107 protein-coding genes and 1 pseudogene (1 of these 108 only partly in view) are annotated in these 110,124 nt (G+C 67.9%); 67 read left to right on the forward strand and 41 right to left on the reverse strand.

Going from position 1 to position 110,124, the window contains the following annotated elements; genetic code table 11:
- Window positions 1-256 precede the first annotated feature (256 nt).
- Window positions 257-1,120, forward strand: coding sequence for an RNA polymerase sigma factor RpoH (gene rpoH, locus I6J77_RS02165; protein ID WP_056717109.1), 864 nt, complete (start codon window positions 257-259; stop codon window positions 1,118-1,120).
- 99 nt (window positions 1,121-1,219) lie between these two features.
- On the opposite strand, the gene I6J77_RS02170 is transcribed toward rpoH, so the two are convergent.
- Both I6J77_RS02170 and I6J77_RS02175 read right to left on the reverse strand, forming a co-directional pair.
- Complete coding sequence (locus tag I6J77_RS02170) at window positions 1,220-2,593, reverse strand: S41 family peptidase (RefSeq protein ID WP_239309148.1); 1,374 nt, start codon at window positions 2,591-2,593, stop codon at window positions 1,220-1,222.
- Between the two features lie 131 nt (window positions 2,594-2,724).
- A complete protein-coding gene (locus I6J77_RS02175; RefSeq protein WP_239309255.1) occupies window positions 2,725-3,861 on the reverse strand; it encodes a murein hydrolase activator EnvC in 1,137 nt (378 codons plus the stop codon).
- A 175-nt stretch (window positions 3,862-4,036) separates the two neighbouring features.
- Between I6J77_RS02175 and I6J77_RS02180 the strand changes: the two genes are divergently transcribed.
- Window positions 4,037-4,810, forward strand: a complete 774-nt coding sequence (locus tag I6J77_RS02180) for an NRDE family protein (protein ID WP_204111371.1) — start codon at window positions 4,037-4,039, stop codon at window positions 4,808-4,810.
- Window positions 4,811-4,917: 107 nt separating this feature from the next.
- Window positions 4,918-6,606, forward strand: coding sequence for an NAD-dependent DNA ligase LigB (gene ligB / locus I6J77_RS02185; RefSeq protein ID WP_204110398.1), 1,689 nt, complete (start codon window positions 4,918-4,920; stop codon window positions 6,604-6,606).
- 3 nt (window positions 6,607-6,609) lie between these two features.
- On the opposite strand, the gene I6J77_RS02190 is transcribed toward ligB, so the two are convergent.
- The 5 genes from I6J77_RS02190 to dinG all read right to left on the reverse strand — a co-directional run bounded on the left by I6J77_RS02190 (window position 6,610) and on the right by dinG (window position 10,766).
- A complete protein-coding gene (locus tag I6J77_RS02190; protein ID WP_204110399.1) occupies window positions 6,610-7,011 on the reverse strand; it encodes a YchJ family protein in 402 nt (133 codons plus the stop codon).
- A gap of 194 nt (window positions 7,012-7,205) precedes the next feature.
- Complete coding sequence (locus I6J77_RS02195) at window positions 7,206-7,799, reverse strand: DUF938 domain-containing protein (RefSeq protein ID WP_204110400.1); 594 nt, start codon at window positions 7,797-7,799, stop codon at window positions 7,206-7,208.
- 12 nt (window positions 7,800-7,811) lie between these two features.
- Complete coding sequence (locus I6J77_RS02200; protein ID WP_056717104.1) at window positions 7,812-8,009, reverse strand: hypothetical protein; 198 nt, start codon at window positions 8,007-8,009, stop codon at window positions 7,812-7,814.
- Window positions 8,010-8,091: 82 nt separating this feature from the next.
- Window positions 8,092-8,652, reverse strand: coding sequence for a HutD family protein (locus I6J77_RS02205; protein WP_204110401.1), 561 nt, complete (start codon window positions 8,650-8,652; stop codon window positions 8,092-8,094).
- Entirely contained in the window at window positions 8,649-10,766 is a 2,118-nt protein-coding gene (gene dinG, locus I6J77_RS02210; RefSeq protein ID WP_204110402.1) for an ATP-dependent DNA helicase DinG, read from the reverse strand. The genes I6J77_RS02205 and dinG overlap by 4 nt, the downstream gene beginning before the upstream one ends.
- Before the next feature lie 217 nt (window positions 10,767-10,983).
- Between dinG and I6J77_RS02215 the strand changes: the two genes are divergently transcribed.
- Entirely contained in the window at window positions 10,984-13,935 is a 2,952-nt protein-coding gene (locus tag I6J77_RS02215; protein WP_204110403.1) for an EAL domain-containing protein, read from the forward strand.
- Window positions 13,936-13,944: 9 nt separating this feature from the next.
- Here the strand turns inward: I6J77_RS02215 and I6J77_RS02220 are convergent, their stop codons facing one another.
- The 4 genes from I6J77_RS02220 to I6J77_RS02235 all read right to left on the reverse strand — a co-directional run bounded on the left by I6J77_RS02220 (window position 13,945) and on the right by I6J77_RS02235 (window position 18,248).
- Window positions 13,945-14,598 carry a DsbA family oxidoreductase gene (locus tag I6J77_RS02220; protein WP_204110404.1) on the reverse strand — a complete coding sequence of 218 codons (654 nt, stop codon included), beginning with the start codon at window positions 14,596-14,598 and terminating at the stop codon, window positions 13,945-13,947.
- A gap of 78 nt (window positions 14,599-14,676) precedes the next feature.
- Window positions 14,677-16,320, reverse strand: coding sequence for an NAD(P)/FAD-dependent oxidoreductase (locus tag I6J77_RS02225; protein ID WP_204110405.1), 1,644 nt, complete (start codon window positions 16,318-16,320; stop codon window positions 14,677-14,679).
- Between the two features lie 87 nt (window positions 16,321-16,407).
- Window positions 16,408-16,914 carry a DUF1993 family protein gene (locus I6J77_RS02230; protein WP_056717098.1) on the reverse strand — a complete coding sequence of 169 codons (507 nt, stop codon included), beginning with the start codon at window positions 16,912-16,914 and terminating at the stop codon, window positions 16,408-16,410.
- Window positions 16,911-18,248, reverse strand: a complete 1,338-nt coding sequence (locus I6J77_RS02235) for a TCR/Tet family MFS transporter (protein WP_239309150.1) — start codon at window positions 18,246-18,248, stop codon at window positions 16,911-16,913. The genes I6J77_RS02230 and I6J77_RS02235 overlap by 4 nt, the downstream gene beginning before the upstream one ends.
- Before the next feature lie 141 nt (window positions 18,249-18,389).
- Here I6J77_RS02235 and I6J77_RS02240 point away from each other — a divergent pair, with 141 nt between their 5' ends.
- Complete coding sequence (locus I6J77_RS02240) at window positions 18,390-20,111, forward strand: Zn-dependent hydrolase (RefSeq protein WP_204110406.1); 1,722 nt, start codon at window positions 18,390-18,392, stop codon at window positions 20,109-20,111.
- 32 nt (window positions 20,112-20,143) lie between these two features.
- Here the strand turns inward: I6J77_RS02240 and I6J77_RS02245 are convergent, their stop codons facing one another.
- Entirely contained in the window at window positions 20,144-20,974 is an 831-nt protein-coding gene (locus tag I6J77_RS02245) for an alpha/beta fold hydrolase (RefSeq protein WP_204110407.1), read from the reverse strand.
- Window positions 20,967-22,103, reverse strand: coding sequence for a ferrochelatase (hemH, locus tag I6J77_RS02250; protein WP_204110408.1), 1,137 nt, complete (start codon window positions 22,101-22,103; stop codon window positions 20,967-20,969). The genes I6J77_RS02245 and hemH overlap by 8 nt, the downstream gene beginning before the upstream one ends.
- A gap of 132 nt (window positions 22,104-22,235) precedes the next feature.
- Here hemH and I6J77_RS02255 point away from each other — a divergent pair, with 132 nt between their 5' ends.
- Genes I6J77_RS02255 through tatC form a run of 4 tightly spaced genes read left to right on the forward strand, consistent with a single transcriptional unit; the run spans window position 22,236 to window position 24,437 of the window.
- Window positions 22,236-22,925: a lipid-binding SYLF domain-containing protein gene (locus tag I6J77_RS02255; protein ID WP_056717094.1), complete on the forward strand. Its 690-nt coding sequence runs from the start codon at window positions 22,236-22,238 to the stop codon at window positions 22,923-22,925.
- Between the two features lie 60 nt (window positions 22,926-22,985).
- The gene (gene tatA / locus I6J77_RS02260; RefSeq protein WP_204110409.1) at window positions 22,986-23,225 is read left to right on the forward strand and encodes a twin-arginine translocase TatA/TatE family subunit; all 240 of its coding nucleotides are present in this window, start codon (window positions 22,986-22,988) and stop codon (window positions 23,223-23,225) included.
- 17 nt (window positions 23,226-23,242) lie between these two features.
- Window positions 23,243-23,692 carry a Sec-independent protein translocase protein TatB gene (tatB, locus tag I6J77_RS02265; protein WP_204110410.1) on the forward strand — a complete coding sequence of 150 codons (450 nt, stop codon included), beginning with the start codon at window positions 23,243-23,245 and terminating at the stop codon, window positions 23,690-23,692.
- The gene (gene tatC / locus I6J77_RS02270) at window positions 23,679-24,437 is read left to right on the forward strand and encodes a twin-arginine translocase subunit TatC (protein WP_204110411.1); all 759 of its coding nucleotides are present in this window, start codon (window positions 23,679-23,681) and stop codon (window positions 24,435-24,437) included. Before tatB ends, tatC begins: the two co-directional genes overlap by 14 nt.
- A 16-nt stretch (window positions 24,438-24,453) precedes the next feature.
- Here tatC and I6J77_RS02275 read toward each other — a convergent pair whose 3' ends face one another.
- Window positions 24,454-26,628: a primosomal protein N' gene (locus I6J77_RS02275; RefSeq protein WP_204110412.1), complete on the reverse strand. Its 2,175-nt coding sequence runs from the start codon at window positions 26,626-26,628 to the stop codon at window positions 24,454-24,456.
- A 387-nt stretch (window positions 26,629-27,015) separates the two neighbouring features.
- Window positions 27,016-28,176 (reverse strand): DUF3667 domain-containing protein, encoded by a 1,161-nt coding sequence (locus I6J77_RS02280; protein ID WP_204110413.1) that lies wholly within the window; start codon window positions 28,174-28,176, stop codon window positions 27,016-27,018.
- A gap of 107 nt (window positions 28,177-28,283) precedes the next feature.
- Between I6J77_RS02280 and I6J77_RS02285 the strand changes: the two genes are divergently transcribed.
- The gene (locus I6J77_RS02285; protein WP_204110414.1) at window positions 28,284-29,669 is read left to right on the forward strand and encodes an MATE family efflux transporter; all 1,386 of its coding nucleotides are present in this window, start codon (window positions 28,284-28,286) and stop codon (window positions 29,667-29,669) included.
- 46 nt (window positions 29,670-29,715) lie between these two features.
- Window positions 29,716-31,575: a signal peptide peptidase SppA gene (sppA, locus tag I6J77_RS02290; protein ID WP_204110415.1), complete on the forward strand. Its 1,860-nt coding sequence runs from the start codon at window positions 29,716-29,718 to the stop codon at window positions 31,573-31,575.
- Between the two features lie 17 nt (window positions 31,576-31,592).
- Here the strand turns inward: sppA and I6J77_RS02295 are convergent, their stop codons facing one another.
- Window positions 31,593-31,796, reverse strand: a complete 204-nt coding sequence (locus I6J77_RS02295) for a hypothetical protein (RefSeq protein WP_007809979.1) — start codon at window positions 31,794-31,796, stop codon at window positions 31,593-31,595.
- Window positions 31,797-31,898: 102 nt separating this feature from the next.
- Here I6J77_RS02295 and I6J77_RS02300 point away from each other — a divergent pair, with 102 nt between their 5' ends.
- Window positions 31,899-32,681, forward strand: a complete 783-nt coding sequence (locus tag I6J77_RS02300) for an SDR family oxidoreductase (protein WP_056763589.1) — start codon at window positions 31,899-31,901, stop codon at window positions 32,679-32,681.
- A gap of 28 nt (window positions 32,682-32,709) precedes the next feature.
- Here I6J77_RS02300 and I6J77_RS02305 read toward each other — a convergent pair whose 3' ends face one another.
- The gene (locus I6J77_RS02305) at window positions 32,710-33,654 is read right to left on the reverse strand and encodes a DegV family protein (protein ID WP_200946052.1); all 945 of its coding nucleotides are present in this window, start codon (window positions 33,652-33,654) and stop codon (window positions 32,710-32,712) included.
- Between the two features lie 194 nt (window positions 33,655-33,848).
- Here I6J77_RS02305 and I6J77_RS02310 point away from each other — a divergent pair, with 194 nt between their 5' ends.
- Complete coding sequence (locus I6J77_RS02310) at window positions 33,849-34,640, forward strand: AMP nucleosidase (RefSeq protein WP_204110416.1); 792 nt, start codon at window positions 33,849-33,851, stop codon at window positions 34,638-34,640.
- An 80-nt stretch (window positions 34,641-34,720) separates the two neighbouring features.
- Here the strand turns inward: I6J77_RS02310 and grxD are convergent.
- Window positions 34,721-35,323: pseudogene (gene grxD, locus I6J77_RS02315) on the reverse strand (Grx4 family monothiol glutaredoxin); the annotation flags it as partial.
- 113 nt (window positions 35,324-35,436) lie between these two features.
- Between grxD and I6J77_RS02320 the strand changes: the two are divergent.
- Both I6J77_RS02320 and I6J77_RS02325 read left to right on the forward strand, forming a co-directional pair.
- Entirely contained in the window at window positions 35,437-36,135 is a 699-nt protein-coding gene (locus I6J77_RS02320) for a TetR/AcrR family transcriptional regulator (RefSeq protein WP_239309152.1), read from the forward strand.
- Window positions 36,119-36,904, forward strand: a complete 786-nt coding sequence (locus I6J77_RS02325) for an SDR family oxidoreductase (protein ID WP_204110417.1) — start codon at window positions 36,119-36,121, stop codon at window positions 36,902-36,904. Before I6J77_RS02320 ends, I6J77_RS02325 begins: the two co-directional genes overlap by 17 nt.
- Before the next feature lie 17 nt (window positions 36,905-36,921).
- Here the strand turns inward: I6J77_RS02325 and I6J77_RS02330 are convergent, their stop codons facing one another.
- Window positions 36,922-37,530 carry an SGNH/GDSL hydrolase family protein gene (locus I6J77_RS02330; RefSeq protein ID WP_204110418.1) on the reverse strand — a complete coding sequence of 203 codons (609 nt, stop codon included), beginning with the start codon at window positions 37,528-37,530 and terminating at the stop codon, window positions 36,922-36,924.
- 5 nt (window positions 37,531-37,535) lie between these two features.
- A complete protein-coding gene (locus I6J77_RS02335) occupies window positions 37,536-38,777 on the reverse strand; it encodes an aminotransferase class I/II-fold pyridoxal phosphate-dependent enzyme (protein WP_204110419.1) in 1,242 nt (413 codons plus the stop codon).
- Between the two features lie 171 nt (window positions 38,778-38,948).
- On the opposite strand from I6J77_RS02335, the gene rsgA reads away from it, so the two are divergent.
- From rsgA to I6J77_RS02360, 5 genes are all read left to right on the forward strand, one after another.
- On the forward strand, window positions 38,949-40,004 hold the full coding sequence (gene rsgA, locus I6J77_RS02340) for a ribosome small subunit-dependent GTPase A (RefSeq protein WP_204110420.1): 1,056 nt from the start codon (window positions 38,949-38,951) through the stop codon (window positions 40,002-40,004).
- Window positions 40,005-40,156: 152 nt separating this feature from the next.
- Window positions 40,157-41,446, forward strand: coding sequence for a flavohemoglobin expression-modulating QEGLA motif protein (locus I6J77_RS02345; protein ID WP_204110421.1), 1,290 nt, complete (start codon window positions 40,157-40,159; stop codon window positions 41,444-41,446).
- Window positions 41,447-41,550: 104 nt separating this feature from the next.
- Window positions 41,551-43,842: an NADP-dependent malic enzyme gene (locus I6J77_RS02350; protein ID WP_204110422.1), complete on the forward strand. Its 2,292-nt coding sequence runs from the start codon at window positions 41,551-41,553 to the stop codon at window positions 43,840-43,842.
- Between the two features lie 193 nt (window positions 43,843-44,035).
- Entirely contained in the window at window positions 44,036-46,735 is a 2,700-nt protein-coding gene (gene aceE / locus I6J77_RS02355) for a pyruvate dehydrogenase (acetyl-transferring), homodimeric type (RefSeq protein ID WP_204110423.1), read from the forward strand.
- A 202-nt stretch (window positions 46,736-46,937) separates the two neighbouring features.
- On the forward strand, window positions 46,938-47,780 hold the full coding sequence (locus I6J77_RS02360) for an OmpA family protein (RefSeq protein WP_204110424.1): 843 nt from the start codon (window positions 46,938-46,940) through the stop codon (window positions 47,778-47,780).
- 109 nt (window positions 47,781-47,889) lie between these two features.
- Here I6J77_RS02360 and I6J77_RS02365 read toward each other — a convergent pair whose 3' ends face one another.
- The 4 genes from I6J77_RS02365 to I6J77_RS02380 all read right to left on the reverse strand — a co-directional run bounded on the left by I6J77_RS02365 (window position 47,890) and on the right by I6J77_RS02380 (window position 51,254).
- Window positions 47,890-48,219, reverse strand: coding sequence for a hypothetical protein (locus I6J77_RS02365; protein WP_056714192.1), 330 nt, complete (start codon window positions 48,217-48,219; stop codon window positions 47,890-47,892).
- Window positions 48,220-48,306: 87 nt separating this feature from the next.
- Window positions 48,307-48,975 carry a glutathione S-transferase family protein gene (locus tag I6J77_RS02370; protein WP_204110425.1) on the reverse strand — a complete coding sequence of 223 codons (669 nt, stop codon included), beginning with the start codon at window positions 48,973-48,975 and terminating at the stop codon, window positions 48,307-48,309.
- A gap of 69 nt (window positions 48,976-49,044) precedes the next feature.
- A complete protein-coding gene (locus I6J77_RS02375; protein ID WP_204110426.1) occupies window positions 49,045-49,962 on the reverse strand; it encodes an arginine deiminase-related protein in 918 nt (305 codons plus the stop codon).
- 26 nt (window positions 49,963-49,988) lie between these two features.
- Window positions 49,989-51,254, reverse strand: a complete 1,266-nt coding sequence (locus I6J77_RS02380; protein ID WP_204110427.1) for an MFS transporter — start codon at window positions 51,252-51,254, stop codon at window positions 49,989-49,991.
- 154 nt (window positions 51,255-51,408) lie between these two features.
- Here I6J77_RS02380 and I6J77_RS02385 point away from each other — a divergent pair, with 154 nt between their 5' ends.
- Window positions 51,409-51,711: a DUF3247 family protein gene (locus I6J77_RS02385; RefSeq protein ID WP_204110428.1), complete on the forward strand. Its 303-nt coding sequence runs from the start codon at window positions 51,409-51,411 to the stop codon at window positions 51,709-51,711.
- Between the two features lie 3 nt (window positions 51,712-51,714).
- Here the strand turns inward: I6J77_RS02385 and I6J77_RS02390 are convergent, their stop codons facing one another.
- The gene (locus I6J77_RS02390; RefSeq protein ID WP_204110429.1) at window positions 51,715-52,914 is read right to left on the reverse strand and encodes an acyltransferase family protein; all 1,200 of its coding nucleotides are present in this window, start codon (window positions 52,912-52,914) and stop codon (window positions 51,715-51,717) included.
- Window positions 52,915-53,058: 144 nt separating this feature from the next.
- Between I6J77_RS02390 and I6J77_RS02395 the strand changes: the two genes are divergently transcribed.
- The 3 genes from I6J77_RS02395 to I6J77_RS02405 all read left to right on the forward strand — a co-directional run bounded on the left by I6J77_RS02395 (window position 53,059) and on the right by I6J77_RS02405 (window position 55,272).
- Complete coding sequence (locus I6J77_RS02395) at window positions 53,059-53,925, forward strand: LytTR family DNA-binding domain-containing protein (protein ID WP_204110430.1); 867 nt, start codon at window positions 53,059-53,061, stop codon at window positions 53,923-53,925.
- Window positions 53,926-54,006: 81 nt separating this feature from the next.
- The gene (locus I6J77_RS02400; RefSeq protein WP_204110431.1) at window positions 54,007-54,744 is read left to right on the forward strand and encodes a hypothetical protein; all 738 of its coding nucleotides are present in this window, start codon (window positions 54,007-54,009) and stop codon (window positions 54,742-54,744) included.
- Window positions 54,745-54,813: 69 nt separating this feature from the next.
- The gene (locus tag I6J77_RS02405; protein WP_204110432.1) at window positions 54,814-55,272 is read left to right on the forward strand and encodes a DUF6491 family protein; all 459 of its coding nucleotides are present in this window, start codon (window positions 54,814-54,816) and stop codon (window positions 55,270-55,272) included.
- Window positions 55,273-55,294: 22 nt separating this feature from the next.
- Here the strand turns inward: I6J77_RS02405 and I6J77_RS02410 are convergent, their stop codons facing one another.
- Entirely contained in the window at window positions 55,295-55,711 is a 417-nt protein-coding gene (locus I6J77_RS02410) for a universal stress protein (RefSeq protein WP_056714247.1), read from the reverse strand.
- 268 nt (window positions 55,712-55,979) lie between these two features.
- On the opposite strand from I6J77_RS02410, the gene I6J77_RS02415 reads away from it, so the two are divergent.
- The 10 genes from I6J77_RS02415 to I6J77_RS02460 all read left to right on the forward strand — a co-directional run bounded on the left by I6J77_RS02415 (window position 55,980) and on the right by I6J77_RS02460 (window position 62,562).
- Entirely contained in the window at window positions 55,980-56,438 is a 459-nt protein-coding gene (locus I6J77_RS02415; protein ID WP_056714215.1) for a hypothetical protein, read from the forward strand.
- 130 nt (window positions 56,439-56,568) lie between these two features.
- Complete coding sequence (locus tag I6J77_RS02420) at window positions 56,569-57,099, forward strand: peroxiredoxin (RefSeq protein WP_204110433.1); 531 nt, start codon at window positions 56,569-56,571, stop codon at window positions 57,097-57,099.
- Complete coding sequence (locus I6J77_RS02425; protein ID WP_204110434.1) at window positions 57,099-57,572, forward strand: hypothetical protein; 474 nt, start codon at window positions 57,099-57,101, stop codon at window positions 57,570-57,572. The genes I6J77_RS02420 and I6J77_RS02425 overlap by 1 nt, the downstream gene beginning before the upstream one ends.
- Window positions 57,573-57,625: 53 nt before the next feature.
- Complete coding sequence (locus tag I6J77_RS02430; RefSeq protein WP_204110435.1) at window positions 57,626-58,480, forward strand: energy transducer TonB; 855 nt, start codon at window positions 57,626-57,628, stop codon at window positions 58,478-58,480.
- Between the two features lie 92 nt (window positions 58,481-58,572).
- Entirely contained in the window at window positions 58,573-59,412 is an 840-nt protein-coding gene (locus tag I6J77_RS02435; protein WP_204110436.1) for an energy transducer TonB, read from the forward strand.
- A gap of 128 nt (window positions 59,413-59,540) precedes the next feature.
- Entirely contained in the window at window positions 59,541-60,293 is a 753-nt protein-coding gene (locus I6J77_RS02440) for a DUF2884 family protein (protein ID WP_204110437.1), read from the forward strand.
- Window positions 60,294-60,377: 84 nt separating this feature from the next.
- On the forward strand, window positions 60,378-60,953 hold the full coding sequence (locus I6J77_RS02445) for a DUF924 family protein (protein ID WP_204110438.1): 576 nt from the start codon (window positions 60,378-60,380) through the stop codon (window positions 60,951-60,953).
- Window positions 60,954-60,981: 28 nt separating this feature from the next.
- Window positions 60,982-61,254 carry a DUF2845 domain-containing protein gene (locus I6J77_RS02450; protein ID WP_204110439.1) on the forward strand — a complete coding sequence of 91 codons (273 nt, stop codon included), beginning with the start codon at window positions 60,982-60,984 and terminating at the stop codon, window positions 61,252-61,254.
- A 32-nt stretch (window positions 61,255-61,286) separates the two neighbouring features.
- Window positions 61,287-61,595 (forward strand): DUF2845 domain-containing protein, encoded by a 309-nt coding sequence (locus I6J77_RS02455; RefSeq protein WP_204110440.1) that lies wholly within the window; start codon window positions 61,287-61,289, stop codon window positions 61,593-61,595.
- Between the two features lie 115 nt (window positions 61,596-61,710).
- Window positions 61,711-62,562, forward strand: coding sequence for a mechanosensitive ion channel family protein (locus I6J77_RS02460; RefSeq protein WP_204110441.1), 852 nt, complete (start codon window positions 61,711-61,713; stop codon window positions 62,560-62,562).
- A gap of 30 nt (window positions 62,563-62,592) precedes the next feature.
- On the opposite strand, the gene I6J77_RS02465 is transcribed toward I6J77_RS02460, so the two are convergent.
- Entirely contained in the window at window positions 62,593-66,180 is a 3,588-nt protein-coding gene (locus I6J77_RS02465; RefSeq protein WP_204110442.1) for a M1 family aminopeptidase, read from the reverse strand.
- 99 nt (window positions 66,181-66,279) lie between these two features.
- A complete protein-coding gene (locus tag I6J77_RS02470; RefSeq protein ID WP_204110443.1) occupies window positions 66,280-67,164 on the reverse strand; it encodes an ABC transporter ATP-binding protein in 885 nt (294 codons plus the stop codon).
- A 226-nt stretch (window positions 67,165-67,390) separates the two neighbouring features.
- Here I6J77_RS02470 and aceF point away from each other — a divergent pair, with 226 nt between their 5' ends.
- The 3 genes from aceF (at window position 67,391) to I6J77_RS02485 (ending at window position 71,328) form a co-directional block, all read left to right on the forward strand.
- A complete protein-coding gene (aceF, locus tag I6J77_RS02475; protein ID WP_239309154.1) occupies window positions 67,391-68,743 on the forward strand; it encodes a dihydrolipoyllysine-residue acetyltransferase in 1,353 nt (450 codons plus the stop codon).
- A gap of 15 nt (window positions 68,744-68,758) precedes the next feature.
- Complete coding sequence (lpdA, locus tag I6J77_RS02480; RefSeq protein WP_204110445.1) at window positions 68,759-70,570, forward strand: dihydrolipoyl dehydrogenase; 1,812 nt, start codon at window positions 68,759-68,761, stop codon at window positions 70,568-70,570.
- 92 nt (window positions 70,571-70,662) lie between these two features.
- Window positions 70,663-71,328: a DUF6624 domain-containing protein gene (locus tag I6J77_RS02485; RefSeq protein WP_204110446.1), complete on the forward strand. Its 666-nt coding sequence runs from the start codon at window positions 70,663-70,665 to the stop codon at window positions 71,326-71,328.
- Between the two features lie 80 nt (window positions 71,329-71,408).
- Here I6J77_RS02485 and I6J77_RS02490 read toward each other — a convergent pair whose 3' ends face one another.
- Entirely contained in the window at window positions 71,409-71,912 is a 504-nt protein-coding gene (locus tag I6J77_RS02490) for a Spy/CpxP family protein refolding chaperone (protein WP_204110447.1), read from the reverse strand.
- 131 nt (window positions 71,913-72,043) lie between these two features.
- Between I6J77_RS02490 and I6J77_RS02495 the strand changes: the two genes are divergently transcribed.
- The 5 genes from I6J77_RS02495 to I6J77_RS02515 all read left to right on the forward strand — a co-directional run bounded on the left by I6J77_RS02495 (window position 72,044) and on the right by I6J77_RS02515 (window position 76,268).
- The gene (locus tag I6J77_RS02495) at window positions 72,044-72,745 is read left to right on the forward strand and encodes a response regulator transcription factor (protein WP_204110448.1); all 702 of its coding nucleotides are present in this window, start codon (window positions 72,044-72,046) and stop codon (window positions 72,743-72,745) included.
- Complete coding sequence (locus tag I6J77_RS02500) at window positions 72,742-74,094, forward strand: HAMP domain-containing sensor histidine kinase (protein ID WP_204110449.1); 1,353 nt, start codon at window positions 72,742-72,744, stop codon at window positions 74,092-74,094. The genes I6J77_RS02495 and I6J77_RS02500 overlap by 4 nt, the downstream gene beginning before the upstream one ends.
- A 603-nt stretch (window positions 74,095-74,697) precedes the next feature.
- The gene (locus tag I6J77_RS02505; protein WP_204110450.1) at window positions 74,698-74,982 is read left to right on the forward strand and encodes a hypothetical protein; all 285 of its coding nucleotides are present in this window, start codon (window positions 74,698-74,700) and stop codon (window positions 74,980-74,982) included.
- Window positions 74,983-75,188: 206 nt separating this feature from the next.
- Window positions 75,189-75,662 carry a hypothetical protein gene (locus I6J77_RS02510; RefSeq protein WP_204110451.1) on the forward strand — a complete coding sequence of 158 codons (474 nt, stop codon included), beginning with the start codon at window positions 75,189-75,191 and terminating at the stop codon, window positions 75,660-75,662.
- A 93-nt stretch (window positions 75,663-75,755) separates the two neighbouring features.
- Window positions 75,756-76,268: a hypothetical protein gene (locus tag I6J77_RS02515; protein ID WP_204110452.1), complete on the forward strand. Its 513-nt coding sequence runs from the start codon at window positions 75,756-75,758 to the stop codon at window positions 76,266-76,268.
- Between the two features lie 572 nt (window positions 76,269-76,840).
- On the opposite strand, the gene I6J77_RS02520 is transcribed toward I6J77_RS02515, so the two are convergent.
- Entirely contained in the window at window positions 76,841-77,728 is an 888-nt protein-coding gene (locus tag I6J77_RS02520; protein WP_204110453.1) for a hypothetical protein, read from the reverse strand.
- A 61-nt stretch (window positions 77,729-77,789) separates the two neighbouring features.
- Window positions 77,790-78,461, reverse strand: a complete 672-nt coding sequence (locus I6J77_RS02525; RefSeq protein WP_239309156.1) for a LemA family protein — start codon at window positions 78,459-78,461, stop codon at window positions 77,790-77,792.
- Window positions 78,462-78,595: 134 nt separating this feature from the next.
- Between I6J77_RS02525 and dapB the strand changes: the two genes are divergently transcribed.
- On the forward strand, window positions 78,596-79,396 hold the full coding sequence (gene dapB, locus I6J77_RS02530) for a 4-hydroxy-tetrahydrodipicolinate reductase (protein WP_056763658.1): 801 nt from the start codon (window positions 78,596-78,598) through the stop codon (window positions 79,394-79,396).
- 49 nt (window positions 79,397-79,445) lie between these two features.
- On the opposite strand, the gene I6J77_RS02535 is transcribed toward dapB, so the two are convergent.
- Together I6J77_RS02535 and I6J77_RS02540 are read right to left on the reverse strand one after the other, a co-directional pair.
- Entirely contained in the window at window positions 79,446-79,922 is a 477-nt protein-coding gene (locus tag I6J77_RS02535) for a hypothetical protein (RefSeq protein WP_204110454.1), read from the reverse strand.
- Window positions 79,919-80,494, reverse strand: coding sequence for an RNA polymerase sigma factor (locus I6J77_RS02540; protein WP_056715275.1), 576 nt, complete (start codon window positions 80,492-80,494; stop codon window positions 79,919-79,921). Before I6J77_RS02540 ends, I6J77_RS02535 begins: the two co-directional genes overlap by 4 nt.
- A 122-nt stretch (window positions 80,495-80,616) precedes the next feature.
- Here I6J77_RS02540 and I6J77_RS02545 point away from each other — a divergent pair, with 122 nt between their 5' ends.
- Together I6J77_RS02545 and I6J77_RS02550 are read left to right on the forward strand one after the other, a co-directional pair.
- Window positions 80,617-80,943, forward strand: coding sequence for a DUF6249 domain-containing protein (locus tag I6J77_RS02545; protein WP_056763664.1), 327 nt, complete (start codon window positions 80,617-80,619; stop codon window positions 80,941-80,943).
- A gap of 59 nt (window positions 80,944-81,002) precedes the next feature.
- On the forward strand, window positions 81,003-81,629 hold the full coding sequence (locus I6J77_RS02550; RefSeq protein WP_204110455.1) for a trimeric intracellular cation channel family protein: 627 nt from the start codon (window positions 81,003-81,005) through the stop codon (window positions 81,627-81,629).
- Window positions 81,630-81,681: 52 nt separating this feature from the next.
- Here I6J77_RS02550 and I6J77_RS02555 read toward each other — a convergent pair whose 3' ends face one another.
- Window positions 81,682-82,686 carry an OmpA family protein gene (locus I6J77_RS02555; protein ID WP_204110456.1) on the reverse strand — a complete coding sequence of 335 codons (1,005 nt, stop codon included), beginning with the start codon at window positions 82,684-82,686 and terminating at the stop codon, window positions 81,682-81,684.
- A 420-nt stretch (window positions 82,687-83,106) separates the two neighbouring features.
- On the opposite strand from I6J77_RS02555, the gene I6J77_RS02560 reads away from it, so the two are divergent.
- From I6J77_RS02560 to I6J77_RS02630, 15 genes are all read left to right on the forward strand, one after another.
- Window positions 83,107-83,334: a pilus assembly protein gene (locus tag I6J77_RS02560; RefSeq protein WP_239309158.1), complete on the forward strand. Its 228-nt coding sequence runs from the start codon at window positions 83,107-83,109 to the stop codon at window positions 83,332-83,334.
- A gap of 117 nt (window positions 83,335-83,451) precedes the next feature.
- The gene (locus tag I6J77_RS02565; protein ID WP_204110457.1) at window positions 83,452-85,035 is read left to right on the forward strand and encodes a pilus assembly protein TadG-related protein; all 1,584 of its coding nucleotides are present in this window, start codon (window positions 83,452-83,454) and stop codon (window positions 85,033-85,035) included.
- Window positions 85,036-85,085: 50 nt separating this feature from the next.
- Window positions 85,086-86,060 (forward strand): hypothetical protein, encoded by a 975-nt coding sequence (locus I6J77_RS02570; RefSeq protein ID WP_204110458.1) that lies wholly within the window; start codon window positions 85,086-85,088, stop codon window positions 86,058-86,060.
- Between the two features lie 21 nt (window positions 86,061-86,081).
- On the forward strand, window positions 86,082-86,996 hold the full coding sequence (locus I6J77_RS02575; RefSeq protein WP_239309160.1) for a TadE/TadG family type IV pilus assembly protein: 915 nt from the start codon (window positions 86,082-86,084) through the stop codon (window positions 86,994-86,996).
- On the forward strand, window positions 86,986-87,642 hold the full coding sequence (locus tag I6J77_RS02580; protein WP_204110459.1) for a hypothetical protein: 657 nt from the start codon (window positions 86,986-86,988) through the stop codon (window positions 87,640-87,642). Before I6J77_RS02575 ends, I6J77_RS02580 begins: the two co-directional genes overlap by 11 nt.
- 17 nt (window positions 87,643-87,659) lie before the next feature.
- Window positions 87,660-87,866 (forward strand): hypothetical protein, encoded by a 207-nt coding sequence (locus I6J77_RS02585; RefSeq protein WP_056715297.1) that lies wholly within the window; start codon window positions 87,660-87,662, stop codon window positions 87,864-87,866.
- A gap of 5 nt (window positions 87,867-87,871) precedes the next feature.
- Window positions 87,872-88,663, forward strand: a complete 792-nt coding sequence (cpaB, locus tag I6J77_RS02590; RefSeq protein WP_204110460.1) for a Flp pilus assembly protein CpaB — start codon at window positions 87,872-87,874, stop codon at window positions 88,661-88,663.
- 2 nt (window positions 88,664-88,665) lie between these two features.
- Entirely contained in the window at window positions 88,666-89,994 is a 1,329-nt protein-coding gene (locus tag I6J77_RS02595; protein WP_204110461.1) for a type II and III secretion system protein family protein, read from the forward strand.
- A gap of 10 nt (window positions 89,995-90,004) precedes the next feature.
- Window positions 90,005-91,708 (forward strand): ATPase, T2SS/T4P/T4SS family, encoded by a 1,704-nt coding sequence (locus I6J77_RS02600; protein WP_204110462.1) that lies wholly within the window; start codon window positions 90,005-90,007, stop codon window positions 91,706-91,708.
- On the forward strand, window positions 91,705-92,553 hold the full coding sequence (locus I6J77_RS02605) for a type II secretion system F family protein (protein ID WP_007807398.1): 849 nt from the start codon (window positions 91,705-91,707) through the stop codon (window positions 92,551-92,553). The genes I6J77_RS02600 and I6J77_RS02605 overlap by 4 nt, the downstream gene beginning before the upstream one ends.
- Complete coding sequence (locus tag I6J77_RS02610) at window positions 92,550-93,440, forward strand: type II secretion system F family protein (protein WP_204110463.1); 891 nt, start codon at window positions 92,550-92,552, stop codon at window positions 93,438-93,440. The genes I6J77_RS02605 and I6J77_RS02610 overlap by 4 nt, the downstream gene beginning before the upstream one ends.
- Window positions 93,441-93,448: 8 nt before the next feature.
- Window positions 93,449-93,790: a DUF192 domain-containing protein gene (locus I6J77_RS02615; RefSeq protein ID WP_235580623.1), complete on the forward strand. Its 342-nt coding sequence runs from the start codon at window positions 93,449-93,451 to the stop codon at window positions 93,788-93,790.
- Window positions 93,775-94,287 (forward strand): tetratricopeptide repeat protein, encoded by a 513-nt coding sequence (locus I6J77_RS02620; protein WP_204110464.1) that lies wholly within the window; start codon window positions 93,775-93,777, stop codon window positions 94,285-94,287. The genes I6J77_RS02615 and I6J77_RS02620 overlap by 16 nt, the downstream gene beginning before the upstream one ends.
- Complete coding sequence (locus I6J77_RS02625) at window positions 94,284-94,940, forward strand: TadE/TadG family type IV pilus assembly protein (RefSeq protein ID WP_204110465.1); 657 nt, start codon at window positions 94,284-94,286, stop codon at window positions 94,938-94,940. Before I6J77_RS02620 ends, I6J77_RS02625 begins: the two co-directional genes overlap by 4 nt.
- Window positions 94,937-95,587: a hypothetical protein gene (locus I6J77_RS02630; protein WP_204110466.1), complete on the forward strand. Its 651-nt coding sequence runs from the start codon at window positions 94,937-94,939 to the stop codon at window positions 95,585-95,587. Before I6J77_RS02625 ends, I6J77_RS02630 begins: the two co-directional genes overlap by 4 nt.
- Before the next feature lie 4 nt (window positions 95,588-95,591).
- Here the strand turns inward: I6J77_RS02630 and dinB are convergent, their stop codons facing one another.
- From dinB to I6J77_RS02660, 6 genes are all read right to left on the reverse strand, one after another.
- Window positions 95,592-96,665 (reverse strand): DNA polymerase IV, encoded by a 1,074-nt coding sequence (dinB, locus tag I6J77_RS02635; protein WP_204110467.1) that lies wholly within the window; start codon window positions 96,663-96,665, stop codon window positions 95,592-95,594.
- A gap of 58 nt (window positions 96,666-96,723) precedes the next feature.
- Entirely contained in the window at window positions 96,724-97,632 is a 909-nt protein-coding gene (locus tag I6J77_RS02640) for a RimK family alpha-L-glutamate ligase (protein ID WP_204110468.1), read from the reverse strand.
- A 127-nt stretch (window positions 97,633-97,759) separates the two neighbouring features.
- A complete protein-coding gene (locus I6J77_RS02645; protein ID WP_204110469.1) occupies window positions 97,760-98,104 on the reverse strand; it encodes a hypothetical protein in 345 nt (114 codons plus the stop codon).
- Complete coding sequence (locus tag I6J77_RS02650) at window positions 98,097-98,594, reverse strand: RNA polymerase sigma factor (protein WP_204110470.1); 498 nt, start codon at window positions 98,592-98,594, stop codon at window positions 98,097-98,099. The genes I6J77_RS02645 and I6J77_RS02650 overlap by 8 nt, the downstream gene beginning before the upstream one ends.
- A 10-nt stretch (window positions 98,595-98,604) precedes the next feature.
- Complete coding sequence (locus tag I6J77_RS02655) at window positions 98,605-99,372, reverse strand: hypothetical protein (RefSeq protein ID WP_204110471.1); 768 nt, start codon at window positions 99,370-99,372, stop codon at window positions 98,605-98,607.
- A gap of 73 nt (window positions 99,373-99,445) precedes the next feature.
- Window positions 99,446-99,769 (reverse strand): hypothetical protein, encoded by a 324-nt coding sequence (locus tag I6J77_RS02660; RefSeq protein ID WP_204110472.1) that lies wholly within the window; start codon window positions 99,767-99,769, stop codon window positions 99,446-99,448.
- Window positions 99,770-99,881: 112 nt separating this feature from the next.
- Between I6J77_RS02660 and I6J77_RS02665 the strand changes: the two genes are divergently transcribed.
- From I6J77_RS02665 to I6J77_RS02695, 7 genes are all read left to right on the forward strand, one after another.
- A complete protein-coding gene (locus I6J77_RS02665; RefSeq protein ID WP_056715333.1) occupies window positions 99,882-101,219 on the forward strand; it encodes an APC family permease in 1,338 nt (445 codons plus the stop codon).
- A gap of 14 nt (window positions 101,220-101,233) precedes the next feature.
- On the forward strand, window positions 101,234-103,366 hold the full coding sequence (locus I6J77_RS02670; RefSeq protein ID WP_204110473.1) for a beta-agarase: 2,133 nt from the start codon (window positions 101,234-101,236) through the stop codon (window positions 103,364-103,366).
- A 247-nt stretch (window positions 103,367-103,613) separates the two neighbouring features.
- A complete protein-coding gene (gene lexA / locus I6J77_RS02675) occupies window positions 103,614-104,234 on the forward strand; it encodes a transcriptional repressor LexA (RefSeq protein ID WP_040673126.1) in 621 nt (206 codons plus the stop codon).
- Window positions 104,234-104,857, forward strand: coding sequence for a translesion DNA synthesis-associated protein ImuA (gene imuA, locus I6J77_RS02680; RefSeq protein ID WP_204110474.1), 624 nt, complete (start codon window positions 104,234-104,236; stop codon window positions 104,855-104,857). Before lexA ends, imuA begins: the two co-directional genes overlap by 1 nt.
- Window positions 104,858-104,869: 12 nt before the next feature.
- Window positions 104,870-106,270, forward strand: a complete 1,401-nt coding sequence (locus tag I6J77_RS02685) for a DNA polymerase Y family protein (protein WP_204110475.1) — start codon at window positions 104,870-104,872, stop codon at window positions 106,268-106,270.
- Window positions 106,267-109,335 carry an error-prone DNA polymerase gene (locus tag I6J77_RS02690; RefSeq protein ID WP_204110476.1) on the forward strand — a complete coding sequence of 1,023 codons (3,069 nt, stop codon included), beginning with the start codon at window positions 106,267-106,269 and terminating at the stop codon, window positions 109,333-109,335. The genes I6J77_RS02685 and I6J77_RS02690 overlap by 4 nt, the downstream gene beginning before the upstream one ends.
- Window positions 109,336-109,454: 119 nt before the next feature.
- Window positions 109,455-109,883: a hypothetical protein gene (locus I6J77_RS02695; protein ID WP_056763701.1), complete on the forward strand. Its 429-nt coding sequence runs from the start codon at window positions 109,455-109,457 to the stop codon at window positions 109,881-109,883.
- Between the two features lie 39 nt (window positions 109,884-109,922).
- On the opposite strand, the gene I6J77_RS02700 is transcribed toward I6J77_RS02695, so the two are convergent.
- Window positions 109,923-110,124 carry the 3' portion of a hypothetical protein gene (locus I6J77_RS02700; protein WP_056715349.1) on the reverse strand. It continues 203 nt past the right edge of the window, so the window shows 202 of its 405 coding nt (coding positions 204-405); the start codon falls outside the window, past its right edge; the stop codon is at window positions 109,923-109,925.

The following is a 110,124-nucleotide window of genomic DNA, read 5'->3' on the forward strand; positions in this document are numbered from 1 at the left end:
GCGGATGGCACGACCTCTGGCACTCGCGGCGGCGGGCGAACCGCGTTCCGATGCGGACGTGGGAAACGCCTCGGGTCGATCGCGACGCGTCGTGGACGTAACTCCGGCCAGGCTGGGACGAAGGAAAGAAAGGGCTGGACAGTCCAGTTCAATATCTGTACCATTCGGTTCATTAAAAGCCCGGAACCAAACGCCGGACTTAGCACTCCAACCACCCGAGTGCTAAACTTTGATGTCATTGAAGGAGGTTCCATCCATGTCTCAAGCCTTGGTGACCGCCAACTTCCCGCTGCCGAGCGTCGTCGGCAGCCTGGATGCGTATATCTCTGCGGTCCATCGGATTCCCGTGCTGAGCTCGGAAGAAGAGCAGGCGCTGTCGCGCGACTACCTCGAAGAGGCCAACCTGGGCGCCGCGAAGAAGCTGGTGATGTCGCACCTGCGTTTCGTGGTGCACGTGGCGCGCGGCTACAGCGGCTACGGCCTGCAGCTGGCCGACCTGATCCAGGAAGGCAACATCGGCCTGATGAAGGCGGTCAAGCGTTTCGACCCCGACCAGGGCGTGCGCCTGGTCAGCTTCGCGGTGCACTGGATTCGTGCCGAGATGCACGAGTTCATCCTGAAGAACTGGCGCATCGTGAAGGTCGCCACCACCAAGGCGCAGCGCAAGCTGTTCTTCAACCTGCGCAAGAGCAAGAAGCGCCTGGGCTGGATGAACGCGGCGGAAGTCAGCACGGTGGCGAAGGATCTGGGCGTGCCCGAGGCCACGGTGCGCGAGATGGAGTCGCGCCTGTCCGGCCGCGACATCGGTTTCGAGGCTCCGGCCGACGCCGATGACGACGCCAAGCCGGCGCCGGCGGCGTTCCTGATCGACGACGGCGCCGACCCGTACGAGAACGTGGCCGACGAGGACTACGCCGACAACCAGATGCAGACGCTGACCGATGCGCTGAGCCATCTGGACAAGCGTTCGCGCGACATCATCCAGCGCCGCTGGCTGGACGACGACAACAAGGCCACGCTGCAGGATCTGGCCGACGAGTACGGCGTTTCCGCCGAGCGCATCCGCCAGGTCGAGGCGAACGCGATGAAGAAGATGCGCGGGCTGTTCGCCACCGCATGATCCGATTCCCGTAGCGACGTCCGCCCAGGGAGGGATGGACAGCAAGACGGCCCCGTGAGGGGCCGTTTTCGCATGCGTGATCGCGATTGCGGATGGTGCCTAGCGCCGTACCGCCGCGGGCTGGCGCAGTGCCATGCCCTTCAGCACGTTCAGTGCCTGCGACAGGGCGTAGTCGCTGGTGGCCAGTTTTGCATCGGCGGCGCTGCCGTCGTTGTTGATGTCGGTGCCGGTCGCCGCGTTCTCGTTGGCCAGATGGTTGGGCAGGTCGGCTTCCGAACTGATCAGCACCGGGCCGCTGTCGGCCTTGTTGACGGTGAGGTCGGCCAGCGCGATGTCGGGCTTGATCCCTTCGGCCTGGATCGAGGTGCCGTTCGGCGTGTAGTAGCGCGCGGTGGTGATCTTCACGGCGTGGTCGGCGTCCAGCGGCAGCACGGTCTGCACCACGCCCTTGCCGAACGTGCGCTGGCCCATGATCAGGGCGCGATGGTTGTCCTTCAGCGCGCCGGAGACGATTTCGGCGGCCGAGGCGGTGCCGTTGTTGGTCAGCACGATCAGCGGGGCGCCATCGAGCTGGTCGCCGGGGTGCGCCTTGAAGCTCATGTTGGCGTCCTGCAGACGGCCGCGGGTGGTGACGATGACGCCGGCGTCGAGGAAGTCGTCGCTGACGCCGACTGCGGCAGTGAGCAGGCCGCCCGGGTTGTTGCGCAGGTCGAGCACCGCGCCCCTTGGCGCGCCGTTCTTCCTGATCAGTTCGGCCAGCTTGTGCTCGAGGTCGCTGGCGGTGTCTTCCTGGAACTGGCTGATCCGCACATAGGCGTAGCCGGGTTCCAGCTCGCGCACCTTGATGCTGCTCACCGAGATGTTCTCGCGCACCAGCTGCAGGTCGACCAGCTTGTCGCTGTTCGGATGCACGACAGTCAGCTCGATCTTGCTGCCTGGCTTGCCGCGCAGCTGGCGGAACATGTCGTCCACGTTCTGCGCATCGATCAGCGTGCCGTTGATCTTGACGATGTTGTCGCCGGGCTTGATCCCGGCGCGCGCGGCCGGCGTGTCGTCGATCGGCGAGACGATGCGCAGGCCGCCGTCGACCTGCAGCACCTCGATGCCCAGCCCGCTGTATTCGCCGGTGGTGTCCTCGTTGAGCTGGGTCAGGCCGTCCTTGTCCAGGTATTCGCTGTGCGGATCGAGCCCGGCCAGCATGCCGGTGATCGCGGCCTTCATCAGGGTCTTGTCGTCGACCTTCTCCACGTACGCCTGGCGCACCACCTCATAGACGCGGCTGAAGTTGCGGATGTCATCGAGGTCCACCGCGCTCGGCGCACTGGTCGCCGTGCTGCTGGTGGCGGGCAGGTCGACCGGGGCGGCGACGCTGGCGCTGCCGGCGGGCGCGTCCTGGGCGTGGCTGGCCGGCAGCGCCAACGCAAGCGGAGTGGCCAGCAGCAGGGCGAGCGGGATACGGGAGGTTGGACGCATGAAGGGTGACTCCGCACAACGGACAGGCAACGCGCTCGCACGCGGTGAAAAGGGGCGCAACCACTGGGACAACCAAACCCCGGCGGAATTCAGCGCAGGCGCGCCTAGCCTGCGTCGGGGTCGCGCCGGCGTCAACGGCGCTGGCTCAGCCAGCTGCGCGGGTCGACCGGCTTGCCGTTCTTGCGCAACTCGAAATACACGCCGGTGTTGATGCCGGTGGGCGGGCTGGCGGTGCCGATCACCTGGCCGGCCTCCACCTGGTCGCCGACGTCGCGCAGCAGGCTTTCGTTGTTGCCGTACATGCTCATCCAGCCATTGCCGTGGTTGACGATCAGCAACATGCCGTAGCCGCGCAGGAAGCCCGCGTAGATCACCTTGCCGCGCGCCACCGCATGGATGTCGCTGCCGCCGCCGGCCTTGATCAGCACGCCATTGCCGTAGCTGTTGACCACCCCGCTGGCCGGCCATGGCAGGTTGCCGCGGATGTCGGCAGCGGCGCCACCCACCTCGATCGGCGGTGGCGGCTTGCGCCCGGGGTGCTTGCGCACCGCTTCCGCGCGTTCGGCGGCGGCGCGCCGGGCGGCCTCGTCGATCGCCTTCTGCAACTTGTCGAGCAGGTTGTTCAGCGATTGCGCGTTCTGCTTCAGGGCGGTCAGCTTTTGCGCCTGGTCCTTGTACTGGGCGTCGGCGGCGGCGGCCAGCTTCTGCTGGGCGGCGCGCTGCTGGCCGAGCTCGGCGGCCTGCTGTTCGCGCTTCGCCTTGACCGCCTGCAACGCCTGCTGCTCGGCGGTGATCGAGCTTTCCAGCTGTTGCAGGGTGGCCAGGTCGCCCATCAGCTTCTGCACCCGCTGCACGCGGTCCTGCTGGAAATACTTCGAGTACACCAGCGCCCGCGCGATGCGCGCCACGTCCTCGTCGCCCAGCAGCAGGCGCAGGTCCGAGCCGTGGCCCAGCGCATAGGTGGCGCGCAGCAGGTCGGCGATCGCGGCCCGCTGGCTGTGCAGGTTCTGGTTCAGCACGCCGCGTTGCTGCTGCAGCTGTTCGAGCTGGGCCTGCTTGGCGGCCAGTTCGGCGTCCGTCTGGCGTACCATCCGCGCCGCCTTGGCCAGCGCATTGGCCTGCCTGGCCAGTTCCGCATTGACGCTGTCACGGCGGGCGGCGGTGTCGGCCTGCTGCTGCGCCAGCGCCTTCATCTTCTGCTGCAGCTCGGCCAGCTTCTTCTTCGCTGCGGCCTGTTCGGTGCTGCTGCCCTGGGTCGGGTGGGCCATCGCCGCGGAGTGGAGCACACCCCAGGCCAGCAGGGCGGCAAGCAGGCGGGGGGCGAATGAACGGGCGACGCGAGGGCGTATGGGCATGGCCCGATTATCGCCGAGCTGGCGGCCCGTGGGCGAACCGGCGGCGAGTCGCTGGAGATCGCCGCCCCGCATGGCGTAAATTCCGATGATGTGCCTGATCGCTTTCGCCTGGAAAAGCCACCCGCGCTGGCGCCTGCTGCTGGCCGGCAACCGCGACGAATTCCATGCGCGCCCGAGCCTCGCGCTGGCGCGCTGGGACGACCTGCCGATCATCGGTGGCCGCGACCGCGAGGCCGGCGGCACCTGGTTGGGGGTGAACGAAGACGGACGCTGCGGCGTGGTGACCAATGTCCGTGATCCGGCGGACCCGCAGCGGGGTGCTTCGCGGGGCCTGCTGATCACCGACTATCTCGCCGGCAAGGTCGATGCGCCACGCCACGCGCAGCATCTGCTGACTGCCGGCGCGCAGTACCGGCCGTTCAACCTGCTGACGTTCGACCCGCATGCCGCGTTCTACCTGGGCAATCGCCCCGAGCCGCGCATGCAGCCGGTGACGCCGGGCGTGCACGGCCTGTCCAATGCCGACTTCAACACGCCGTGGCCGAAAACGCGCGCGCTGATGCGGCGACTGCAGGCGTGGATCGACAACGGCGACGAAGCGGATTTCGGTGGCCTGTTCGAGGCGCTGGCCGACGAGCGGCAGGCACCGGACGAGCAATTGCCGGATACCGGGGTGGGGCTGGAACGCGAACGCTGGCTGTCATCGGCCTTCATCCGCGGCGAACACTACGGCACCCGCGCCAGCACGCTGGTGGCGATCGGTCATGACGGGAAGGGCGTGATCGTCGAGCGGCGGTTCGGCCCGCTGGGAAGCTTCGAGGGCGAGACGACGCTGCACTTCGCCAGCCCGTCGCCGGGCTGAACCCAGGCCAGAAGCCCCGCGCCTACGTGCGCCATCGGCATCCTGGGCTGCCGGCATGGCCGCGGCCCGGCTAGCCTGCCTGCAACGTCCACGGAGCGGAGCAAAGCATGCGTGCAGGGAAGCTGTTGATGATCGCGTTGCTGGTGCTGGCTGCAAGCGCGGCGCAGGCCACCGACTGCCCCGGCTGGTCGCCGACGCAGGCACGCGAGGAGATGCTGGCGCTGCACGATCGCCTGGATGGCTGGAATCATGCCTATCGGGTCAGCGGCCAGTCGCCGGTCGACGACGCCGTCTACGACCAGTCGCAGCAGCGGCTGGCGCAATGGACGCGCTGCTTTCCTTCGCAGGCGCCAAAGGCGCTGGCGCAGCTTGCCGACGCCGGCGGCGCGGCACGCTCGCCGGTGGCGCAGACCGGTCTGGCCAAGTTGCCCGACGCGGCGGCCCTGGCGAGGTGGATGCAGCAGCGCGGCGGGCACGACCTGTGGGTGCAGCCGAAGGCCGACGGCGTGGCGGTGACCCTGCTTTACATGGACGGCCATCTGCGCCAGGCGACCAGTCGCGGCGATGGCCTGCACGGCTCGGACTGGCTGGAAAAGGCGCAGCGCATCGCGGCGATCCCGAAGACGCTGCTGCATGCTCCGAAACGCGTGGTGTTGCAGGGCGAACTGTACTGGCGCCTTCCCGGTCACGTGCAGGCCGGAGACGGCGGGGCGAATGCGCGCTCGGCGGTCGCCGGCGCGCTGGCGCGCGACACGCTGGATGCCGACACCGCCGCGCAGATCGGCCTGTTCGTGTGGGACTGGCCCAGCGGTCCGGCAGACATGCCGGCGCGACTGGCCGGGCTGCAGGCGATGGGGCTGGCCGACAGCGTGACCTATACGCATGCCGTCACCTCACTGGACGAGGTGCAGCGCTGGCGCGAACAGTGGTATCGCCACGCGATGCCGTTCGCCGCCGACGGCACGGTGGTACGCCAGGGCCATCGCCCGCCGGCCTCGAGCTGGCAGCCCTCGCCGCCGACGTGGGCGGTGGCCTGGAAATACCCGGCGGCGTCGGCGCTGGCCCAGGTGCGCGCGGTGGACTTCACGATCGGCCGCAGCGGTCGCATCACCCCGGTGCTCGAACTCGAGCCGGTGCAACTGGACGATCATCGGGTGCAGCGGGTCAGCGTGGGCTCGCTCAAGCGCTGGCAGGAGCTCGACATCCGTCCCGGTGACCAGGTCGAGGTGGTGCTGGCCGGCCTGACCATTCCGCGCCTGCAGTCGGTGGTCTGGCGCGCGCGCCAGCGCGTGCCGGTGACGCCGCCCGATCCGACCCGGCATGGTCCGCTCAGTTGCTGGCAGGCCGGTCCGGGTTGCCAACAGCAGTTCCGTGCGCGGCTGGTCTGGCTGGGCGGTCGCCAGGGCCTGCAACTGGATGGTGTGGGCGAGGACACCTGGCAGGCACTGATCGACGCCGGCCTGATCCACGACTTGCTGGACTGGATGCGGCTCACCCCCGCACAACTGGCGACCGTGCCCGGGATCGGCGCCGACCGCGCAGCGGTGCTGGCCCGCGCCTTTGCCGCCGCCCGCGATCGTCCGTTTCCGCACTGGCTGCGTGCGCTCGGCCTGCCCGCGGGCATCGCCAGCGGCCTGTCCGACTGGCAGGCGATGAGCGCCCGCGCGGCCGGTGACTGGCAGGCACTGGAGGGCATCGGTGCCGGACGGGCGAACCAGCTGGTGGCGTTCTTCGATTGCGCGGACGTGCGGACGCAGGCCGCCCGGTTGCACGCGGCGGGCGTGCAGGGCTTCTGAGCGTCAGCTCTTCAGTTCGCCGTCGAGGTAATACCAGCGGCCGTCCACGCGCACGAAGCGGCTGGTCTCGTGCTGGCGTTGCGCGCGACCGCCGCCCAGGCGGTAGCGGGCCACGAACTCGACCACGGCATGTTCGTCATCGATCTGCTTGGCCTGCCGCACCTCCAGCCCCAGCCAGCTGGGCGGCGGTTGCTGCGCCGCCAGTCGCAGCGTGTCCGGCCGGGTGTCGGGATGCCAGCTGGCCAGCAGGTAGTCCTCGCGCTTGAGCACGTAGGCGCTGTAGCGCGAGCGCATCAACTGCTCGGCGCTGGTGGCGGTGCCGCCGTCATGCAGCGATCCGCAGCAGGCGGCGTAGCCGGCCGGGTTGCCGCAGGGACATGGGGTCAACGTATCGATGGACTTCATGCCGCCTTTGTACCCGGTTCGGCGGATTCGTGCAGGCGGGCCTCAACGCCTGTGAAGAAAACCACTTCTTGTGGTTTTCTTCTATCGCGAGTCCGGCGCATGTCCGGACTCGCTCACATGAAACAGTCACTTGCGTGACTGCTTCATGCCCGGCCCTCGTGGCCGGACTGAGAGGTTGAAAAACTCACAACCTCTCAGCCGCGGCGATGCCACACCCGACAGCGGTTGTTCGCCGGCATCGCGATGTCGGCAACCAGCTGCAGGCCGGCCTGGTTCGCCAATGCATCGACCGCTTCCGCATCGCGGATCGCCATGTGTTCGCCGCGTTCCTTCAACCAGACGTCGAACGCGGCATTGCTCTGGCTGCTGTAGCGGCCGTCGTGGTTGAACGGGCCGTAGATGACCACCACGGCATCGCTGGCGAGGATCGTGGGCAGTCGCGCAAACAGCTGCTGCACTTCGTCCCAGCGCATGATGTGCAAGGTGTTGGCGCTGAACACCGCGTCGAACGGTCCGGCCGGCCAGTCACCGCCGACGTCGAATTCCAGCGGTGCCGGCGTGTTCGGCAGTCGTGCATCGTCCAGCCAGGCGCGGATGCCGGGCAGGTTTTCGCGGCGGTCGGAGCTTTGCCCGGTCAGCTGCGGCAGTGCCGCGGCAAAGTGCACGGCGTGCTCACCGGTGCCGCTGCCGATCTCCAGCACGTGGCGACGATCGGCGAACTGCTCGCGCAGCACGTCGAGGATCGGTTCGCGGTTGCGCTGGCAGGCCGGCGAGCGGGGTTTTTCCACGCCGCGATCGATTCAGGCCGGATGGCCGCGCAGCACCCGCGCCGGCAGCATCAGCAGCGCGTGGAGGAAGGCGAACACCGCGCCGACGGTGATGCCGACCAGCCGGAACGGCAGAAGCACCAGCCACACGATCGGATAGAGCACCAGCGCGAGCAACGCCAGCGGCCAGCAGAACACCAGCAGCAACAGCCAGAGCAGGAAACCAGCCATCGGTCGTTCCTCGCGGTTGGGGATGCCGGAGATTCTAGCGCAGCCAAAACGGCGGCCACAGGTGACTCTCGGCACCCCGCCGTCAGCCGGCCACGGCCTCGACCCGGACGACCAGGGCCACGGTGGCGTCATGCAGGGTGATCCCGACCGCGGCGGCCGCATCGGGGCGCCAGGCGTCGCCGGCCTGCAGCCGCCCGTCGGCGGTATCGATCGCGCCGCGGGCACAGAACACCAGGGCGGTGCCGGCGGCCATCATGCGCGTGCCGGCTTCCGTCCAGGCCTGCACCTCGCCACGCACCCGGGCGCGGCGCAGCATCAGGTTGAAGTCGCGGGTAGGGCCGCCGGCCAGGGCCACGGTGACCTTCGCTTCGCCGGGAAAGGCGAACGGGGCGAACGGCGTGGTCAGCGCATGGATGCGGCCATCGTCCAGCGTCATCGTGAAGCCGGCGCCGTCGAGCAGGGCGATCTGCCGGTCGATGCCCGGGAAAAGCGAGAACGGCGCCGCGCTGTCGACCTCGGCGATGCTGACCCGCCAGTCGAAATCGTCGCCGTGGGCCAGCGCCGGATGGACGGCTATTTCGCGGGTGCGACCCAGGCCGTTCTTCCACGGCTGCGACGGGCAATCGGCGAGGCGGATGATCATGCGGTTCTCTCGATGACGCGCTCGAACGGCGGCAGCGCGCGCAGCATGCCGGCGCCGTAGCGCTTGGTGACCACGCGGCGGTCCAGCAGCACGATGCGGCCGTGGTCGGTCTCGTTGCGGATCAGGCGGCCGCAATATTGCGTGAGCAGTCGCGTGGCTTCGGGGATGCTGACCTCGATGAACGGATTGCGCCCGCGCGACTCCAGCCACTCGGCGTAGGTGGCGCCGACCGGATCGGTGGGCACCGCGAACGGCAACTGGGTGATCACCACCGTCTCGCAGAACTTGCCCGGAAGATCGAGGCCCTCGCCGAACGAGGCCAGCCCGAACAGCGTGCTGCCCTTGCCCGCCTCGATGTCGGCGCAGTGCTCGGCGACCAGTTGCGACTTGCCCAGCGAACCCTGGGCGCGCACCTTGCGCACCTGGGCGATCGGCAGTTTCTGCAGCACGCGGTCGAGTTTCTGGCGCGAGGTGAACAGCACCAGGTTGCCGGCATCCCAGTCGAGGTTGTCGGCTAGCCACTCGCTGATTTCCTCGGCGTGCGCCTCGCGTGCGTCGGGCAGGGTGCGCATCGCCGGGACTTCCAGCCGGGCCTGTGCGGCAAGGTCGAACGGCGAGGGCAGGCTCAAGGTCACCGCGTCGTTGGGCAGGCCGACGGCGTCGGCGAAGCCGCGGAAGTTGCCGCCCGCGCTCAACGTGGCCGAGGTCATCACCACGCCGCTGGCGTTGTCCCACAGCACGTTGCGCAGCAGGCCCGCGGCGGACACCGCCGAGGCGTGGCAGACCAGCTGCTGGTCCGCGCCAAGCGTGACCCAGCGCGCCATGGGCGGGGTGTTGTCGGAGTCCTCACTGGACCATGCACGCCAGCACGCGGCCTGCTTGCCGATGCGCTCCAGCGCCAGGCCCAGCTCGCGCGACAAGGCTTCCTGGGTCGGCCCGCCATCGGTCATCTCGACCACGGCGCGACGCACCGCAGCCAGCCAGCGCTGCACCTCGCCGGTGAGCAGGTCGAGCATGCGGGCGTGTTCCACCCACGGCTCGGGCAACTGCCCCAGCGAGCCCCGGTACATCGGTTCGTTCTCGGCCGGATCGGGCAGCCAGGCCAGGCGGATTTCCTTCTCCAGTTCCTCCAGCGTGTTGCTGAGTTCCTGCAGTTTCTCGTCGCCCTGGTCGAGGCCGAGCTTGCCCAGGCGTTCCTTGTCGGTCAGCGAATAGGCCGCGTGCACCTGCCGGCCGAGCCGGCTCAGCTGGCGCACGGTGGCGGTCATGTAGACCTCGGCGGCGCCGCGGTCGATCGCCTTGCCCGGCACGTGGTGGCCTTCGTCGAAGATGTACAGCGTTTCGTCCGGCCGCGGCAGGATCACGCCACCCCAGCCCTGCACGCCCTCGGCGCCGCCTTCGCCCGGCATGGTCAGGTCGGCCAGCACCAGATCCTGGTTGGCCACGATGATCTCGGCGTCGTCGACCGCGCGGCGCGCGGCGAAGAACGGGCAGTTCATGAACTGCCCGCACTTGCGTCCGGTGCAGCCTCCGGCGCTGGTGGTGATCATCGGCCGCAGCAGGTCGCTGACCGGTTCGGGCGCGCTGTCCATGTCGCCGTTCCACTCGTTGTGGTCGAACGCCACGCGCAGCTTCGCCAGCGACTGCTTGTCGCGCGCCTGTGGCGGCTTCGCCCACAGCATCAGGTCCGATTCGAAGCCGGCCAGGCCCATCTGCGCGTCGTGGATGCTGTTGGCGGCCATCAGCAGGTTGCGCGGGCACAGGTAGCGACCACGGCCCTTGGCCAGCGCCACCTTGGCCTCGATGCCGTTGAGCTGCAGGTACAGCGGGATGTCCCGTTGCACCAATTGCTCCTGCAGCGCCACCGTGGCGGTGGCGATCAGCAGCTTCTTCTTCTGCGCGCGCGCCACCTCGACGCCGGCGATCAGGTAGGCCATCGACTTGCCGGTGCCGGTGGGCGCCTCGATCACCGCCACGCCGCCGGTCTGGCCGAAGGCCTTGGCCACTTCGGCGATCATCTTTCCCTGCGAGGCGCGCGCCCGGAAACCGGGCAGGCCGTCCTTCAGGCGCGCGTAGGCGGCGCGGATGGCGTCTTTGGTGGTGTCGGCAAGCATGGACGAATCGGCAACCTGTGGCGCGGTCGCGGCTGGGCGTCGGCAGGATCGACGGCCGGCGCGGATGACCGGTACAAAGGCACAGTCTATCGGTATTGCGTGTTCCGCCCCATGCAGGCAGGCTCGGTCCTGTCTGGCGAGGTCTTGCCGCGTCGGTGCGAAGCGGTATCCTGACCAACCGGCGTTGGCAGGCCCGGGACAGGGGGAGTCTTCAACGATGAAGCAGGCGGGCGCGGTCGGCTCGGCATCGTACGAGGGAGCGCAGCAGCTGAGCTGGCTGGCTCGGCTGATCATCGCGCATACCCCGGAGGAAGTGGCCACCGGCGTGGCCGGCCTGGTCAGGGCGCATCCGGATTGCCTGGCGGCCGAAGTCCTGTGGGGCAGCGGTGCCCTGGAGTACGTGCAGCAGCACAGCCCGGGGCTGGTGGCGGCAGCCGACGCGCCCTGGCTCGATGCCGCGCGCGCCAGCTCGCAGCCGCTGTGGCATGCCGACGGTCGCCGCGCCGCCGTGCGGCTGTGCGAGCAGCCCGAACCCGTGCTGCTGGTGGTGCGCACGGCGCACCCGGCGTCCGGCCTGTTCGAGGCGTTGCAGGAGCCGCTGACGCTCGCCGGGCAACTGCTGCAGCGGGCGCTGGAATGGGTGGAACTGCGCGATTCGCACGAACAGCTGGAGCGCTCGGAGAACCTGCAGCGCGCGCTGTTCGCGATCTCCGACCTGGCCGGCTCCGAACGCGACATGCCGGACATGCTGCGTGGCATCCATGCCATCGTCAGCACGCTGATGTACGCGGAAAACATGTTCATCGTGACGCGCAACGCGGGCGAAAACACGGTGCGCTTCCTCTACTACGTCGATGTCATGGACCCCGCCATCCCCGGCGACGGCCAAGACATGCCGATGAGTGCGATCGAGCACACGCTGACCTGGTACGTGATGCGCGACGGCAATGCGCGGATGGGCGACGCGGAGGAGCTGCGCAACCAAGCGCCGGGCCCGGTGGCCGTGATCGGACCGGACAGCCACGACTGGCTCGGCGTGCCGATGCTGCGCGACGGTCATGTCGGCGGCGCGCTGGTGGTGCAGAGCTACCAGCAGAACATCGGCTTCAGCGAGGAAGATCTCGCCCTGCTGCAGTTCGTCGGCAGCCACATCCTCACCGCGCTGGAGCGCAAGCAGGGCAAGGACGAACTCGAACGCCAGGTGCAGCAACGCACCGTGCAGCTGGCCGAGGCCAATCGCGGCCTGCAGATGGAAGTGATCGAACGGCAGCGCGCCGAGCATCTGCAGGCAGCGCTGTTCCGGATCGCCGAGATGGCCACCGCCGACATCGATCAGGACGCCTTCTACCGACGCGTGCACGGCGTGGTGGGCGAGCTGCTGAATGCGGAGAACTTCTTCATCGCGCTGCTTTCCGACGATCGCCAGAAGCTGACCTTTCCCTACTCGGTGGACGCCGTGCTGGCGCCGCCGGCCGAGCGTCCGCTGGGCCGCGGCCTTAGCGAGTACGTGCTGCGCCAGGGTACCGAGTTGCGGCTGGACAATGCGCAGATCGAGGAGCTCGAACGACAGGGCGAGATCGCGCCCGGCCGCATGGGCTCGCCGGCGATGTGCTGGCTGGGCGTGCCGCTGGTCGTCGGTGACGAGGTGATCGGCCTGGTCACCGTGCAGAGCTACCGGCCCGACGTGGTGTACGGGGCGGCCGACCAGGAATTGCTGAGTTTTGCCGCATCGCAGATCGCCAACAGCCTGAGCCGTCGGCGCTCGGCCGAGACATTGCGGCGCGCCTACGGCGAGCTGGAGCAGCGGGTGGAGGAACGCACGCTGGCGCTGCGCAAGGAAATCATCGAGCGCGAGCGCATGCAGGACCAGCTGCGCCATCAGGTCATGCACGATTCGCTGACCGGCCTGCCCAATCGCAGCTACCTGCGCGACCGCATCGATCGTGTACTCGCCACGATGCGGCACCACCCGGACCAGTGCTGCGCGCTGCTGTACCTGGACGTCGACCGCTTCAAGATCATCAACGACAGCCTCGGCCACCTTGCCGGCGACGAAGTGCTGAAGGAAGTGGCGAACCGCCTCGCCGCCTGCGTGCGCCATCCCGACCTGGTGGCGCGGCTGGCCGGTGATGAATTCGCGATCCTGCTGGAACAGGAAGAGCTGCCGCCAGCGGCCACCACGGTAGCGCAGCGCGTGCTGGATGCGCTGGGCCCACCGATGCTGGTGGCCGGCAAGGAGCTGCAGGTGACCGCCAGCGTCGGCATCGCGATGGGCGACGACCACTACGCCACCGCCGACGAGATGCTGCGCGATGCGGACATCGCGCTGTATCGCGCCAAGGAACTTGGCCGCAAGCGCTTCGCGATGTTCGACGAGACCCTGGCCAAGAACGTGGTCGACGTGCTGGCGATGGAAGGCGAGTTGCGCCAGGCCTTGCAGCACGACCAGTTCGAGCCGTACTTCCAGCCGATCTGCGCGCTGGACGGGAGTGACCGCGTGCTCGGCTACGAGGCGCTGATCCGCTGGAACCATCCCCGGCGCGGCGTGCTGGTTCCCGGCGATTTCCTGAAGATCGCCGAGGACAGCGGCCTGGTCGAGGCGATCGACTGGCGCATGTTCGAACTGAGCTGCCGGGAACTGCTGCGCCATGGCGACGGCGAGGCGTTCATGACCATCAACGTGTCGGCCCTGCACCTGCGCCACGCCGATTTCGATCGCCGCCTGGTGCAGCTGCTGGAAACCACCGGGCTGCCGCCGTCGCGGCTGGTGGTGGAAGTCACCGAGGGCGCCCTGCTGGACAATCCCGAACACGTGCGGGCCACGCTGGACCGCCTGCGGTTGATCGGCGTCGGCGCCGCGCTGGACGACTTCGGCACCGGCTATTCGTCGCTGAGCTACCTGCATTCGCTGCCGCTGCGCATCCTGAAGATCGACCGCGCCTTCGTGCACGAGCTGGACAAGGGCGCGAACACCTCGGGCACCACGGTGGTCGCCGCGATCCTGGCGCTGGCGCGGGCGCTGAACATCCAGGTGATCGCCGAGGGCATCGAGACGCCGATCCAGCGCGGCGCGCTGATCGCGATGGGTTGCGAGATGGGCCAGGGCTACCTGCTCGGCCGCCCCGCACCGATCGCCCGGCCATCGGCGGCCATCGGTGGTGCGGCCTGAGTCCGCGGCCTACTCGCCCACAGCAATCTGCCGCAAGGCCTGCTCGAACGCCTCTGGCGGCTGGCCACCGGAAATCAGGTGCTGGCCGTTGACGATGGTGGCCGGCACCGAATGGATGCCGCGCGAGGTGAAGAACCGTTCCTGCTCGCGGACGTCGTCGGCGTACTCGTCGCCGGCCAGGATCTGCCGTGCGCGCTCACCGTCCAGTCCCGCCTCGATGGCCAGGCGCTGCAAGGTGTCGTGCGCGCTGACGTCCTCGCCATCGGTGAAGTACGCGCGCAGCAGGATCTGCTTCAGCGTCAGCTGGCGACCTTCCAGCCCGGCCCAGTGCAGCAGCCGGTGCGCATCGAAGGTGTTGTAGACGCGGCTGCGCCGATCCATGTTGAAGGTGAAGCCCAGCGCCGCGCCACGCTCGCGGATCGCCGCGCGGTTGGCGTCGATCTGCTCGGCGCTGCTGCCGTACTTGCGCACCAGGTGCTCGGTGGAATCCTCGCCTGCGGCTGCCATCTGCGGATTCAGCTCGAACGGCTGGAAGTGGATCTCGGCGCTGATCTCGCCGTCGACCCTGGCCAGCGCCTGCTGCAGCGAAGCCAGTCCCACCGCGCACCACGGGCAGGAAACGTCGGAGACGAAGTCGATGCGGAGGGCGGCGGGGGTGGTCATGGCAGGCCTTCGAACAGGGATCGGACCCTCCAGAATTGGGGCGCTGCGCAGCTGTTCAATGGTGACGAGGGTCGGTGTTCACCGGGTCATGCTCAAGGCCACCGCCTCGGCGATCCTGATCCCGTCCACCGCGGCGGAGAGGATGCCGCCGGCGTAACCCGCGCCTTCGCCGGCGGGATACAGGCCGCGGGTGTTGAGGCTTTGCAGGCTGTCGTCGCGCTTGATGCGCACGGGCGAGGAGGTGCGCGTCTCCACGCCGGTGAGGATCGCATCGGGCATCGCGTAGCCGCGGACCTGCCGTTCGAATGCGGGCAGCGCTTCGCGGATCGCGGCGAGGGCGTAGTCGGGCAGGGCGCTGTCCAGGCTGCCAAGCATCACGCCGGGCTTGTACGACGGCTGCACCTCGCCGAACTCGCGCGAGGCGCGGCCGGCGAGGAAATCGCCGACCAGCTGCGCCGGCGCGCTGTAATTTTCGCCACCCAGCGCATAGGCGTGGCTTTCCAGCGCGCGTTGCAGCGCGATGCCGGCCAGCGGGCCGCCGGCGGGATCGAACGCGGCAAAGTCCGACGGCTCGATGCCGACCACCACCGCCGCGTTCGCGTTGCGCTCGTTGCGCGAATACTGGCTCATGCCGTTGGTGACCACGCGGCCCGGTTCGCTGGTGGCCGCCACCACGGTGCCGCCGGGGCACATGCAGAAGCTGTACACCGAGCGGCCGTTGCCCGCGTGGCTGCCCTTGCAGTGATGCACCAGCTTGTAGTCGGCCGCACCAAGAATGGGATGGCCGGCTTGCGGGCCGAAGCGGGCGCGATCGATCACCGATTGCGGATGTTCGATGCGGAAGCCGATCGAGAACGGCTTCGCCTCGAGATAGACGCCGCGGGCGTGCAGCATCTCGAAAGTGTCGCGTGCGCTGTGGCCCAGCGCCAGCACCACGTGGTCGGAGCGGATCTGCTCGCCGCTGGCCAGGGTGACGCCGCGCACGCGGCGTTCGCCGTCCGCGTCGGTGTCGATCAGCAGGTCGTCCACGCGCTGGCTGAAGCGGATCTCGCCGCCCAGCGACTCGATCGTCTCGCGCATGTTCTCCACCATCGACACCAGCCGGAAGGTGCCGATGTGCGGCTTGCTGACGTAGAGGATTTCCTCCGGCGCGCCGGCCTTGACGAACTCGGTCAGCACCTTGCGGCCATGGTGCTGCGGATCGCGGATCTGGCTGTACAGCTTGCCGTCGGAAAACGTGCCGGCGCCGCCCTCGCCGAACTGCACGTTGGACTCCGGATGCAGCTCGCGCTTGCGCCACAGGTCCCAGGTGTCCCTGGTGCGCTCGCGCACGGCCTTGCCCCGGTCGAGGATGATCGGGCGAAAGCCCATCTGGGCCAGGACCAGTCCCACGAACAGCCCGCAGGGGCCGAAGCCGATCACCAGGGGACGATGGGCCAGTTGCGCGGGCGCCTTCGCCACGAAGCGGTAGTCGGTGTCTGGCGTCGGTTGCACGTGCGGATCGTCGGCGTAGCGCTGCAGCAGCTCGGCTTCGCGCGGCGTGTCGATGTCCACCGCATAGATCAGCGCGATCGCGCCGCGCTTGCGCGCGTCATGACCGCGCCGCGCCACGGCGTAGCTGCGGATGTCGGCCGCCGCGAGGTGCAGGCGCTTGCGGATCGCCGCCGCCAGTTCGGCCTCGTCGTGATCGAGGGGCAGCTTGAGGTCGCTCAGTCGCAGCATGGTCCAGCGTTCCGTGAAGGCATCAGTTGCATGCGACGATTTTCGCAGATATCGCGCCGCCGCGAAGATCGCGGCGGCGCGCGGCGATCAGGCCTGGCCGATGAAGTCGGTTTTGCCGATGTCGGTGCCGGCCTCGCGCAGGATGTTGTACGCGGTGGTGCAGTGGAAGAACAGGTTGGGGATGGTGAAGCCGAACAGGTAGGCCTGGCCCGCGAAGGTCATCTCGCCGGTGCGCATCTTCATCACGACGGTGCGGTTCTCGCTGCCGTCGATCTGTTCCGGCGTGAAGCTCTTGATGTATTCGATCGCGCGTTCGATGCGGCCGTACGCCTGTTCCAGCGTGGTCTCGTTGTCCTCGAACGATTGGGGTTCGACGCCGGCCAGACGGGCGGCGCCACGGGCGGCCATGTCGCAGGCGATCTGGATCTGCTTGATCAGCGGCAGCATGTCGGGGATCAGTCGCGTCTGCAGCAGCACCTCGTCGCTGACGTTCTTCGATTTCGCGTGTTCGGCACCTTTCTTCAGCACATGCGTGAGGTTGGTCAGCGCGCGGGTGAAAACGGGGACGGAGGCTTGGTACATGGACAGCGTCATGGGTGACTCTCCTGCGGTTCGTGAAGTGATTCGGGCAAGGGGTTGATGGCCAGCGCGGGCAGATCGCCGGTGAGCACGACGGGCGCGGCCTCGTCGGGTTGCGGTGCGGCGACGGCGGGCAGGTTTCGGGTGACCCGCGCCGCGACCACCAGGCCGACCAGCATCAGCACGGCCGAAAGCACGAACGCGGCGCCTGGCAGATGGACGGGCGAACCCGGCGCGATCGACAACGCGAAAATCTGTGCAAACAGATACGGCCCGAAGATGCCCGCGAAACTGCCCAGGCTGCCGATCGCGCCCTGCAGCCGGCCCTGCTCGGACGGATCGACCTGCTGCGTCATGATCGACTGGATCGGCGGCATCGCCAGCCCCCACAGCGCCAGCAGCGGGATGCCGAACAGGAACGCCCAGCCCACGTTGGCCACGCCCATCACCAGGAACGCACCGACGCCGAACAGCATGCCGGCCAGCAGCACGCGACGCTCGCCGAAGCGCGGCGCCAGCTTGCCGGTGAGCACTGCCTGCACGAAACCGTCGCAGCCGCCGACCAGCATCAGCACGTAGCCGACCGCCTGCGGACCCCAGTGGTAGCGGTAATCCGCGTACAGCACGAACACCGTCTGCAGCACGTAATGAGCGAGATAGACCATGAACAGCACCACTGCCAGGCCGAGTACCTGCGGCTGGCGGCGCAGCAGTTTCAGCGAGCCGAACGGATGCGCGCTGTGCAATTCGAGTCGGGCCGTGCGGCGTTCCTTCGGCAGTGATTCGGGCAGGACGAAACAGCCATACAGGAAGTTGCACAGCGCCAGTCCCGCGGCCACCCAGAACGGCAGGCGCAGCGCGATGCTGCCCAGGAAACCGCCCAGGCCCGGGCCGATGATGAAGCCCAGGCCGAATGCGCTGCCGAGGATGCCGAACGCGGCCGCGCGCTTTTCCTTCGGCACGATGTCGGCGATGTAGGCATTGGCCGTGCTGAAGCTGGCTGCGGTCATGCCCAGCAGGATGCGCGCCGCGAACAGCATCCACAGCGTAGGCGCCAGCGCCAGCACCACGAAGTCCACGGCCAGGCCGAGGTTGGAGATCAGGATCACCGGCCGCCGCCCGAACCGATCGGACAGCGCGCCCTGCACCGGCGAGAACACGAACTGCACGATCGCGAACACCGTGCTGAAGATGCCCACCCACCACGCCGCCCGGGCGATGCCGCCGCCGGCCAGCTGCTCGATCAGGTGCGGCAGCACCGGGATGATGATGCCGAACGCCAGCATGTCCAGCAGCACGGTGACGTAGATGAAGGCCAGCGCGGCGCGATGGCGCGGAGCGACAGGCATCGGCGACTGGTCCATGGGCGTGGCGAGGCGGAGGGACTGCGACGATAGCTGAAGCGGGGCACCGCGGCATGTGCATCCGGTCAGGTATCGCCGCGGCATCGGCGCGATACCATGGAGCATTCTCCTGCCAGGACTGCCCTCATGGTTCGACGTCTGCTTCCCGTCTGTCTGCTGCTGGCGCTCGCCGGCTGCTCTTCCCACCAGGACGCGCCGGCGCAGGCGCCGGTGTCGAAGGAGGAGCTGGCTCCCGCGCCCGCCGCCACGGCGCCGGATGCCGTCGAGTCCGCCGCGGCCGTGCGCAAACACCTGGCCGACTACGCCACGGTGAAGCTCACTGCCGACCTGTCGAAGTTCGATGCGCAACAGCAGCAGATGATTGCCTTGCTGGTCGAGGCCGCGGACAGCATGAACGCGCTGTACTGGAAGCAGGGCTGGGGCGACAAGGACGCGCTGCTGGCGCAGATCGGCGACCCGTCGGTGCGCGAGTTCGCCGAGATCAACTACGGCCCGTGGGACCGGCTGGACAACGACAAGCCCTTCGTCGACGGCATCGGCCCGCGTCCGGCCGGCGCGCAGTTCTACCCAGCCGACATGACGAAGGAGCAGTTCGAGCAGTCGCCGCTGAAGGACAAGACCGGGCTGTACACCTTGCTGCGCCGCGACGACAAGGGCCAGCTGATCAGCGTGCCCTACCACGAGGCGTACAAGGCCGAACTGGAAAAGACCGCCGGCCTGCTGCGCGAAGCCGCGAAACTGGCGAAAGATGCGGGTTTCCGCAAGTACCTCACGATGCGCGCCGACGCGCTGCTCAGCGACGACTACCAGGCCAGCGACTTCGCCTGGATGGACATGAAGAGCAACCCGGTCGACATCGTGATCGGCCCGATCGAGACCTACGAGGACCAGCTGTTCGGCTACAAGGCCAGCTACGAATCCTATGTGCTGGTCAAGGACCAGGCCTGGAGCGCGAAACTTGCGCGCTTCGCCAAGTACCTGCCCGAACTGCAGCGCGGCCTGCCGGTGGCCGACAAGTACAAGGCCGAGAAGCCCGGCTCCGACGCCGACCTCAACGCCTACTTCGCGATCTACTACGGCGGCGACGCCAACGTCGGCGCCAAGACCATCGCGATCAACCTGCCCAACGACGAGCAGGTGCAGCTGAAGAAGGGCACGCGCCGCCTGCAGCTGGAAAACGTGATGCAGGCGAAGTTCGACAAGATCATGCTGCCGATCGGCAAGGAACTGATCGCCGACGACCAGCAGAAGAACCTCACCTTCGATGCGTTCTTCCAGAACACCATGTTCCACGAAGTGGCGCACGGCCTCGGCATCAAGAACGTTCTGGACAAGAGCGGGCTCGACAGCAAGGTCACCGTGCGCAAGGCGCTGAAGGACCAGGCCTCCAGCTTCGAGGAAGGCAAGGCCGACATCCTCGGCCTGTACATGGTCAGCAAGCTGGCCGCCAAGGGCGAGCTGGACAAGTCGAAGCTGATGGACAACTACGTCACCTTCCTCGCCGGCATCCTGCGCTCGGTGCGCTTCGGCGCCAGCGACGCGCACGCCAAGGCGAACATGGTGCGCTTCAACTTCTTCAAGCAGCAGGGCGCGTTCAGCCGCGACGAAGCCAGCGGTCGCTACCGCGTCGACTTCGACAAGATGACCGCGGCGATGAACGCGCTGTCGGCGAAGCTGCTCACCATCCAGGGCGACGGCGATTACGAAGCCGCGAAACAGCTCACCGAGCAGATGGGCAACGTCGACGCCGGGCTCGCCGGCGACCTGAAGCGACTCGACCAGGCGCACATCCCGGTCGACATCCGTTTCGAGCAGGGGCTGGACGTGCTGGGCCTCAAGCAGCCCTGATGCATGAGGACGCAGGGCGGGCAGTGCCCGCCCTACGCGGCGGCGATCCAGTCGGCAACCGCCTGCGGGTGTTCCAGATGCAGGTGATGGCCACCGTCCATGTGCGTCACGGTGATGTCCGCCACGCAGGCGGCGCGCGCCTGCATCATCGCGTCGGGCAGGTACGAGGTGGCCGGCTGCGCCAGCAGCAAGGCGGTGGGTGCGGTGATGCCGCGCAGCAGGGCATGCACCTGCGATTCGGCCAGTCGGCTGGCGCTCGATCGGGTCAACCGTGGATCGCTGCGCCAGCGCCAGCCGCCGCCGGTTTCGAGCAGCCCCCGTTCGACGATGGGACGGGCCAGTTCGGTGGCCAGGCCGCTGACCATGCTGCGTGCCTCGACCGCCTGTTCGATGCTGTGGAACACCCGCAGGGGCTTGTCGCTGCGCGGCGCCAGTGCGTCGCGAAAGCGCTGCAGGGTGTGCGAGCCATCGTCGCCGAGCGGGCCCAGTCCCTCGATCAGCAACAGCCGCTCGATCCGCTGCGGCCGCGCGCTGGCCACCAGCGCGGCGACGCCGGCGCCCAGCGAATGCCCGAGCAGGGTGTAGCGCGCAAGCTGCAGCGCATCCGCGGCAGCCAGCACGTCGCGCACGTAGTCGAGGAAGTGGTAATGGCTGCCGGCGGGCAGGTGATCGGAATGGCCGTGGCCGGGCAGCTCCAGCGCGATCACATGATGGTGTTCCGCCAGCAGGGGCGCCAGCCGCGCAAAGCTGCCGGCGTTGTCGAGCCAGCCATGCAGGGCCAGCAAGGGCGGCAGCGCGGCGTCGCCCCAGCGCTGCGCGCGCAGCGAGCACGGCGGCAGGTCGATCGTGACGAACTCACTCATGGCCGGCGCGGACGGCTGTTGCCCGCTGCCCCGCCTGGATGCGTTGTTGCCGGTGCGCGGCGGCATCGTAGTCGGCGGCGAACTCGGGCCAGCCCTGGGTGTGCCGCAGCACCAGCGCGGCGAGGCTGTCGACCTGGTCCGGACTGTCGTTGAGCGCGGGGATGTAGCGCAGCGCTTCGCCGCCGGCGCCGATGAAGAAGTCGCGGTTCTGCATGGCGATCTCTTCCAGCGTCTCCAGGCAATCCACCGCGAAGCCCGGACAGGCCACGTCGAGCTTGCGCACGCCCTCGGCGGCGAGCCGGCGCACGGTGGCGTCGGTGTACGGATGCAGCCAGCGTTCGCGACCGACCCGCGACTGGAAGCTCACCACCAGCTGTTGCTGGTCCAGCTGCAAGCGCTCGCGCAACAGCCGCGCGGTGGCGTGGCACTGGCAGAAATACGGGTCGCCTTCGTGCAGGTAGCGCTCGGGAATGCCGTGGAACGACAGCAGCAGCCTGTCGCCGCGGCCGTTCGCGGCCCACCAGCGTTCGATGCTCCGCGCCAGCGCCTCGATGTGCGCAGTGTCGTCGTGGTAGTCGTTGACGATGCGCAGTTCCGGTGGCCAGCGCAGCTGCTTGATGGTGTCGGCGACTGCGTCGAGCACCGAGCCGGTGGAGGTGCCCGAATACTGCGGGTACAGCGGCAGCACCAGCAGCCGGCGCACGCCTTCGCGCTGCAGCTGTTCGATCGCTTGGCGCACCGAAGGCTCGCCATAGCGCATCGCCAGCGCCACCTTCACCGGCGCCTGTGGCCGTTGCCGGGCGATTTCCGTTTGCAGCGCCGTGGCCAGCGCCTCGCTGCCGAAACGCAGCGGCGAGCCGCGGCTGTCCCAGATTCTGGCGTACGCATGCGCCGAGCGTTTGGGCCGCAGGCGCAGGATCACCCCGTGCAGGATCAGCCACCACAGCCAGCGCGGATACTCGATCACCCGCGGGTCGGCGAGGAACTCCGCCAGGTAGGGGCGCACCGCGCGGGCCGTCGGCGCGGTCGGCGTGCCCAGGTTGACCAGCAGGACGCCAGCCTGAACGGGCTGAACATCCGGGTCATGGGAATAGCCGGCAAGGCCGGTATAGTTGTTGCGAAATGGCATGGTGGTGATCGTGACGACGTCGATCAGTGAGTCTGCCACAAGCCCGCCACCCCCACCTTGCGTCGGGGCCGGGTTCGACACGTATCCCCCGATTCCAGCCGAAACCGACCCCGAACCGAAGCGGAGCTGCCCATGTTGAACAAATCAATGCGACGACTGCTGCTGATCGGCATGGCCCTGTTGCTGCCTGCAATGGCCGCGCACGCCGAGGATCCGCCGCTGGTGCGCGCCAGCAACGCGGTGCGCGTGATGAACGACATCATGCAGGCGCCGGACAAGGCGATTCCGCAGGACCTGTTGCGCAATGCGCGGGCCATCGCGGTGATCCCGGACATGATCAAAGCCGGTTTCATCTTCGGCGGTCGCCGTGGCGAAGGGCTGATCTCGGTGAAGAGTCCGGACGGCACCTGGTCCAATCCCAGCTTCATCACCATGACCGGCGGCAGCGTGGGTTTCCAGGCCGGCGTGTCCTCCACCGACGTGATCCTGGTGTTCCGCACCCAGCGTGGGGTGGATTCGATCGTCAACGGCAAGTTCACCCTCGGCGCGGACGCGTCGGCCGCGGCCGGTCCGGTGGGTCGCACCGCCAGCGCCTCCACCGATGCCCAGCTGAAGGCCGAGATCTATTCGTACTCGCGCAGCCGGGGCCTGTTCGCCGGTGTCGCACTCGACGGTTCGGCGCTGCGCATCGACTATGATGCGAACGCTGCCGTGTATGGCGCCGGCGTGACTCCGCGGCGCATCTTCGAGGGCGGCGTCAGCAACGTGCCCACGCCCGTGGTGGACTTCCGCGACCGCCTCGAAGAGTACACTTCGCGCTGATGCGGAATGCCGGCCCGTGCGGGCTGGCGTTTCCGGTTCGATCCGTTTTCGAGGTAATACATGAGCATCTGGCACCTGATCATCCTGCTGGTCGTGGTCGTAGTGATCTTTGGCACCGGCAAGCTGCGCAACATCGGCTCCGATCTCGGTAGTGCCATGCGCGACTTCAAGAAGGGCCTGAACGGCGACGAGGAAGAAGCCAAGCGCAAGGAAGACGCCGAGCGCCTGCGCGCCGATCCGCCCGCGTCGTCCGCTGGCCAGACCACGCAGAGTCAGCGCGACTCCAGCGATCCGAAGTAAGCCGGCGGGTTGCGGCGATGATCGAGATCAGCTTCGGCAAGCTGGTGCTGCTGGCGCTCATCGCGCTGATCGTGCTCGGCCCGGAAAAGCTGCCGGGCGCGGCGCGCACCGCCGGTGCGCTGCTGCGCCGCATGCGCAGTGGCTGGGACAACGTGCGCGCCGAAGTGGAGCGCGAATTGCAGATCGAGGAAATCAGGCGCACCGCGCGCGAGGCGGCCGCCCGCGCCGAGGCGGCGCAGGCCGAACTGGATGCGGCCGTGCAGAAGGTCCGCGAGGTGGGCAACGAGACTCCGCCACCTGCCGCGACGGCGGTCGAGGCGGGCGAGGAACCCCCGGTCATGCTGCCGCTGGCGGAGACGCCGTCAGCGCCCGCCACCGCCGCCGATGATGCCGGGTCCGACGACCGTACCGGCGACCTGTTCGCCCCGGTGAAGTCTCCCGCGGAGCCGCCGCATGGCCACGCCTGAGCCCGACATCGACCTGCAGCAAGGCCTGTTCTCGCACCTGCTGGAGCTGCGCACGCGCCTGCTCAAGGCCTGCGCCACGGTGCTGCTGGTGCTGCTGGCGCTGGTGCCGTTTGCCAACCGCCTGTACACCGAACTGGCCGCACCGCTGGTGGCGCGCCTGCCGCAGGGCGCACACCTGATCGCCACCGAGGTGGCCAGCCCGTTCGTCACGCCGCTGAAGCTGGCGTTCTACGCGTCGCTGTTCATCAGCATGCCGATGATCCTGTACCAGCTGTGGGCCTTCGTCAGCCCCGGGCTGTACAAGCACGAGAAACGCCTGGCCCGCCCGCTGCTGGCCGCGGCGCTGGTGCTGTTCTACGTCGGCTGCGCGTTCGCCTATTTCCTGGTGCTGCCGGCGGCGTTCCGGTTCCTCACCGCGGTGACTCCGCAGGGCGTGGAGATGATGACCGACATCACCCACTACCTCGACTTCGTGATGCTGATGTTCTTCGCCTTCGGGCTGTGCTTCGAAGTGCCGGTGGCCGTGGTGGTGCTGGCCGCGGTGGGCATCGTGGACGTGGACAAGCTGCGCAGCGGGCGTCGCTACGCGATCGTGGGCGCGTTCGCGATCGCCGCCTTCATCACCCCGCCAGACATCACCTCGATGATCATGCTGGCGGTGCCGATGTGCCTGCTCTACGAGCTGGGTGTGCTGGCGGTGCGCTGGCTGGTCAAGCCGGTGAAGCCGAGTCCGGCCGGCAGCTGATCGCGCGCCAACGGCGTCAGTACAAATCGATCGGATCGACATCCAGCGACCAGCGCAGCTTGCGCGCCAGCGGAAGCCTGGCCAGCGCCAGCTGCCACGAGCGCAGCATGCCGTGCAGGCTGCGCCGGCTGGCGGCTTCCAGCAGCAGCTGGGCGCGATGACGGCCGGCGCGCAGCGGCATCGGCGCGGGCATCGGGCCGGCGATCTGCAATGAATCGTCCTGCGGCAAGGCCGCGCGTGCGGCGGCGAGGAAGCCGTCCACGTCCTCGCGCCGCACCGACTCGGCACGCAGCAGCACCTGGTGGCTGTATGGCGGCAACTGGATCAGCCGGCGTTCGGCCAGCAGTTCGCGCGCCGCCGCCGCATAGCCTTGCGCCAGCAGGCTGCGCAGCAGCGGGTGTGCCGGCTGGTGGGTCTGCAATACCACGCGGCCGGGCTTGCTGGCGCGGCCGGCGCGGCCGGCCACCTGCACCACCAGCTGGGCCAGCCGTTCGCCCGCGCGGAAGTCGATGCTGTGCAGGCCTTCGTCGACACCGACGATGGCAACCAGGGTGAGGTTGGGCAGGTCGTGGCCCTTGGCCAGCATCTGGGTGCCGACCAGGATCGCCGGCTGGTCGTCGGCCAGCGTTTCCAGCAATTGCTCGAAGGCGTCCCGGCGCCGGGTGGTCTCGCGATCGACGCGCAGCACCGGCACCTGCGGAAACAGCGTGACCAGCGCCTCCTCCAGCCGTTCGGTGCCCTGGCCCTGCGGCTTGAGATCGCCGGCGCCGCAGGTGGGACAGGCGGCGGGCAGGCGCTGGCGATAATCGCAGTGGTGGCAGATCAACTGGCGCCGACCCGCGTGCAGGGTCAGCGGCCGCTCGCAGCGGGGACAGTCGGCGTGCCAGCCGCAGGCGTGGCACAACAACACCGGCGCGTAGCCGCGGCGGTTGCGGAACACCAGCGCCTGTTCGCCGCGCCCCACCGTGTCCGCCACCGCGGCCAGCAGGGCGGGCGACATGCCGTGCTCCAGCCGCTGCGCCCGCATGTCGATGATCTGCACCTGGGGCGGCCGGATCGCGCCGGGGCGTGCACGCAGGTGCAGGGTGCGATAGCGACCGGCCTCGGCGTTGGCCAGCGATTCCAGCGATGGCGTGCCCGAGCCCAGCAGCACCGGCACGCCCAGCGCCCGGGCGCGCACCACGGCCAGGTCGCGGGCGTGGTAGCGGAAGCCGTCCTGCTGCTTGTAGGAGCCGTCGTGTTCCTCGTCGACGATGATCAGCCCGGCCTGCGGCAGCGGGGTGAAGATCGCCGAACGGGTGCCCAGGATCACCCGCGCCGTGCCGGCGCGTGCCCGCAGCCAGGCGCGGGCGCGATCGCCCTCGGACAGGTTCGAATGCAGCACTTCGATCAGCACGCCGAGCCGCTGGCGCAGGCGCCGCACGGTCTGCGGCGCCAGGCCGATTTCCGGCACCAGCAGCAGGGCCTGCTTGCCCTGTGCCAGCACCTGTTCGATCAGCGCCAGGTAGACCTCGGTCTTGCCGCTGCCGGTGACGCCGTCGAGCAGGAAGGGCTGGAAGCTGCCGAGGCTGGCGCCCACCGTGGCCACCGCCTGCTGCTGCTCCTCGTTGAGTTGCGGTGCCGGCGATGCTGGCGGACGGTGATCTGCTGGCGGCCGTTCGCTGCGTTCGAGCAGGCCGGCCGCGGCCAGCCGCCGGGCCGCTTCGCGCCAGCCGGGCAGGCGTTCGGTCAGTTCCTGCGCGCTCAACGCTCCCGTGGCGAGCAGGGCCAGGAAGGCCTTGCTGCCGCCGCGTCGGTTGCCGGCCTCGTGGGCCTGGTGGCCGGCCGCGGCAAGCGCCCAGTATTCATCGCCGATCGGTGGCAGCGGCTTCGCCTCGCGCAGGGGCAGCGGCAGCGCATTGCCATAGGCCTCGCCCGGCGCGCCGAGCCAGTAGTCGGCGGCCCAGGCCAGGGTCTGCATCAGTTCGGCGTCGAGCAGGGGCTCGTCGTCCAGCAGACGGGTTACCTGCTTCAGCCGGCCGCCCTCGACCGCGGCGGCGGGCTCGATCGCCACCACGACGCCGACGCGCTTGCCGCGGCCGAACGGCACCAGCACCCGGCTGCCCACGCCAGCCTCTCCCGCGGCCGGTGGCAGGTAATCGAACAGGGTAGGCAGGGGCACCGGCAGGGCGATGCGCAGGACGGCGGGCATGGGCGACCTCATGGGCGGGCCAGTGTAACCGCCGGCCTCGTCCGGCTTGCCACGCCATGTGCGGCCGCTCGCCCGGAGTTGCGTGAACTTGCTTCCCGTCTATCGAGGAGTCGGGGGTAAGTGGCTATCCCGGGGAGGGTTTTACGCTTATCCACAGCGGCTGTGGATAAGTCTGTGGATGCAACGGGGAGGGCAGGCCGCAAAGGGCGTGGTGGCGCCCTTCATGACGGCTTGACGACGTTTTGGTCACGTAGAAAAATTGTTTTCAATCAAGCACATGCAAAATGCGTTCGGGCATGGTTCACACAATTGACAAACCCGTGAGCAGTGCCTTGACAGTCAGTTGATGCTGTGCAAAACCGCTGGCGGAGCCATCGAAAAACGGGCTCAGTGAGCCATGCCCAAGGCCGCCGCGATCGTCAGCGCGAACATCAGCAACCAGAAGTAGAACCAGCCGATGAACCAGAATTTCACCACGGTCATCGGCCAGCCCTGGTGGTAGACCCGTTTCTGCATGATCAGCAGGTAGGTGGGGATCCACAGTATCAGCAGGGCCTGCACCCAGCCCAGCACGTAGCCGGTCCAGGCCGCGTGCGGACGCAGCCAGGTCGACAGCATGCCGGTGAGGGTGATCAGCAGCAGGCCGAGGAACATGAAGGCATGACTGTGCAGGGCCACGATCAGATGCTCCATGTACAGCCGCCGGCGAAACACGTAGAACAGCTTGAGCAGGCCGGCGAATACCGGGATCAGCACGAACATGGTCGCCGGCAGCGTGCCGAAGACGCCGTTGATCATCCGTTGCTTCGCATCGGCGCGGGCGGCGGGGTCGCCATCCTTGAACGTGCGCCAGTTGACGTGGATCTGGTGGCCCAGCCGGGCCAGTCTGGCGTTGGCGATCTCCGGCAGCCAGCTGATGTGGACCTGCCCGGAGTCAGGCTCCGTCGTCTCGCTGTCCCGGGTCACGGCCTGGAGGTTCGCGGCGACGGAGGCGGCCGGCATCGGTGCGGCGCCAAGTTCGGCCAGGCGCTTGTTCGCCTGCTGCCGCATGTTCTCGGCGGCCAGTTCGAGCTGGTGTTGCGGCAGCACGCCATACGCGGCGATGTGCGGCAGGGTCTGGAGCTGGCTCTTCAGTACCTTGCGGACTTCCTTCGGGGTGTCGGCGTCCTTGAAGGTATCCCCGGTCACCGTCACCACGGGTCGGTCGTCCACGGCGATCCTGGCGGCAAACTGGTCGATCGCCAGGTGAAACACGAAGAACGACAACAGGCACAGCACGAACATCAGCCGGAACGGCGCGATGTAGCGCACCCGCCGGCCGCCGAAATATTCCAGCGTGAGGAACCCCGGCTTCAGCAGCAGTGGCGGCAGCGTGTGCACGATGCGACCGTCGATGTGCAGCACCGTCTCCACGGTCTCCTCGAACATGTGGTGCATCGGCTTGAGCACGCTGTGGATCGACTGCCCGCACTCGTGGCAGAACTCGCCCTGCATCGGGGCGCCGCAGTTGGCGCAATGCAGTCCTTCGTAGCTGGTGAGCTGCTTCATGGCAGTCCGTAGTTCGTCGCAGCGGGGAATAGTCGCACAGGTTGCCCGGGCGGCGGCCGTGACGAATGGCTCAGGTAGAATGGCCGGCTCTGGAGTCTGCTGTGTCGATGAAACCCTTCCGTCCCGAACGTGCCCGTCTGCAGCACGAGGTGCGCGCCACGGTGCGTCTTGCGCTGCCGTTGATCGCTGCCCAGCTGGCGGCGATCGGCAGCAACGTGATCGACACGGTGCTGGCCGGCCACGTCAACGAACACGTGCTGGGCGCGGTGGCGGTGGGCGCGAACATCTGGTCGCTGGCGATCGTCAGCGGCATCGGCATGATGATGGCGGTGCCACCGTCGGTGGCCCAGCTCGATGGCGCCGGGCGCCGGCCGGAGGTGGGCGCGGTGTTCCACCAGGCGCTGTGGATGGCGCTGGGCATGGGCGTGCTGCTGTGGTTCGCGGTGCGCCACGCGGAACCGCTGATCGATTTCATCGGGGTGACGCCGAGCCTGCGCCACGACGTGCAGCGCTTCCTGCTGGCGATCAGCTGGGGCGCGCCGGCGCTGACCTGTTACTTCGCGCTGCGCGGCCTGTCCGAAGGGCTGTCGCTGACCCGGCCGTCGATGTATTTCAGCCTCGGCGGGCTGGTCCTGCTGATCCCGCTGGGCTACGTGCTGATGTTCGGCAAGCTGGGCATCCGGCCGCAGGGTGCGCACGGCTGCGGCGTGGCCACCGCGATCGTGCTGTGGCTGGAGATGCTGGCGTTCGGCATCTACGTGGTCTTCCGCCGCAACTACCGCGGGCTGGGGCTGTTCGAGCGTTTCGAATGGCCGGACCTGCGCCGGATCGGCCAACTGCTGCACATCGGCCTGCCGATGACGGTGACCCTGCTGGCCGAGGCCGGGCTGTTCGTGGCCACCGCGCTGATCATCGCCACGCTGGGCGAGTCGGTGATCGCCAGCCACCAGATCGCGATCAACATCGCCTCGTTCTTCTTCATGATCCCGCTGGGACTGGCGATGGCGATCACCGTGCGGGTGGGCAATGCGGTAGGGCGCGGCGACGAGCAGGGCGTGCGCTACGCGGGCTTCTGCGGGATTGGCCTGACCCTGGTGACCCAGCTGGTTTCGGCCGGCTTCATGCTGGGCCTGCCCCATTTCATCGCCACGCTGTACACGCGCGATCCGAAGGTGATCATGCTGGCCGCGCAACTGATCATGCTGGCCGGCGTGTTCCAGTTTTCCGACGGCATCCAGGTGGCCGCCAATGGCGCGCTGCGCGGCCTCAAGGACACCCGCGTGCCGATGGCGATCACCCTGTTCGCGTACTGGGTGGTCGGCATGCCGGTGGGCTGGTGGCTGGCGTTCCACCACGGCATGGGCGCGCGGGGCATGTGGATCGGCCTGATCGCCGGCCTGTCGGTGGCCGCGGTGATGCTGTTCACCCGCTTCTGGCGCAGCGCCTGGAAACAGCGCTGGCGCCGCCACCGGTCGATCACGGCAGCGGCCTGACCCTCGACCCGCTACGCTGGCCCATCAAACACGGACTACCCATCGCATGACCTCACCGCCACCGCTCCGCCGCAACGGCTTCTGGGCCTTTCTCTGCGCCGTGGGGCGTTTCATCAACGGTTGTCGGCTGATCATCATCAACGTGGTGTTCTTCGGCCTGCTGTTCGTCCTGCTGCTGGTGCTCGGCGCCGACGTGGATCGCACGGTGCAGTCCGACAGCGTGCTGGTGATCAAGCCGCGGGGGCAGCTGGTCGAGCAGTCCAGCATCGATCCGCTGCAGCGCGCGCTGGACGGCTTGTCCGGCGAAGAGCCCCGGCAGGTGCAACTGCGCGACCTGATCGGCGCGATCGATGCCGCGGCGAAGGATCCGCGGATCAGCCGCATCCTGCTGCTGCCCGACGAACTGCAGGGCGGCGGCTTTGCCGCGTTGCGCGAAGTCGGCGCGGCGCTGGACCGGTTCCGGGCGGCGGGCAAGCCGGTGATCGCCTGGGGCGTGAACCTGGACCAGGGCCAGTATTACCTGGCCGCCCACGCCGACCGGCTGCTGGTCGATCCGCAGGGCGGCGTGATGCTCACCGGCCTGGCCAATTACCGGCTGTTCTACAAGGACCTGCTGGACAAGCTCGGCGTGGACGTCCACCTGTTCCGGGTCGGCGAGTTCAAGAGCGCGGCCGAGCCGTACATCCTCGACCACGCCTCGACCGAGGCGAAGCAGGCCGACAGCTACTGGATGGGTGGCCTGTGGACGGGCTACCTGGCCGAGGTGGCGCAGCTGCGCAAGCTGGACCCCGCCACGTTGCGCGACGACGTCGACAACCTGCCCGAGCATATCGCCAGCACCCAGGGCAACCTCGCCGAGCTGGCGCTGAACCAGCACCTGGTCGACGGGCTGGCCACGCGGGCCGATCTGATCGCGATGATGCGCAAGGAAGGCGTGCCGGCCGACCGCAAGGGCCACGACTTCCGCCAGATTGCGCTGGACCGTTATGCCTCCGCGGTGTCGCGCGATGGCGACCTGCCCGCTGCGGGCGTGGCGATCGTGGTGGCCGAGGGCGAGATTGCCGGCGGCAAGCGCGGTCCCGGTTCGATCGGTGGCGAATCGACGGCGGCGCTGATCCGCAGCGCCCGCGAGGATCGCAAGACCAGGGCGCTGGTGCTGCGGGTCAATTCGCCCGGCGGCGAGGTGTATGCCGCCGAGCAGATCCGCCGCGAGGTCGAGCTGACCCGCACGGCCGGCATTCCCGTGGTCGTCTCGATGGGTGACGTGGCGGCCAGCGGCGGCTACTGGATCTCGATGAATGCGAACCGCATCTTCGCCGAGCCCAACACGATCACCGGATCGATCGGCATCTTCGGCCTGTATTACACAGTGCCCGGCACGCTGGCCAGGCTCGGCGTGCAGAGCGACGGCGTCAGCACCGGGCCGATGGCCGGCGCGTTCGACATCACCCGCCCGCTCGATCCGAAGGTCGGCACGGTGATCCAGGCAATCATCGACAAGGGCTATCGCGATTTCGTGGGCAGCGTGGCCAAGGCCCGGGGCAAGAGCTACCAGGCGATCGACGCCATCGCGCAGGGGCGGGTGTGGACCGGCGAGCAGGCGCTGCAGCGTGGCCTGGTCGACCAGCTCGGCGGGCTGGACGCGGCGGTGGCCGAGGCGGGCCGTCTGGCCCGGCTGGGCAAGGACTATCCGGTGCGCTACGTGGAACCGCCGCAAGGCGGCTTCGAGCGCTTCCTGATGGGCCTCAGCCAGAGCGCCAGCGTGCATGTGCTGCAATCGTTCGGCGTGCGCCTGCCGGACTGGGTCGCTCAGCTGCCGGCGAAAGCCCCCGAACTGCAGTTGTTGCGCAATGCGAAGGCGGGCACGCCGAACATCTACGCGGACTGCCTGTGCCGTCCGCGTTGAGCTGAGGCCGCCAGCGGCTACTGCCCCGCGGCCTCGATCTGCTTGTCCTGCTCGGCGGATTTTTTCTCCAGCGCCTTGCTGACGTCCTTCGCGCGCTGCTCGTCGGCGCGCATCGCGTCGAACGGCGTGCTGACCGCGGCCGGTTTCGCCTGCGGTTCGGGCGGCTTGCGCGAGCATGCGCCCAACGCGGCAAGGCAGAGCAGGAGCGGCAGCAGCTTCATGGCGATGTCCGTGCATGATGGATGCGGCGAGTGTCCCGCCAGTGGCGGGCGCCAGGCAAGGAACGCGTTGGCAGCCTGCGTATCAGGCTTTAAGCTGACCGGATGAACAGCCGCCTCGATGCCTGGCAACTGCAAGGCCACAACGCCCTGATCACCGGCGCCAGCAAGGGCATCGGCCACGCCACGGCGCGCGAGCTGGCCGGGCTGGGCGCCAACCTGCTGCTGGTGGCGCGCGATGCGGATCACCTGGAGCAGGTCAGGGTCGAGCTGGCCGACGATTTCCCCGCCAGCGAGGTGATGGCGTTCGCCGCCGACGTCAGCGAAGCGGAGGACCGGCTGGCCGTGTTCGACTGGATCGCCGACCTGGGCACGCCGCTGTCGCTGCTGGTCAACAACGCCGGCGGCAACCAGCCTGGCGCCACGCTCGACTATCGCGTGGACGACTGGCGCCGGATCTTCGAGCAGAATCTTTTCAGCGCGTTCGAGATGTGCCGGCTGGCGCATCCGCAGTTGGTGCAGCACGCGCATGCGGCGATCGTCAACGTGGGCTCGGTATCCGGGATGACCCACGTGCGCACCGGTTCGCCCTACGGGATGAGCAAGGCCGCACTGCACCAGCTCACCCGCAACCTGGCCGCGGAGTGGGCGGTGGACGGCATCCGGGTCAACGCCGTGGCGCCGTGGTACATCCGCACCCAGCGCTCCGAACCGGCGCTGGCCGATGCCGACTACCTCGACGAGGTGCTCGATCGCACGCCGCTGGACCGGATCGGCGAACCGGAGGAAGTCGCCGCGGCGATCGCCTTCCTGTGCCTGCCCGCAGCCAGCTACATCACCGGCCAGGTACTGGCGGTGGATGGCGGTTTCCTGAACTACGGCTTCTGAGCCTTGCGCGCGCCGGCGCGCCGCGGCGTCAGAACTCGGCCACGTGATCCTCGGCGGCAAAGCCGATGGTGACCGCGCCTTCGCCCACGTTGACCATGCCGGTGATGCTCATCGGCGCTTCCATCAGCTCGACGCCGCATTCCTCGCAGGCCTGGCGCAGCTCGAGATAGCCGGGCAGGTGCTCCAGCACGGCAAGGTCGCCGCCGTAGCTGGCGCACACCATGGGCACGATCAGGCCGGCGCGGACCCGTTTGGTCACGTAGCCGAACAGCGCCTCGGCGCCCTGCTCGAAGCCGCGCACCTTGCCGACCGGGCCGGTTTCGCCCTGGAAGCAGCGCAGGATCGGCTTGATGTCGAGCGCCGAGCCCAGCATCGCACTGACCAGGCCCACGCTGCGATCGTTCTTCTTCTTGGCGCGGGCGCGCAGGTAGTAAAGGTCACGCGGCAGCATGTAGCCATAGGTGTGATTGGCGACATGGGTGAGTCGCTCGCGGATCGCCGCGGGCGGTTCGTCGGCGGCGATCAGGCGGGTCGCCTCGTAGATCGCCGGCGCGGCGCCGGCGAAGATGTTGCGGGTGTCGACCACGCGCATCATGAACGGGCCGGGGACGCCGGCCTGGTCGCGCACCTGGCGATAGTTCTTGAGGATGCCGAAGCTGGCCTTGTTGACGTGCTCGTTGATCGGGCTGCGGGTGGCGGTGATGGTCAGGCAGAACACGCAGTCCTGTTCCAGCACCAGTTTTTCCAGGAACAGCTTCTGGACCTCTTCCACCGGGCACGGTTCGGTCTCGGCCGAATGGCTGCGGTTGCCCAGCCGGCGGTTGATGAAGCGCTGGATCTCCTCCGGCCGGCGGTCATCCATGAAGACTTCGCGGTCGATCCGGACCGTGATCGGCATCACCGCGATGTCGTGCTTCTGAAGGAACTCCTGCGAAAGATCGCAGGCCGCATCGATTGCCAGACCCATCCGCATCAGGTAGTCCCCCGCAACATTGATGGCAGGCAAAACATAACATGAGGGCCGTGATTGTGGCGTCTGTCGCGACTTTGAACGAACGCCGCGATGATCCGGCTGGTCGGGGGCCGACGGCCCCCCTAAAATGAAGCCACTGAACTGGCATCTCGCCGGCGTGGCGTCGCCGGTAACGTGATTCGGGCAATACCCAGATGAAAAGCAAACAGGAAATCGTCTCCAACTGGCTGCCGCGCTATACCGGCACCGCGCTGGAGCAATTCGGCGAACACATCCTGCTGACCAATTTCGGCAATTACGTGGAGCTGTTCGCCCAGTGGCATGGCGTGGAGGTGCAGGGCCGCGACCGGCCGATGCCGAACGCCACCGCCGACGGCATCACCCTGATCAACTTTGGCATGGGCAGCCCCAACGCGGCGACCGTGATGGACCTGCTCGGTGCCATCGAACCGCAGGCCGCGCTGTTCCTGGGCAAGTGCGGCGGGGTCAAGAAGAAGAACCAGTTGGGCGACCTGGTGCTGCCGATTGCGGCGATCCGTGGCGAGGGCACCAGCAACGACTACCTGCCGCCGGAGGTGCCGGCGTTGCCGGCGTTCCAGTTGCAGCGTGCCGTGTCCACCATGATCCGCGACCTTGGCCACGACTACTGGACCGGCACGGTCTACACCACCAACCGGCGCGTGTGGGAACACGACGACACGTTCAAGGATTACCTGCGGCGCACCCGCTGCATGGCGGTGGACATGGAGACGGCGACGATCTTCGCCGCCGGCTTCGCCAACCGGATTCCGTGTGGCGCGCTGCTGCTGGTATCGGACCAGCCGATGGTGCCCGAGGGCGTCAAGACCGAGGCCAGCGATCGCAACATCACCGCGAAGTATGTCGAGGCCCACATCAAGATCGGCATCGAGGCGCTCAAGCTGGTGCGTCGCAACGGTCGCAGCGTGAAGCACCTGCGCTTCGAGGAAGAGATCGAGGCGGAATGAGCCTGCAATGAAGAGCCCCGCCATGGCGGGGCTCTTCATGTCGCGAGTCGACCGGGTCGAATGCCCGGTCAGGCTTCCGGCGCGCCCGGGAATTTCAGGCTGAGGCCTTCGCCCTGCACGGTGGACACCCAGTCGATCACGATGCCCCGGGCACGCTGTGCGCTGGACGGATCGAAATGCACTTCCAGGCCGTTGGCCACCGCCACGATGTCGTGCTCGCTGGGCGGCGCCAGCTGGAAACCGGCGCTGTGGTCGGGGCCGATCTCCAGGTGCAGCGCCACGCCCTGCGCGTTCGCGGTGCCCTGGCGGATCGCCTCGGCGGCGGCGTCGGTGATGGTGATTTCCGGCGGCGTGCGGTCCGGCGCGGACACGCCGAACAGCTGGTGCAGTTCGCCGCTGCCGTACATCTGGCGAATGATGTCGGCGCCGCCGACCAGCTCGCCTTCCACGTACAGCTGCGGAATCGTCGGCCAGTCGCCAAAGGCCTTGATGCCTTCGCGGATCTCCGGATCGTCCAGCACATTGACCGTGTGATATTCCGGCAACAGCTCGTTGAGCGTATTGGTGGCGGCGGCGGAGAAGCCGCACATCGGCTGGCTGCGGTTGCCCTTCATGAACAGCACCACGCGGTGCTCCCTGAGCAGGGTTTCGATGCGTTCGCGGGTGCCGGGATCGAGCGACATGGCGTGATTTCCTGAGGATCGGGGGAGACCGTCCATGATACCGCGCCTGCGGGGCCGGCTGACTTGACCCGGATCAGCTTGAAAAATGACTCATGGGCATTTATAAATGACCGATGGTCAACAAAACTCCCGCCAAGATCGGTCCGGGTCGTCGCGCCGTCAGCGCCGACCTGAAGGATCGCCGCCGCAGCGAAATCCTTGCCGCCGCGCTGCGACTGCTGTCGGAGCGGCCGTATGCGACGATCACGATGAGCGACGTGGCCACGGCGGCCGGCGTGGCCAAGGGCACCAGCTACTTGTACTTCCCCACCCGGGAGGCGCTGTTCCTGCAACTGCTGGCCGAGCACTACCTCGGCTGGTTCGATGCCTTCGATGCGCAGTTGCAGGCATCCGCCGCCAGCGACCTCGACGGCTGGATCGACGGGCTGCTGCAGGATTTCGCCCGGCGTCCGCTGCTGCTGCAGCTGATGGGCGTGCTGCATGCCGTGCTGGAGCACAACGTGCCGGTGGCCGAGGTGCTGGCGTTCAAGCGGCAACTGGCGCAGCGGGTGACCGCCAGCGGTGCCGCGCTGGAACAGCGGCTGCAACTGTCGCCCGGTGCGGGCAGCCGCCTGCTGCTGTGGCTGCAGGCGATCGTCCCCGGCCTGGCACAGATGGCGGCGCCGCCGGCGCCGTTGCGGGCCGCGCTGCTGGCTGCGCCGGATCTGTCCGGCTTCGTGATCGACTTTTCCGCCGAACTGCGGCGACTTCTGCTGGCCCTGATTGCCGGCTTGCGTACCTGCCCGGAGACCTTGCATGACACCCGAACCTGATCACCGCACCGCCCTGGTGACCGGCGCCTCCAGCGGGCTGGGCGTGGCCTTTGCCCGCGAGCTGGCACGGCGTGGCTGGAACCTCGTGCTGGTGGCGCGCAGCGAGGCGCCGATGCAGCAACTGGCCGATGAATTGCGCGCCGACGGTGCGATGGTGCAGGTGCATCCGCTTGACCTTGCCGATGCGGCCGCGCGCGAAGCGCTGGTGGCGAACCTGGCCAGCGCCGGCGTGCAGATCGATGCGCTGGTCAACAACGCCGGCTTCGGCGTGTTCGGCGATTTTGCCGACACCGACTGGGCGCGCCTGGAAAGCATGCTGATGGTGGACGTGATGGCGCTCACCCATCTGACCCGCCTGTTCCTGCCGGGCATGCGCCAGCGCGGCTACGGCCGCGTGCTGCAGGTGGCTTCGACCGGCGCGTTCCAGCCTACGCCGGGCTACGCCGCCTACGCGGCGGCGAAGAGCTACGTGCTGGCGTTTTCCCACGCGCTGGACGAGGAGCTGCGGGACAGCGGCGTGCATTGCACCGTGGTTTCCCCCGGGGTCACCGCCACCCGTTTCCTCGAAGTGTCCGGCCAGCGCGCCACCTGGTACCAGCGGCTGACCCGGATGGAGGCGCCGGCAGTGGCCAGGCGCGGCATCGACGCGATGCTGGCCGGGCGCGCCGGGGTGATCACGGGCTGGGTCAATGCCTTGATGGCCCACTCGATCCGGCTGACGCCACGCGCGCTGTCGGCGCGGGTGGCGGGCAGGCTGATGCGCAACTGAGCCGGTGCGGCGGGCGATCAGTCCTGCGTGCGCAAGGCGTCCGCCGCCACCGGGGCGATCGCGGCCAGCCAGCGCCGGTACTGGTCGGCGGCAGGATGCAGTCCGTCTGCGGCGACCAGCTGTGGATGCGCCCGCGAGATGCCGGTGATGTCGGCGAAACCGGCGCCCGCGCGTGCACTCTCGTGGCGGGCGATCGCGTTGTAGACGTCCAGTTCCTCCGCGATCACCGAGCGGTCCCGGCCCTGTTCGCCGGCGAAGCGGGTGACGCCCCAGTCGGGAATCGACACCACCACCACGCGGGCGGCGCGGCCTCCCGCCAGTGCCGTGGCACGGGCCAGCAGCGCGGCGAACTGCGTGCGGTATTCGTCGGCCGGCCGGCCGCGATACTGGTTGTTCACGCCGATCTGCAGGCTGACCAGCGCGTAGGGCGGGTGCAGCGCGGCCTGGTCCATGCCCTGCGCCAGTTCGTCGGTGGTCCAGCCGGTGACCGCGATGATCTGCGGCTCGTCGATCGCCAGGCCATCCGCCCGCAACTGCCGCACCAGCAGGGCCGGCCAGCGTTCGTCGGCCGCCACGGCCTCGCCGATCGTGTACGAATCGCCGAGCGCGAGATAACCCGTCGGCACGGCGTTCAGGCCACCGCGGCGGCGGGCGACTGCTCGCGCGCCATCCCCGCCAGCACCCGTTCGATGCGCACGAACACTTCATGCAGCTGCACCGGTGGCGGCAGCAGGGTCAGCCGGAAGTGTCGGCTGCGCGGCACGTTGAAGCTGCTGCCGGGCACCACCAGCACCGACTCCTCTTCCAGCAGGCGCAGCGCGAACGCCTCGTCGTCGAAGCCGGGAATGCGGTCGGCGCGCACCTGGGGGAACGCGTAGAGCGCGCCATCGGGTGCGACCAGTTCCAGGTATTCGCTGGCGGCCACGCCGTCGAGCACGGCCCGCCGCGCCTCATGCAGGCGGCCGCCGGGAGCGGTCAGCGTGCCGATCGTGGGCGCGTCCTGCAGGGCGGGCAGCACCGCCCACTGCGCGGTGACGTTGGCGCACAGGCGCAACGCGGCCAGCAGCTGCAGTGCGTCGCGATAGGCGGCGCTGTGGGTCGGGTCGCCGGAAAGACTCATCCAGCCGACCCGGTAGCCGCAGGCACGATGGACCTTCGACAGGCCGCCGAAGCTGAGGCAGGGCAGCTCGCCGGCCACTTCGGCCAGCGGCTGGAACCGGGCGCCGTCGTAGAGGATCTCGTCGTAGATCTCGTCGGCCAGCAGCAGCAGCCGATGGCGCGCCGCGATCGTCACCAGCCGTTCCAGCATCGCGCGCGGGTAGGTGACGCCGGTGGGATTGTTCGGGTTGATCAGCACCAGGGCGCGGGTGCGCGGGCCGATCAGCGCCTCGATCTCGTCCGGATCGGGCAGGTGGCCGTTGCGCGCCAGGCAGCGGTAATAGCGTGGCTGGCCACCGTTGAGGATGGTGGCGGCGCTCCACAGCGGATAGTCCGGGCTGGGCAGCAGCACTTCGTCGCCGTCCTGCAGCAGCGCGCGCAGGGACAGGTCGATCAGCTCGCTGACGCCGTTGCCGACGAAGATGCGTTCGGCGTCCACGCCGCGGGCGCCGCGGGCGCGCTGCTGCGCGGCAATCGCCTCGCGGGCCAGCTCCAGTCCCTGCTCGTGGCCGTAGGCCTCGCTGTCGTGCAGGTGGCTGGCGATCGCCTCGCGCAGGTGCGCCGGCGCCTCGAAACCGTAGCGGCCGGGGTTGCCGATGTTGAGCTTGATGATGTCCCGCCCGGCCGCTTCCAGCTCGCGTGCGCGCCGGGTCAGCGCCCCGCGGATTTCATAGCGCACGTCCGCCAGGTGCGCACTGGGTGTGATCGAGACCAACGCCGGTATCCTTGTCGCAGGTTGATGACGGGCGGCGGTCGTGCCGCCGGCAGCCCGATGCTAGCAGCGTGATGCAGTGCAGCGCGAGGGCTGCAAGGCCGTTTTGCGGTTCATCGTCGGGCAATCTTCGGGCAGGGCATAATCACCGAACCGTGCCGACTGATCTCCCCCATGAGTGATCCCGAAACGATCGAACGCCTGCGCCGCATCGGCTGGCGTGGTGACCGGCTGCCCGACGGCGGCTTGCGGCTGGCGCGGGTGGTTGCCCAGCACCGGGCCGGCTACGAATTGCACGACGGCCAGACGCTGTTCGGCGCGCAGCCGGACGGGCGCTACCTCAAGCGCGGCATCGATGCGGGCGAGCGGCCGGTGGTTGGCGATTTCGTCGAAGTGAGCGACGGCAAGCCGCCGCACATCGTCAACGTGCTGCCGCGGCGCACGGTGCTGTCGCGCGCCGCCGCGGGCGAGCGCTACGAGCGCCAGCTGATCGCCACCAATATCGACTACGTGCTGGTGCTGACCGGCCTGGACGGCGATTTCAATCCGGCGCGGATCGAGCGCTACCTGTCGCTGACCGAGGATTCCGGCGCGCAGCCGGTGGTCCTGCTCAGCAAGCTGGACACCCGCGACGACGCGGACGCGCAGATCGCGGCCTTGCGCGCACGGCTGCCCGCCGATGTGCCGATCCATTCCTTGAACGGCAAGGACCCGGCCAGCGTGGCCTTGCTGGCCCGCTATCTCGGGCCGGGCGACAGCGCGGTGCTGGTCGGTTCGTCCGGCGCCGGCAAGTCGACCCTGACCAACACCTTGCTCGGCACCGCCACGATGGCCACCGCCGAGGTGCGCAGCCACGACAGCCGCGGCCGCCACACCACCACCCATCGCGCCCTGCTGCAGCTGCCCAGCGGCGGCTGCATGATCGACACGCCGGGCATGCGCGAACTGAAGCTCACCGGCGAGGAAAACCTCGACCTGTTCGCCGACATCGAGGCGCTGGCCGAAGCCTGCCGGTTCGCCGATTGCGGCCACGGCAGCGAGCCGGGCTGCGCGGTGCAGGTGGCGCTGGACAATGGCGAGCTGGCGCCCGGCCGCTGGCGCAACTACCTCAAGCTGCACGACGAGCGCGAGGAGCAGGCGGCCACGCTGGAAGCACGTCTGCGCAAGCAGCGCGGCGGACGTCCGATCGAACGGCCGCACGGCCATCGCGGGCAGCGCGAGCGCGACTGAAGCCGGGCGGCTCCCACGCTGGCGGGCGAAGCGTCTAGTATCGCGGCAACGCCATGGGTGCGCCGGCATGCGCTGGCGGAGTCGCCGCCTGCCACCCACCGCCGCGCGCCCGGATGGTGCGCCGACGCCGCCACCTGCGCTGGACTGCCACCATGAACGCCCCGGACCATCACGTCGCGCCCGAGCTGCAGCGCTATGCCGCCCTCGACCAGCGCCTGCTGGCGGCCGTGCGCGGCATCCACATCCTGCCCACGGTGGCGTGGCCGGCGTCGCTGGAAAACCGCATGATCGACGCTTACAGCCGGGGCCAGTTCAGTCTGCCGGAAGTGACGTACGCGCGGCCGGAACTGAGTGCCGTGCGGGCCGAGCTGGCGGCGATCGAGGCCGCCGCCGGCGGCAGCGATCCGCTCGACATCGATCCGCTGGGCGACTACCTGCGGCGCACCGCCGAGTCCTGGCGCATCGCCGCCGAAATGCTGGAGTCGGTCGGCAGCGCGGGCGTCACTGCGCCGTCGATCGCCCTGTATGGACGTCCGGACGACATGATCCCCGGCAGCCAGCGCAGCAACCTGGACGCCGCCCATTACTTCGTCGCCCTGTCCGACGAGCTGGGTGCGGACCTGCTCGCCGACGACAGCATCGTGAACATGCCGGCCGACGCGCTGCGCGCCGACCTGTCCGCCACCCTCGACGACTTCTTCGGCGCCGGCACGATCAGCGTGGAAGTGGACCCCGAACTGACCGCCAAGGCCGCCGCCGGCGCCACCCGCATCCGCCTGCGCGGTGGCGACTGCTTCAGCGACTACGATCGCCACCAGTTGCTGGCGCACGAGGCCTTCGTGCATTCGCTGACCGCCCTGAACGGCCGCCGGCAGCCGTTGCTGGCGTCGCTGGCGCGCACCTCGCCGCGGGTCACCGCCACCCAGGAAGGCCTGGCGGTGTTCGCCGAGCTGATGTCCGGCGCCATCGACATCACCCGGCTCAAGCGCATCAGCCTGCGCATCCTGGCCATCGACATGGCGCTGAACGGCGCGGATTTCGTCGAGGTGTACAAGTATTTCAGCCTGTGCGGGCAGAGCACGGCGGACAGCTTCCACTCGGCCCAGCGGGTGTTCCGCGGCGTGCCGCCGGGCGGCGGCGCGGTGTTCGCCAAGGACAACGTCTACCTGTCCGGGCTGCTCACCGTGCACACCTTCTTCCGCTGGGCGCTGCGGCAGCGGCGGATGGATCTGCTGCGCCACCTGTTCGCCGGCAAGCTGACCCTGCACGACGTGATCGCGCTGCAGCCGCATTTCGAATCCGGCGCGATCCTGCCGCCGCGCTGGCTGCCGCCGTGGATGCAGCACGTGCATGGACTGGCCGGCAAGCTGGCCTTCTCGGTCTTCATCAACGGCATCCAGTTGAGCCAGGTGCAGGGCGAGGACTGGCTGGCCGGCGTCTGAATCCGCGCCGTGGTCGAAACCGGGGCAGGCCGCGCCGGTGTTAACATCACGGCACGTCGACTGCACTGCCGGCCGACGCTCCTTCAAGGACAACAACGCATCCCATGAGCCTCCCCGAAGAACTGCGCCTCGCCGCGCTCGAATATCACCGCCTGCCCCGGCCGGGCAAGATCAAGGTCACCCCGACCACCTCGCTGCTGACCCAACGCGACCTGTCGCTGGCGTATTCGCCCGGCGTGGCGGCGGCCTGCGACGCGATCGTCGAGGACCCGACCACCGCCGCCGAATACACCGCGCGCTCGAACCTGGTGGCGGTGATCAGCAACGGCACCGCGGTGCTCGGCCTGGGCAACATCGGCCCGCTGGCCAGCAAGCCGGTGATGGAAGGCAAGGGCGTGCTGTTCCAGAAGTTCGCCGGCATCGACGTGTTCGATATCGAGATCGACGAGAACGATCCGGACAAGCTGGTCGACATCATCGCCAGCCTGGAGCCGACCTTCGGCGGCATCAACCTGGAAGACATCAAGGCGCCGGAGTGCTTCATCGTCGAGCGCAAGCTGCGCGAGCGGATGAAGATCCCGGTGTTCCACGACGACCAGCACGGCACCTCGATCATCGTCGGCGCGGCGCTGATCAACGCGCTGGTGGTGGTCGGCAAGAAGATCGAGGACATCCGCGTGGCCACCACCGGCGCCGGCGCGGCGGGCATCTCCTGCCTGGACATGCTGGTGGCACTGGGCGTGAAGCCGCAGAACATCCTGGCGTTCGACCGCGACGGCGTGATCCACACCGGGCGCACCAACCTCGACCCGGACAAGCAGCGCTACGCGCGCGACACGAAAGCGCGCACGCTGGCCGAGATCGTCGATGGCGCGGACGTGTTCCTGGGCCTCTCCGCCGGCGGCATCCTGAAGCCGGAGATGGTCGCCACGATGGCCGAGCGGCCGATCATCTTCGCGCTGGCCAACCCGAATCCGGAGATCACCCCGGAAGACGCCAAGGCGGTGCGGCCGGACTGCATCATGGCCACCGGTCGTTCGGACTATCCGAACCAGGTCAACAACGCGCTGTGCTTCCCCTACCTTTTCCGCGGCGCGCTGGACGTGGGCGCCACCGTGATCAACGAGCCGATGAAGATCGCCTGCGTCAAGGCGATCGCGGCGCTGGCGCGGCGCGAGTCGTCCGACGTCAGCGCGCGCGCCTACGGCGGCAAGCCGCCCAGCTTCGGGCCGAATTACCTGATCCCGCAGCCGTTCGACCCGCGCCTGCTGCTGCAGCTGCCGCCGGCGGTGGCGAAGGCGGCGATGGATTCGGGCGTGGCCACGCGGCCGATGGCCGATTTCGCCGAATACACCGATCGCCTCACCAGCTTCGTGTTCCGCACCGGCCTGCTGATGAAGCCGGTGTTCGAGCGGGCCAAGTCCGCGCCCGCGCGGCTGGTCTACGCCGAGGGTGAGGAAGAGACCGTGCTGCGCGCGGTGCAGGTGGTGGTCGACGAAGGCCTGGGCAAGCCGATCCTGATCGGTCGCCCCGAGGTGATCGACAAGCGCATCAAGCGCGCCGGCCTGCGCATCCAGCCCGGCGTCGACATCGAGATCTGCAACATCAACTCCGACCCGCGCTTCGACGACTACTGGCAGCACTACCACCGGCTGATGGAGCGCCGCGGGGTCACGCCGTCGATGGCCAAGGCGGTGATCCGCTCGCGGCCCACCGCGATCGCGGCGCTGATGGTCGAGCGCGGCGAGGCGGACGCGATGATCTGCGGCCTGGTCGGCCAGTACCAGAGCAAGCTGCGCTACATCCGCGACATCATCGGCCTGGACGAGGGCGTGGTGGAACCGTCGGCGATGGCCGCGGTGTCCACCGACAAGGGCACCTTCTTCTACCTCGACACCCACGTGCAGGACGATCCCTGCCCGGAGCAGATCGCCGAGGCCACGCTGCAGGCATCGATCCGGCTGAAGCTGTTCGGCATCCAGCCGAAGATCGCGCTGCTCTCCGGCGGCAACTTCGGCAGCCGCGACACCTGCGGCTCGAAGAAGATGCGCAAGGCGCTGGAGCTGATCCGCGCCCGCGCGCCGCGGCTGGAAGTGGAAGGCGAGATGCAGGCCGACGTGGCGCTGGTGCCGGCGTTGCGCGAAAAGCTGTTCCCGCATTCGCGGCTGGAAGGCAAGGCGAACGTGTTCGTGTTCCCGAACCTGGACGCGGCCAACATCGCCTACAACATGACCCGCATGCTGTCGGACGGCGTGGTGATCGGCCCGATCCTGATGGGCGTGGCCAAGCCGGCGCACATCCTGATGCCGCAGTCGACCGTGCGCCGGGTGGTCAACATGAGCGCGGTGGCCTGCGTCGAGGCGCAGATCCGCGCGGCAACTCGCCACCCGGGCTGACGCCACCCGGCCGCCCGGTCGGGCGGCCGATCCGGCGCATGGTGGCCATGTCGCCATGCGCCACCGCATGGAGCCTCGATTGGCGACCCCCGGGCCCAGCGGCTAGACTTGGACGTTGATTCCCGCCGCACTCCCCGGCGGCGGGCATTCCCCCTCAAGCATGAGCGCTGCAACGGCGCTGCGGAGAATCTTCATGGATCAGCTCGACGATATCCTCAACCAGGACATCGACCCCACCGAAACCCGCGAGTGGATCGATTCGCTCGACGCGGTGATCCATCACGACGGTACCGAGCGCGCGCACTTCCTGCTGGAGAAGATGGTCGACACCACCCGCCGTTCGGGTGGCCATCTGCCGTTCAATCCCACCACCGAATACGTCAACACGATCCCGCCCAGCCAGGAGGCGAAGAGCCCCGGCGACGCGGCGATGGAATGGCGCATCCGCTCGCTGATCCGCTGGAACGCGATGGCGATGGTGGTGCGCGCGAACCGCAAGCCCGGCGAGCTGGGCGGCCACATCGCCAGCTTCGCCTCCAGCGCCACGCTGTACGACGTGGGCTTCAACCATTTCTGGCGCGCGCCCAGCGCCGACCACCCTGGAGATCTGGTATTCCACCAGGGCCATTCCAGCCCGGGCGTCTACGCGCGTTCGTTCCTCGAAGGCCGCCTGGCCGAGGACCAGCTCGACCTGTTCCGCATGGAAGTGGTCGGCAAGGGCCGTGCGCTGTCGTCGTATCCGCATCCGTGGCTGATGCCGGATTACTGGCAGGTGCCGACGGTGTCGATGGGTCTGGGTCCGATCCAGGCGATCTACCAGGCACAGTTCTTCAAGTATCTGGAGAACCGCGGCCTGGTGCCGAAGAGCGACCGCAAGATCTGGTGCTTCCTGGGCGACGGCGAGTGCGACGAGCCGGAGTCGCTCGGCGCGATCTCGCTGGCCGGCCGCGAGGGCCTGGACAACCTGATCTTCGTGATCAACTGCAACCTGCAGCGGCTGGACGGCCCGGTGCGCGGCAACGGCAAGATCATCCAGGAACTGGAAGGCGTGTTCCGCGGCGCGGGCTGGAACGCGATCAAGCTGGCCTGGGGCAGCTACTGGGACCCGCTCCTGGCGCGCGACGACAAGGGCGTGCTGCGCAAGCTGATGATGGAAACCGTCGACGGCGAGTACCAGGCCTGCAAGGCGTTCGGCGGCGCGTACACGCGCGAGCATTTCTTCGGCAAGTATCCGGAGACGCGCGAGATGGTCGCCAACCTCAGCGACGACGACATCTGGCGGCTGAACCGTGGCGGCCATGATCCGCACAAGGTCTATGCGGCCTACCACGCGGCGTCGAACACCAAGGGCATGCCCACGGTGATCCTGGCCAAGACGGTCAAGGGCTACGGCATGGGCCTGGGTTCGGGCGAGTCGCAGAACCCCACCCACCAGCAGAAGAAGCTGGACGACGAATCGGTGCGCCACTTCCGCGACCGTTTCCAGATCCCGATCGCCGACGACAAGCTGCACGACGAAGTGCCGTACTACCACCCGGGCATGGATTCGCCGGAAGTGCAGTACATGCTGGAACGCCGCCGGGCGCTGGGCGGCTTCCTGCCGCAGCGCCGGCGCAAGGCCGAGGCCAAGCTGAAGGCGCCGGAACTGGCCGCGTTCGAACAGATCACCAAGGGCACCGGCGAGCGCGAGATCTCCACCACCATGGCACTGGTGCGCGGCATCAACCTGTTGCTGCGCGACAAGCAGCTGGGCGAGCGCGTGGTGCCGATCGTGGCCGACGAGGCGCGTACGTTCGGCATGGAAGGCATGTTCCGCCAGATCGGCATCTACGCGCCGTTCGGCCAGAAGTACAAGCCGCAGGACTCCGACCAGCTGCTGTACTACCGCGAGGACCAGAAGGGCCAGGTGCTGCAGCAGGGCATCAGCGAGGCCGGCGGCATGGCCTCGTGGATGGCGGCGGCGACCAGCTACTCGGTCAGCAACCAGGCGATGCTGCCGTTCTTCATCTACTACTCGATGTTCGGCTTCCAGCGCATCGGCGACCTGTGCTGGGCCGCCGGCGACATGCGCGCGCGCGGCTTCCTGGTCGGCGGCACCGCCGGCCGCACCACGCTGAACGGCGAAGGCCTGCAGCACGAGGACGGCCACTCGCACCTGCTGGCCGGCGCGATCCCGAACGTGAAGGCGTACGACCCCACGTTCTCCTACGAGGTCGCGGTGATCCTGCAGGACGGCGTGCGCAGCATGCTGCAGGAGCAGGAAGACCACTACTACTACATCACCGTGATGAACGAGAACTACAGCCATCCGGACCTGCCCAAGGGCAGCGAGGAAGGCATCATCAAGGGCATGTACCTGTTCCAGGATGGCGGCAAGCCGAAGAAGGGCGAGCCGCGCGTGCAGCTGCTGGGCTCGGGCACGATCCTGCGCGAGGTGATCGCGGCGGCCGAACTGCTGGAGAAGGACTTCGGCGTGAAGTCCGACATCTGGTCCTGCCCCAGCTTCGTCGAATTGCGTCGCGACGGCTTCGACGCCGAGCGCTGGAATCGCCTGCATCCGGAAGCGGAGCAGCGCGTGCCGTATGTCACCAGCCTGCTCGACGGGCGCTCCGGCCCGGCGATCGCCGCCACCGACTACGTGCGCGAGTTCGCCGACCAGATCCGCGCCTTCATGCCCGACGGCATGCGCTACACCGTGCTGGGCACCGACGGTTACGGCCGCTCGGACACCCGCGCGCACCTGCGTGACTTCTTCGAGGTCGACCGTTACTGGATCGCCCACGCGGCGCTGGCCGCGCTGGCGAAGGACGGCAAGGTCAACGCCAAGGACGTCAGCCGGGCGATCAAGGAATACAAGCTCGACCCGGAGCGGCCCAACCCGCTGGGTCAGTAAGCACCGCGCTCACGAAAACCCCGCTTCGGCGGGGTTTTTTTTCGCCCGAACGGTTTTCTTCACCTGCGCTGCACCCGGCGCGACACTCGGCCGCTATATCCTGCATGGCATGGGGAAGCCGGTGATGGGCGGCGACGATGTCGGCGATACCGCGGCGATACCGGGTATGTCCGACAGTCACTCGACACATGAGGGGTGAGCCATGCAAACCATACGTCCGTACGTTTACCTGCTTGGCGGAGCCGTTGCACTGGTGCTGACCGGTTGCCGCAAGGAGGCCATCCAGCCAACGCCGCTGCCGGCACCGGAGCCGCAGGCGTCCATGCCTGCGCAGCAGAATCTGTCGGCCGACGCGCTGTTCGCATTCGGCAAGGCGTCGCTGCGGTCCGCCGACAATGCCGAGCTCGACGCGCTGGCCGACAAGATGAAGGCGGCATCGCAGATCGACTCGGTGCAGGTGCTGGGCTACACCGACCGGATCGGCAGCGAGCAGGCCAACCAGAAACTTTCCGAGCAACGCGCCGAGACGGTGAGCGACTATCTGGTGGCGCACGGCGTGCCGGCCGGGGCGATCCGGGCCGAAGGCCGGGGCGAGGCTGACCCGCTGGTGGCCTGCCCGGATCAGAAGGGTCAGAAGCTGATCGCCTGCCTGGCGCCGAACCGCCGCGTCGTGATCAACACCATCGTAAGTGATGCGGGCGCCGCCATGCCGGTGGTCATCCCGCCGGGCAGTCACGGCGTGACCCAAACGGTGTGGATCGGTCCGCACACGGTGCCCTGCGACGGCGACAGTGCCGGCTACTGCTACCGCGTGCGCGAAAGCGAGAACGGGCCGTGGAAACTATGGCACGGTCGCATCCAGGGCTTCGACTACGTCGAGGGCAACGACTATGAGCTGGTGGTCAAGGCGTACCGCTCGGATGTGAAACTGGAGAACGAGTCCAGGGACCCGGCCTCCCGCTACGTATTCTCCAACGACAACGGCCCGTTCGTGGTCTGGGTGCTCGACCATGTGGTGAGCGAGCAGCCGCACGCCGGTCGCTGAGTCGTCGTATTGCAGTGCACAGCCTGGCGATCCACGGAGCTGTTTCGCCAGTGCAAACGGAAAGGGCCGGACGAGTGATCGTCCGGCCCTTCTGCCTGATGCGTGATGTCTACTCGTCGTCGTCGCGGAACGCGCGGCGCAGCAGCAGGAAGGCGCCGATCGTGCCGGCGACGATCGCCACGGTGGCCGCCGGGTGGCGATTCACCTTGCGGCGCAGGCGGCGATATTGATAGTTCGCCTCATCGGCGAAATCCTCGGCGGCGCGGCTCAGCTGGCGGCGGTAATCGCCACGCTTGTCGAAACGTTCGCGGATCGTGCGGCGGCCCCGTTCGAGCAGGTTCTGCGCACCATTGCTGGCGTCATCGGCGTAGTGGCGAGCCCGCTCGCCCGCACGCTCGGCGGTGTCCTGGAGCTGGCGTCCGATATCGTGTTTGCGCATGGTCGTCTCCTTGGCGTCTGAGCTCTCAGGCTGGCAGCGCCACCGTGAGCGAGGCGTAAACAGGGCCGCGCAACCCGCGGCCAGCATTCAGCCAAGCTGGTACTCGCCACCTTTTTCCAGCGCACGTGCATAGGCCGGGCGAGCGTGGATGCGCTGCAGGAAGGCGGTCAGATTCGGGTGGCTTGCGTCCAGTCCGCCACGGGCAGCGAAGGCTTCCAGCGGAAAGCTCAGCTGGATGTCCGCCACGCCGAAGGCGTCATCGACGAACCACGTCCTGCCGGCCAGTTCATTTTCCAGATAGTCCAGGTGCAGGCGCAGCTGCGGATCGACGAACGTGCGCATCACCTTGCGTGCGATGCCCCGAGCGACGGGCTTGACGAAGAACGGCGCCGGCGCGGCCTCCACTTTCCGGAACACCAGCTTCAGCAGCAACGGCGGCATCGCCGAGCCTTCGGCGTAGTGCAGCCAGTAATTGCAGCGCAGCCGCGCCGGCGTGCCGTGGGTGGGAATCAGCACGCCGGCGCCGTAGCGGTCGGCCAGGTACTCGATGATCGCGCCGGACTCGGCCAGGGTCAGTTCGCCATCGGTGATCACCGGCGACTTGCCCAGCGGATGCACGGCGCGCAGTTCGGGCGGCGCCAGCATGGTCTTCGGGTCGCGCTGGTAGCGCCTGATCTCGTAGGGCAGGCCCAGTTCTTCCAGCAGCCACAGGATGCGCTGCGAGCGCGAGTTGTTGAGGTGGTGGACGGTGATCATGACGGGCTCCGAAGTATGAGGTGACACGACGACATGCAAGGCCGCGGAACGGCATCCGCAGATCGGCGCTCAGTAGATCTCGCCCACGCAGCAGCGCAGGCTGCCGCCGGCCTTCTCGATCTCGTCCAGTTCCACCGCGCCGACGGCGAAGCCATGGTCGGCCAGCGCCTCGCGCTGGGTGTCGGTGAGCGAGGCGGCGGCGCAGGCGCTCATCCACACCCGTTGGTCGGACAGGGTGATCGCATTGCCGGCGAAGGCCTGCTTCTGCGCCGGACTGATCCAGATCGCGCGACCGCCGTAGGCGCCGGCGATCGCCTGCGCAGCGGCGGGATCGCGGAAGCCGTCGGCGGCGATGATCGCGGCGCGGCTGGCCAGCAGGGTCAGCACCACGTTGGTGTGATATTCGCCCTCGGCCAGTTCGAAGCAGAACATCAGGCGCAGCTCGAACGCCTTCAGCATCGCCTGTGCGCCGGCCATGTCGCAGCGCTCGCTGAGGCCGCAGTAGCCGACGCCGCGGGCGCGGTCGATGATCAGCGAGCCGGTCAGCTCGGCGACCAGGTCGTCGCAGCCGGACAGGTCGATCTCGTCGTAGCCCAGCACGTCGCCGAAGAACGCGCGGATGTCCGTGCGCCCGGCCTCGCGCTGGCGCACCGGATGACGCATGCGGCCCACGATCAGCCGGCCCGGCGCCGTGGCGAACACGTTGTTGGGAAACACCGCATCGGGCGTGGCGGGATCGCCGGGGAAGGTGATCACCGGCACGTCCGCACGCAGGGCCTGCGCCAGCGCGCCGTGCTGGGCCAGCGCCTTGAGCGGATCGACCGCCAGGCTCATGTCCATGTAGCGGTTGTCGCGCGCCGATTCCGCCGCCAGCGCGAACCCGGCCGGCGCCACCAGATAGGCGGCGCGTGCCGTCGCGGCGGCGCCAGGCAGTGGCGCCAGCGCGGCAAATACCTCGAGGAATTCGGTGGGCGACGTGGTGATCACGGTGCGGTTCCAGACGCGAAGAGACGTCAGAGAATATCCGCTGCCGGTTCTTCCCGCGCGGCGGTTTCCACGTGCAACTGCTGGCGTCGGCGCAGGCTCGGGAACATCGCCATCCACAGCCCGACCACCACCAGCGTGCCGACGCCGCCGAGCACGGTGGCGTTCACCGCGCCCAGCCATGCCGCCAGCATGCCGGACTCGAACTCGCCGAGCTGGTTCGAGGTATTGATGAAGATAGCGTTCACCGCGCTGACCCGGCCGCGCATGTCGTCCGGTGTATCCAGCTGCACCAGGGCGCCGCGGATCACCATGCTGACCATGTCGAACGCCCCCAGCGCGAACAGCGCCAGCAGCGACAGCCACAGCGCGGTCGATACGGCGAACACCAGCGTCGCCACGCCGAAGCCGGCCACCGAGGCGAACATGATCATGCCGACCCGCCGCTGCATGTCATGCCGCGCCAGCCACACCGACATCAGCAGCGCCCCCACCGCCGGGGCCGCCCGCAACAGGCCCAGGCCCCAGGGGCCGGTGTGCAGGATGTCCCTGGCGAAGATCGGCAGCAGGGCGGTGGCGCCGCCGAGCAGCACGGCGAACAGGTCCAGCGAGATCACGCCCAGCACGTCGGGGCGGCGACGGATGAAATGCACGCCGGCAAACAGGCTCTTCAGCGTGGCCGGTTCGCGTTTCGGCGGCGCCTGTTCATAGCGCAATCGCGCCATCAGCACGATCGACACCAGGTACAGCGCCGCGCAGGTCGTGTACACCACGCCGGGCCCGGCCACGTACAGGAAGCCGCCGACCGCCGGGCCCATGATCATCGCCGCCTGGCCGGCCGAACCGTTCACCGCCATCGCACGGGGCAGCACGGTGGCCGGCACCAGCGCCGGCAGCATCGATTGCAGCGCGGGAAATTCGAAAGCCTTGGCGATGCCGATCACGAACACCAGCAGCAGGATGCCCGCCTCGTGGATGCCGTGGGCCAGGCTCATGCCGGCCAGCGCGGCAATGGCGATCCACTCCACCACCTGGCCGAGCAGCACGATGCGGCGCCGCTCGAACTGGTCGGCGACATGGCCGGCCGGCAAGGCCAGCAACACCGATGGCACGAACTGCACCAGGCCGATCAGGCCGAGGTCGAAGGCGCGGCCAGTGATCGCGTAGATCTGCCAGCCTACCGCCACCGACAGCATCTGGAAGCCGAAGCCCGAGGCGATCCGGGCGAACCAGAACGCGACGAAGGCGGGGTGTCGAAGCAGCGAATCCGTGGCCGTGGAACGAGGCGGAAGCATGGGGTGTCCTTGCGGGGGCGCCATTATCCCGCGGGCGTGCCCGGCCACAAGCGTTGGCGGTTCAGCTGGCAGACGGCTGATTTGACGCGGCCTTGCCATATTCCCGCCTAGCGTCCTGTCCAATTATCCAATTACCGAGCCGAAGGACACTCTCATGGGCCACCAGGCAAAACATGTCTACACCGACCATGCCAGCATCCACCAGCTGGAATCGCTGGTGGATGAGTTGCCCGCGAACGGCCACGTGGTGCTGTTGCTGAAGGACGGCAGCAGCTGCGACGGCGTGGTCAGCACGCGGCCGAACGTGCAGGTGTTCCGTGATGCCGAGGAGCGCGAAGGCATCAATGCCACCGTGCAGCTCGAACGGCCGGACGTGCCGGAGTGGACGCGTCGGATCTGGCTCGACCAGATCGTGCGGGTCGAGCACCTCGACTCGATCATGGCCAGCGAGAACTGAAGCTCAGGCAAGGTCGTCGGCCACGCTGGCCGGAACGGCCCGCGGTGATGCCGCGGGCGCCGGCGCATCCAGGCCGAACAGGGGCCGCAGCCAGCGACTCCGGCGGATCACGAACTCGTGCAGCAGCGCGCAACCGCCCACCGTGGCCAGCACGATCAGGGCGGGTTCGATCACCGGTCCCAGCCCCAGCGGCATCAGCTGCCAGGCGAACAGCAACAGCAGGCTCTGGTGCAGCACGTACCACGGATACACCGCCTCGCGCGCATACGGCAGCCAGCGGAGCGGGCGGTTGAGATACGCGTGACCCCAGCCCAGCACCGCCACGATCGCGCTCCACAGGTACAGGTAATGCAGCGCCCGCACCGCCAGCACCAGGGGCAGGGCGGCGTCGTCCGGCAGGGTCTCGATGCCCAGCAGGTAGAACGCGAAGCAGCCCAGCGCCAGCGGCAGCGAGGCCCGGCGCAGCCGCGCCAGTTCGGCCCAGATGCCGGTATCGGTGCCCAGCAGGTAGCCGTAGAGGAACACCGTGGCGTAGATCGCATGGGCGTACCAGTCGCCCCATAGCGCGCCGGTCACCGGGTAGCGGTTGGCCAGCAGGCAACCCCACAACAGCAGGGGCAGGGCAGGCAACAGCAGCAGGCGCACGCCGCGCAACTTCAGGCAGGCGTTGCGCAAGCGCTGGCCCGGACGCGATTCCAGCAACGGCAGCAGGGCCAGCAGCAGCATCGTGTACACCCACAGGTAGGGCAGGTACCACAGGTGGTTCCAGGTGAAGCCGTACTGCCAGCCGGTGAACGCGCCCGCGGGCCACGGGCCGCCGCTCCAGTAGCGCAGCAGGAAGTGGCCGAAGCCGGGCTCGACCAGATGGTTCGACAGTCCCTGCACATACGGCTGGATCGGCACCACCACCAGCACGCCGAACACCAGCGGCAGCAGCAGGCGCAGGCTGCGCTTGCCGGCCAGCCGGCCGATGCTGCCGCGCCGGCGCATGAAGTTCACCGCCAGCCCGGAGACCAGGAACAGCAGCTCCATCCGCCAGCGGTTGAGGAACAGCATCGGGTACTGCAGCCATTCGGCGATGTGGCTGCTCTTGAGATGGAAGTCCCAGCCGTCCCCGGCCACGTACAACATTGCGGCGTGGTACAGGATCAGCAGGCCGAAGGCGAGGACGCGCAGTGCATCGATATCGTGGCGGCGGTTCATGGCGGCATTCCCGTGTGAAAGTGGCCTCAGCCTGTCCCGCCGCGCGCCGCCTGTCCCGCCCGAAGTGACCGCCTGACGGGCCCTGGGGACGAATGGCGGCCGGCAGGTACGAGTAGTGGGGACGAGTTGGGTAAACTCCGGTCGATGGGCACGACTTCCGGCTTCGACATCTACCAGCGCTGGCGGCGACCGTTCGAGGTCGGGGTCTGGCTGGTGTTCTTCGCGATCAACGGCGTCTTCAACAGCATCAACTCGGGCATCGACCACGCCGGCGCGGCGGCGTGGGAACCCTGGCTGTGGGAGTGGAGCAGCGTGCTGGTGCTGCTGGCGCTGTTGCCGGGGGTGATCGCGCTGGAGCGGCGCTGGCCGATCCGCTTCGACACCTGGCGCCGCAACCTGCCGTTGCATCTGCTGTTCAGCGTGCCGTTCAGCCTGATCCACGTGGGCGGGATGCACCTGTTGCGGAAGCTGGGCTACGCCCTCGCCGGTGCCCATTACGACGCGTTCGGCGCCTCATGGTGGATGAATGCAGGCTACGAATACCTCAAGGACGTGCGCACCTATTTCGTGATCGTCGGCACGCTGGTGCTGTACCGGCTGTGGCTGCTGCGCCAGCAGGGCGAAGCGCGACTGCTGGCCGCGCCGGATGAAGGCGCGCCGGTGGAGCCGGTCGAGCGCCCCGAACGTTTCCTGGTGCGCAAGCTGGGCAAGGAATTCCTGCTCAACGCCAGCGAGATCGAATGGCTGCAGGCTTCGGGCAACTACGTGAACCTGCACGTACGCGGTCGCGACTACCCGCTGCGGGCCACCATGGCGGGGATCGAGGAGCGGCTGGATCCGGCCCGCTTCGTGCGGGTGCATCGCGGCTACTTCGTCAACCTCGACTATCTTGTCGAGATCGAGCCGCTGGAAACCGGCGACGCGCGCCTGCAGATGCGCGACGGCACGAAGATTTCCTGCAGCCGGCGTTATCGCGCCGCACTGCGCGAACGTTTCGGACAGCCCGATTGACCCCCGGACTGCGTGGGCCGGTTGCGCGGCAATGGCGGATCGTTACAAGCTAGCCGCCTGTTCCCGCCAGGTATGCCGCTGATGAATGTCGCCTTCCCCTGTCGCGCCGTGATGGCGTGCGGTTTCGCCGTGCTGCTGGCCGCCTGTTCGCAGGGTGGGGCTCCGGCGCCGGACGCCGCACAGCAGCAGGCGCAAGCCGCGAATGCGGACGCCGTGCGCAACCTCGATGCGTATCGCCAGCTGCTGCGCATCCACAACGACGAGATGGCGGTGACGATGGGCAAGGAGATCGTCAGGCGCTTCCCGGACAGCGACGCCGCGAAGGAAGTGCAGAAGACCCTGCCGGCGATCGAGAAGCGCTACATCGAAGCCAGCGAAAAGAGCCGGCTCGAACGCCTGTGGCTGTACCAGGTGGCGCCGATGGCCGGTGGCACGCAATCCACCGCGACCATCGAAAACAGCCAGCCCGCCAGCGGTGACCGCGTGCGACTGGTGATGCGCCGGCACACCAGCTGGGGCCAGAGCGTGTTCCTGTATGGCAGCAAGCCCGGTTTCGTCTGCCGCGGCAACTGCAGCATCGCCACCCACGTCGACGGACGCACGGTGTCGGTGAAGGCGTTTGCGCCGTCCACCGGCGAGCCGGCGCTGATGATCCGCGACGACAAGGCGTTCATCGCCATGCTCGGCAAGGCGAAGAAGATCAGCATGGACGTCACCCTGGTCGATGGCGAGAAGAAAGAGACCCTGGTCTATGAAGTGGCCGGCTTCGATCCCGCCAAGTGGACCGCGCTGGGCAAGAGCAAGCCCGCCGGGAAATAGCCGGCGGTGTCATCCGCGACACCGCTGCTGCGTTCCTGGCAGTAGGCATTCCCACATGAGGATGGCGTCATGGACAAGTCATGGCTGATCCCCGCCGGCGCGCTGGCGCTGGCCGCGTTGACTGCTGGATGCTCCAGCATGCCGTACGCGCAGCGCGTGCAGCAGCGGCAGGCGGCGTACGCTGCGGCGGCCGGCGCGCCGGTGCGCAGTTTCAACTACTTCAGCCTGTACTCGTGGGAGCCGCTGAGCGATACCGAGCTGGCGGTGTATACCCGGCCGAACCAGGCGTACCTGCTCGACCTCGGCGGCTGCCAGGACCTGATGTTCGCCAACGCGATCGGACTCACCTCGAACATCAACCAGGTGACGGTGGGCTTCGACAAGGTGCTCACCGGCCGCCACAACTTTCCCTGCACCATCACCGGCATCCGTCCGGTCGACGTGAAGAGCCTGAAGATCGCCCAGGAAAAGCAGCGCCGGATCGAGGCGGCCGCGCGCAGCGCCGCGCCGCCAGCAGCGAAAAATTAGCGGGGCTGCCGAAGACCTGCCGTCAGCGCACCACGGTGACCGGCACGTGGGCACGTGCCAGCACGTTGCCGGAGACCGAGCCCAGCAGCCATCGCGCCAGTGCACCGCGTTCGGTGTGTCCGATCACGATGTGATCGATGCCGTGCTGTTCGACCTGGCTGAGCAGCACGTCGCCGGGGCTGCCATAGACCAGCTCCACGTCGACCATGTCGCTCGCATCGGGAACCACGGCGGCCAGTTCCTGCAGCAGCTCCTGCGCCCGTCGGGTGCCGGAGTCGGCCATCATCAGCGCCGACACGTCGGTGCCGCCTTCGGTCACCTGCAGCACCGACACCACGCGAACCCGGCCACCGGAGCAGCGCGCCAGATCGATCGCGAACTGGAACGCGCGTTGTGACACTTCCGAACCGTCGTAACCCACCAGCGAGTGCTTGACCATCATTTCCCTTCGCGACTGCGCGGCCATCAAGCCGTTGCCTTCGAGTCTAGGAGCGTGGGGAGTGGAAACCAAGCGACGCATGCCGCCTGCTGTGCCTGGCCGTCCACGCCCGCCACCGAAAGCTGAACGGCTGGTCATTCGTCTGCACGTCTCTGTCACGCCGCCCTGCACAGGATTCGTTCCACCCGCATCCACGACGGCCGTGCTGTCCAGGTTGGCCGCGGGAAGCGCATCAACCGTTGTTCCGCACACTCGAAGGAGAGACATCATGATCAAGCGTACTTTTGGAATGGCTGCCCTGGTAATGGCCTGCGCGGGTGCGATGACCGTGCTGCCGACGAGCTCCGCACAGGCTGCCGAGGCGAGTGTGAAATGCGATCTGGTCTACAACCTGTCGGGCTGGTCGCTGATCTACAAGCACGCCGAAGGCACCGGCATGGTCACCTGCAGCAACGGCCAGAGCGCCAAGGTGAAGATCGCCGTGGTCGGCGGCGGCCTGACCGCCGGCAAGTACCACATCGACAACGGCAAGGGCGAGATCACCAAGGTGCACGGCATCGCCGATGTCTTCGGCGACTATGCGCAGGCCGGCGCCGAAGCGGGAGTGGTCAAGAGCTCGACGGCGCAGGTGCTGACCAAGGGCACCACGTCGCTGGCCCTGGCCGGCACCGGAGAGGGCGTGAATCTGGGCATTTCGGTGGGCAAGTTCACCATCAGCCAGCTCTGATCAAGGCAGCTCTGATCACGGCAAGTCTGATCACGGCCACGGCCTGATCCGGAAGGGCGCCATGGGCGCCCTTCCTTTTTCCGTGCGCGTAAACTGCAGCGATTGCGCACACCCGATCGGAGGCCCTGTCATGCGTCGTCTTGCTGCCCTGTTTGCGTTGACCCTGATGCTCGCCATGAGCGGAGCGGCTTTCGCCGCCACGCCCCAGGTGGGCGAGGCCGCACCGGCGTTCCGTTTGCAGGATCAGAACGGCCACTGGCTCGCGCCGGATGATTTTCGCGGTGGCTGGCTGGTCATGTACTTCTACCCGAAGGACTTCACCCCCGGCTGCACCACCGAGGTCTGCACGTTCCGCGACGACATCGCCAAGCTGCGCCAGGCCGGCGCCAAGGTCGTCGGCGTGAGCCTGGACGATGTGAAATCGCATGCCGCGTTTGCCGAGAAGTACCACGTGCCCTTCCCGCTGCTGGCCGACAAGGATCGCCAGGTCGCCACGCGTTACGGTGTGCTCACCTCGCGCATGGGTCTGCACTATGCGAAGCGGACCACCTTCCTGATCGATCCGCAGGGGCGCATCGCCAGGGTCTATGTCGATGTCGATCCGGAGAAGAACTCGGCCCAGGTGCTGGCCGACCTGGCCAGCCTGAAGGCGACCCGCTGATGCCGCTGGCACCGAACGCCGCCAGCGCGGCGAACCGGCGTTTCGCGCCCTGGGCGATCGGCCCCTGGGTCGTGCTGTTGCTGGCCGCGATCGGCTTCGTGCAATACCTGCGGCATGCCGAGTACCTGTATCTCGGCGTGGCTGTTGCGGTCATCGTGGTCTGCGCCGGCTGCATCCTGCGCCAGGCCTGGTCGCGGTCGGCGATGCAGGTGCTGGCGCTGCTGCTGGCGACGTGGTCGCTGGTGACCGCGGTGCTGATGCTGCAGCAATCGGGCGACTTCGAGATCGCCCGCCAGCACGCCCGGGCGCAACCGCAGCTCGGCGAGATGGCGCTGTGGATGATCGCGCGGGCGCAACGCACCTGGCAGGTCGGCATCGCGCTGAAGCTGGCGGCCATTCCCGCGCTGCTGTGGCTGGCCTGGCAACTGGGACGGCCAGCCGTGCGCGCGCAATTCCGCTCGCGTCGGTCCTGACGGTCGGTGATACTGCAGCCGGGCACTTGCGCGGATTCGCTTCGGGGGAAGGGATGAAGAACTGGCTGGCGGGATGGTGCTGTCTGTTGCTTTGCGGCGTGGCATTCGCGTCGAGCCCGGGCGGCGTACGCAAGCGGGTCCAGGCAAGCATGCTGCTCACCGGGACGATCGTGGTGGCGCCGGACGGCAGCGTGCGCAGTTACGCCATCGATCGCGCCGACCAGGTCGAGCCTGCGGCGATGAGCCTGGTCAACCGCAGTATTCCCGCATGGAAGTTCGAGCCCGTGCTGCTCGCCGGCAAACCGGTGGCGGCCAAGGCAACGATGAGTCTGCGGGTGGTTGCCAAACCGATCGGCGATGGCAACTACTCACTGGCCATCAACGGCACGCATTTCGGCCAGGAAGCACCCGGTCAACATGTCACCTACCAGAATCGCGTGCCGCCCACCTATCCGCCGCAGGCCATCAAGGGGCGCGTGACCGGTACGGTCTACCTGGTCCTGCGAGTGGGGCGGCAGGGGCAGGTCGAGGATGCCGAGGCCGAACAGGTCAATCTGGCCGTGATCGCCAGCGACCGGGACATGGTGCAATGGCGCAATGTGCTTGCGAAGTCCGCGCTGGCAGCCGCCAGGAAGTGGACTTTCCATACGCCGACCTCGGGCGAATATGTCAATGCGCCGTACTGGGTTGCACGCGTGCCGGTTGCCTACCATCTGAAAACTCTCGACGAGCCCGAAGTCGATACCTACGGGAAATGGCAGGCGTACGTCCCCGGGCCGAAGGAGCTGGTGCCGTGGATCGATAGCCAGCGCCTGCTGTCCGGCAGCGCCGATGCACTGCCGGGCGACGGCATCTATCAGCTTGATCGGAATGGACTGCAGCTGCTCACGCCACTGAGCGGCGCCTGACTCCACCGGGCAGATTCCCGACGAATCGCGCAGGTCACGTGCCTGACATGGTATGCGGCACCAGTATTCCAAGGGCTTACAGGGGAACACGGATGAAGCGATTTCTGATCGGGCTGTCCTGCGCTTTGCTGTCGGTCGCCGCGCTGGCTACCGGCCCGACCGCACTGCGCAAGCGGATGCAGGCCAGCATGCTGCTCACCGGGACGATCGTGGTGGCGCCGGATGGCAGCGTCCGTAGCTACGTCATCGATCACGCGGAAAAAGTGCCGGAGGACGTGAGCAGCCTGGTAGAGAGGAATGTGTGGCGATGGAAGTTCGCGCCCGTTCTGCTGAACGGCGCGCCGGTGGCGGCCGAGGCGAAGATGAGTTTTCGCATCGTTGCCAAACCCGTGGGCGATGGCAAATTCTCCATCGGCATCAGCGGCGCCCAGTTTGGCGAGGGCAGCCCGGGGCAATCGATCAGCATTCGGGAAATGTCCTGGCCGGCTTATCCGGCAGTGGCGGCCCAGGCTCGCGTGGAAGGAACGGTTTACCTGCTCCTGCGGGTGGGGCGGCAGGGGGAAGTGCAGGAGGTCGTGGCCGAACAGGTCAACATGGGCGTGCTGGACAACGAGCGCCAACTGGCGCGATGGCGTCCCCTTCTTGCCAAGGCGGCCATCGCGGCCGCCAGGAAATGGACCTTCAATCTGCCCGCATCCGGGCATGGGGTCGATGACGACAACTGGTTTGTCAGGGTGCCCATAGGGTTTGGCATCGGCCCGCCCGGCGACGACTATGGCCAGTGGGAGGTCTACATACCGGGGCCGCGCCAGCCGATTCCCTGGTTTGACGGAGGGCGGCAGGTCTTGTCCAGCGCGGATGCCTCGCCTGATGGTGCCATCAGCCAGCCCGACCGGGGCTTGAATCTGCTCACTCCGCTGGACGGCGCCTGAGGGCGATGCGGGGAGGAAGGAGCCGGCCGTGGGCGCGCGTTTCACCTTCCCGGCGGAGGTATTCAGCGAGGGTTGCTGCGTGGGCGGTTATCGCTAGGGAATCGTTTTCCGGGATCGGGTTGATGCCCATGCGTGCGTTTCGAATCTTCGCCGTTCTGTTGCTGCTGTCGGGAGCGTGTTCGCTGCACGCGCAGGACCTGGCGGCGACCTGCCATGCCAGCAGCAGTTACGACGTCACCCTGAAGCCGGACAGCCTGTTGTTCGACCGGCCCGCGCCGGCGCCGTTCCATGTCGAGTTGCAACAGGGCGCCCTGCGCACCGATGGCGTCAGCGTGAGCTTGAACGCGGAGAACCAGGACCGGCTGACCCTGTTCGAACGCGAGCTGCGCGAGCTGGCGCCGCGCGTGCGCACGGTGGCCCGCAACGGCGTGGACATCGCGGCGCAGGCCCTGCGCAGCGAGGCCGACGGCATGGGCCTGGGCGCCGATACCCGGGCCGAGTTCCAGCGTCGGCTGGACGCCCACGCGGCGGAGCTGAAACGGCGCATCTCGATCAGCCAGAGCACGCGCGACTGGCAAGGCGATGCCGCCAACCAGGCGATGAACCAGGTCGCCGGCGACCTGTTGCCGCTGCTGGCGGCCGACCTGGGTCAGCAGGCGATCAATGCGGCGCTGTCCGGCGACCTGCAGGCCGCCGCCACGCTGCGCGATCGCGCGGCTGACCTGGCTACCGACCTGCAGCCGCGATTGCAGGCGCGGTTGCAGGTATTGCGTCCGCAGGTCGAGGCGCTGTGTCCGGCGATCCGCCGGCTTGCCTCGCTGCAGCAGGGCGTGCGCGGCAGCAATGGCCAGCCGCTGAACCTGCTGCAGGTCGGGCCATGACACCCGCGCACCGGGCGCGTGTTTGCGTGGCCTGCGTGCCGGCGGGCATAGTCGGAAGCCCAGCCACTGCCTGATGGATGAATCATGCCGGCCAGCGCCAGCGATGTTCTCGAATTCTGGTTCGCCGAAGCGCACGCCGTGCACTGGTTTGCCGCCAGCGCCGACTTCGACGGGCAGATCCGCGAGCAATTCGGCGGCGCCGTGCAGGATGCCGCGAACGGACGGCTGGACGGCTGGGCGGCCACGCCGTCGGGCTGGCTCGCGCTGCTGATCCTGCTCGACCAGTTTCCCCGCAACCTGTATCGCCACGACCCGCGCGCCTGGGCGGCCGATCCGGCGGCGCAGCGCGTCGCGTTGTCGGGCCTGTCCCGTGGTGATGACCGCCAACTTCCCGCCATCCGGCGCGTGTTCGCCTACCTGCCGCTGGAACACGCGGAAGACCCCGCATTGCAGCGGCGTTCAGTCGAATTGTTCGAGGCGCTGAGGGCCGACGCACCGCCCGGCGAGGTCGCCCGCTTCGACGATTTTCTGGACTATGCTCGACGCCATCGCGACGTGATCGAGCGCTTCGGCCGCTTTCCCCATCGCAACGCCGTGCTTGGTCGGGCCGATACACCGGAGGAAGCGATCTACCTGGCGCAGCCCGGCGCCGGATTCTGAAACCCGGGTTCCTCATGGAGGCATGATCATGCGCACACTCATCCTTTCCCTGCTGCTCGCGTTCAGCGCGGCTGCGCAAGCCGGACAAACCCTGCGCATCGGCCAGCACGTATTGACGGTCGGTGACACCGCCACCCACGCGATTGCTTTGCTCGGCACGCCCGGCTACAGAGAGCCGGTGGAAAACAGGTTCGGCGCCCGCATCGGCGAGCGCTGGCAATACGCCCGCGACGATGGCCATGTGGTCGTGCTGACCATCATCGACGGCAAGGTCGGCGAGATCGACGATCGCCGCGAATAGGTAAAACCATTCAACCGACCAGGGAGCAGGTCATGCGTATTCGTCTAGTCATTGCGTTGTTCGCCTTCAGTGCCGCGGTGCAGGCGTCCAGTACCTTGCGGGTCGGCAACCAGGTGCTGGTTGCCGGCGACAGCCGCGAGCGGGTGGTGGATCTGCTGGGCAAGCCGAGTTCGAAGTCGCATAAGCACAAGTCGCGCAGCCACGGCAGTCGCCGCGGTGGCGTGCGGGTGATCGACCGCAACGAGGGCGGCGAGCAGTGGCGCTACCGCCGCGACGGTCACGTCACCGTGGTGACCCTGGTCGACGGCCGGGTCACCGACATCGAGGACGATCGGCTCTGAGGCAGGTCCCCGCGGCGTCGGGGAGTTGTCGGGCACGATCCGTCCGCCTGCGTGCGTGTCACGCGGCTTTTGCGACGGTTTGCTAGGCTGCTGCGTTTCCGACCGAGCCGAAGCGATGCACGATTTCCTCGACAACCTGCTGGGCCAGGCGTTGTCCGCCAGCGTGATCCATGCCGGACTGAACCTGCTGTTCGCCTTGCTGATCCTGCTGGTCGGCACCTGGGTGGCGGCGCGCATGGCCAACTTCAGCCGCCGCGCGCTGCAGCGGGCGAATGTGGACGACACGCTCAGCGGCTTCCTGCGCAACGTGATCTACGGCGTGCTGGTGGCGATGCTGATCGTGATGGCGCTGACCCGCGCCGGCGTGCCGTCGGCCCCACTGGTCGCGGCGCTGGGCGCGGGCGGACTGGCGATCGGGCTGGCCTTGCAGGGTTCGCTGAGCAACCTGGCCTGGGGCGTCTTGCTGGTGATCTTCCGGCCGTTCCGGGTCGGCGATTTCGTTACTGCCGGCGGGCTGGACGGCACGGTGCAGAGCATCAACCTGATGCACACCCTGCTGCTGTTGCCGGACGGGCGCGAGGCGGTGGTGCCGAACGGCAAGGTCGGCGGCGATGCCATCGTCAACCATAACCGGCGCGGCACGCGGCGGTTCGAGTTGAAGCTGGGCATTGGCTACAAGGACGACATCGGCGCGGCGATGGCCGAGATCCGCCGCCTGTTCGCGGCCGACGCGCGCATCCTCAAGGACCCCGCGCCCGGCGTGTGGACGGTCGGCCTGGGCGAGAACGTGGTCGACCTGGTGATCCGCGCCTGGACCAGCTCGGCCGACTCGTGGGACGTGCAGACCGACCTGCTGCGCGCGATCCGCGAGCATTTCGAGGCAGCCGGCATCAGCCTTCCCGCACCGCGCCGCGAATTGGTCATCACCCACGGTGACGTATCGGATGCGGCGCCGCGCCAGCCATGACGCGGCCTCACCGATGCGTGGCGCGGGCGGCTATTCCAGCGTGATGCCCCGCCGGTTGTCGGTGGACACCTTGTCGATCAGCTCGTTGTAGGGATCGACGCCGGCCAGCGCGGGCTTGCCGTCGACCACCACGGTGATCGTGCTGTCGCCGTCCTTCAGCAGGCGCTTCTCCAGGTACAGCGGCTTGCCGTCCCGGCCGCCGCCGGGCGAGGCCGCGAACACGCCGATCTCGATCGGGATGTCCGGCTTCGCCGCGGTTTCCCTGCCGGTGCCGTCCAGGTAGACCTTGCCGGCGTGCAGCTTCAGGGTCACTTCGTATTTCCCGTTGGCCAGTTTCTTCGCGCGGGCATCGGTGAGCCGGTTGTCGAACAGGGTGATCTTCCAGAAGAAGTCGTCCAGCAGCGACTTCCACTGCGGCCCGGCCACCTGGTCCAGTGCGTCCATGAACTCCTGCGAGGTGGTGTAGGGCGGCTGCTGGAAGCCCTTGTCGAGCAGGAACTGCTTGAGCATGCCGTTGAGCTTCGCTTCGCCCAGGTAGTCCTGCAGTGCGTAGAAGATCAGCGAGCCCTTGCGGTAGTGGATATACGGCTGGTTCTCCACCTTCGCCAGCGGCTCCTCGGCCAGCTTCTCGGTGGCGCGGCCGACCAGGTAGGCATCCAGTTCGTACTTCAGGAACTTGTGCATCTGGTCGGCGCCGTACTTGTGCTTCATCACCATCAGCGACGAGTACTGCGCCAGCGACTCGCTGAGCATGGTCGAGCCCTGCATGTTCGCGCCGATCACCCGGTGCGCCCACCACTGGTGGGCCACTTCGTGGGCAGTGACGTCGTAGACGTAGTCGATCTTCGACTTGTCGCGCAGGTCGGCGATGAAGCCGATCGATTCGGAGAACGGGATGGTGTTGGCGAACGACTGGGCGAACGCGGCGTAGCCGGGGAACTCCAGGATGCGCAGCTGCTTGAACTGGTACGGCGTGTAGTTGGCGTCGTAATAGTCCAGCGAGTCCTTCGCGCTCTCGATCATCCGGTCCACGTTCCAGGCGTGCGCCGGGTTGTAGTAGACCGAGATGTCCACGCCCTTCCACTGCACGTGCTTCACCGAGTAGCGCGCCGACAGGTAGGCGAAGAAGTTCAGCATCGGCCGCTGCATGGTGTAGTGGAAGTAGTGCCGGCCATTGGCCATCCATTCCTTCTGCAGCGTGCCCGGCGCCAGCGCGATCTGGTCGGCGGCGGTGGAGACGGTGGTGTCGAAGTCGATCCAGTCCGCGTCGTTGTTGATGTAGTTGTTGGCGCGGGCCTTCTCGTCACCCAACTTCGGCATCCGCGGCACCTCGGCGGACAGGCCGTACTTGCGTCGGTCGTTGCGATCGGTGAGCTGGTACTGGGTCTGGTAGCCGAACTGCGGCAGCATGCCGCTGTTGAAGAAGCTGCCGTTGTGCACCAGGAAGGTGGCGCCGGTGTCGTTGGTGAAGCCCTTCGGCGCGTATGCCAGGCTGAAGTCGAAATCCATCGACGCGCCCGGCGCCAGCGGCGTCTTCAGCCGGTACACGGTGAAGCCCAGGTCCTTGTCCTCGCTGACCGTGTCGTGCGGGGCGAACTGCAGCGACTTCACGGTGAACTCGTCGGTGAAGTTCACGTACAGCTCGCTGATCGGCGCGGTGGATTTGTTGATCAGGGTGTAGTGGGCGCGGATGTCCAGCCTGCGCCGGTAGGGATGGATGTCCACCTCGGCCTTCACCGCAGTGATGCGGGGCTGCGGAGCGTCCTTGTACTTCGCGTACTTCTTCTCGTAGTCCGCGCGCTGCACCGTCTTCGCGGTGCTGTTGCGGTAGGTGTTGAGCACGTTGGTGTTGTAGTAGATCCACGCGCCGCTGCCGATGAAGCCGAGCGACGCGACGACCAGCACGATCAGCGCCGGGGCATGCAGTCGTGCCCGTGCCTCGCGCAGGCGGTCGCGCCACGCGTCGTCGGTGCCACGCGCCCAGAACAGCGCGGCCACTACCAGCATGACTACCGCCAGGCAGGCCCAGTAGCCGTCGAACCACAGTGCGCCGGTGAGGAAGTGGCCGAAGCCGTTCATGTCCGAATACGGCACGGTGGGACCGCTGCCGTAGTTGTACAGGTTGTGGTCCCAGTGCAGCAGGCCGAAGCCGATCGAGCTGGCCGCCACCCACAGGATGGTCAGCAGGTAGCCCAGGAACTTGTTGTTGGACATCACCTGCAGGAACAGCGCCAGCACCGCGATCAGCACGAACGGGATCGCGTTCAGCGCCAGCATGCCCAGGTACAGGCCCGGCTCCAGGTGCGTGTAGCCGTGCGCAAGCTGCCAGCCGATGCCGACCACCGCGCCGATCAGCAGCATCAGCACGATGATGGTCAACAGCGCGCCGAACTTCGCCAGCAGCGGTACCCAGTCCGGCACCGGGAAGGCGTCGGTGACTTCGGCGGAGTGCTGGCCGCGCTCGCGCCAGACCAGCTCGCCGGCATAGAAGATCACGATGATGATCAGGGGCAGGCTGAAGCTGCCGTTGATCGCGGTGAGCACCTGATGCGTCACCGGCCACACCGGCGTGCCGTAGATCAGCCCGGACGAAACCAGCGATACCAGCATCAACACCAGCGACAGCGCCAGCAGCACCAGCAGGGCCACGCCACGCACCACGCCAAGCGTGTCGAACAGGAACTGGGCGCGCAGCTGCTGCAGGTGGATACGCCAGCCGCGGCCGATGCTCACCCGGGGCAGGGTCAGCGCGGCGCCGCTGGCCGGGGGGCGCAGCATCGGTGGTTCGGCGCGCTTCTTGCGGCGCGGCAGCTGCAGGCCCTCGCGGTTCGGGCGGAACAGCCAGTAGGCCGCCACGAACAGCACGGCCGCCACGCCGATCCACAGCAGGCGATTGAACAGCAGCACGCCATCCAGCGCGGGCAGCAGGTGGTTGCTCTGCTCCGACGACCAGTAGCGGGTGACGATGCCCAGCGTGCGGCCGCCGAACGGGTCCAGCATCGCGGCGATGGTGTGGCTGTCGATGTCCCGGCTGAGATAGCCGGTGACGCCCGACAGCACGAAATACGCGATCACCCCGATATAGGTGGCCAGCAGCGAACGCGTGGTGGTGGCCAGCAGGAACAGCAGCGCGGCGATGAACAGCATGTTCGGGATCACCATCACGCCCAGCGACCAGGCATAGCCGTACCAGCTGGCCGGGCCCAGACGCGCCGCGTCGATCCACGGCATCGTGGCGCCCAGCGCCAGCCCCAGCGCGCACACCAGCATGATCGCCAGCGCCGCCAGATAACCCGCGGCGAAGCGACCGCCCAGGTAGGCGCCGCGGCTCATCGGCGTGCTGAAAAACAGCTCCGAGGTGCGGTTGTCGAAATCACGCAAGGCCGCGCCGGCCACGAAGATGGTGATCAGGAACACGCTGAGCACGGTGAGCACGCCCAGCAGGCGCACGATCACCAGCGGCGCGTTGCGCAGCACGTTGCCGCTGGCGCCGCCGGCAACCACCATGTCGGTGCTGGAAAGGGCGAAGGCCAGCGCGCCGAACGCGGCGGCGACGATCCAGAACAGCGGCGCCTTCAACTGCTGGCGCAACTCGAAGCGGAGTATTTCGAAGAACATGGGTGATCCTGGCTGCTGCAGGAGCGCCGTGTGCGCGATGTCTTCCATCGGAAGAACGGACATCGCGCGCGGGTGCGCCCCTGCGGATTCGGGGCGCCTTCAGGCGGCCTTGGCGGTGGCCTGCGCCCGCAGGCGGCCGAAGTAGACGTCCTCCAGATCCGGTGCGACCGCTTCGAAGCCTTCCTCCGGCTTCGTGTCGGCCAGCACGTGCAGCAGGGTGCGGCCGCCGGCGAGGCGGGTGGACAGGATGTTCATGCGGGCCCGATAGCCGTCCAGTTCGGCCTTGTCGATGCTGCGCCGCCAGACCCGGCCCTCCAGCGAACGGATCGCCTCGCCCGGTTCGCCGGTCAGCAGCACCTGGCCCTGGCCGATGATCGCCATGCGCGAGCACAGGTCGGTGACGTCCTCCACGATGTGGGTGGACAGGATCACCACCATCCGCTCGCCCAGTTCGGCCAGCAGGTTGAGGAAGCGGTTGCGTTCCTCCGGGTCCAGTCCGGCGGTGGGTTCGTCGACGATGATCAGGCGCGGCTCGCCGATCAGCGCCTGGGCGATGCCGAAGCGCTGGCGCATGCCGCCGGAGTAGGTGCCCAGCTTGCGCTTGCGCACGTCCCACAGGTTGACCTGGCGCAGCAACGCCTCGACCAGCTCGCGCCGCTCGCCCTTCACGGTGACGCCCTTGAGCACGGCGAAGTGGTCCAGCATCGCCTCGGCCGAGACCTTCGGGTACACGCCGAATTCCTGCGGCAGGTAGCCCAGCAGGCGCCGGGTGTCCTGCTTGTCGGCCAGCAGGTCCATCTCGTCCAGCCTGATCGTGCCCTCGTCCGGGTCCTGCAGCGTGGCGATCGTGCGCATCAGCGAAGACTTGCCGGCGCCATTGGGGCCCAGCAGGCCGAACATGCCGCCGGGAATGTCGAGCGACACCCCGCGCAGCGCCCGGACGCCGTTGGCATAGGTCTTGGACAGATCGCGTATCGTCAGCATGGGTTCCTTCCGGTGCCGCGCGGTGCGGCGTGAACATGGGCTCAGGTTAGGCTACGCAAGCGCACGGCGCGTCCGCTCAAGGTCATGGATACGCCGGCGCATGGTGGGGTGCGAAGGCCCGAAGTTACACGATCCGGCATACGCAAGGCACGACCCTTCGCTATGATTGACGTCTTGTATGCAGCCGCCATCCCCGAGCGGCGCGCCCTCGCCAGCAGGAGTCATCATGGCCGACCTCAAAGAAGCCCACGTTCCCGACATCGGCCACGCCGACGTCCCCGTCATCGAAGTGCTGGTGAAGGTCGGTGACCGGGTCGAGAAGGAACAAAGCCTGATCACGCTGGAGTCGGACAAGGCCACGATGGAAGTTCCCTCGCCGTTTGCCGGCGTGGTGAAGGAGATGAAGCTCAAGGTGGGCGACGAGGTTTCCGAGGGCGCGGTGATTGCCGTGATTGAAGCCGACGGCGCAGCGGCGGCCCCCGCTCCCGCTCCCGCTCCGGAACAGGGTAAGGATGAGGCCCCCGCAAAGCCCGCCGCTCCCGCCCCCGCTCAGCCAACCCCTGCGCCAGTAGCCGGCCAGGGCGTGCAGCCGGGCATCGCGCCCGAGGGCGACGTGGCGCCGCAGGTGCGACCGCCGGTCGATGCGCGCGTGGTGATGCCTGGCGATGCGCCGTATGCTAGCCCGGCGATCCGTGCGTTCGCGCGCGAGCTGGGCGTGGACATCCAGCAGGTCAAGGGCAGCGGCCGTGGCGGGCGCATCCAGCGCGACGACGTCAGCGCCTACGTCAAGCACGCGCTGGCCTCCGGCGCGCGACCGGCAATCGGCGCCTCGGCTTCGGTCGGCGGCCTCAGCCTGCTGCCGTGGCCCAAGGTCGACTTCGCCAAGTTCGGCGAGATCGAGGAGAAGCCGCTGTCGCGCATCCAGAAGATTTCCGGCGCGAACCTGGCGCGCAACTGGGCGATGATCCCGCACGTCACCCAGCACGAGGATGCCGACATCACCGAGATGGAGGCGTTCCGCAAGCAGCTCGGCGCCGAGAACAAGGACGTGAAGATCAGCCCGCTGGTGTTCCAGATCAAGGCGGTGGTGGCCGCGCTGAAGGCGTTCCCGCAGTTCAACGCCTCGCTCGACGAGTCGGGCGAGAAGCTGATCCTCAAGAAATATTTCCACATCGGCATTGCGGTGGACACGCCCGACGGCCTGGTGGTGCCGGTGATCCGCGACTGCGACAAGAAGGGCCTGCTGGAACTGGCCAACGACCTGGCGGTGATCTCGAAGAAAGCGCGCGACAAGAAGCTCGGCCCGGCCGAGATGTCCGGCGGCTGCTTCTCGATCAGCTCGCTCGGCGGCATCGGCGGCACCTATTTCACGCCGATCGTCAACGCGCCGGAAGTGGCCATCCTTGGCGTCTCCAAGTCGGTGACCAAGCCGGTGTGGAACGGCAAGGAGTTCGCGCCGCGGCTGGTGCTTCCCTTGTCGCTGTCGTACGACCACCGGGTGATCGACGGCGCGCTCGCCGCGCGCTTCGCATCGTTCCTGGCCAACCAGCTCGGCGACATCCGCCGGCTGTTGCTCTGACCGGAGACGATGACGATGGCGAACACGATCGAGATCAAGGTTCCCGACATCGGCGGCCACGACAACGTGCCGGTGATCGAGGTGCTGGTGAAGGCCGGCGACACGGTGGCGAAGGAACAGAGCCTGATCACGCTGGAGTCGGACAAGGCGACCATGGAGATTCCTTCCAGCGCCGCCGGCGTGGTCAAGGAAGTGAAGTTGAAGGTGGGGGATGAGGTTTCCGAAGGGGCGGTGATTGCCGTGGTGGAAGTGGCCGGTGAAACGGCTGCGGCGCCGGCTGCGAAAGCGGAAGCGCCCGAGGCCGCTGCACCGACGCCAGCCGCCGTTCCGGCGGCCACCCCTCCCCAGCCCTCCCCTGCGAGCAGGGGAGGGAGCGAATCGGCACCGAAGGCTGCCGCGGCATCCGGCCGCAAGGCCGACATCGAATGCAAGCTGGTCGTGCTCGGCTCCGGTCCCGGCGGCTATAGCGCCGCGTTCCGCGCTGCCGACCTCGGCGTCGACACCGTGCTGGTCGAACGCTACGACAGCCTGGGCGGCGTCTGCCTCAACGTGGGCTGCATCCCCTCCAAGGCATTGCTGCATGCCGCGGCGGTGATCGATGAAGCCGCGGCGATGTCCGCGCACGGCGTCAGCTTCGGTGCGCCGAAGATCGACCTCGACAAGCTGCGCAGCTTCAAGACCAAGGTGGTCGGCCAGCTCACCGGCGGCCTTGCCGGCATGGCCAAGGCGCGCAAGGTGCGCACCGTGGTGGGCACCGGCATGTTTGTCTCGCCGAACGAAATGGAAGTCCAGACGGCCGAAGGCACGAAGCTGATCCGCTTCGAGAACGCGATCATCGCGGCCGGTTCGCAGTCGGTGAAGCTGCCGGCGTTCCCATGGGACGACGAGCGCGTGGTGGACTCCACTGGCGCGCTGGAACTGAAGGACGTGCCGAAGAACCTGCTGGTCGTCGGCGGCGGCATCATCGGCCTGGAGATGGCCACCGTGTATTCGGCGCTGGGCAGCGCGGTGACCGTGGTCGAATTCATGGACCAGCTGATCCCGGGCGCGGACGCCGACCTGATCAAGCCGCTGGCCAAACGCCTGGGCGGCAAGCTCAAGGGCGTGCACCTGAAGACCAAGGTGGTCAGCGCCAAGGCCACGAAGAAGGGCATCGAGGTCGGCTACGAAGGCGACAGCATTCCCGAGACCACGCTGTTCGACCGCGTGCTGGTCGCGGTGGGCCGCTCGCCGAACGGCGGCAAGATCGGCGCGGACAAGGCCGGCGTGGCGGTGACAGAGCGCGGCTTCATCAACGTCGACACGCAGATGCGCACCAACGTGCCGCACATCTACGCCATCGGCGACCTGGTCGGCCAGCCGATGCTGGCGCACAAGGCCACCCACGAAGCCCATGTCGCGGCGCAGGCGGTGGCCGGGCAGAAGAGCCACTTCGACGCGCGGGTGATCCCGTCGGTGGCGTTCACCGACCCGGAGATCGCCTGGGTCGGCGTGACCGAGCGCGAGGCGAAGGAAAAGGGCCTGAAGGTCGGCGTGGGCAAGTTCCCGTGGGCGGCCTCGGGCCGCGCCATCGGCATCGACCGCACCGAAGGCTTCACCAAGCTGATCTTCGACGAGGAAACCCATCGCATCGTGGGCGCCGGTATCGTGGGCGTGCACGCGGGCGACCTGATTTCCGAACTGGCGCTGGCGATCGAGATGGGCAGCGAGGCGGCCGACATCGCGCTCACCATCCACCCGCATCCCACCCTGGGCGAGTCGGTGGGCATGGCCGCGGAAGTCTACGAAGGCACCATCACCGATCTGTATCTGCCGAAGAAAAAATGAGGTCGCTCATGTCAAGGATGACGCTGTCTTGCCTCATGGTTGCGGTCTTGCTGTTGCCCGCCACTGTGCGTGCCGATGGTGATGCAGACCTGATGAAGGCTTGTCCGGGTCTTGGCGGCTGGGCGGCCATGCATCCGCACGTCGACGAAGCGAATGCGCGGGAGGATGCCGGTCGTCGCGTCACCGATCCGGCACTGCGTCGCGAGCTGGCTGCGCGTGGCGAGGCCGACCAGCGTGCGCGTGACACGGCGCTGGCGGCCGGCATGCGTGACCCGGTGGCGAACAAGGCGATGCTTGTGGTGGATGCGGACAACCTCGCGTGGTTGAAAGCTGTCGTGGCAAGGCAAGGTTTCCCGACGCCGGACGCCGTGGGTGCGCAAGGTGTCGCCAACGCCTGGTTGCTGGTGCAGCATGCCGACCGTGACCCGGCCTTCCAGGCGGCGGTGCTGAAAACGCTGGAGTCGCGCCTGGCGGGGAGCGGTGTGCGCAAGGCCGACGTGGCCATGCTCACGGACCGCGTGTTGCTTGCGCAGGGAAAACCCCAGCGTTACGGCTCACAGTTCAAACCGTCGCAGGACGGCAGTCCGGTATCCGAGCCCACCGAGGACATGGCGCATGTCGATCAACGCCGCGCCAGCATGGACCTGATGCCACTGGCCGACTATCAATGCATGCTGCGCTTCTCCTATGCGCCCGCGCAGGCGACGGACGCTCGCGCGCAGCAGGCGCGGGATGTCGGCACGGATCGGCAGCGCTGATTGGCACGGGGCGCGGTGGAAATGGATGCAAAAGAGCCCGGGCATGCCCGGGCTCTTTATCTTTCACGACCGCGGATCGCTTACTTGGCCGACGGCTGCGGATGCTCCGCCCGGAACTGCTTCCACTGGGCGCGACGGGCCTGTGCCTGCGCCTTGAACGTGGCTGCCTGCGCCTGTTGCGCCGGGGTCAGCACCGCGTAGATCTGCGCCCGCAGATTGGCCATCTGCTGCACCCGCTGCTGGGTGGCCTGGCCTTCGGCCTGGGCCAGCCGGGAAGCGGCGGCCTGGTAGCCGACCTGGTTCGGCGTCATCGACTCGAAGGCGCTGCGCTGTTGCCGCAAGGCATCGCGCGAGGACTTGTTCTGCTCGCGGCTGCTGCGGATGATCTGCTTGACGCTGGCCTTCTGCGCGTCGCTGAGATTCAGCTTGCCCAGCATCATCATCTGGCCGTGGCCGCGATGATGGTGGCGCCCATGGCCGAAGTCGCCATGTCCTGCGCCGCCAGCGGGCGCGGCCAGTGCGACGGAGCTGCCGATGGCCAGTGCCGAGGCCAGGGCCAGGCCGAGGAGGGTGTTCTTGCGCATGACGTGTACCTCTGTGGTGGGGAGTTTGTACGCCATCATTTGACGACACTGCTACGTATATGTTCTTTGCGGACAGGTAAAGATCGGTAAAGAACGTGGTGTCCGGCCCGGGGCACCGTATTGAATGAGCCATGCAGACTCCGAACCCCTCCCGCATCCTGATTGTCGACGACGACCGCGCGCTGTGCCGGCTGCTGGCCGAATACCTGCAGCGCGAGGGCTTCGTGGTGGACGTCGCGCACGACGGCGACGCCGCGCTGGCCCGCCTGCGCAATACCGCCGAGCGGCCCGACCTGTTGATCCTCGACGTGATGATGCCCGGCCGCGACGGCCTGGAAACCCTGCGCGAGCTGCGCATGCAGCACCGCCTGCCGGTGATCATGCTGTCCGCGCGGGGCGAGCCGGTGGACCGAGTGATCGGGCTGGAGCTGGGCGCCGACGATTACCTGGCCAAGCCCTGCCTGCCGCGCGAGCTGCTGGCACGCGTGCGCGCGCAACTGCGCCGCAACGCGCCGCCGGTGTCCGGCACGGTGCAGGTCGGCAACCTGCTGCTGTTTCCGGGCGAGCGCCGGGCCCAGGTCGGCGAGCAGGACCTGGTGCTTACCGGCGCCGAATTCCTGTTGCTGCTGGGGCTGGCGCAGCGCGCCGGTGAACTGGTCGACAAGGCCAGCCTGACCCGCCAGGCGCTGGGCCGCGAGATCGAGCGCTTCGACCGCAGCATCGACGTGCACGTCAGCCGCCTGCGGCACAAGCTGGCCGATGCCTCGCCCGATGCACCACGGATCGATGCGGTGCGCGGCTCCGGCTACGTGCTGGTGGCGGCCGCGCCATGAAGCCGATGCGCACCTCGCTGTACTGGCGATTGCTGGTCTGGTTCTGCGTGGCCAACCTGCTGGTGCTGGCGCTGGGTGGGCTGTTCGCCCGCCGCTTCATCGAGTTCACCACGAGCATCGAAATCAACTGGGCGGCGCTGGCGCAGGACGCCGACCAGGCCTACGAAAGCGGGGGTCGCGATGCACTCGCTGCGTGGGTGGCGCAGCAGCGTCAGCAGGGCGTGGAGGCCACCCTGTTCGAGCACGGCGAGATGCTCTATCCGATCCGCCTGGGCGCATCGGTGCGTTCACAGCTGCCCGCGTTGTTGTCGTCCGATCGCAGCGTGGTGATGCAGCCGCGGCCCAGTTTCTACGTCGCCGTCCAGCAGGTCGTCGGCGACGATGGCCACGCCCGCCAGTTGCTGGCGATGAGCCGCTCGCATGTGCGCCTGCGGCCGCAGACCCGCGAGAAGATCTATCTGGCCATGCAGCTGGCGCTGTCGCTGCTGTTCATCGGCCTGGTCGGCTGGTGGGTGGCGCGCAGCGTGGCGCGTCCGGTCGAGGCCTTGCGCCGGGCGACCCGACGCATGGCCGAAGGCGAACTGTCGGCGCGGGTCGGCCGCCAGGGTGGGCTGGCACACGACGAACTGGCCCAGCTGGCCGGCGACTTCGATGTGATGGCCAGACGGATCGAGGCACTGGTCGCGCACGACCGCGGCGTGCTGCAGGATCTGTCGCACGAACTGCGCTCGCCGCTGGCGCGATTGCAGCTGATCCTCGACCTGGCCCGCCGCGGCGGCGACAGCGAGGAGGGCGCCGCCTACTTCGTCCAGGCCGAACAGGAGATCGCCCGGCTCGACCGGATGCTGGGTGAGATGCTGGCGCTGTCGCGGATGGAAGGCGGCCTGCCCGGCATGGAACGCGAGCCGCTGGAGCTCGCCGAGGTGGTGCATGAGGGCGTGGAGCAGTCGCGTCTGGAAGCGGATGCGCAGCAGGTCGAACTGCAGCTGTCCCGCGCCGACTCCGCGCAAGTTTCCGGCAACGCGATGCTGCTGGAGCGGGCGCTGGCCAACCTGCTCGCCAACGCGATCAAGTTCAGCCCGGCAGGTGGTCGGGTCGAGGTGGCCCTGCGTGTTGACTCGTCGTTTGCCGAGATCAGCGTGCGCGATCACGGGCCGGGTGTGCCGGCGGACGAACTCGCGCTGCTGTTTCGGCCGTTCTACCGTGGCAGCAATGCGGCGCGGGCGGAGGGGCATGGCCTTGGGTTGGCCATCGTGCAGCGGGTGGTGCAGGTGCATGGGGGCACGATCGAGGTGGGCAACGCCGAGGGTGGTGGGTTGGAGGTGAGGTTGCGGTTGCCGCTGGCGTGATGGGGTTTGTCTGTCCGCAAGGTCCGCGTGCGGGTTGCGGGGTTTGTCGACAGTCCATCCATGGACTGACGCCAAACTGGTTCGCATCCATGCGAACCACCCCCCGGGCTGATCCTCCACCCGCTCGCCGCTGCAGAGGGGCCCCGGGTAGAGCAGCGTGCCATCGTGACCCGCACTCGGTACGCAACCGCTGCGCGGTCGCGAAAGCCGAAGGGCGAAAACCGAAGCGAAGAGCGAAGCGAAGAGCGAAGAGCCGAGGCAAAAGGCCCACTGTCGGTGGGACTAGCGGCGGACGTGAGCGTGCAACAGCACAAGTCGATCGTCTGATGCTTGCAGCGCAGCTCCCGGCCTTTCTCCCTCCCCTGCTTGCAGGGGAGGGCTGGGGTGGGGTTCGCTCCTGATCTTTCTCTTTGACTCCTTGCCCCCCTTGCCGACACGTCATATGCAAGGTCACCCCCGGCCATCTGAGCCGCTCAAGTCACTCTGCAAGCCACTGCCAAACCGAACGAATGATCGCTTGACGGGCTCACTCCGAAAGCTGAACATCGAATGCATATGCCCGATATGGGGTCTGCCAAGCGTTAGCCGCTTCCAGGAGGTCACATGGATATTGATTTCTTGATCGGAAACATCTCAGCGAAGCTGGTTCGTGGCTGGTTTCTAGGCGGCATGAAGTTGGTGACTCCGTCGGAAAGCATTTGGCTTCAGCACCCCTTGCAACCCAGCACCCACTTCTCGTTCCGTCTCAAACGTTGTTGGCAACGCGGCATTTCTGGCCATCAGGTGCGGGTCGAAAAGGCTCGTCCATTGATGGCCGCCGGTGTCAGGTCGCAAAGTTACAGCGTGTTCGTGGATGGCAAGTTGGTCGCAAGCGATCAGGGTTTGTAGCCCGGCGACCAAGTTGTCCAGGGCGGCAGGCTTAGCCGCCGCTCAACTCCAGCGTCATGCTTCATTTGGAGGGTCAGAGGGATTTGAAAGCGTCGCCACTACCGGTCCTGATCGTGTTGGCGGCCATGGTGTTGCTGACTACGTCCTGTAGTGGCCACTACACCAGAACACCCGCTCCTCAAAGTGTGGAGCGTGACGCTGCTTCCATGTACGGCGCATTCCTCGATAGCTGGAGCGAAGGCGGCAAATATACGGTCAACGTGTACAAGGCCGCGCAGCTGCGTACGCAGGATCCAGGCGACTTTACGGAATGTGCGCAGAAACTCGGTGAGCCCGCCGCACAATGGGGTGAGTCTTACTCGTTTAGGAATCTTCGCAGCGTCATTGGCGAGCTTCCATACGTCCACTTCATCCGTTCAACCGACCCGCGCGCGTTGGGCCGCGAGTGGTCTGCTGCCGAAGCTGCAACCAAGACGGCAATTATCCAGGCCGGGTTTGCCCATAGCGTCGTCACACTTTCGGCCATCACATTCAACAAGCAGCGCACGCTGGCCATGTTCCACTTCTCGTCTGTCTGCGGAGGCCTTTGTGGCTACGGGCATGTTGTCGCCTTCAAGCGCACCCCCAACGGCTGGGTGCTCCAAAAGAAAAGCGCTGCATGCGGGGCTTGGATGTCGTGAGTAGTCCGGCGCCTGACAGTTCGCTGCAACCGAGCGCCAAGCCGTTATGCGATTCGTCGGCAGCTGAGCTCAGGCATTAGGAGTCGGAACAGAATGTTGGCTCTCGAAAGTCCTTTCTGGTCTGAGCTTCGGCATGCGTACGGAGCCGCGACAGATATTCCTGCATTGCTGAGCCAGCTCACTGGTTACCCGAGCGAGGCATCCTGCCAGGACGAGCCATGGTTCACGTTGTGGAGTTCTCTCTGCCATCAAGGCGATGTTTACTCCGCGTCCTTCGCAGCCGTCCCTCACATTGTCCAGGCGCTGGCTGCAAACGCTTCCCGTGCCTCTGTCAGCTACTTCCTGTTGCCGGCGAGCATCGAGGTGGCGCGTGCATCAATCAACGCGGTCGTCCCCCCATCGTTGTCCGTCGCCTACTTTGCAGCGCTCGCTCAAGTTCCAGCACTTTCAGCGGCGGCCGCGCGGGCCGACTGGGATGAATCGTTGTGCACTTCAGCTCTCGCGGCGACCGCCGCTGCCACTGGCAACCATCAAACTGCCAGACTATTGTTGGAGACAGAGCAGAGCGATATTCCGGAGGTCATTAGTTGGCTTCAGTCGCGCTGACTATCACTCGTTCAAGGCGGACGACTTCACCGTCTAATTCCGGCGTTAACTATAGGGGAAGTGAATGGGTCAGCTGAAACGTTGCCCGTATTGCGGAATGCCAATTACAGTTCGCTACCCGGATTTCTGTACTCTGCCCACCTTCAAGCCTGGTCGATGGTCAGGGAGGTGCTCTCATTGCAATTGCCAATTGGAAGCATCAAGCAATTGGGAGGCTCTGACCGGCATCACATCATTGGTTGTTTTTGGCGTTGTTTTGAGTTTGGTCATACCAAATTATCCGGACGCCCCAAAGATGCTTGCATGGATATGTGCGATTCCTGCCGTGGGCTTTCTCTATTTTCTCAACGGCTTGATTCGCTATCTAACGTTTTCCCGTGCCAAGCTGTCGTGACATATGGCCAATATCTCGTTCGAGGCGGGGGCTTCGCCCCTGTCGCTGCACCGATCAAGCACACCGCATCAGGGTCAGGGCGCACCTGGTTGGACAGCCCAGTCCGGCCAGAAGGAATCATTCACGGATGCACTCTCATCCCGCGGGTTCGAACCTGCGAAGGCCAACGCGGATCGGCTCAAAGCAGTCGCAGGCTCAGCATCTTTCCGGCGAGCCACAGCGCGGCCAGGGAGAAGCCGACGAACAGTGCCAGCTTGCCGTAGCCGGACAGTTTCAGTTGCCTCACCAGTTCCTCTGTCGGCTGGGACGAGAGAATGAACGGCCGGTGGCCGGGCGGGCACGAGATGATTCCGGTTTCCGGGGTGACCGTCGGTTGGACGGCGTTCGCCGCTGCCTGGATATGCGCCGCGTCGCGCGCACGGTTCCACTCGTTCATGTCGATGACGCCGTCGCCGTTCGCATCGAACCGTGTCAGCAGTGACGCCTGGTTGTTCTTCCATTCGGCGAGGATCGCCGCGGTGTCGACTTCCACGGCCGAAGGCAGGCTTTGTGCCGAATGATTGGTGTGCAGGCCGGCGACGTAAAGCGGTTCACCTTCGGTCATGCGCGTTTCGGTGTGGCGGTACTGGCCGCCAGGCATGTCCATCTCGGGTGGACAGTCGATCCGGTAATCCGTGCCTTGCCAGCGATCGCGCTTGGTGGCGTGCACTTTTGCTCCGGCCGGGTCGATCATCATCTGGCCGGTGCCGTCGTCGAGCAACAAGGGCGTGCGGCTGGTTCTTCTCGCGATGACGACCCACTGCCAGTTGTCGCGCTTCTCGACGGTATGACACCACCAGGTGCACGAACGCCCGGTCATGGGGGCGATCAGCGGATGGCCCGGCACCGCCATTTGCCGACCGGCAAGCGCGACATAACCTTGGGCGACGGAGCGACATCGTGATATCGCCAGGCCTTCGATCAGTCGACGTGCCGACAGCGAGCGGTACCAGCCGATGAAGCCGTAGCCAGCGGGGGCGACGAATACGGCAAGGCCAGCGAGGAGCAGCGGAATTTTCGTCACCATCGACGGAAGGTCTCTTGTCTGCGCATCGAAGAAGCAACCGGGTCGGGTCGATGCAAGCCGGTCAGCCGAGCAGCACTCGCAGCTCGGGCATCGTGCGTTTGGCTTCGCGGAAATGCAGCAGTTTTCCCGGTTTGAACTTGAACAGGGAGGCGATGAAGCGATCCGGGAATTGATCGATGCGCACGTTGAGGCTGTTGACGCAGTCGTTGTAGAACTCGCGGCGGTCGGCGATGGCGTCTTCGAGCCGGCTGATGCGCGCCTGGAGATTCCGGAACGTCCGGTTGGCTTTCAGGTCGGGGTACTTCTCGGCCACCGCGAAGAGGTCACCAAGACCGTTGCGCAGCTGCTGCTCGGCGGGCCCGAGCTCATCGATGCTGGCGTGCTCGCGTGCATCGGAGACGGCGGCGCGCGCCTGCGTCACTTTCAGCAGGGTCTGTTGTTCGTAGAGCATGTACTGCTTGCACGTTTCCACCAGGTTCGGCAGCTCGTCATGCCGCTGCATCAGCAGCACGTCGATGTTTGCCCAGGCCTTGGCGACATTGTTCTTGAGCTGCACCAGGTTGTTGTAGATCACGACCACGTAGACCGCGACCACGATGAAAGCCAGCAGAAACAGGTGTCCCTTGATGCTCATCGGATATCCGTGAATTTTCCCCGCGACGATCATACCCGACGCGAAAGCCCGACCGGACTCGCCGGAAGGACACCGGGCTGACGTTTGCACCACCGGCATGCCCAAGGAATTGAGGCATCCACGCGTAGCTTGCGCGATGTACTGCGTGCTGCGGCCCAGGCTCTCTCTTGCTCTGAAATCGGCATGGGGTCGCCAGCGACTATGCTTATCCATCCCCAAGCAGCGAGGTTCCCATGTCGATCAAGGTCTGTGTCGCCGGTGCCACCGGTTGGGCGGGTTCGGAATTGTCGCGTGGCATTGCCGCGACGGATGACCTCGACATGGTTGCCGCGGTGGCACGGCGACATGCCGGTGAAACGCTCGGCGCGGTGCTTGGCGAGGCAGGCTTGCAGGCACCGATCTTCGCCAGCGTGGACGCGGCGCTGGCGCAGCCGTGCGACGTGTTCGTCGAGTACACGCGGCCGTCCAGCGCGAAGGCGAACATTCTCGCGGCGCTGGAGCATGGCGCGCATGTGGTGGTCGGCACCTCGGGGCTGACGGACGAGGACTATGCGCAGATCGATGCGCTGGCACGGCAGCGGCAGCGTGGCGTATTGGCCTGCGGCAATTTCGCCTTGACCGCGGTGCTGCTGATCAAGTTTGCCGAGATGGCGGCGAAGCTGATCCCGCAGTGGGAGCTGATCGACTACGCCAGCGCGACCAAGCCCGACGCGCCCAGCGGCACGGTGCGCGAGCTGGCCGGGCGGCTGGGCAAGGTGCGCCAGCCGCTGCTGGCGGTGCCGCTGGAGCAGACCGCGGGTGTTCGCGAGACGCGTGGCGGCACGCTGGCGGGCAGCCAGGTGCATGCGGTGCGGTTGCCGGGCTTCGTGCTGGGGGCGGAGGCGATCTTCGGCATGCCGGACCAGACCTTGACGATCCGCCACAACGCGGGAAGCAGCGCGAAGCCGTATGTCGATGGCGCGCTATTGGCGATACGCAAGGTGTCCGGCCTGGTCGGCCTGCATCGCGGGCTGGATGCAGTGATCGAGTGGTGAGGCGGGTGCGGACTGGCGCCGCACCCGAAGCGGGAGTGCGCTCCTGCGCTCAGTGGCTGCGCTGCTGCCAGAAGCCCAGCAGCCACGAGCCGCCGATGCAGCCGGCCAGGGCCAGCAGCCAGCGGGTGGCCGGCGGCTTCGGCAGCAGCTCGGCGAAGGAGGGCAGCCACGCCTGGCCGTAGATCGCGACCACCGCGACCGCGGCGATGACCAGGGTGGAGGCCAGTACCAGCACCAGCCTGAATTCGAACGAGCTTCCCGCCGGGCTGGCTGACGACGGCGCGGCCACCGACGCTGCGGCGCCGACCTGCCGGGCCAGTTGCCGGGCGAAGTCCGCCGGCAGCGATTCGGCCGGCAGCTGGCGCAGGCTGCGCGCGATCAGCCGGTAGCGCCGGCTGCGTGCATCGTCGCCGGCGGGATCGAGCTGCAGCCGTTCGCGCCGCATGGCGCTTTCCTGTGCCTGCCATTCGCGCTCGAGCGCGGCATCGTCGAACGTGGGGATGTGGGTTTCGTCGTGCGGAATCATGCGGCAACTCCTGTCCGTGTTTCGAGCGCGTCGCGCAGGCGCAGGCGCGAGCGGAACAGATGGCTCTTGATCGTGCCCGCGGCCATGCCGGTGATGCGGGCGATCTCGGGTATGGACGTCTCTTCGAGGTAATACAGGGTCAGCAAGGTGCGTTGCAAGGGCGGCAGCGCCTCGATCGCCTCATGCAGGTGGCGGGCGGTTTCCTCGTCGGCGCAGGCGGCCTCCAGGTCGAAACCGTCGCCGATGCTGTCCACCAGCGACTCGCCGTCGTCACCGCCCGGCTCGACCAGGGCGATGCGCTTGTGCTGCAGGTGGCGCAGCGCGATGGTGAAGGCGATGCGGCCGATCCACGATTTCAGCGCGCTCTCGTGGCGGTATTGATGCAGGCACTGGTGCACGCGCAGGAAGGTGTCCTGGCACAGCTCGCGGGCGTCCTCCGGATGCCGCACCATGCGCTGGATGATGTGCCAGCACAGTCCCTGGTACTCGCGCACGAGGCGTTCGAACGCGCCCGGCCGGTTGGCCAGCACGGCGTCGACCAGGGCCCGATCGGCTTGGCGGATGTCATCCATGGAGTCATGGATACGCGCATCGCCGGATCGGTTGCAAGCGGGCGGCTGCAACCGATCCGGCGCGCCCCGTATCTGTGGGTTCAACGGGCCCATCTTCGTGGCCTTTGCCCAGGGAGTTTTCCATGAATTTCGAGATCCTGATTCCGATCGTGCTGTTCATCTGCATCGCCTACACCATCAAGGTCGTGGTCGATGCCCGGGCCCGCGGCCGCATGATCGGCGCCGGCGGTTCGGAGGAACTGGTCAAGTCGATCCTGCTCGACGAGGAACAGCGCCGCCGCCATTCGTCGCTGCGCTGGGGCATCGTGCTGATTTTCGTCGGGCTCGCCTTCGGCCTGATCCAGTGGTTCGGCTGGCAGGAAGTCACCCCCGGCATGGTCGCCGTGCTCGCTGGCGCCACCGGCCTGGGCAACCTGGTTTCCTTCGCGGTCTCGCGCAAGCTCGCCTGAAGCTGGTTCAATGGCGGGCATGCGCCGCCCCGTCGGCATGCCCGCAGTGAGTCGGCAACGTGAACGAGCAACTGTTGTTCAACCTGGTCGACCTGGCCGGCACGTTCGCCTTTGCGATCAGCGGCGCCACCGCCGCGCGGCGCTGCAACCTCGATCTGTTCGGTATCCTGGCGATCGCCTACATCACCGCCTGCGGCGGCGGCATCGCCCGCGACCTGTGCATCGGCGCGGTGCCGCCGGCGGGCCTGTCGGACTGGCGCTACCTGCTGACCGCGGTGATCGCCGCCCTGCTCACCATCGTGGCGTATCCGTGGGTGGAGCGACTGACCTATCCGGTGCGGCTGTTCGACGCGATGGGGCTGGGCCTGTTCGCGGTGTACGGCGCGCACAAGGCGCTGCTGTTCGGCCACAACGCCGAGGTGGCGATCCTGCTTGGCATGATCACCGCCGTGGGCGGCGGCATGGCGCGCGATGTGCTGCTGGCGCGGGTCTCGATCGTGCTGCAGCAGGAGATCTATGCGCTGGCCGCGCTGGCCGGCGCCGCGTTGGCGGTACTCGGCGAATATCTGCACTGGCCCGCGGTATGGGCCACCTGGCTGCCGATCCTGTCCTGCTTCGGCCTGCGCTTTGCATCGCTGCACTGGCACTGGAACCTGCCGCGCTTCGGGCGTCCGCGGAACGAGTGAGTGCGGCGCGGGCCGCCTGCCGTCGGCGACCCGCTCGGCCGATGTCCGCGCGTTACTGCTCGACCAGTTCGACGCGCCGGTTGCGTGCCTTGCCGTCGTCGTCGCGATTGCTGGCCACCGGCGCGTAGGAGGCCAGCCCCTTCGCCGCGAGCCGGCCCGGCGCGATGCCGTAATCCGCGATGAGCGCCTTCGTCACCGCCTCGGCGCGCTGTTGCGACAGGGCGAGGTTGTGCGCCAGTGCGCCGCTGTTGTCGGTGTGGCCGACGATGCAGACCTTCAGCGACGGCTGCGTCTTCAGCAGCTTCGCCATCTCTGCCAGCGTGCCGCCGGATGACTGGTCCAGCACCGCGCTGTCGCTGGCGAAGTGGATGCCGTACAGCGCGATGTGTCCGCTTTGCGCCAGGCCCTGGCTCATCGCCTTCGCGTCGACCGTCACCTGGCCGGTGGCCATGGCTTTGGCCTCGACGATCTGCAGCAGGACGCCCACGGGTTGCTGCTCGTTCTGGCTGACCAGCAGCGAAAGATCGACGTTGCCGCCGGGTCGCTGCAGTCGGGCGGTCAGCGATTGCACGTTGCCGTCGGCGGATTCCAGGGTGGAGACCATCAGGTTGCGGTCGCCGTGCATCTGGTCGAGCAGGGGCTCGATCAGCGCGCTGCCGAAATCGAAACCGCCGCAGCCCTCGTCACCACTGCAATGAAAGCGCAACTGGAAACCGGCGGCCTTCAGCGCCTGGGCGAAATTGCGGTAGACCTCCAGCGCACTCTTGCCGGCCGGCACCGCATAGGCGATGCGGGTGAGCTTGCCTTCCGCCGGTTCGCTGCGGGCGAAGCGGCTCGGCTGGTCGGCGTCGTAACGGCCCAGTGGCAGGGTCGCGCTGCCGTAATCCTTCTGCGCGTAGCCCACGATGACCGAGTCGGCGAAGCGCGACACCACCGGATGGTCGTGGCTGCCGGATACGTCGTGCGGGGGCAGTTCGGCGGCGAGTGTCGATGCCGCCAACAAGGGGAGTACGAGGGTGAGCACGAGGACGAGCGGGCGGGGCGGGAGCTTGCGCATGTATGGACGTCTCCAGCGACATTCGAAGAGCGGGCACCTTAGCAAATCATCCCCGGACACCATCGCGATCACGTGCTGCATGGCCTTGCCCGTTCAGCTACAGCGTTTGAATCGCGGCGGATTTTCGTCGTTTGTGTGACGCGTTTCGCAAAAAAAGTCCTGTATGCCGCTGCCTTCACAAATCTGCAGCAGGCCTTCGGTAAGTTCCTGCGACAGGAGTGGCCATCTGCGAAAGCATGACGTTGGCGCTCCTGCATGGTGCGTGGTCGAGATGACTGACCAGGGGGCGCATCACCTTCCATCGAAGTCTGTCTGGGCCGGCCGTGTCGGCGGTCCCACCATCACTTGAGAAAGGGGTAGCCCATGAAAGCTCGTTTCATTCGCAACACAGGGATCCGTGTCCGCCAGCGTGGCCAGGGCATGACCGAGTACATCATCATCACCGCCCTCATCGCGATCGCCGCCATTGCGGCCGTGACCTATTTCGGCGGCACCGCCCGCGCGCAGATCGGCGGCATGGCCAAGGAGCTCTCCGGCCAGAGCGCAACGCAGGACATCAACCGGGCGAAGAACCAGGGCAACAAGGCCCATTCCGAGGGCACCAAGGACAAGACCCTCAACAGCTACAACAACGCCACCGCCAAGTAAGCACCGCCAAGAACTGACGAACCGGATGCGGCCTTGCCGCGTTCGCGGGGGCGTCCGTGCGCGTCGGCAGCGATGCCGGCCTGCACGGGTGTCCGGTTCCCGACATGGGGGTGGGCAATGGGCTGGTCGAGCGACGATGGAACAAGTGGCGACGGCGCGAAGCGGCGGCCGTCGCGTGCCGGTGCGCGTGGCCGCCAGCGTGGCCAGGCGCTGGTGCTGGCGGTCGTGGCGCTGCTGGTGCTGTGCATCGGCGTGATCGTGGTGTTCAACACCGGGCAGGCGGTGTCGAAGAAGGTGGAGCTGGTCAACGCCGCCGACGCCGCGGCCTACAGCGCCGCCGTGCAGCAGGCGCGCGCGTACAACCTGATCGCCTACATGAACCGTGCCGAGGTCGCCAACGAGGTGGCCGTGGCGCAGATGACCAGCTGGTATTCGTGGACGAATTTCACCCTGCGCGGCACCGACAATTTCAAGGATGCGGTGCAGGCGATCGCGATCATCTTCGACGTCAGCATCGTCGGCGCCGAGGTGGGCGCGGCGCTGCAGGAAGTGGTCACCGCGCTGAATGAAGTGAAGACGGTGGTGAAGACCCTGCGCGACGGCATGCAGGTGGCGTTCTCGGCGGGCGTGACCGCCATCGCGGCGATCAACAAGGCGTACTCCGTCGCCTCGCGCGGCATCGCCACGGTGGAATCGCAGGAGGCGCTGAAGCTGGTGCCCGAGGTGGTCAAGCGCAATACCGACGGCAAGGCGAAGATCGGCGCCCGTGGCTATGCGCTGCTGGAACAGGGCGCGCTCGACGCGCGCTCCTACGTCACCCACTACACGATCCCCACCTCCGGCCGGCGCGATGCCGGGGCCGACCGCTTCGCCAACGTGGTGATGGAGGCGCGCGACGGTTTCTCGCGCGAGCGCAAGGGCGGCATCGGGCCGATCCACAAGCGTGGCGGCACCGACCTGGTCGGCTACACCCAGTGGGTGGGCGTGGACACGCTCAACGTCAAGGTCGGCTGGCTGGGCGTGAACGAGCCGCTGGCCTGGGGTGGCGGTGCCGCGGTGAACAGCATGTCGCGCTCGTTCCGCTCGGTGGCCAGCCCGGGCTTCAACAACGGCCGCGGCTGGGATTCGCCGTACGAGATCGACCGCGGCCACTACAAGCGCTACGCCGAAGGCATCGACAACGGCAAGGCGGGCAAGAAGGTGCTTTCCTCGCCCGCCATCGGCGGCAGCAGCAAGGCCTGGCTCAGGAACTACACGCCCGCCAGCAGTCCTGGCCTGCAGCCTTACGACGACATCGCCGACAACAAGGCCACCGTGCCCTACGACAACGATCGCAGCGCGAAGCAGAACGGCGTGGAGGCGATGGACGTGGGCCCGGTGTTCACCGTGCTGGTCGAGCAGCCGATGAAGACGGTGCGCACCAGCGACAACGTGCCGGGCATCGGCGGGCCGCCGGATTTCGAGGCGCCCGACCAGACCGTCGCCAACGACATGACCGCCCTGTCCTCGGCCCAGGTGTACTTCAGCCGTCCGCGCGGGTTCGGCCTGTTCGACAACGTGATCAGCCCGTCGAGCCGCGAGATGGGCAGCCTGTTCAGTCCCTACTGGCAGGCGCGGCTGATCGATACGCCATGCAACACCCGTCAGGAGGTCGCCATCGCCTATGGCGCCGTGGCTCCGTGCGTGCCGGGCAAATCCTGATGGCCAGCGGCACACCTTCCCCCCCTCACACCCAGTGGAAACAGCAAACCATGATCGAAGCAAGAACAACACGGAGCGGCATCGCGCAGGGATCGTGCAGCAGCAACACCCCGGGTCACCGACGCCCTCTGCGGCAACTGTCGGTGGCGTTGTGCACCGTCCTGCTGGCGACCGTGCCGCTGGTCGGCTGCTCGGCCGGCGACGGTGGCGACAGTGGCGGCGATGCACAGGACGGCGCGGTCAACCTGGCGCAGAAGACGCCGCCGATCCACCTCAACCAGACCAGCGTGCTGCTGCACGATGGCGTGCCCGCGGCGGAACACACCTATCGCGAAGCGCTCGCCCGCTGCAGCGCCGGCGCGGTGCCGGTGAAGCCGCTGGCCGACGACGTGGTGGCCAAGCTGGGCCACACCTATCTGGAAACCTGGTACGACGGCGAGCGGATGGCGGTCAAGGCGGACCGCTGGGACTTCAGGAGCGCCGGGGCGTCTGCCGCGGGCTGCGTGTTCGAACCGGTGCACGACGCGCGGCTGACCATCGTCGAGCCAGGCTCGACCACGGTCGCGGACCTGGTCAAGGGCACCGCCACCCGCGAGCATTCGGACGGCGTGGTGCGCGAAGCCGTTGCCGGTGACGACGAGGACGGCGCGGGACAGGATGACGTGGCGCAGGACGACGCGAAGCTGCGGGCCCAGGTCATGGGCGAGCTGCAGAAGCAGGGCCAGGGCGACCTGGTCGGCCAGTCCGCCGGCGATGCGAAGGTGGCCGGCCAGCCGTGCGTGCGCCTGAGCAGCTCCCAGGGTGAAACCTGCGTGTGGAGTGGCGGCAGGAAGTGGGGCTTCGTCACCGATACCGCGGCCGACGCCGACCGCATGGACGCGCCGGTCGACAACATCACCTTGTCGAACAAGCCCGCCGACGGCAATGGCTACCAGCTGACCACCGACAGCATGAGCGTCGGCACGCCGATCGACGACAAGGTGTTCGTGCTGCCCGGCAAGCTTGCCGTGACCCAGGCCCGCTAGCGCCAAGCCATGGAGACGACGATGACGCGCCCTGTTCCAACGCAGCCATTGCGCACGGCCACGATGTCGTCGTCGATCGGCGGCCGGCACCAGCGCGGGCAGAGCCTGGTGGAGATGGCGGTGGCCTGCATCGTGCTGGTGCCGCTGGCGGCGGGCGTGATGCTGCTGGGCCAGTACATCCACATCAAGCAGCAGACCCAGGCCGCCGCCCGCCAGGCGGCCTGGGCCGCCACCGTCGATCCGGCCCTGGCCGATGCCGGCCTGCCGCGCAAGGCCACCGTGCAGACCGCACTGCGCGCGCGCCAGTTCGCCGATGCCAACGCGCCGATCAAGTCCTCCGCGCGCACGCCGGCGGCGTTCGGCGATCCCATGTTGACCAGCTTCGCCAACCAGGCGCTGCTGAAAACTTCCGACGTGTCGTTGAGCGTCTACCAGCAGGAAACCGCGCCGACCTTCCTCGATGGCGCACTGGGCACCGTGGCCAAGGCGACCAGGACGCTGGGCAACCTGCCGCCCAATCCGAAGGGTTTCGTCACCGCCGAAGTGCATGCGCGACCGCAGAAGCTGAAGGGCGCCGATGGCCGGGCGCTGGCCTTCCTCGATCCGCTCGATACCGCGCAACAGGATTTTTCCGCGCGGACCGTGCTGCTGGCCGACACCTGGGCGGCCAGCGGCGGTGGCGAACGCAAGAACGGCGAAGCCGCGTCGGGCGCCATGTACAACCGCACGGTGCGCGAGGTGATCCGGCCGCTGGTGCCGACCAGTGCGCTGGGCGACAAGTTCGATGACGTGCTCAGCGACGTGATCAACGTGCTGGGCAAGATCCCCATCGTCAACGACCTGTTCACCCCCGGCTTCGACAAGTTCCAGCTGGGCCGGATGGCGCCCGACGCCGTGCCCGCCGACAAGCTGACGAGGTACCGCGATGTGCACTAGGCGCGGCCTGCTGCTGGCCGTCGCCCTGCTGCCGGGCACCGCCGCCGCGGCGTGGCCGCAGCCCGACCTGCCGGCCGGCACGGATGCGGCCGACGTTTCCCGGCACATCGTCTTCAACGGGCTGGACATGCATGCCCGGGTGTTCACCTCGTCGCAGAGCCAGGCCGAGGTGGTGGCCTTCTACCGCAAGCTGTGGAACGGCCGGGTGGTGGTGAACCCGATGGGCGCGGCGCAGGTGGTCGGCCACATGGAGGGCGACTACTACGTCACCGTGCAGGTCAGCGCATCGGGCAGCGGCAGCAAGGGCAACATCGGCATCGTCGACGTGGCCACCGCGCCGAAACACTTCGAGCGCGGCAAGGGCCTGCCGCGGCCGATGGGCTCGACCGTGTTCAACGACATCGCCTATCCGGACGATCCCACGCCCGCCCGCACCGTGGCGATGCGCAACCGCCTTTCGCCGCGGCAGAACGAGGCGTTCTTCCGCGAACGGCTGGGCGCGGATGGCTGGAAGCCGGCCGATGCGAATCGTTGCGCGGACGATGGCTGCGTCCTGCGCTACGAGCGCGGCGACAGCAAGATGACGCTGGTGATGAGCCCGCTCGACGGCCAGTCGCAAGTGACGATCAACCTGGTGGATCCGTGAACGGGAGGACGACGGACATGTTCATTCGACGGAACGCGCGCCACCCCGCCATGCCGTTGCGGCGTGGCCGCCAGCGCGGCAGTGCGCTGATCGAATACACCGTGGTGGTGCTGTTGCTGGTGACGGTGCTGCTGGCCAATCCCAACGTCATCCGCCAGCTCGCCGACGCGCTGCGCGATGCCTACACCAGCTTTGTCTACGCACTCTCCATCTCCTGGATCTGAATCGAATGGAACGACGCATGCCGGCGGTCAACCGCAACTTCCTCTACCTGGGCGGCGCCATCCTGCTCGGCATCGTGGCCAGCCTGATGGCGGTGCACTACATCAACAAGCAGGTCGCCGCGCGCACGCAGACCAGACCCACCGAGACGCGCCAGGTGGTGGTGCCGGTGCATGACCTGGAGAAGGGCGCCAGCATCAGCCAGGACGACATCGCCGTGCGCGAGGTGCCGGCCGAGTTCGTGCCGGCCGATGCACTGACGCCCGACAACTACGAGGACTACCTGGGCCAGGTGCTGCGGGTGCCGCTGGCGCAGGGCGCACCGATCGGCGGCAGCGCGGTGGACCGGGTCACCGACCATTTCTCCAACGTGATCGAGCCGGGCAAGGTGGCGTATTCGATCCAGGTGGACGAGTCCAACTCGGTCTCCGGACTGATCGTGCCGGGCGACCATCTCGACATCCTGCTGCTGCTCGACGGCGAGGGCAGCGAGCAGATCCGCCCGCTGCTCGGCGACGTGCCGGTGCTGGCCACCGGCAAGCGGGCGAAGGGCCTGCGCAGCAGCCATCCGGTCGGCGGCGACGACGACACCTACTCGAACATCACGCTCGGGCTTGCGCCGAACGACGCGCAACGCCTGGGCATGGCGATGAAGGTCGGCGAGTTGCGCGTGATGCTGCGTCCGGCCGGCAACCAGCAGCCGTTCGACCTGAAGACGCTGAGCAAGGCGGAGCTGCTGCGGCTGGGCCGGCCGGTGCATGGCAACGGCATTCAATTCATCATCGGCGGGAACAGTTGAACATGGAAGCAGGCAAACATTCCGGCCGGGCGACGGCGACCTTTCTGGCATGGCTGGCGCTGTGCGCCGCGGCGCTCGTGCTGCCGTTGCGCGAGGCGCGCGCGACCTCCCCGGTGATCGGCGATTCGCTCAGCATGTACGCGGGACAGGCGCTGGTGCAGAGCGCGCCCGGCCCGCTCAAGCGGGTCGCGGTGGGCGACGGCAAGCTGCTGCAGGTCAAGGCGATCGGCAACCGCGAGCTGGTGCTGATCGCGAACCAGCCCGGCGACACCTCGGTGCAGTTGTGGATGGCCGACGGCAGCCAGCGCAGCGTCAGCGTGCACGTGGTGGTGGGCAACAGCGCCGAAGCGGCCGGGATGGTCGAGCGCCTGCTGGGCGAGGACAGCGCGATCTCGGTCGCCACCGTGGGCGGCAACGTGGTGCTGACCGGCAGCGACCTGTCGCAGGCGGACATGGCGCACATCGCGGCGATCAGGAAGATCTACCCGCAGGTGCTCGACTTCACCAGCGCCAATGCGGTGGAGATGAAGCCCACCGTGATGATGCGCGTGCGCATCATGGAGTTCGACAAGAAGGCGATGAGCGAACTGGGCATCAAGTGGGACAGCACGATCGACGGACCCGCCGGTGGCCTCACCCACGCCTGGGTGACCAACCCCTACTACGGCGTCGTGCGCGAAGGCAGCATCTTCGCGGACAAGCCGGTGTGGCCGGGCACCCAGTCGTACCTGGGCATCGCCACCTCGATCACCTCGAAGATCAACCTGATGATGCAGGATGGCAACGCGTGGGAGCTGGCGACGCCGCAGCTGTCCGCGCGCAGCGGCGGTGTCGCCGACTTCCTGGTCGGCGGCGAGGTGCCGATTCCGATCAGCCAGGGCCTGGGCGAGACGACGGTCGAGTACAAGCAGTACGGCATCAAGCTGCACATCGCGCCCATCGTCAACAGCAAGGGCGACATCTCCACCGACATCGAGACCGAGATCAGCAAGATCGATCCCAGCGTCGAGGTACAGGGCTATCCGGGCTTCATCACCCGCCGCGCCACGACCCAGGTCAACGTGCATCAGGGCGACACCATCGTGATCTCCGGCCTGGTCGACGCCAATGCCTCGAAGACCTTCGACAAGCTGCCTGGGCTGGGCGATATCCCGATCCTCGGCGCGCTGTTCCGCTCGCGCGCCTTCCAGCGCAATCGCACCGACCTGGTGATCTTCGTGACGCCGATCGTGATCACCCCCGACTCGCCGGAGAACCGCGAACTGATCGAGAAGAGCGACCGCCTGCGCGACGACTTCCGCAAGGTCGCCGGCAAGGACATCGTGGATTGAAGGTGAAGCCATGTTCGAAGTGCTGATCGAAACCGCCAACCGCGACCCGCGCCAGGTGCGCTGCCTGCACAACGCCTGCGGCATTGGCCGCGGCGAGGACAACCTGGTGATCCTGCAGGGCTGGAACATCGGCCGCGAGCACGCCATGTTGAGCGTGCGCAAGGGCGGCGTCTTCATCGAGGTGCTCGGTGGCCGCGCCCCGGTGGTGATCAACGGGGCCCGGGTGCAGGGCGAGCACGGCCCGCTGCGCCGCGAGGACATCGTCATCATCGGTTCGTACCGGCTGCGCGTGCTGGTCGACCAGGACGAGGCCGCGCCGGTGAGGGTGCCGCAACGTGCCGCCAACGCGCCGGTCCATCTCGACCCGGTGGCTTCGCCGCCGGCCGCGCCGGTGACCGGCCTTCCCGCGACGCTGCAGCCATCGGCCGACATGCTGGCCTGGCGCACCCGCGTGCACCAATCGCTGGTGCGGCAGATGGACCTGCGCCGGGTCGACGTGCGCGGCATGACGGACGACGACCTGCGCCAGAAGACCTCGTCGCTGATCGAGGAAATCATCGAGCGCGAGTTTGCCGACGAACTGCCGCGCACGATCAACCGCCGCCGGCTGGCCAAGCAGGTGCTGGACGAGGCGATCGGACTGGGGCCGCTGGAAGACCTGCTGGCGGACGAGACGGTCACCGAGGTGATGGTCAACTGCTCGGACGACATCTACATCGAACGTGCGGGCCGGATCGAGAAGTCCGAGGTGATCTTCACCAGCGACAAGGCGGTGCTGGCGGCGATCGAGCGCATCGTGGCGCCGCTGGGCCGGCGCATCGACGAGAGCTCGCCGATGGTCGATGCGCGCCTGGCCGACGGCTCGCGCGTCAACGCGGTGATCCCGCCGGTGGCGCTGCGCGGGCCCAGCCTGAGCATCCGCAAGTTCAGCAAGCGCAAGCTCAGCGGCGACGACCTGCTGCAGTACGGCTCGGTCAACCGGCAGATGCTGGAGTTCATGCAGGTGGCGGTGCGCGAGCGCAGGAACATCGTGGTGACCGGCGGCACCGGTTCGGGCAAGACCACGTTGCTGAACATTCTTTCCAACTTCATCCCCGACCACGAGCGCATCGTCACCATCGAGGACGCGGCCGAGCTGCGGCTGAGCCAGCCCAACCTGGTGGCGATGGAGGCGCGTCCGGCCAACCTCGAGGGCAAGGGGCTGATCACCATCCGCGACCTGGTGCGCAACTCGCTGCGCATGCGCCCGGACCGCATCGTGGTGGGCGAGTGCCGCGGCGGCGAGGCGCTGGACATGCTGCAGGCGATGAACACCGGCCACGAGGGTTCGCTGACCACCGCGCACGCCAACTCGCCCCGCGATGCGCTGTCGCGCCTGGAGGTGATGGTGATGATGTCGGGCATGGACCTGCCGATGACCGTGGTGCGCGAGCAGATCGCCTCGGCGATCGACCTGATCATCCACCAGCGCCGCTTCCCCTGCGGCTCGCGCAAGATCACCCACATCTCGGAGATCACCGGCATCGAGAGCGGCACGATCCAGGCGCAGGACCTGTTCACCTTCCGCGCCCGCGACCAGGGCGGCCCCGGCGGCAAGGTCCGCGGCGAGTACGCGGCCACCGGCGCGGTGCCGGAGTTCTACGAGGAGCTGGCCGATCGCGGGGTGCCGGTCGACCTGTCGATCTTCAAGATCAACGAGGACGATCGCGCATGAGCCTGCTTCCCGTCGCGATCGTGGTGTTTCTCGCCGTCGCCGCGATCGGCTACCTGGCGGCGCGCAGTTCGACGGTGTTCTGGGGGCGCTACCAAGAAGCGTTCACCGAGCAGGCGCGTTTCAATCTCGCCGACATGTTCATGTTCATGGACGAGCGGAACCTGTTCCGCCTCAACGCCGTGGCGATGGTGCTGGTGCCCCTGCTGGTGTGGTTCCTCAGTGGCAACCCGCTGCTGGCCATCGTGACCCTGGTGCTGATCCTGGTGCTGCCGAAGAAGATCTACCGGTGGCTGCGCCAGCGACGCATCAACCAGATCCAGCAACAGCTGCCGGACGGGCTGATGATGGTGGCCGGCAGCATGCGTGCGGGGCTGGGTTTCACCCCGGCGCTGGAAAGCCTGGCGCGCGACGTCGAGCCGCCGCTGGCGCAGGAGTTCGCGCTGCTGCTGCGCGAGCAGCGCATGGGCGTGAAGCTGGAAGAGGCGCTGGAACATTTCAACGACCGCGTGCCGATCCAGGACGTGACCCTGTTCGTCTCCGCCGTGGGCATTTCCCGCGAGGTGGGCGGCAACCTGGCCGAGAGCATGGCCTCGCTGGCCGACACCTTGCGGCGCCGGCTGATCATGGAAGGCAAGGTGAATTCGCTGACCGCCCAGGGCCGCCTGCAAGGCATCGTGATGGCGATGATGCCGGTCGGCCTGATCGGCTTCCTCAGCTTCGCCTATCCCGACACGATGCACGAGATGTACCACTCCTACGTGGGCTGGGCGGTGATCGCGGTGGCCGCGGTGATGGAGTACCTGGGCTATCGCATGTGCCGCAAGATCACGAGCATCGACATATGAGCCCGGTCGTCATCCTGCTTGCGGTGGCCATCGGCGGTGGCGTCGGCTTCGCCTTCTGGGGCATCTACGGGCTGATGCGCGAGGTGCCCGTGGCCGATCGCAACTTCCAGGACCCGCTGCCGTTCGGCTTGCGCCTGATCTGGCCGCTGGTCAACGCCGCCACCCACGTGCTGGCGCCGAAGCTGGGCGCGGACAAGCTGGAACAGGCGCACCGGCAACTGCAGACCGCGGGCCAGGATTTCGTGTTGAGCCCGGAGCAGCTCTACGGATTGCGCGTGGTGGGCGCCGGCCTCGTGGCGGCGTTCTTCTGGCTGCTGCTGGGCATGCTCGACCGGCACGGCTACCTGCTCTACGGCACGGCGATGCTGTTCGGCGCCGCCGCCGGCTGGTTCTACCCCAGCCTGTGGCTGGGCGAGCGGCGCAGCAAGCGCCGCCGCCTGGTGATCAAGGACCTGCCGGTGTACCTGGACTTCATCACCATGGCGGTGGAGGCGGGGCTGAACATCACCGGCGGCATCGAGCAGGCCACCCAGAAGGGCCCGGCCGGTCCGCTGCGGCAGGAGTTCACCCGCCTGCTGCGCGACATCCGTTCGGGTCTGCCCCGCGCCGAGGCGCTGAAGCGGATGTCCGAACGGATGGAGATGTCGCAGATCTCCAGTTTCACCGGCACCCTGATCCAGGCCGACCGGGTCGGCGCCAGCCTGGGCGCCACGCTGCGGGCGCAGGCCGGGCAGCGCCGCGAGGAGCGTTTCCTGCGCGCCGAGAAACTCGCGCTGGAGGCGCCGGTGAAGATGATGCTGCCGCTGGTGCTGTTCTTCTTCCCGCTGATCTTCCTGGTGCTGGGCTACTTCATCTACCTGCGCATGCGCCAGGAGGGCATCTTTTGAAATCGGGCGTGATTCTTCGCGATGGCCAGCCGATCGTGCCGCAGGCGTGGCGCGCCGATCGTCCATGGAGTCGCCTGCGCGGCCTGCTGGGGCGACCGCCACTGCACGGCGGCGCGGCGCAGGCGCTGTGGCTCACGCCCTGCGGCGGCGTGCACACGTTTGGCATGGGCTATCCGCTGGACATCGTTTTCCTGGACCGGGACGGGCGCGTGCTGGAGTGCTGCGAAAGCCTGCCGCCGTGGCGCACCTGCCTGCGCTCCGACGCCTGGCAGACGGTGGAGCTGGCGCCGGGCGGCATCGCCGCGCTTTCGCCCGCACGCGGCGAGGAGTGGACATGGCAGGCACACTGAAAATCCGCATCGCATGCGTGGTCATGCTGCTGGCGCTGGCTGGCTGCGCCGCGTCGCCCACGCAGCGCCTGGTGAAGACCGTCGCCCAGCAGCAGCGGGCCGAACAGGCGTACCGCGGCGGCCATCCCGAACAGGCGCTGGCCGACTACCAGGCGCTGGTGCAGCAGCTGCCGCAGAACGCGGACTTCTGGTTCCGCCTCGGCAACGTCTACGTGCGGTTGCAGCGTCCCGACGATGCGGTCGACGCCTACCAGCACGTGCTGCGCATCGAGCCCGGCCACGCCAAGGCGTGGCACAACCTGGGCATCGTGCGGCTGCGCCAGGCCGAGGCCGCGTTTGCGCAGGGCGCGCAGCATGCGGCCGGCATCGACGCCGGCCTGCAGCGGGACAGCGCGGCGATGGAGCATGGCATTGCCGCGCTCGTTGGAGTCGCGCCGGACAAGCCGGCGTCCTCCGCCTCGGCGCCCCCGCCACCAGCTGCCGGACGGCGGCCATGAACCTGGGCGGACGGCAACGCGGCCAGGCCGTGGTCGAGACCTGCGTGGTGATCCTGGTGTTCGGCGTGTTCCTGCTGGGCATCCTGCAGGCGATCCTGTTCTACCGGGTCAAGACCACGGTCGACTACGCCGCGCTGGAAGCCGCCCGCAACGGCGCCACCCACAACGCGAAGATGAGCGCGATGCGGGTCGGCTTGGCGCGCGGCCTGATGCCGCTGTACGCGCACAAGGTCGGCAACGGCGAGGCGACCAAGGCCTACGCCGAGGCCTTCGTGGCCGCCAACAACCCGCTGGTCAGCGAGATCAAGGTGATCAGCCCGACCAAGGCCGCCTTCGCCGACTGGAAGGAGCGGCAGTTCGACGGCGTCGAGGCGATTCCCAACGACAGCCTGGCATTTCGCGCGAAGTCCCCCGGCGGCCGCAGCGGGCTCACCGTGCAGGACGCGAACGTGCTGAAGATCCGCGTGGTGTACGGCTACAAGATGATCGTGCCGGTGATCGACAAGCTGGTGATCGCGATCTTCCGCGAGTCGTTCTACAAGGGCCTGAGTGCCCGGGAAATCGCCATGCTGGAAAGCGGCCGCCTGCCGATCGTGAGCCAGGCGATGGTGCGCATGCAGACGCCGATCCGCGACGCGGGCGTGCTGCCATGAAGCGATGCCTGATCGTCATGGCGTGGGCCGTGCTCGCGCTGCCGGCATCCGCCCTGCAGGCGGCCGAGCTGCCCGACGTGAAGATCGACGCGGTGCTGCAAGGCAGCGGCATCCGCACACTGGCCGGGCACGATGGGGTCGCCGCCGAAACGATCTGGATCAAGGGCGACAAGACGCGGGTGGACTTCGACGCGGGCGCAGGCCGTCGCGGCCGCATCCTGCGCGGTGGCGATCATGCGTGGCTGCTGATGTCCACGTCGCGGCGGGCCTTGCCGGCCGACCACGTGCGGATCGGCGCGATCACCCGGCTCGACGTGGCCAGGCCGTGCTGGGATCTCGGTTTTGCCTGCGCGCCGGTGGAAAGTCGCCGCATCGCCGGTCGCCCGGCGCACGGCTGGCGCTACCGCCACGCCGGCCATGCCGGCCCCGGCGGCAGCGACAGCGGCGTGTTCTGGATCGATGCCGAATACGGCCTGCTGCTGGCCTTCGAGGCGAAGGACAGCGCCGGCCACACCCACCGCATGGAAGCCACCGCGGTCGGCTTCGCGGAGATTCCCGACGACACCTTCGCCATGCCGGAAAGCCTTCGCGTAGACGTAAAGAAGGCCAATTCGCGGGCGGACCGCCTGCGCCGCTACGCGCAGTGAGCAGTCAGGCAAACAGGTCGGACTGGGCCTGGTAGCTGTCGCGGTCGACGAAGCCGGACAGGCCCACGCCGACCAGCCGGTAGCGGCTGTCGGCCGGGCGTTCGACCCGTTCGCGCAGGGCGCAGGCGATGTCGCCCAGTTCATCGGCGGACAGCGGTCGGGTGGATGGCGTGAGGCTGCGGGTCAGCGTGCGGAAGTCGGAGGTCTTCAGTTTCAGCACCACGGTGCGCGCCACCCGCTCGCGTTCGCGCTGGTAGCCGGCCCAGGCCTTGGCGGCGAGCTGGCGGATGTGCGGTTCGAGATCGTCCAGGGTGAGGTCGTGCTCGAAGGTGTCTTCGGCGGAGATCTGCAAGGTGGGACGATCCGGCTGCACCGGGTGCTCGTCGATGCCCAGCGACAACTCGTGCAGGCGCCGGCCCCAGCGACCGAAGCGCTGTTCCAGTTCGGTCAGCGCCAGCGTGCGCAGGTCGGCCACGGTGACGATCTGCAGCGCCGCCAGCTTCGCCTCCATCACCTTGCCCACACCGGGCAGGCGGCCCACTTTCAGCGGGGCGAGGAAGGCCTCGACCTGGTGCGGTCGCACCACGAACAGGCCATCGGGCTTGCGGAAGTCCGAGGCGATCTTGGCCAGGAACTTGTTGGGCGCCACGCCGGCCGAGGCGGTCAATTGCGTCTCCTCGCGGATCGCCGCCCGGATCGCCTCCGCCGTGGCGGTGGCCGAGGGCAGGCCGGTTTTCGTTGCGGTGACGTCGAGATAGGCCTCGTCCAGCGACAGCGGTTCGATCAGGTCGGTGTGCCGCGCGAAGATCTCGCGGATCTGCCGCGACACCGCCTTGTAGCGCACGAAGTCCGGCGGCACGAAGACCAGCTGCGGGCACAGTCGTTCGGCGCTGACCGCCGGCATCGCCGAGCGCACGCCGAACACGCGTGCCTCGTAGCTGGCCGCGCAGACCACCGAGCGGGCGCCACGCCAGGCCACCGCCACCGGCTTGCCGCGCAGCGAGGGATCGTCGCGCTGCTCGACCGACGCGTAGAACGCGTCCATGTCGACGTGCAGGATCTTGCGTGGCGAAGACATCGGGGGTTGCGGGAATCACGGCGTGCGGGGTGGGGCCATTGTACGCAGCGCCGTCGTTTCAGTGCCGCTGCGCAGCCGCCGGCGGCGGGTTCAGGCGTTGCGCCAGGTGCTGCGCCAGCCGTTCGGCCGCGTGTGCCTGCCCGGCCAGGAACAGGAACGGCTCGATCAGTTCCAGCTCCATGATCAGCAACCGTCCGGCGCTGATCACCCCGTCGACGCGGGCGTAGGCCAGCTCGCCGTGGTTCCGCGTGTCGACGGCGGCCAGCGCCGCAGCGGCCGCGGCAAGGATGGCCGCGTCGGGCCGGACCGCCTCGACGCTGCCGCCGTATTCGCTCTGCACCCGATAGTCGCCGGCGGCCGGACGCTTGATCACCGCGTGGCTGAACTCGCCGCCGAAATACAGCAGCGACCACTCGCCCGCGCTGACGATCTCCGGCACGAACGGCTGCACCAGGAAGTCGATGCCGCAGGGCAGTCGCGCCACCTCGTCGGCGAACGCCGCATCGCCGATCCGGCCGCGCAGCGTGTGCCAGGCGCCGCCGCTGATGCTCGGCTTGATCACCACCTGTTGCCCCGGCATCGAGGCCAGCACGTGCGGAAGTTCGCCGGCAGCAGCGAGCCGGGTCGGGATGGTCGCCACGGCTTGCGCCGCCAGCTCGAGCAGGTAGCGCTTGTCGCTGTTCCAGCGCAGCACGCGACTGTCGTTGAAGGTGTCGACGCCGAGCCGGTCGAGCCGGTCCAGCCAGGCGATGAAGTCGGCGTGGTGCTTGTAGTAGTCCCAGATGGTGCGGATCAGCACCGCGTCGAACGACGCCCAGTCGATCGCCGGATCGTTCCACACGCACGACACCGGCGTGACGCCGCGCTGTTCCAGCCGGCGCGCGAGTTCGGCGTCATCAGACTGGATCGATGGAAGCTCGGCCGAGGTGGCGAAGGCCAGGCGCCGGGTCGGGGTGGCAGCGGACAATGCGGTACTTCCTGCGGCGGATGATGGCGATGGACGATGGCGCTCGCCGCACAGCGCGCAAACGCGTGCCTCGACGGCAGCGGGGATTGTCACACGCGCCGTGCGCGCCTTCATGCGCCGGAGCCGATCAGTCGGCGGCGGCGCTTGCCGCCTGCACCAGGTACAGGCGGACTGCCGGATCGCCGCTGGGCAGTTCGAGCGCCGCTCCGTCGACGACCCGGATGCCGCCCGGCGGCGGGGCGATGGCTGCGTGCAGGGCGGCGGTCAGCTGGTCGGTCTGGCGTTGCCGGGTGATCGCCCCGGGCAGCAGGATTGCCAGCAGCAGCACGCCGCTGGCGAACGCGGCGCCGGCCGGCAGCCAGCGGACGTGGCGGCGAGCCGTGCGGTGATCGGCGGCGAGGCGACGCTGCAGGCGTTCAAGGCCTCCGGGCGGCACCGGCAGGTCGAGGAAAAGTCGGATCGGCTCAGACATCGGCAGCAGCTCCCATCAAGGTCTTCAAACGCGCCATGGCCAGGTGCTTGCGCGAGGCCACCGTGCCGGCGGGGATGCCCAGCACGGCGGCAATCTCGGTGCTGCGCATGCCGCTGAATTCGGACAGCAGCAGCACCTGTTGCCAACTGCGGGGCAGCTTGCGCAACGCCCGGTGCAGTTGCCTGGCGGCCAGGAAATCCGGCGCCTGCGTGTCGGCGGCCGGTGCCAGCAAGGCCTCGTCCAGCGGAGCATGGCGCCGCGGCAGGCGCCAGCGCAGGCGGTTCTTCGCCAGGTTGAGCGCGGTGGTCCAGACCAGCGCGTCGAGCGTGGCTTCGTCCACCTTGTCGCGTCGCTCCCACACGCGCACGTAGGCGTCCTGGATCACGTCCTGGCAATCCTCCGCCTGCCACAGCTGGCGGTAGAGCACGTTGTAAAGCGGACGCTCCAGCCGCCGATAGCTGGCGTACAGCGCGTCCTGGCGCAGCGCCACGCGGCGCCGCTCAGGCTTGCGGCGGCAGGATGTCCGCGCGGACCACCAGCAGTCGCAACGCCGGCCTGGTCGGGCACGGGGGCGTGCTCTTGCCCGGCAACGCCGGCGCGCACGAGCCCGGCCCTTGCGCAAGCACCACGTACTGGCCCGAGCGCAGATGGACTTCCGACTTGAACTTGGCCAGCCCGCGGTTGCCGTGGTCGTCGTAGGCAAGCTGCAGGTCCAGCGCCTCGCCGTCGACCGCCCTGACCATGAAATCGAACGCGCGCGGATAGCCGTCGTCGATGGTGGATTCGATCGAGGTGCCGCTGCCGCCGGCCGAGGTCCGGGCGGAAACCACCTGATCCAGGGTGAAACGCAGCGGGCCCATGCTCTTGCGCAATCCGTCAAGGGCGGAGGCGAGCGGCTTCAGCGCGGCGTCATCGGAACCGGTGCCGGGCTCGCCGTCGACGACCCAGAAATGCAGCCCCACCTGCGTGATCGACGCTGGCGTGGCGGAGGCTGGTTCGATCGCGGCGATGGCCTTGCCGATCGAGGCCTGCGCGTCGGGCGCGGCGTAGACCAGCAGCTTGCCGGGCGCGGGCGAGGTGACGCTGGCCTTGCTGCCCAGCGCGCTGCGCAGCGCGCCGGCCAGCTGGCCGGTCTGCGCCGGCGGCACCGTGTAGACCTTCAGCTCGCTGGACCCGGCGGCCTGTTTCGACGACGTGCTGTCCGGCGCGTGACATGCGGCCAGGGCCAGCAGCGAAGCGCCGGCGAACAGTCGAAATAGTTGTTTCATGCCATGTCCTCGCGACGACCGACGAGCCGCCTTCCCGACTGTATACACGCCAGCAGGGATTTCCTTCACGCCACTAGGCTTCGTCTTCCCATTGCACGTCGACCGCATCGCCGTCCATCGCGCCCATCCAGTAGGTGCCCAGCCGCACCCACGCTGAGCGATTGCGTTTGCGCGCGGTGTCGTACAGCGCCACGTGATAGATCACCTGCGCCCTGGAGCTGGCCAGGATCAGGCCCAGCGGCATGAACAGGCGATGCTTCGCGTGCAGGATCTTGTAGCCGTTCGCGTCGGCCCACGATTGCAGCAGGGCGCGCGCGTTGACGTAGCGTCGGTAGAACAGCCAGCAGACCAGGCCAAGGGCGATCACCGAAAGCAACTGGGAGCCAGCATGGTTCATGGGACTTGATCTTCTGTGGAGGTGGGTGATCCGGCGACGACCGGGAAGGCCGTGCGCGGCAGGGGCCGATGGGACTGGCTGAAACCGCCCGGACAATGGCATGGTAGCGGGCATGCTGACCGAACCCGCCAATGCCTATGCCCGTCGCCTGAACACCTGGGACGCCGCGATGATCGTCATCGGCGGCGTGATCGGGGCAGGCATCTTCCTCACCCCGGCCACCGTGGCACGCAGCACCTCCTCCGGGGCGGAGGTGCTGGTGTTGTGGGTGATCGGCGGCCTGCTCACGCTGGCTGGCGTGCTGTGCTACGCCGAGCTGGGCGCGCGGCGCCCGCAGGCGGGCGGCATCTATGTCTACCTGCGGGAGGCGTTCGGCCTGCTGCCCGGCTTCCTGTTCGGCTGGACCATGGCGCTGATCAACTACCCCGGCAGCGTGGCCGCGGTGGCGACCATGTTTGCCGACTACCTGTGCACGGCGCTGGGCCTGCCCTCGCAGGTCTACGTGAAGCCGGTGGCGGTGGGCGCGATCGTGTTCATCGTCGGCATCAACCTGTTCGGCATCCGCGCCGGCGCGTGGATGCAGAACATCTTCACCGTGCTGAAGCTGGTCGCCGTCACGCTGCTGGTGGTCGCCGGCCTGGTGCTGGCCCATGGCCAGTCGGGGCCGGTGCTGGCGACGGACACGCTCCATCCGGTGTCGTCCTGGGCGTTTGCCGGCGCGCTGCTGCCGGTGCTGTTCACCTATGGCGGCTTCCACTATCTCAACGATCTCGCTGGTGAGGTGCGCAATCCGCAGCGCACCCTGCCGCGGGCACTGGGCATGGGCATGGTCGGCGTGGTGGTCTGCTACGTGCTGGTCAATTACGCCTACCTGGCCGGACTGGGCCATGCCGGGCTTGCCGCCAGCACGGCGCCGGCGGCCGACCTGATGCGCGGCCTGTTCGGCGACGCCGGGGCCACCGTGATCGCCGTGGGCATCGCCTGTTCCACCTTCGGCTATTGCAGCATCGCGATCGCCGGTGGCGCGCGGGTGCTGCAGACGATGGGCGCCGACGGCGTGTTCTTCCGTGCCGCCGGACGCGTCGACGCGCGCACCCGCGCGCCGCAGATCGCGCTGGCCCTGCTGGGCGGCTGGGCCGCCGTGCTCACCTATTCGGGCAGCTTCAACCAGTTGCTCAACTACACCACGGTGGGCGAGTGGCTCGGCCACGTGTTCGGCATCGGCACGCTGTTCTGGTATCGCAAGCACTTCATCGACCAGCCGGCGCCGTATCGGGTGCCGTTCTATCCGCTGCTGCCGCTGATCTTCGTGATCACCGTGTTCGGCGTGATCGTGGCCAGCGCGATCCATGCCCCGGGCGACGCCGGCATGAGCCTGCTGATCATCGCGCTGGGCGTGCCGGTGTATTACGGCTGGCAGCACTGGGTCCGCCGGCATCCCGTCGGGTAGCGCGGGCACGCGCGATGAGATGGCGCGGCTGGCTCGCCCTGTGTTGCCTTTGCGGCCTGCAGCCTGGCCACGCCGCTGCACCGGCGCTGCCCGATCTGGCCGGTGCCGGTGCGCGGATCGGTCTCGACCAGGTGCGCCGTGTCGGCGCGGTGGAACACGCGGCTGACGGCGTGGCGCAGCAGCGCTATGCGTTCCAGCCGGCGGCGCATCCATCGATCGTGATGACGCCGGCGGGCGATGCGTGGGACTGGTCGGACGCGGGCGAGCTGCATGTGCGGGTGCAGAACGCGATGCCGTGGGCGGTGACGCTGGACATCGAGATCGATGGCGCCGGGTCGACGCGTCTGCAGGCGCGCGTGGGTGTGCCGGCCGGGCCGGCGCAGACGCTGGTGGTTCCGCTGCGCGCCACTTCGCCACGCGAACAGGGCATGCAGGTGGGGCCGCCGATGCCGTTCGAGTTGCGCGGCCGGTCGATCCTGCTGGCGACCACCGTGCAAGGCACGCTGGATCGACACCGCGTGCGCGCGATTCGCCTGGGCATCCCGGGGCCGCAGGCGGTGCAGACCCTGCTGTTCGGCAAGCTGTCCGTCACCGCGGGCGAGGCCATGCTGCACGAGGCCTATGCCGGCATCGTCGATCGCTACGGACAATCCACGCGCGGCCGCTGGCCGGAGAAGATCGATTCCGATGCCGCGCTGCGCGCGGCGGTCACGGCCGCTCCGGAGTCCGCGAAGCCCGCCGGCGTCGACGCTCATGGCGGACGTCTGGATGGCCAGAAGCTGCGCAAGACCGGCTGGTTCCACGCGCAAAGGCAGACGGAGCGCTGGCAACTGGTGACGCCCGAAGGCCACCCGTTCTTTTCGCTGGGCGTCAATGCGGTCAACGTCGGGGACCAGCGCACTCGTGTCGAGGGGCGCGAGTTCATGTTCACCGGGCTGCCCCCGGACCGTGGCGCATGGGCCGCGTTTCATGGGCGCGGCGACAGCCGGCGTCCGGGGCAGGCTGCCAGCAGCGGCATCGGCCATGACCACGGACGCTGGTTCGACTTCCACGCGGCCAACCTGTATCGCATCGATGGTGCGGGCTGGTTGTCCGCATGGCGCACGCGCACGCTGGATCGGTTGCAGGCATGGGGCTTCAATACCATCGGCAACTGGAGCGATCCCGCGTTGGGCCAGGCCCACCGGCTGCCGTATACGCGCTCGATCAACATCGCCGGTGACTACGCGAATGTTTCCAGTGGCTACGATTACTGGGGCCGCATGCCCGATCCGTTCGATCCCCGCTTCGTCGCCGCCACCGAGGCGGCGGTGGCGAAGGCCAGCGCCGACGTGCGCGACGATCCCTGGCTGCTCGGCTACTTCGCCGACAACGAGCTGGCCTGGGCCGGCATCGGACCGCAAGGTCGCTGGGGACTGGCGCTGGGCACCCTGGCGGGTGAGGCGGCAAGCCCGGCCAAGCAGGGCTTCATCGCGATGCTGCGCAAGCAGTACGCGACGCCGCGGGCGCTGGCCGCCGCGTGGGGCATTCCACTGGACTCGTGGAAAGCGCTGGACGCCACCGGCTACGTCGCGCCCGCACCGGACGAGGCGCATCCGGCGATTGCCCGCGACTACAGCGCGTGGTTGAGTCATTACGCCGACGCCTACTTCCGCATCGTGGCCGCAGCGATCCGCCGCCACGATCCGCACCATCTGTTCCTCGGCGGCCGTTTCGCGGTGTACACGCCCGAAGCCGTCGCGGCCTGCGCGCAGTATTGCGACGTGGTCAGCTTCAACGCCTACGCCGACCTGCCGCAGCACCACATCGACATGGCCCGGATGCAGGCGCTGGACAAGCCGGTGCTGATCAGCGAATTCCACTTCGGCTCGAACGATCGTGGCCCGTTTGGCGCAGGCGTGGTGCCGGTAGGGAACGAGGCGCAGCGCGGCGAAGCCTATGCGAAGTACCTCGCGGCCGCCGCGGCGAATCCGCAGGTCGTCGGCGTGCACTGGTTCGAATACACCGACCAGCCGGTGACCGGCCGCCTGCTTGATGGCGAGAACAGCCACATCGGGCTGGTGGGCATCACCGACATTCCGTTTGGCGGCTTTGTACGGGCCGTGCGCCAGGCCAATGAACAGGCGCAGCCATCAGGCGGGCGTTGACGATGGACGCAAAAAAAACCCGCAGAGGGGGATCTGCGGGTTTCGGGGGGTTCCATCTTGATCGCGTGGAGGAGGAGGGGAGCCTCGCCACGCAGCGGGAAGGTTGTCTCACGACATGGGCTTAATGTACTACGCGGTTTGTTAATGCCGCGTAACTGGGCTGCCACAACGGCTCGCCCTCACTTTGTCGATGGGCTCCGCAGCGCCAGACTATATTTTCACCACAAAAGGTGAAAACATGGCGGTCATGAGCCTGCACCTGACCAGCCGCCAGTCCAACATCCTCGAATTCATCCGGGCCCGCGTGGCGCGGGATGGCCAGGCGCCCACGCTGGAGGAGATCGGCCAGGCGATGGGCCTGCCCCATGTCAGCGCGGTGCTCAAGCACGTGCGTTCGCTGGAGGCCAAGGGGCGGCTGGCGATCGAGCCGAACCGTTCGCGCGGCATCCGCCTGGTGGACGCGCCCGACGCGCTGGATGCGGACACCCTGGAGCTGCCGCTGGTCGGCCGCATCGCCGCCGGCGAGCCGCTGTTTTCCGAGTCGCGGATCGAGCGCAGCCTGCGCGTGTCGCGCTGGCTGTTCCGGCTCACGCCGGATTACCTGGTGCGGGTGGTCGGCGATTCGATGCGCGACGAGGGCATCCTCGACGGGGACCTGGTCGGCGTGCACGCCACGCCGGTGGCCCGGCACGGCCAGGTGGTGGCGGCGCGCGTCGGCGGCGACCGCTTCACGATCAAGCGGCTGTACTGGCAGGGCGAGGTGATCCGGCTGCTGCCGAACAGTCCCGGTTACCAGCCGATCGACCCCGACCCCAGCGAGGATTTCGCCATCGAAGGCCTGTTCGCCGGTCTGCTGAGGGGCGGCTGATGGCGGCCGTGATGCCCTTGTCGAACCTGCTCGATGCGCGCCGGGTCTGGCGCGGCCGGGCCGAACCGCCGCCCGCCGGCGAGCAGCCCACCGGCTGGGCCGCGCTGGATGCGGTACTGCCCAGCGGCGGCTGGCCGGCGGCGGCGCTGTCGGAAATCCTGCTGCCGCTGGATGGCGTGGGCGAACTGCAACTGGTGCTGCCCACGCTGGCGCGCCTCAGCCAGGGCGCGCGGCCGGTGGTGCTGGTGGCGCCGCCGTATCTGCCCTGCGTGGCCGGTTGGCGCCAGCACGGCGTGGACATGCGCCGGATCGAGATCGTCACGGCGGCCGAGACCGACGTGTTGTGGGCGACGGAGCAATGCCTGCGCTCGGGCAGTTGCGCCGCGGTGCTGGCGTGGCCGCGGCAGGCCGACGATCGCGCGTTGCGCCGTCTGCAGGTGGCCGCCGACGGCGGCCGCGCGCTGGCGTTCGCGTTCCGCGATCGCCAGCATCTCTCCAATGCCTCGCCGGCGGCGTTGCGGCTGGAGCTGGAGGCGCGGCCGCAGGCGCGGGTATGGGTGCGCAAATGCCGTGGCGGCGCGGTGCCCGCCCAGCCGGTGGCGCTGCCGCGCGCCCTGCATTGATGGTGGGCGCCGATGTTGTGGGCCTGCATAGCGTTGCCGCAGCTGGCACTGGACGGTGTCCTCCGTCGTCGTGCGGACGCGGGCCCGCTGGTGCTGGTGGCCGGCACCGGACATGCGCGCAGCATCGTGGCGGCGAACGCGGCCGCGCGCGAGGCCGGCCTGCGCGTGGGCCAGCGACTGAGCGCGGCGCAGGCGCTGCTGGCGCAATTCGAGGCCTTGCCGTACCAGCCTGAGCGGGTCGATCAGTGGCACCGGTTCCTGGCCGCGGTGGCCTATCGCTACAGCGCCGAGGTGAGCCTGCTGCCGCAGGCGATCGTGCTGGAGGTTAGCCGTAGCCTGAATCTGTTCGGTTCGTGGCCGCGGCTGGAAAGCCTGCTGCGCGCCGATCTCGATGCGCTGGGTTTCCACCACCGGATCAGCGCCGCACCCACGCCGCATGCGGCGCATGTGCTGGCCGGTGTCGCCGATGGCCAGGCGGTGCTCACAGACGAGCATCTGCGCCGCGCGTTGCAGCGCATCCCGCTCTCGCAGAGCTACCTGCCCGCGGCGACGGCCGAGGCCTTGCCGGGCATGGGCATCCGCAGCCTGGGCCAGCTGCTGGCGCTGCCGCGCGACGGCTTGCGCCGGCGTTTCGGTGCGGGGTTGCTGCTCGCGCTGGATCGCCTGACCGGCGCGGTCCCGGCCGGCCTGGAAGCGTATCGGCCACCCGACCGCTTCGATCTGCGCATCGAGCTGACGCACGAAGTCGAAGCCATTGGCGCGCTGGTCTTTCCGCTGCGTCGCATGACGTCCGATCTGTCCGCCTATCTGGCCGGTCGCGACGGCGGCGTGCAGCGTTTCACGTTGCAGCTGGAACATCGCGAGGGACACACCGAGGTGAAGGTGGGCCTGCTCGCGCCCGAGCGCGAGGCCGGCATGCTGTTCGAACTGGCGCGCGCGCGGCTGGAGCAGGTGCAACTGCCGCAACCGGTCATCGCCATGCGCCTGCTCGCGCGCGATCTGCCTGCGTTCGTGCCGGCCGGCCGCGACCTGTTCGACGAGCGTCCCGCCAATGCGTTGCCGATCGAACAGTTGCGCGAACGCCTGCGTGCCCGGCTGGGCGATTGCGCTGTGCATCAACTGGGCAGCACCACCGATCCGCGGCCCGAGCTGGCGCAGAAGGTGACGACTCACGACGACGGCTGGCGGGAACCCTCGCCACGACCAACCTGGCTGTTCGAACGGCCGATTCCCCTGCGTGGTGCCGCGCCGCAGATCCTGGCCGGCCCCGAGCGGCTGGAAACCGGCTGGTGGGATGGCGGCGAGGTGTGCCGCGACTACTACGTGGTGGAAACCGCGCAAGGCCAGCGCGGCTGGGCGTTCTGTGCGCCGGGCGAGCGCGACGGCTGGATGCTGCACGGCTGGTTCGCATGAACGCGTATGCCGAACTGCATTGCCTGTCGAACTTCTCGTTCGGCCGCGGCGCGTCCAGTGCGCGCGAACTGTTCGAGCGCGCGAAGGCCTGCGGCTACGAGGCGCTGGCGATCACCGACGAGTGTTCGCTGGCCGGCATCGTGCGCGCGCTGGAGGCTTCGCGGGCCACCGGCATGAAACTGATCGTGGGCGCCGAATTCCAGCTCGATGATGGCCCCAGGCTGGTGCTGCTGTGCGAGAACAAGGCCGGCTATACCGCGCTGTGCGGGTTGATCACCCGCGGTCGCCGCGCCTCGGCCAAGGGCACGTATCGCCTGGGTTGCGCCGATCTGGCCGATGGCGTGCCGGGTACCTTCGCGCTGTGGCTGCCCGGACGTGAGCCCGATCCCACGTATGGTCGCTGGATGCGCAACACCTTCGCTGGGCGGGCGTGGCTGGCGGTGGAGCTGCATCACGGACCCGACGACGCCGGGCGCCTGCACGACCTGCAGCAACTCGGGCACGGCCTTGGCCTGCCGCTGGTTGCCGCCGGCGACGTGCACATGCACGTGCGTCGCCGGCTTGCGCTGCAGAACACGCTGACCGCGATCCGCCATCGCGTGCCGCTGGCCGAAGCCGGCGCGCTGATCTTCCGCAACGGCGAGCGCCACCTGCGCCGGCGCGAGGCGCTGGCGGCGATCTACCCGGCCGCGCTGATGCTCGAAAGCACCGCCATCGCCGCGCGCTGCACGTTCAGCCTCGACGAACTGAAATACCGCTATCCCGCCGAGCTGGTGCCCGAAGGCCACAGCGCGACCAGCTGGCTGCGGTACCTCACTGAAAAAGGCATGCACTGGCGCTGGCCGGATGGCGTGCCGGAGAAGGTTCGCGCGCAGATCGAGCACGAACTTGGGCTGATCGAGTATCTGAAGTACGAGTCGTATTTCCTCACCGTGCAGGACATCGTGCACTTTGCCCGCAACAAGGGGATTCTCTGCCAGGGCCGCGGTTCGGCGGCGAACTCCGCCGTGTGTTTCGCGCTCGGCGTCACCGAGGTCGACCCGGCGCGGGTGAACCTGCTGGTGGAGCGTTTCATCAGCAGGGAGCGCAACGAGCCGCCCGACATCGACGTGGATTTCGAGCACGAGCGGCGCGAGGAGGTGATCCAGTACATCTACGCCAAGTACGGTCGCGAGCGTGCCGCGCTGGCGGCCACGGTGATCTGCTATCGCGGCAGGAGCGCGGTGCGCGACGTGGCCAAGGCGCTAGGCCTGCCGCCGGACCAGGTGGATCAGCTGAGCGGCATCTTCGGCTGGCGCGGTGAGCAATCGTTGGACGAGCGCCTGCGCGAACACGGTTTCGAGCCGCAGGGCGCGGTGCTGCGCCGGGTGCTGAAACTCACCGCCGAGTTGCGCGACATGCCGCGGCACCTGTCGCAGCACGTGGGCGGCTTCGTGATCAGCGACGCGCCGCTGGCCGAGCTGGTGCCGGTGGAGAACGCGGCGATGGCCGATCGCACCATCATCCAGTGGGACAAGGACGACCTGGACACGATGCGCCTGCTCAAGGTGGATTGCCTGGCGCTGGGCATGCTGAGCTGCGTGCGTCGCTGCCTGGATCTGCTGCGCGCGCATCGCGGCCAGGATTACAGCCTGGCGACGCTGCCGGCCGAAGATCCGCGAACGTACGAGATGATCCAGCGCGCCGACACCATCGGCGTGTTCCAGATCGAGAGCCGCGCGCAGATGGCGATGCTGCCGCGGCATCGCCCGGAAAATTTCTACGACCTGGTGATCCAGGTGGCGATCGTGCGGCCCGGCCCGATCCAGGGCGACATGGTGCATCCGTACCTGCGCCGCCGCCGCGGCGAGGAGCCGGTGGACTATCCGTCGGAGGATCTGAAGGACGTATTCGAACGCACGCTGGGTGTGCCGCTGTTCCAGGAGCAGGTGATGAAGCTGGCGATCGTGGCGGCCGGTTACACGGCCGGCGAAGCCGACCAGCTGCGCCGCGCGATGGCGGCGTGGAAGCGCCATGGCGGCATGGAGCACCACCGCGAACGGATCATCCGCGGCATGCTCGAACGCGGCTATACGGCCGAGTTCGCCGCACGGCTGTTCGAGCAGATCAAGGGCTTCGGCAGCTACGGTTTTCCAGAGAGCCATGCGGCCAGTTTCGCCGGCATCGTCTACGCCAGCTGCTGGCTGAAATGCCACGAGCCGGCCGCGTTCGCCTGCGCCCTGCTCAACGCGCAGCCGATGGGCTTCTACGGGCCCAGCCAGATCGTGCAGGACGCGCAGCGCCACGGCATCGCGGTGCGCCCGGTCGACGTGCGCCACAGCGACTGGGACTGCACGCTGGAGGACGACGCATGCGATCAGCCGGCGCTGCGGCTGGGCCTGCGCCAAGTGCGCGGTTTTCGCGAAGACGTGGCTGGGCGGATGTCGGCGGCGCGCGCCGCGCGTGCCTTCGTCGACGTGACGGATCTGTGCGCCCGCACCGGCATCGACCGCCGCCAGCAGGAACTGCTGGCCGAGGCGGGCGCCTTGCGCGGCCTGGCGGGTCATCGCCATCGGGCGAAGTGGGCGGTGGCCGGCGTCGAGCCGCAGCTGCCGTTGTTCGGACGCGCCAGCCCGGCGGAAGAGGCCATCGTGCTGCCGGTGCCGTCGGTCGCGGAAAACCTGCAGTCGGACTATGCGCGTACCGGCCTCAGCCTCGGCCCGCATCCGCTGCAACTGATCCGTTCGCGCCTGCGCGCGGCGCGTTTCGCCGACTCGCGCAGCCTGCGTGGCCAGCGGCATCAGAGCCTGGTGCGCGCCGCCGGCCTGGTCACCCAGCGCCAGCGCCCGCAGACCGCCAGCGGCGTCACCTTCATCACCATCGAAGACGAACACGGCGCCATCAACGTGGTGGTCTGGAGCCAGGTCGCCGAACGGCAGCGGCGTGCGTATCTGGAGGCGCGCCTGCTCGGCGTGGAAGGGCAATGGGAGTGCGTCGACGGCGTGGCCCACCTGATCGCCCGGCGGCTCACCGACATGAGCGCGTGGCTGGGCGAGCTGGACAGTCGCTCGCGCGATTTCCATTGAATGTTCCGCATGCGCAACCCGTGCGCTGTCGCGCGCCGCGGAATCGGGTAGGCTGACGCCACCGTCGCGACCGGCATGGGGATGCCGTCGCGCGGTTCTCTTTCCAATCCGGGGGATTTATGGGTACTTCTTCGTTGGCTGCATTGGCCGGCATGGGCCTGTTCGCCATGCTGGTGATGATCGTGGTGGGCATCCTGGTGGCGGCACTGGTGCTGAGCGTCGCCTTCCGGCTGGTGGTCGGCGTCATGCCGTCCTACCTGCGTGCGCTGGGCGCGGTGGTGCTGAGCTGGATCGCGGGCGCCGTGGCGATGGTGATCATCGGCATGGTCAGCTCCGGTGGCGGCGGCGGACTGCTGTCGCTGATCGTGCAATTCCTGGTCGGCGCCTTCGTGGTGAACTATCTGCTGCTGTCGCAGAACGGCAGCCAGATCGGCTTCGGCAAGGCCTGTCTGGTGCAGGTGATCTACCTGGTGATCTTCCTGGTGCTGGCGATGATCTTCGCTGCCCTGATGGCGGTGTTCTTCGGCAGCATGCTGGCGCACGGATGATGCATCGAAGGGGCGGGACACCCGCCCCTTCGCCGTGTTTCAGGCCAGGCTGGTGGCCACGCCGAAGCTGATCGCCATGATCGCGGCCACCGCCATGCAGGCGCTGCCAGGGCGGATGCGGCGGGCGTCGATGCGCGGCACCAGCCGCCACAGCAGGACGGTGCCGATCAGCATGTCCAGCACCAGCATCCAGCGCAGCAGGCCGGAACTCAGCAGCGCGCCGTAGGGCGGGTGCAGGTGG

Source organism: Rhodanobacter sp. FDAARGOS 1247 (assembly GCF_016889805.1).
In the GTDB taxonomy this organism is placed as follows: domain Bacteria; phylum Pseudomonadota; class Gammaproteobacteria; order Xanthomonadales; family Rhodanobacteraceae; genus Rhodanobacter.

What these genes read in the sequence shown, in the direction of transcription:
- rpoH (WP_056717109.1), top strand. Translation starts at nt 257, where the DNA reads ATGTCTCAAGCCTTGGTGACCGCCAACTTCCCGCTGCCGAGCGTCGTC.
- I6J77_RS02170 (WP_239309148.1), bottom strand. Translation starts at nt 2,593, where the DNA reads ATGCGTCCAACCTCCCGTATCCCGCTCGCCCTGCTGCTGGCCACTCCG.
- I6J77_RS02175 (WP_239309255.1), bottom strand. Translation starts at nt 3,861, where the DNA reads ATGGCCCACCCGACCCAGGGCAGCAGCACCGAACAGGCCGCAGCGAAG.
- I6J77_RS02180 (WP_204111371.1), top strand. Translation starts at nt 4,037, where the DNA reads ATGTGCCTGATCGCTTTCGCCTGGAAAAGCCACCCGCGCTGGCGCCTG.
- ligB (WP_204110398.1), top strand. Translation starts at nt 4,918, where the DNA reads ATGCGTGCAGGGAAGCTGTTGATGATCGCGTTGCTGGTGCTGGCTGCA.
- I6J77_RS02190 (WP_204110399.1), bottom strand. Translation starts at nt 7,011, where the DNA reads ATGAAGTCCATCGATACGTTGACCCCATGTCCCTGCGGCAACCCGGCC.
- I6J77_RS02200 (WP_056717104.1), bottom strand. Translation starts at nt 8,009, where the DNA reads ATGGCTGGTTTCCTGCTCTGGCTGTTGCTGCTGGTGTTCTGCTGGCCG.
- I6J77_RS02205 (WP_204110401.1), bottom strand. Translation starts at nt 8,652, where the DNA reads ATGATCATCCGCCTCGCCGATTGCCCGTCGCAGCCGTGGAAGAACGGC.
- dinG (WP_204110402.1), bottom strand. Translation starts at nt 10,766, where the DNA reads ATGCTTGCCGACACCACCAAAGACGCCATCCGCGCCGCCTACGCGCGC.
- I6J77_RS02215 (WP_204110403.1), top strand. Translation starts at nt 10,984, where the DNA reads ATGAAGCAGGCGGGCGCGGTCGGCTCGGCATCGTACGAGGGAGCGCAG.
- I6J77_RS02220 (WP_204110404.1), bottom strand. Translation starts at nt 14,598, where the DNA reads ATGACCACCCCCGCCGCCCTCCGCATCGACTTCGTCTCCGACGTTTCC.
- I6J77_RS02225 (WP_204110405.1), bottom strand. Translation starts at nt 16,320, where the DNA reads ATGCTGCGACTGAGCGACCTCAAGCTGCCCCTCGATCACGACGAGGCC.
- I6J77_RS02230 (WP_056717098.1), bottom strand. Translation starts at nt 16,914, where the DNA reads ATGACGCTGTCCATGTACCAAGCCTCCGTCCCCGTTTTCACCCGCGCG.
- I6J77_RS02235 (WP_239309150.1), bottom strand. Translation starts at nt 18,248, where the DNA reads ATGCCTGTCGCTCCGCGCCATCGCGCCGCGCTGGCCTTCATCTACGTC.
- I6J77_RS02240 (WP_204110406.1), top strand. Translation starts at nt 18,390, where the DNA reads ATGGTTCGACGTCTGCTTCCCGTCTGTCTGCTGCTGGCGCTCGCCGGC.
- I6J77_RS02245 (WP_204110407.1), bottom strand. Translation starts at nt 20,974, where the DNA reads ATGAGTGAGTTCGTCACGATCGACCTGCCGCCGTGCTCGCTGCGCGCG.
- hemH (WP_204110408.1), bottom strand. Translation starts at nt 22,103, where the DNA reads ATGCCATTTCGCAACAACTATACCGGCCTTGCCGGCTATTCCCATGAC.
- I6J77_RS02255 (WP_056717094.1), top strand. Translation starts at nt 22,236, where the DNA reads ATGTTGAACAAATCAATGCGACGACTGCTGCTGATCGGCATGGCCCTG.
- tatA (WP_204110409.1), top strand. Translation starts at nt 22,986, where the DNA reads ATGAGCATCTGGCACCTGATCATCCTGCTGGTCGTGGTCGTAGTGATC.
- tatB (WP_204110410.1), top strand. Translation starts at nt 23,243, where the DNA reads ATGATCGAGATCAGCTTCGGCAAGCTGGTGCTGCTGGCGCTCATCGCG.
- tatC (WP_204110411.1), top strand. Translation starts at nt 23,679, where the DNA reads ATGGCCACGCCTGAGCCCGACATCGACCTGCAGCAAGGCCTGTTCTCG.
- I6J77_RS02275 (WP_204110412.1), bottom strand. Translation starts at nt 26,628, where the DNA reads ATGCCCGCCGTCCTGCGCATCGCCCTGCCGGTGCCCCTGCCTACCCTG.
- I6J77_RS02280 (WP_204110413.1), bottom strand. Translation starts at nt 28,176, where the DNA reads ATGAAGCAGCTCACCAGCTACGAAGGACTGCATTGCGCCAACTGCGGC.
- I6J77_RS02285 (WP_204110414.1), top strand. Translation starts at nt 28,284, where the DNA reads ATGAAACCCTTCCGTCCCGAACGTGCCCGTCTGCAGCACGAGGTGCGC.
- sppA (WP_204110415.1), top strand. Translation starts at nt 29,716, where the DNA reads ATGACCTCACCGCCACCGCTCCGCCGCAACGGCTTCTGGGCCTTTCTC.
- I6J77_RS02295 (WP_007809979.1), bottom strand. Translation starts at nt 31,796, where the DNA reads ATGAAGCTGCTGCCGCTCCTGCTCTGCCTTGCCGCGTTGGGCGCATGC.
- I6J77_RS02300 (WP_056763589.1), top strand. Translation starts at nt 31,899, where the DNA reads ATGAACAGCCGCCTCGATGCCTGGCAACTGCAAGGCCACAACGCCCTG.
- I6J77_RS02305 (WP_200946052.1), bottom strand. Translation starts at nt 33,654, where the DNA reads ATGCGGATGGGTCTGGCAATCGATGCGGCCTGCGATCTTTCGCAGGAG.
- I6J77_RS02310 (WP_204110416.1), top strand. Translation starts at nt 33,849, where the DNA reads ATGAAAAGCAAACAGGAAATCGTCTCCAACTGGCTGCCGCGCTATACC.
- I6J77_RS02320 (WP_239309152.1), top strand. Translation starts at nt 35,437, where the DNA reads ATGGTCAACAAAACTCCCGCCAAGATCGGTCCGGGTCGTCGCGCCGTC.
- I6J77_RS02325 (WP_204110417.1), top strand. Translation starts at nt 36,119, where the DNA reads ATGACACCCGAACCTGATCACCGCACCGCCCTGGTGACCGGCGCCTCC.
- rsgA (WP_204110420.1), top strand. Translation starts at nt 38,949, where the DNA reads ATGAGTGATCCCGAAACGATCGAACGCCTGCGCCGCATCGGCTGGCGT.
- I6J77_RS02345 (WP_204110421.1), top strand. Translation starts at nt 40,157, where the DNA reads ATGAACGCCCCGGACCATCACGTCGCGCCCGAGCTGCAGCGCTATGCC.
- I6J77_RS02350 (WP_204110422.1), top strand. Translation starts at nt 41,551, where the DNA reads ATGAGCCTCCCCGAAGAACTGCGCCTCGCCGCGCTCGAATATCACCGC.
- aceE (WP_204110423.1), top strand. Translation starts at nt 44,036, where the DNA reads ATGGATCAGCTCGACGATATCCTCAACCAGGACATCGACCCCACCGAA.
- I6J77_RS02360 (WP_204110424.1), top strand. Translation starts at nt 46,938, where the DNA reads ATGCAAACCATACGTCCGTACGTTTACCTGCTTGGCGGAGCCGTTGCA.
- I6J77_RS02365 (WP_056714192.1), bottom strand. Translation starts at nt 48,219, where the DNA reads ATGCGCAAACACGATATCGGACGCCAGCTCCAGGACACCGCCGAGCGT.
- I6J77_RS02370 (WP_204110425.1), bottom strand. Translation starts at nt 48,975, where the DNA reads ATGATCACCGTCCACCACCTCAACAACTCGCGCTCGCAGCGCATCCTG.
- I6J77_RS02380 (WP_204110427.1), bottom strand. Translation starts at nt 51,254, where the DNA reads ATGCTTCCGCCTCGTTCCACGGCCACGGATTCGCTGCTTCGACACCCC.
- I6J77_RS02385 (WP_204110428.1), top strand. Translation starts at nt 51,409, where the DNA reads ATGGGCCACCAGGCAAAACATGTCTACACCGACCATGCCAGCATCCAC.
- I6J77_RS02390 (WP_204110429.1), bottom strand. Translation starts at nt 52,914, where the DNA reads ATGAACCGCCGCCACGATATCGATGCACTGCGCGTCCTCGCCTTCGGC.
- I6J77_RS02395 (WP_204110430.1), top strand. Translation starts at nt 53,059, where the DNA reads ATGGGCACGACTTCCGGCTTCGACATCTACCAGCGCTGGCGGCGACCG.
- I6J77_RS02400 (WP_204110431.1), top strand. Translation starts at nt 54,007, where the DNA reads ATGAATGTCGCCTTCCCCTGTCGCGCCGTGATGGCGTGCGGTTTCGCC.
- I6J77_RS02405 (WP_204110432.1), top strand. Translation starts at nt 54,814, where the DNA reads ATGGACAAGTCATGGCTGATCCCCGCCGGCGCGCTGGCGCTGGCCGCG.
- I6J77_RS02410 (WP_056714247.1), bottom strand. Translation starts at nt 55,711, where the DNA reads ATGGTCAAGCACTCGCTGGTGGGTTACGACGGTTCGGAAGTGTCACAA.
- I6J77_RS02415 (WP_056714215.1), top strand. Translation starts at nt 55,980, where the DNA reads ATGATCAAGCGTACTTTTGGAATGGCTGCCCTGGTAATGGCCTGCGCG.
- I6J77_RS02420 (WP_204110433.1), top strand. Translation starts at nt 56,569, where the DNA reads ATGCGTCGTCTTGCTGCCCTGTTTGCGTTGACCCTGATGCTCGCCATG.
- I6J77_RS02425 (WP_204110434.1), top strand. Translation starts at nt 57,099, where the DNA reads ATGCCGCTGGCACCGAACGCCGCCAGCGCGGCGAACCGGCGTTTCGCG.
- I6J77_RS02430 (WP_204110435.1), top strand. Translation starts at nt 57,626, where the DNA reads ATGAAGAACTGGCTGGCGGGATGGTGCTGTCTGTTGCTTTGCGGCGTG.
- I6J77_RS02435 (WP_204110436.1), top strand. Translation starts at nt 58,573, where the DNA reads ATGAAGCGATTTCTGATCGGGCTGTCCTGCGCTTTGCTGTCGGTCGCC.
- I6J77_RS02440 (WP_204110437.1), top strand. Translation starts at nt 59,541, where the DNA reads ATGCGTGCGTTTCGAATCTTCGCCGTTCTGTTGCTGCTGTCGGGAGCG.
- I6J77_RS02445 (WP_204110438.1), top strand. Translation starts at nt 60,378, where the DNA reads ATGCCGGCCAGCGCCAGCGATGTTCTCGAATTCTGGTTCGCCGAAGCG.
- I6J77_RS02450 (WP_204110439.1), top strand. Translation starts at nt 60,982, where the DNA reads ATGCGCACACTCATCCTTTCCCTGCTGCTCGCGTTCAGCGCGGCTGCG.
- I6J77_RS02455 (WP_204110440.1), top strand. Translation starts at nt 61,287, where the DNA reads ATGCGTATTCGTCTAGTCATTGCGTTGTTCGCCTTCAGTGCCGCGGTG.
- I6J77_RS02460 (WP_204110441.1), top strand. Translation starts at nt 61,711, where the DNA reads ATGCACGATTTCCTCGACAACCTGCTGGGCCAGGCGTTGTCCGCCAGC.
- I6J77_RS02465 (WP_204110442.1), bottom strand. Translation starts at nt 66,180, where the DNA reads ATGTTCTTCGAAATACTCCGCTTCGAGTTGCGCCAGCAGTTGAAGGCG.
- I6J77_RS02470 (WP_204110443.1), bottom strand. Translation starts at nt 67,164, where the DNA reads ATGCTGACGATACGCGATCTGTCCAAGACCTATGCCAACGGCGTCCGG.
- aceF (WP_239309154.1), top strand. Translation starts at nt 67,391, where the DNA reads ATGGCCGACCTCAAAGAAGCCCACGTTCCCGACATCGGCCACGCCGAC.
- lpdA (WP_204110445.1), top strand. Translation starts at nt 68,759, where the DNA reads ATGGCGAACACGATCGAGATCAAGGTTCCCGACATCGGCGGCCACGAC.
- I6J77_RS02485 (WP_204110446.1), top strand. Translation starts at nt 70,663, where the DNA reads ATGAAGGCTTGTCCGGGTCTTGGCGGCTGGGCGGCCATGCATCCGCAC.
- I6J77_RS02490 (WP_204110447.1), bottom strand. Translation starts at nt 71,912, where the DNA reads ATGCGCAAGAACACCCTCCTCGGCCTGGCCCTGGCCTCGGCACTGGCC.
- I6J77_RS02495 (WP_204110448.1), top strand. Translation starts at nt 72,044, where the DNA reads ATGCAGACTCCGAACCCCTCCCGCATCCTGATTGTCGACGACGACCGC.
- I6J77_RS02500 (WP_204110449.1), top strand. Translation starts at nt 72,742, where the DNA reads ATGAAGCCGATGCGCACCTCGCTGTACTGGCGATTGCTGGTCTGGTTC.
- I6J77_RS02505 (WP_204110450.1), top strand. Translation starts at nt 74,698, where the DNA reads ATGGATATTGATTTCTTGATCGGAAACATCTCAGCGAAGCTGGTTCGT.
- I6J77_RS02510 (WP_204110451.1), top strand. Translation starts at nt 75,189, where the DNA reads ATGTACGGCGCATTCCTCGATAGCTGGAGCGAAGGCGGCAAATATACG.
- I6J77_RS02515 (WP_204110452.1), top strand. Translation starts at nt 75,756, where the DNA reads ATGTTGGCTCTCGAAAGTCCTTTCTGGTCTGAGCTTCGGCATGCGTAC.
- I6J77_RS02520 (WP_204110453.1), bottom strand. Translation starts at nt 77,728, where the DNA reads ATGGTGACGAAAATTCCGCTGCTCCTCGCTGGCCTTGCCGTATTCGTC.
- I6J77_RS02525 (WP_239309156.1), bottom strand. Translation starts at nt 78,461, where the DNA reads ATGCCGGTGGTGCAAACGTCAGCCCGGTGTCCTTCCGGCGAGTCCGGT.
- dapB (WP_056763658.1), top strand. Translation starts at nt 78,596, where the DNA reads ATGTCGATCAAGGTCTGTGTCGCCGGTGCCACCGGTTGGGCGGGTTCG.
- I6J77_RS02535 (WP_204110454.1), bottom strand. Translation starts at nt 79,922, where the DNA reads ATGATTCCGCACGACGAAACCCACATCCCCACGTTCGACGATGCCGCG.
- I6J77_RS02540 (WP_056715275.1), bottom strand. Translation starts at nt 80,494, where the DNA reads ATGGATGACATCCGCCAAGCCGATCGGGCCCTGGTCGACGCCGTGCTG.
- I6J77_RS02545 (WP_056763664.1), top strand. Translation starts at nt 80,617, where the DNA reads ATGAATTTCGAGATCCTGATTCCGATCGTGCTGTTCATCTGCATCGCC.
- I6J77_RS02555 (WP_204110456.1), bottom strand. Translation starts at nt 82,686, where the DNA reads ATGCGCAAGCTCCCGCCCCGCCCGCTCGTCCTCGTGCTCACCCTCGTA.
- I6J77_RS02560 (WP_239309158.1), top strand. Translation starts at nt 83,107, where the DNA reads ATGACCGAGTACATCATCATCACCGCCCTCATCGCGATCGCCGCCATT.
- I6J77_RS02565 (WP_204110457.1), top strand. Translation starts at nt 83,452, where the DNA reads ATGGGCTGGTCGAGCGACGATGGAACAAGTGGCGACGGCGCGAAGCGG.
- I6J77_RS02570 (WP_204110458.1), top strand. Translation starts at nt 85,086, where the DNA reads ATGATCGAAGCAAGAACAACACGGAGCGGCATCGCGCAGGGATCGTGC.
- I6J77_RS02575 (WP_239309160.1), top strand. Translation starts at nt 86,082, where the DNA reads ATGACGCGCCCTGTTCCAACGCAGCCATTGCGCACGGCCACGATGTCG.
- I6J77_RS02580 (WP_204110459.1), top strand. Translation starts at nt 86,986, where the DNA reads ATGTGCACTAGGCGCGGCCTGCTGCTGGCCGTCGCCCTGCTGCCGGGC.
- I6J77_RS02585 (WP_056715297.1), top strand. Translation starts at nt 87,660, where the DNA reads ATGTTCATTCGACGGAACGCGCGCCACCCCGCCATGCCGTTGCGGCGT.
- cpaB (WP_204110460.1), top strand. Translation starts at nt 87,872, where the DNA reads ATGGAACGACGCATGCCGGCGGTCAACCGCAACTTCCTCTACCTGGGC.
- I6J77_RS02595 (WP_204110461.1), top strand. Translation starts at nt 88,666, where the DNA reads ATGGAAGCAGGCAAACATTCCGGCCGGGCGACGGCGACCTTTCTGGCA.
- I6J77_RS02600 (WP_204110462.1), top strand. Translation starts at nt 90,005, where the DNA reads ATGTTCGAAGTGCTGATCGAAACCGCCAACCGCGACCCGCGCCAGGTG.
- I6J77_RS02605 (WP_007807398.1), top strand. Translation starts at nt 91,705, where the DNA reads ATGAGCCTGCTTCCCGTCGCGATCGTGGTGTTTCTCGCCGTCGCCGCG.
- I6J77_RS02610 (WP_204110463.1), top strand. Translation starts at nt 92,550, where the DNA reads ATGAGCCCGGTCGTCATCCTGCTTGCGGTGGCCATCGGCGGTGGCGTC.
- I6J77_RS02620 (WP_204110464.1), top strand. Translation starts at nt 93,775, where the DNA reads ATGGCAGGCACACTGAAAATCCGCATCGCATGCGTGGTCATGCTGCTG.
- I6J77_RS02625 (WP_204110465.1), top strand. Translation starts at nt 94,284, where the DNA reads ATGAACCTGGGCGGACGGCAACGCGGCCAGGCCGTGGTCGAGACCTGC.
- I6J77_RS02630 (WP_204110466.1), top strand. Translation starts at nt 94,937, where the DNA reads ATGAAGCGATGCCTGATCGTCATGGCGTGGGCCGTGCTCGCGCTGCCG.
- dinB (WP_204110467.1), bottom strand. Translation starts at nt 96,665, where the DNA reads ATGTCTTCGCCACGCAAGATCCTGCACGTCGACATGGACGCGTTCTAC.
- I6J77_RS02645 (WP_204110469.1), bottom strand. Translation starts at nt 98,104, where the DNA reads ATGTCTGAGCCGATCCGACTTTTCCTCGACCTGCCGGTGCCGCCCGGA.
- I6J77_RS02655 (WP_204110471.1), bottom strand. Translation starts at nt 99,372, where the DNA reads ATGAAACAACTATTTCGACTGTTCGCCGGCGCTTCGCTGCTGGCCCTG.
- I6J77_RS02660 (WP_204110472.1), bottom strand. Translation starts at nt 99,769, where the DNA reads ATGAACCATGCTGGCTCCCAGTTGCTTTCGGTGATCGCCCTTGGCCTG.
- I6J77_RS02665 (WP_056715333.1), top strand. Translation starts at nt 99,882, where the DNA reads ATGCTGACCGAACCCGCCAATGCCTATGCCCGTCGCCTGAACACCTGG.
- I6J77_RS02670 (WP_204110473.1), top strand. Translation starts at nt 101,234, where the DNA reads ATGAGATGGCGCGGCTGGCTCGCCCTGTGTTGCCTTTGCGGCCTGCAG.
- lexA (WP_040673126.1), top strand. Translation starts at nt 103,614, where the DNA reads ATGAGCCTGCACCTGACCAGCCGCCAGTCCAACATCCTCGAATTCATC.
- imuA (WP_204110474.1), top strand. Translation starts at nt 104,234, where the DNA reads ATGGCGGCCGTGATGCCCTTGTCGAACCTGCTCGATGCGCGCCGGGTC.
- I6J77_RS02685 (WP_204110475.1), top strand. Translation starts at nt 104,870, where the DNA reads ATGTTGTGGGCCTGCATAGCGTTGCCGCAGCTGGCACTGGACGGTGTC.
- I6J77_RS02690 (WP_204110476.1), top strand. Translation starts at nt 106,267, where the DNA reads ATGAACGCGTATGCCGAACTGCATTGCCTGTCGAACTTCTCGTTCGGC.
- I6J77_RS02695 (WP_056763701.1), top strand. Translation starts at nt 109,455, where the DNA reads ATGGGTACTTCTTCGTTGGCTGCATTGGCCGGCATGGGCCTGTTCGCC.